Annotated in this window: 104 protein-coding genes and 1 pseudogene (2 of these 105 cut by a window edge); 74 read left to right on the top strand and 31 right to left on the bottom strand. The window is 66.6% G+C overall.

Annotated elements, in window-relative coordinates; translation table 11 throughout:
* The 4 genes from WS96_RS02265 to WS96_RS02280 all read right to left on the bottom strand — a co-directional run.
* Window positions 1-1,235 carry the 5' portion of a TonB-dependent receptor gene (locus tag WS96_RS02265; RefSeq protein WP_059830333.1) on the bottom strand. The gene continues 883 nt to the left of window position 1, outside the view, so 1,235 of the gene's 2,118 nt are visible here — the first part of the coding sequence; it begins with the start codon at window positions 1,233-1,235; its stop codon lies off the left edge, out of view.
* Window positions 1,236-1,275: 40 nt separating this feature from the next.
* Window positions 1,276-2,751 carry a PepSY-associated TM helix domain-containing protein gene (locus WS96_RS02270; RefSeq protein WP_059830335.1) on the bottom strand — a complete coding sequence of 492 codons (1,476 nt, stop codon included), beginning with the start codon at window positions 2,749-2,751 and terminating at the stop codon, window positions 1,276-1,278.
* 243 nt (window positions 2,752-2,994) lie between these two features.
* Window positions 2,995-3,480 (bottom strand): DUF2946 family protein, encoded by a 486-nt coding sequence (locus WS96_RS02275; RefSeq protein WP_059503928.1) that lies wholly within the window; start codon window positions 3,478-3,480, stop codon window positions 2,995-2,997.
* Between the two features lie 110 nt (window positions 3,481-3,590).
* A complete protein-coding gene (locus WS96_RS02280) occupies window positions 3,591-3,914 on the bottom strand; it encodes a hypothetical protein (RefSeq protein WP_059830336.1) in 324 nt (107 codons plus the stop codon).
* Window positions 3,915-4,507: 593 nt separating this feature from the next.
* On the opposite strand from WS96_RS02280, the gene WS96_RS02285 reads away from it, so the two are divergent.
* Window positions 4,508-5,140 (top strand): LysE family translocator, encoded by a 633-nt coding sequence (locus WS96_RS02285; protein WP_059830338.1) that lies wholly within the window; start codon window positions 4,508-4,510, stop codon window positions 5,138-5,140.
* Window positions 5,141-5,213: 73 nt separating this feature from the next.
* On the opposite strand, the gene WS96_RS02290 is transcribed toward WS96_RS02285, so the two are convergent.
* Window positions 5,214-6,842: an NADP-dependent glyceraldehyde-3-phosphate dehydrogenase gene (locus WS96_RS02290; RefSeq protein ID WP_059830340.1), complete on the bottom strand. Its 1,629-nt coding sequence runs from the start codon at window positions 6,840-6,842 to the stop codon at window positions 5,214-5,216.
* Window positions 6,843-7,780: 938 nt separating this feature from the next.
* Here WS96_RS02290 and WS96_RS02300 point away from each other — a divergent pair.
* Window positions 7,781-9,910: a TonB-dependent receptor gene (locus WS96_RS02300; RefSeq protein WP_059830342.1), complete on the top strand. Its 2,130-nt coding sequence runs from the start codon at window positions 7,781-7,783 to the stop codon at window positions 9,908-9,910.
* A 57-nt stretch (window positions 9,911-9,967) separates the two neighbouring features.
* Window positions 9,968-10,459 (top strand): hypothetical protein, encoded by a 492-nt coding sequence (locus tag WS96_RS02305; protein WP_257127918.1) that lies wholly within the window; start codon window positions 9,968-9,970, stop codon window positions 10,457-10,459.
* 19 nt (window positions 10,460-10,478) lie between these two features.
* Here WS96_RS02305 and WS96_RS02310 read toward each other — a convergent pair whose 3' ends face one another.
* Window positions 10,479-11,426 (bottom strand): LysR family transcriptional regulator, encoded by a 948-nt coding sequence (locus tag WS96_RS02310; RefSeq protein WP_059830344.1) that lies wholly within the window; start codon window positions 11,424-11,426, stop codon window positions 10,479-10,481.
* A gap of 431 nt (window positions 11,427-11,857) precedes the next feature.
* On the opposite strand from WS96_RS02310, the gene WS96_RS02315 reads away from it, so the two are divergent.
* Window positions 11,858-12,886 carry a DUF1338 domain-containing protein gene (locus WS96_RS02315; protein ID WP_059830346.1) on the top strand — a complete coding sequence of 343 codons (1,029 nt, stop codon included), beginning with the start codon at window positions 11,858-11,860 and terminating at the stop codon, window positions 12,884-12,886.
* A gap of 244 nt (window positions 12,887-13,130) precedes the next feature.
* On the opposite strand, the gene WS96_RS02320 is transcribed toward WS96_RS02315, so the two are convergent.
* The 3 genes from WS96_RS02320 to WS96_RS33970 form a co-directional block, all read right to left on the bottom strand.
* Entirely contained in the window at window positions 13,131-13,328 is a 198-nt protein-coding gene (locus WS96_RS02320) for a CsbD family protein (RefSeq protein ID WP_034205539.1), read from the bottom strand.
* 53 nt (window positions 13,329-13,381) lie between these two features.
* On the bottom strand, window positions 13,382-13,732 hold the full coding sequence (locus WS96_RS02325; RefSeq protein ID WP_059794883.1) for a BON domain-containing protein: 351 nt from the start codon (window positions 13,730-13,732) through the stop codon (window positions 13,382-13,384).
* Between the two features lie 69 nt (window positions 13,733-13,801).
* Window positions 13,802-13,966 (bottom strand): hypothetical protein, encoded by a 165-nt coding sequence (locus WS96_RS33970; RefSeq protein ID WP_179949047.1) that lies wholly within the window; start codon window positions 13,964-13,966, stop codon window positions 13,802-13,804.
* A 382-nt stretch (window positions 13,967-14,348) separates the two neighbouring features.
* Here WS96_RS33970 and WS96_RS02330 point away from each other — a divergent pair, with 382 nt between their 5' ends.
* The 5 genes from WS96_RS02330 (at window position 14,349) to WS96_RS02350 (ending at window position 19,564) form a co-directional block, all read left to right on the top strand.
* Entirely contained in the window at window positions 14,349-15,881 is a 1,533-nt protein-coding gene (locus WS96_RS02330) for a helix-turn-helix transcriptional regulator (RefSeq protein ID WP_059830348.1), read from the top strand.
* Between the two features lie 141 nt (window positions 15,882-16,022).
* On the top strand, window positions 16,023-16,214 hold the full coding sequence (locus WS96_RS02335) for a CsbD family protein (RefSeq protein WP_027782241.1): 192 nt from the start codon (window positions 16,023-16,025) through the stop codon (window positions 16,212-16,214).
* A 420-nt stretch (window positions 16,215-16,634) separates the two neighbouring features.
* The gene (locus WS96_RS02340; protein ID WP_059830350.1) at window positions 16,635-17,786 is read left to right on the top strand and encodes a branched-chain amino acid ABC transporter substrate-binding protein; all 1,152 of its coding nucleotides are present in this window, start codon (window positions 16,635-16,637) and stop codon (window positions 17,784-17,786) included.
* A gap of 203 nt (window positions 17,787-17,989) precedes the next feature.
* A complete protein-coding gene (locus tag WS96_RS02345; protein ID WP_059830352.1) occupies window positions 17,990-19,162 on the top strand; it encodes an NAD(P)/FAD-dependent oxidoreductase in 1,173 nt (390 codons plus the stop codon).
* A gap of 186 nt (window positions 19,163-19,348) precedes the next feature.
* The gene (locus WS96_RS02350) at window positions 19,349-19,564 is read left to right on the top strand and encodes a hypothetical protein (RefSeq protein WP_034205533.1); all 216 of its coding nucleotides are present in this window, start codon (window positions 19,349-19,351) and stop codon (window positions 19,562-19,564) included.
* Window positions 19,565-19,704: 140 nt separating this feature from the next.
* On the opposite strand, the gene WS96_RS02355 is transcribed toward WS96_RS02350, so the two are convergent.
* On the bottom strand, window positions 19,705-20,886 hold the full coding sequence (locus WS96_RS02355) for a serine hydrolase domain-containing protein (protein WP_059830619.1): 1,182 nt from the start codon (window positions 20,884-20,886) through the stop codon (window positions 19,705-19,707).
* 277 nt (window positions 20,887-21,163) lie between these two features.
* Here WS96_RS02355 and WS96_RS02360 point away from each other — a divergent pair, with 277 nt between their 5' ends.
* The 7 genes from WS96_RS02360 (at window position 21,164) to WS96_RS02390 (ending at window position 28,447) form a co-directional block, all read left to right on the top strand.
* Window positions 21,164-22,291, top strand: coding sequence for an aminotransferase class V-fold PLP-dependent enzyme (locus tag WS96_RS02360; RefSeq protein ID WP_034205532.1), 1,128 nt, complete (start codon window positions 21,164-21,166; stop codon window positions 22,289-22,291).
* A 96-nt stretch (window positions 22,292-22,387) separates the two neighbouring features.
* Window positions 22,388-22,957 carry a YdeI/OmpD-associated family protein gene (locus WS96_RS02365; protein ID WP_059830354.1) on the top strand — a complete coding sequence of 190 codons (570 nt, stop codon included), beginning with the start codon at window positions 22,388-22,390 and terminating at the stop codon, window positions 22,955-22,957.
* Between the two features lie 305 nt (window positions 22,958-23,262).
* Window positions 23,263-24,360 (top strand): NucA/NucB deoxyribonuclease domain-containing protein, encoded by a 1,098-nt coding sequence (locus WS96_RS02370; RefSeq protein WP_257127919.1) that lies wholly within the window; start codon window positions 23,263-23,265, stop codon window positions 24,358-24,360.
* A 79-nt stretch (window positions 24,361-24,439) separates the two neighbouring features.
* Window positions 24,440-26,464 carry an SMI1/KNR4 family protein gene (locus WS96_RS02375; RefSeq protein WP_059830358.1) on the top strand — a complete coding sequence of 675 codons (2,025 nt, stop codon included), beginning with the start codon at window positions 24,440-24,442 and terminating at the stop codon, window positions 26,462-26,464.
* A 429-nt stretch (window positions 26,465-26,893) separates the two neighbouring features.
* Window positions 26,894-27,235, top strand: coding sequence for a DHCW motif cupin fold protein (locus WS96_RS02380; protein WP_059830360.1), 342 nt, complete (start codon window positions 26,894-26,896; stop codon window positions 27,233-27,235).
* A 160-nt stretch (window positions 27,236-27,395) separates the two neighbouring features.
* Window positions 27,396-27,770 carry a VOC family protein gene (locus WS96_RS02385; protein WP_059830361.1) on the top strand — a complete coding sequence of 125 codons (375 nt, stop codon included), beginning with the start codon at window positions 27,396-27,398 and terminating at the stop codon, window positions 27,768-27,770.
* Window positions 27,770-28,447 (top strand): hypothetical protein, encoded by a 678-nt coding sequence (locus WS96_RS02390; RefSeq protein WP_059830363.1) that lies wholly within the window; start codon window positions 27,770-27,772, stop codon window positions 28,445-28,447. The genes WS96_RS02385 and WS96_RS02390 overlap by 1 nt, the downstream gene beginning before the upstream one ends.
* 5 nt (window positions 28,448-28,452) lie before the next feature.
* Here the strand turns inward: WS96_RS02390 and WS96_RS02395 are convergent, their stop codons facing one another.
* The gene (locus WS96_RS02395) at window positions 28,453-29,424 is read right to left on the bottom strand and encodes a LysR substrate-binding domain-containing protein (RefSeq protein ID WP_034205524.1); all 972 of its coding nucleotides are present in this window, start codon (window positions 29,422-29,424) and stop codon (window positions 28,453-28,455) included.
* Window positions 29,425-29,558: 134 nt separating this feature from the next.
* Here WS96_RS02395 and WS96_RS02400 point away from each other — a divergent pair, with 134 nt between their 5' ends.
* From WS96_RS02400 to WS96_RS02440, 9 genes are all read left to right on the top strand, one after another.
* Window positions 29,559-31,850, top strand: a complete 2,292-nt coding sequence (locus tag WS96_RS02400; protein ID WP_059830365.1) for an NADP-dependent malic enzyme — start codon at window positions 29,559-29,561, stop codon at window positions 31,848-31,850.
* Window positions 31,851-32,392: 542 nt separating this feature from the next.
* Window positions 32,393-33,655, top strand: a complete 1,263-nt coding sequence (locus WS96_RS02405) for a DUF6402 family protein (RefSeq protein WP_059830366.1) — start codon at window positions 32,393-32,395, stop codon at window positions 33,653-33,655.
* Window positions 33,656-33,663: 8 nt separating this feature from the next.
* The gene (locus tag WS96_RS02410) at window positions 33,664-34,308 is read left to right on the top strand and encodes a hypothetical protein (protein ID WP_257127920.1); all 645 of its coding nucleotides are present in this window, start codon (window positions 33,664-33,666) and stop codon (window positions 34,306-34,308) included.
* A 335-nt stretch (window positions 34,309-34,643) separates the two neighbouring features.
* A complete protein-coding gene (locus tag WS96_RS02415; protein ID WP_059830370.1) occupies window positions 34,644-35,096 on the top strand; it encodes a hypothetical protein in 453 nt (150 codons plus the stop codon).
* A 37-nt stretch (window positions 35,097-35,133) separates the two neighbouring features.
* Window positions 35,134-35,661, top strand: coding sequence for a pyridoxamine 5'-phosphate oxidase family protein (locus tag WS96_RS02420; RefSeq protein WP_059830372.1), 528 nt, complete (start codon window positions 35,134-35,136; stop codon window positions 35,659-35,661).
* Window positions 35,648-37,123, top strand: a complete 1,476-nt coding sequence (locus WS96_RS02425; protein ID WP_059830374.1) for a phytoene desaturase family protein — start codon at window positions 35,648-35,650, stop codon at window positions 37,121-37,123. Before WS96_RS02420 ends, WS96_RS02425 begins: the two co-directional genes overlap by 14 nt.
* Window positions 37,124-37,348: 225 nt before the next feature.
* The gene (locus WS96_RS02430) at window positions 37,349-38,548 is read left to right on the top strand and encodes an aminotransferase-like domain-containing protein (protein WP_059830376.1); all 1,200 of its coding nucleotides are present in this window, start codon (window positions 37,349-37,351) and stop codon (window positions 38,546-38,548) included.
* 12 nt (window positions 38,549-38,560) lie between these two features.
* Window positions 38,561-38,752 (top strand): hypothetical protein, encoded by a 192-nt coding sequence (locus WS96_RS02435; RefSeq protein WP_059830377.1) that lies wholly within the window; start codon window positions 38,561-38,563, stop codon window positions 38,750-38,752.
* A 94-nt stretch (window positions 38,753-38,846) separates the two neighbouring features.
* Window positions 38,847-39,434, top strand: a complete 588-nt coding sequence (locus tag WS96_RS02440; RefSeq protein ID WP_059830379.1) for a pyridoxamine 5'-phosphate oxidase family protein — start codon at window positions 38,847-38,849, stop codon at window positions 39,432-39,434.
* Between the two features lie 25 nt (window positions 39,435-39,459).
* Here the strand turns inward: WS96_RS02440 and gcvA are convergent, their stop codons facing one another.
* On the bottom strand, window positions 39,460-40,350 hold the full coding sequence (gene gcvA, locus WS96_RS02445; protein ID WP_059830621.1) for a transcriptional regulator GcvA: 891 nt from the start codon (window positions 40,348-40,350) through the stop codon (window positions 39,460-39,462).
* A 134-nt stretch (window positions 40,351-40,484) separates the two neighbouring features.
* Here gcvA and WS96_RS02450 point away from each other — a divergent pair, with 134 nt between their 5' ends.
* The 11 genes from WS96_RS02450 (at window position 40,485) to WS96_RS02500 (ending at window position 54,052) form a co-directional block, all read left to right on the top strand.
* Entirely contained in the window at window positions 40,485-41,189 is a 705-nt protein-coding gene (locus WS96_RS02450) for an SDR family oxidoreductase (protein WP_034206252.1), read from the top strand.
* Between the two features lie 207 nt (window positions 41,190-41,396).
* On the top strand, window positions 41,397-42,674 hold the full coding sequence (locus WS96_RS02455) for an epoxide hydrolase family protein (RefSeq protein ID WP_059830381.1): 1,278 nt from the start codon (window positions 41,397-41,399) through the stop codon (window positions 42,672-42,674).
* A 358-nt stretch (window positions 42,675-43,032) separates the two neighbouring features.
* The gene (locus WS96_RS02460) at window positions 43,033-43,335 is read left to right on the top strand and encodes a DUF4148 domain-containing protein (protein ID WP_059830383.1); all 303 of its coding nucleotides are present in this window, start codon (window positions 43,033-43,035) and stop codon (window positions 43,333-43,335) included.
* Between the two features lie 455 nt (window positions 43,336-43,790).
* Complete coding sequence (locus tag WS96_RS02465; RefSeq protein ID WP_257127921.1) at window positions 43,791-45,026, top strand: TolC family protein; 1,236 nt, start codon at window positions 43,791-43,793, stop codon at window positions 45,024-45,026.
* A 67-nt stretch (window positions 45,027-45,093) separates the two neighbouring features.
* Window positions 45,094-46,125 (top strand): efflux RND transporter periplasmic adaptor subunit, encoded by a 1,032-nt coding sequence (locus WS96_RS02470; protein ID WP_082720163.1) that lies wholly within the window; start codon window positions 45,094-45,096, stop codon window positions 46,123-46,125.
* Window positions 46,122-49,166, top strand: coding sequence for an efflux RND transporter permease subunit (locus tag WS96_RS02475; RefSeq protein WP_059830386.1), 3,045 nt, complete (start codon window positions 46,122-46,124; stop codon window positions 49,164-49,166). Before WS96_RS02470 ends, WS96_RS02475 begins: the two co-directional genes overlap by 4 nt.
* A 322-nt stretch (window positions 49,167-49,488) precedes the next feature.
* Window positions 49,489-50,532 (top strand): alpha/beta fold hydrolase, encoded by a 1,044-nt coding sequence (locus tag WS96_RS02480; protein ID WP_059830387.1) that lies wholly within the window; start codon window positions 49,489-49,491, stop codon window positions 50,530-50,532.
* Window positions 50,532-51,074, top strand: a complete 543-nt coding sequence (locus tag WS96_RS02485; protein ID WP_059828045.1) for a cytochrome P460 family protein — start codon at window positions 50,532-50,534, stop codon at window positions 51,072-51,074. Before WS96_RS02480 ends, WS96_RS02485 begins: the two co-directional genes overlap by 1 nt.
* A 277-nt stretch (window positions 51,075-51,351) precedes the next feature.
* Entirely contained in the window at window positions 51,352-51,699 is a 348-nt protein-coding gene (locus WS96_RS02490) for a DUF4148 domain-containing protein (RefSeq protein WP_034205513.1), read from the top strand.
* Between the two features lie 84 nt (window positions 51,700-51,783).
* Window positions 51,784-52,575, top strand: a complete 792-nt coding sequence (locus WS96_RS02495; RefSeq protein ID WP_059830624.1) for an alpha/beta fold hydrolase — start codon at window positions 51,784-51,786, stop codon at window positions 52,573-52,575.
* A 76-nt stretch (window positions 52,576-52,651) separates the two neighbouring features.
* On the top strand, window positions 52,652-54,052 hold the full coding sequence (locus tag WS96_RS02500) for an amidase family protein (RefSeq protein ID WP_059830389.1): 1,401 nt from the start codon (window positions 52,652-52,654) through the stop codon (window positions 54,050-54,052).
* Window positions 54,053-54,144: 92 nt separating this feature from the next.
* On the opposite strand, the gene WS96_RS02505 is transcribed toward WS96_RS02500, so the two are convergent.
* Complete coding sequence (locus WS96_RS02505; RefSeq protein WP_156443554.1) at window positions 54,145-54,480, bottom strand: hypothetical protein; 336 nt, start codon at window positions 54,478-54,480, stop codon at window positions 54,145-54,147.
* Window positions 54,481-55,182: 702 nt separating this feature from the next.
* Here WS96_RS02505 and WS96_RS33485 point away from each other — a divergent pair.
* From WS96_RS33485 to WS96_RS02540, 11 genes and pseudogenes are all read left to right on the top strand, one after another.
* Window positions 55,183-55,911 (top strand): hypothetical protein, encoded by a 729-nt coding sequence (locus WS96_RS33485; RefSeq protein ID WP_156443555.1) that lies wholly within the window; start codon window positions 55,183-55,185, stop codon window positions 55,909-55,911.
* Between the two features lie 5 nt (window positions 55,912-55,916).
* Complete coding sequence (locus tag WS96_RS33490; protein WP_156443556.1) at window positions 55,917-56,576, top strand: immunity protein Imm33 domain-containing protein; 660 nt, start codon at window positions 55,917-55,919, stop codon at window positions 56,574-56,576.
* 116 nt (window positions 56,577-56,692) lie between these two features.
* Window positions 56,693-57,166: pseudogene (locus WS96_RS31710) on the top strand (hypothetical protein); the annotation flags it as partial.
* Window positions 57,167-57,472: a toxin-immunity protein system imunity protein CdiI2 gene (gene cdiI2, locus WS96_RS33495; protein WP_156443557.1), complete on the top strand. Its 306-nt coding sequence runs from the start codon at window positions 57,167-57,169 to the stop codon at window positions 57,470-57,472.
* A 188-nt stretch (window positions 57,473-57,660) separates the two neighbouring features.
* Entirely contained in the window at window positions 57,661-59,421 is a 1,761-nt protein-coding gene (locus WS96_RS02510; protein WP_059830391.1) for a ShlB/FhaC/HecB family hemolysin secretion/activation protein, read from the top strand.
* Between the two features lie 140 nt (window positions 59,422-59,561).
* Window positions 59,562-59,864, top strand: coding sequence for a hypothetical protein (locus WS96_RS02515; protein ID WP_082720172.1), 303 nt, complete (start codon window positions 59,562-59,564; stop codon window positions 59,862-59,864).
* A 467-nt stretch (window positions 59,865-60,331) separates the two neighbouring features.
* On the top strand, window positions 60,332-60,802 hold the full coding sequence (locus tag WS96_RS02520; protein WP_059830394.1) for a rhodanese-like domain-containing protein: 471 nt from the start codon (window positions 60,332-60,334) through the stop codon (window positions 60,800-60,802).
* 28 nt (window positions 60,803-60,830) lie between these two features.
* Window positions 60,831-61,772 (top strand): serine O-acetyltransferase EpsC, encoded by a 942-nt coding sequence (epsC, locus tag WS96_RS02525; RefSeq protein WP_059830396.1) that lies wholly within the window; start codon window positions 60,831-60,833, stop codon window positions 61,770-61,772.
* Between the two features lie 8 nt (window positions 61,773-61,780).
* The gene (locus WS96_RS02530; RefSeq protein WP_034205508.1) at window positions 61,781-62,002 is read left to right on the top strand and encodes a helix-turn-helix domain-containing protein; all 222 of its coding nucleotides are present in this window, start codon (window positions 61,781-61,783) and stop codon (window positions 62,000-62,002) included.
* Window positions 62,003-62,139: 137 nt separating this feature from the next.
* Complete coding sequence (locus WS96_RS02535; protein ID WP_034205507.1) at window positions 62,140-63,072, top strand: family 2A encapsulin nanocompartment shell protein; 933 nt, start codon at window positions 62,140-62,142, stop codon at window positions 63,070-63,072.
* Window positions 63,047-65,047 (top strand): family 2A encapsulin nanocompartment cargo protein cysteine desulfurase, encoded by a 2,001-nt coding sequence (locus WS96_RS02540; RefSeq protein ID WP_059830398.1) that lies wholly within the window; start codon window positions 63,047-63,049, stop codon window positions 65,045-65,047. The genes WS96_RS02535 and WS96_RS02540 overlap by 26 nt, the downstream gene beginning before the upstream one ends.
* A gap of 117 nt (window positions 65,048-65,164) precedes the next feature.
* Here the strand turns inward: WS96_RS02540 and WS96_RS33500 are convergent, their stop codons facing one another.
* The 4 genes from WS96_RS33500 to WS96_RS02555 form a co-directional block, all read right to left on the bottom strand.
* A complete protein-coding gene (locus tag WS96_RS33500; RefSeq protein WP_156443558.1) occupies window positions 65,165-65,419 on the bottom strand; it encodes a hypothetical protein in 255 nt (84 codons plus the stop codon).
* A 98-nt stretch (window positions 65,420-65,517) separates the two neighbouring features.
* Complete coding sequence (gene groL, locus WS96_RS02545) at window positions 65,518-67,158, bottom strand: chaperonin GroEL (protein ID WP_059830400.1); 1,641 nt, start codon at window positions 67,156-67,158, stop codon at window positions 65,518-65,520.
* A 12-nt stretch (window positions 67,159-67,170) separates the two neighbouring features.
* Window positions 67,171-67,461, bottom strand: coding sequence for a co-chaperone GroES (locus tag WS96_RS02550; RefSeq protein ID WP_011356207.1), 291 nt, complete (start codon window positions 67,459-67,461; stop codon window positions 67,171-67,173).
* Window positions 67,462-67,659: 198 nt separating this feature from the next.
* A complete protein-coding gene (locus WS96_RS02555; protein WP_059784646.1) occupies window positions 67,660-68,610 on the bottom strand; it encodes a LysR substrate-binding domain-containing protein in 951 nt (316 codons plus the stop codon).
* 163 nt (window positions 68,611-68,773) lie between these two features.
* Between WS96_RS02555 and WS96_RS02560 the strand changes: the two genes are divergently transcribed.
* The 3 genes from WS96_RS02560 (at window position 68,774) to WS96_RS02570 (ending at window position 72,123) form a co-directional block, all read left to right on the top strand.
* Entirely contained in the window at window positions 68,774-69,928 is a 1,155-nt protein-coding gene (locus tag WS96_RS02560; RefSeq protein WP_373557838.1) for a M20 aminoacylase family protein, read from the top strand.
* An 82-nt stretch (window positions 69,929-70,010) separates the two neighbouring features.
* Window positions 70,011-70,793 (top strand): ABC transporter substrate-binding protein, encoded by a 783-nt coding sequence (locus tag WS96_RS02565; RefSeq protein ID WP_059830402.1) that lies wholly within the window; start codon window positions 70,011-70,013, stop codon window positions 70,791-70,793.
* Between the two features lie 145 nt (window positions 70,794-70,938).
* On the top strand, window positions 70,939-72,123 hold the full coding sequence (locus tag WS96_RS02570) for a porin (protein WP_059830404.1): 1,185 nt from the start codon (window positions 70,939-70,941) through the stop codon (window positions 72,121-72,123).
* Window positions 72,124-72,221: 98 nt separating this feature from the next.
* Here WS96_RS02570 and WS96_RS02575 read toward each other — a convergent pair whose 3' ends face one another.
* A complete protein-coding gene (locus WS96_RS02575) occupies window positions 72,222-73,241 on the bottom strand; it encodes a zinc-dependent alcohol dehydrogenase family protein (RefSeq protein ID WP_059830405.1) in 1,020 nt (339 codons plus the stop codon).
* Window positions 73,242-73,369: 128 nt separating this feature from the next.
* On the opposite strand from WS96_RS02575, the gene WS96_RS02580 reads away from it, so the two are divergent.
* The 3 genes from WS96_RS02580 (at window position 73,370) to WS96_RS02585 (ending at window position 76,021) form a co-directional block, all read left to right on the top strand.
* A complete protein-coding gene (locus WS96_RS02580; RefSeq protein ID WP_059830407.1) occupies window positions 73,370-74,323 on the top strand; it encodes a LysR substrate-binding domain-containing protein in 954 nt (317 codons plus the stop codon).
* Window positions 74,320-74,481, top strand: coding sequence for a hypothetical protein (locus WS96_RS31715; RefSeq protein ID WP_373557839.1), 162 nt, complete (start codon window positions 74,320-74,322; stop codon window positions 74,479-74,481). The genes WS96_RS02580 and WS96_RS31715 overlap by 4 nt, the downstream gene beginning before the upstream one ends.
* A gap of 232 nt (window positions 74,482-74,713) precedes the next feature.
* Complete coding sequence (locus WS96_RS02585) at window positions 74,714-76,021, top strand: MFS transporter (protein WP_059830408.1); 1,308 nt, start codon at window positions 74,714-74,716, stop codon at window positions 76,019-76,021.
* A 48-nt stretch (window positions 76,022-76,069) separates the two neighbouring features.
* Here the strand turns inward: WS96_RS02585 and WS96_RS02590 are convergent, their stop codons facing one another.
* Window positions 76,070-76,792: a hypothetical protein gene (locus WS96_RS02590; protein ID WP_059830410.1), complete on the bottom strand. Its 723-nt coding sequence runs from the start codon at window positions 76,790-76,792 to the stop codon at window positions 76,070-76,072.
* Between the two features lie 254 nt (window positions 76,793-77,046).
* Here WS96_RS02590 and WS96_RS02595 point away from each other — a divergent pair, with 254 nt between their 5' ends.
* The 5 genes from WS96_RS02595 (at window position 77,047) to WS96_RS02615 (ending at window position 82,240) form a co-directional block, all read left to right on the top strand.
* Window positions 77,047-78,996 carry an arylsulfatase gene (locus WS96_RS02595; protein ID WP_059830411.1) on the top strand — a complete coding sequence of 650 codons (1,950 nt, stop codon included), beginning with the start codon at window positions 77,047-77,049 and terminating at the stop codon, window positions 78,994-78,996.
* Between the two features lie 16 nt (window positions 78,997-79,012).
* Complete coding sequence (locus WS96_RS02600) at window positions 79,013-80,062, top strand: formylglycine-generating enzyme family protein (protein WP_059830413.1); 1,050 nt, start codon at window positions 79,013-79,015, stop codon at window positions 80,060-80,062.
* A complete protein-coding gene (locus tag WS96_RS02605; RefSeq protein WP_059830415.1) occupies window positions 80,059-80,871 on the top strand; it encodes a MetQ/NlpA family lipoprotein in 813 nt (270 codons plus the stop codon). The genes WS96_RS02600 and WS96_RS02605 overlap by 4 nt, the downstream gene beginning before the upstream one ends.
* Window positions 80,865-81,848, top strand: coding sequence for a YkgJ family cysteine cluster protein (locus WS96_RS02610; RefSeq protein WP_059830416.1), 984 nt, complete (start codon window positions 80,865-80,867; stop codon window positions 81,846-81,848). The genes WS96_RS02605 and WS96_RS02610 overlap by 7 nt, the downstream gene beginning before the upstream one ends.
* A 65-nt stretch (window positions 81,849-81,913) precedes the next feature.
* The gene (locus tag WS96_RS02615; RefSeq protein WP_059830418.1) at window positions 81,914-82,240 is read left to right on the top strand and encodes an antibiotic biosynthesis monooxygenase family protein; all 327 of its coding nucleotides are present in this window, start codon (window positions 81,914-81,916) and stop codon (window positions 82,238-82,240) included.
* 10 nt (window positions 82,241-82,250) lie between these two features.
* Here the strand turns inward: WS96_RS02615 and WS96_RS02620 are convergent, their stop codons facing one another.
* On the bottom strand, window positions 82,251-83,159 hold the full coding sequence (locus WS96_RS02620) for a hypothetical protein (protein ID WP_059830420.1): 909 nt from the start codon (window positions 83,157-83,159) through the stop codon (window positions 82,251-82,253).
* Window positions 83,160-83,314: 155 nt separating this feature from the next.
* Window positions 83,315-84,247, bottom strand: a complete 933-nt coding sequence (locus WS96_RS02625) for a LysR family transcriptional regulator (RefSeq protein WP_034205491.1) — start codon at window positions 84,245-84,247, stop codon at window positions 83,315-83,317.
* A gap of 207 nt (window positions 84,248-84,454) precedes the next feature.
* On the opposite strand from WS96_RS02625, the gene WS96_RS02630 reads away from it, so the two are divergent.
* The 4 genes from WS96_RS02630 to pdeR all read left to right on the top strand — a co-directional run bounded on the left by WS96_RS02630 (window position 84,455) and on the right by pdeR (window position 92,952).
* Complete coding sequence (locus tag WS96_RS02630; protein WP_059828016.1) at window positions 84,455-85,228, top strand: putative hydro-lyase; 774 nt, start codon at window positions 84,455-84,457, stop codon at window positions 85,226-85,228.
* Window positions 85,229-85,307: 79 nt separating this feature from the next.
* Window positions 85,308-86,612: an MFS transporter gene (locus WS96_RS02635; RefSeq protein WP_059830421.1), complete on the top strand. Its 1,305-nt coding sequence runs from the start codon at window positions 85,308-85,310 to the stop codon at window positions 86,610-86,612.
* Between the two features lie 123 nt (window positions 86,613-86,735).
* On the top strand, window positions 86,736-90,374 hold the full coding sequence (locus WS96_RS02640) for a hydantoinase B/oxoprolinase family protein (protein ID WP_059830423.1): 3,639 nt from the start codon (window positions 86,736-86,738) through the stop codon (window positions 90,372-90,374).
* Window positions 90,375-90,948: 574 nt separating this feature from the next.
* Window positions 90,949-92,952 (top strand): cyclic di-GMP phosphodiesterase, encoded by a 2,004-nt coding sequence (pdeR, locus tag WS96_RS02645; protein ID WP_059830425.1) that lies wholly within the window; start codon window positions 90,949-90,951, stop codon window positions 92,950-92,952.
* A gap of 49 nt (window positions 92,953-93,001) precedes the next feature.
* Here pdeR and WS96_RS02650 read toward each other — a convergent pair whose 3' ends face one another.
* Window positions 93,002-93,865: a crotonase/enoyl-CoA hydratase family protein gene (locus WS96_RS02650; RefSeq protein WP_059830426.1), complete on the bottom strand. Its 864-nt coding sequence runs from the start codon at window positions 93,863-93,865 to the stop codon at window positions 93,002-93,004.
* Window positions 93,866-94,285: 420 nt separating this feature from the next.
* Between WS96_RS02650 and WS96_RS02655 the strand changes: the two genes are divergently transcribed.
* From WS96_RS02655 to WS96_RS33975, 4 genes are all read left to right on the top strand, one after another.
* Window positions 94,286-95,287, top strand: a complete 1,002-nt coding sequence (locus WS96_RS02655) for an OmpA family protein (RefSeq protein WP_059830427.1) — start codon at window positions 94,286-94,288, stop codon at window positions 95,285-95,287.
* Window positions 95,288-95,350: 63 nt separating this feature from the next.
* A complete protein-coding gene (locus WS96_RS02660; protein ID WP_059830428.1) occupies window positions 95,351-95,782 on the top strand; it encodes a DUF3617 domain-containing protein in 432 nt (143 codons plus the stop codon).
* 333 nt (window positions 95,783-96,115) lie between these two features.
* A complete protein-coding gene (locus WS96_RS02665; RefSeq protein ID WP_059830628.1) occupies window positions 96,116-98,023 on the top strand; it encodes a DUF3857 and transglutaminase domain-containing protein in 1,908 nt (635 codons plus the stop codon).
* Window positions 98,024-98,091: 68 nt separating this feature from the next.
* Window positions 98,092-98,256, top strand: coding sequence for a hypothetical protein (locus tag WS96_RS33975; RefSeq protein ID WP_179949908.1), 165 nt, complete (start codon window positions 98,092-98,094; stop codon window positions 98,254-98,256).
* Window positions 98,257-98,305: 49 nt separating this feature from the next.
* Here the strand turns inward: WS96_RS33975 and WS96_RS02670 are convergent, their stop codons facing one another.
* Entirely contained in the window at window positions 98,306-99,355 is a 1,050-nt protein-coding gene (locus tag WS96_RS02670; protein WP_059830429.1) for an AraC family transcriptional regulator, read from the bottom strand.
* Between the two features lie 70 nt (window positions 99,356-99,425).
* Here WS96_RS02670 and WS96_RS02675 point away from each other — a divergent pair, with 70 nt between their 5' ends.
* Complete coding sequence (locus WS96_RS02675; RefSeq protein WP_034205484.1) at window positions 99,426-100,628, top strand: MFS transporter; 1,203 nt, start codon at window positions 99,426-99,428, stop codon at window positions 100,626-100,628.
* Window positions 100,629-100,752: 124 nt separating this feature from the next.
* Here WS96_RS02675 and WS96_RS02680 read toward each other — a convergent pair whose 3' ends face one another.
* Window positions 100,753-101,631, bottom strand: a complete 879-nt coding sequence (locus WS96_RS02680; RefSeq protein ID WP_059830430.1) for an aldo/keto reductase family oxidoreductase — start codon at window positions 101,629-101,631, stop codon at window positions 100,753-100,755.
* A gap of 101 nt (window positions 101,632-101,732) precedes the next feature.
* Between WS96_RS02680 and WS96_RS02685 the strand changes: the two genes are divergently transcribed.
* Window positions 101,733-102,632 carry a LysR family transcriptional regulator gene (locus WS96_RS02685; RefSeq protein ID WP_059830432.1) on the top strand — a complete coding sequence of 300 codons (900 nt, stop codon included), beginning with the start codon at window positions 101,733-101,735 and terminating at the stop codon, window positions 102,630-102,632.
* A gap of 391 nt (window positions 102,633-103,023) precedes the next feature.
* On the opposite strand, the gene WS96_RS02695 is transcribed toward WS96_RS02685, so the two are convergent.
* Together WS96_RS02695 and WS96_RS02700 are read right to left on the bottom strand one after the other, a co-directional pair.
* Window positions 103,024-103,785: an isocitrate lyase/PEP mutase family protein gene (locus WS96_RS02695; protein ID WP_059830435.1), complete on the bottom strand. Its 762-nt coding sequence runs from the start codon at window positions 103,783-103,785 to the stop codon at window positions 103,024-103,026.
* 146 nt (window positions 103,786-103,931) lie between these two features.
* The gene (locus WS96_RS02700) at window positions 103,932-104,399 is read right to left on the bottom strand and encodes a MarR family winged helix-turn-helix transcriptional regulator (RefSeq protein WP_059830437.1); all 468 of its coding nucleotides are present in this window, start codon (window positions 104,397-104,399) and stop codon (window positions 103,932-103,934) included.
* A gap of 81 nt (window positions 104,400-104,480) precedes the next feature.
* On the opposite strand from WS96_RS02700, the gene WS96_RS02705 reads away from it, so the two are divergent.
* Together WS96_RS02705 and WS96_RS02710 are read left to right on the top strand one after the other, a co-directional pair.
* Complete coding sequence (locus WS96_RS02705) at window positions 104,481-104,849, top strand: hypothetical protein (RefSeq protein ID WP_034205479.1); 369 nt, start codon at window positions 104,481-104,483, stop codon at window positions 104,847-104,849.
* Window positions 104,850-104,942: 93 nt separating this feature from the next.
* On the top strand, window positions 104,943-105,560 hold the full coding sequence (locus WS96_RS02710) for a glutathione S-transferase family protein (RefSeq protein WP_059827990.1): 618 nt from the start codon (window positions 104,943-104,945) through the stop codon (window positions 105,558-105,560).
* Window positions 105,561-105,618: 58 nt separating this feature from the next.
* Here the strand turns inward: WS96_RS02710 and WS96_RS02715 are convergent, their stop codons facing one another.
* From WS96_RS02715 to WS96_RS02735, 5 genes are all read right to left on the bottom strand, one after another.
* The gene (locus WS96_RS02715) at window positions 105,619-106,347 is read right to left on the bottom strand and encodes an HAD family hydrolase (RefSeq protein WP_059830439.1); all 729 of its coding nucleotides are present in this window, start codon (window positions 106,345-106,347) and stop codon (window positions 105,619-105,621) included.
* A gap of 24 nt (window positions 106,348-106,371) precedes the next feature.
* Window positions 106,372-107,343: an ornithine cyclodeaminase family protein gene (locus tag WS96_RS02720; protein ID WP_059830441.1), complete on the bottom strand. Its 972-nt coding sequence runs from the start codon at window positions 107,341-107,343 to the stop codon at window positions 106,372-106,374.
* Window positions 107,344-107,448: 105 nt separating this feature from the next.
* Complete coding sequence (locus WS96_RS02725; protein ID WP_059830442.1) at window positions 107,449-108,579, bottom strand: DSD1 family PLP-dependent enzyme; 1,131 nt, start codon at window positions 108,577-108,579, stop codon at window positions 107,449-107,451.
* Window positions 108,580-108,707: 128 nt separating this feature from the next.
* Entirely contained in the window at window positions 108,708-109,667 is a 960-nt protein-coding gene (locus tag WS96_RS02730) for a LysR substrate-binding domain-containing protein (protein ID WP_059830444.1), read from the bottom strand.
* Between the two features lie 202 nt (window positions 109,668-109,869).
* On the bottom strand, window positions 109,870-110,784 hold the full coding sequence (locus WS96_RS02735; RefSeq protein WP_059830446.1) for an NAD(P)/FAD-dependent oxidoreductase: 915 nt from the start codon (window positions 110,782-110,784) through the stop codon (window positions 109,870-109,872).
* 136 nt (window positions 110,785-110,920) lie between these two features.
* Here WS96_RS02735 and WS96_RS02740 point away from each other — a divergent pair, with 136 nt between their 5' ends.
* The 4 genes from WS96_RS02740 to WS96_RS02755 all read left to right on the top strand — a co-directional run.
* Window positions 110,921-111,361, top strand: a complete 441-nt coding sequence (locus WS96_RS02740) for an RrF2 family transcriptional regulator (protein WP_059830448.1) — start codon at window positions 110,921-110,923, stop codon at window positions 111,359-111,361.
* 251 nt (window positions 111,362-111,612) lie between these two features.
* Window positions 111,613-112,215: a DUF2760 domain-containing protein gene (locus tag WS96_RS02745; RefSeq protein ID WP_059830449.1), complete on the top strand. Its 603-nt coding sequence runs from the start codon at window positions 111,613-111,615 to the stop codon at window positions 112,213-112,215.
* Window positions 112,212-114,053, top strand: a complete 1,842-nt coding sequence (locus tag WS96_RS02750; protein WP_059830451.1) for an Hsp70 family protein — start codon at window positions 112,212-112,214, stop codon at window positions 114,051-114,053. Before WS96_RS02745 ends, WS96_RS02750 begins: the two co-directional genes overlap by 4 nt.
* Window positions 114,054-114,058: 5 nt before the next feature.
* A protein-coding gene (locus WS96_RS02755; RefSeq protein ID WP_059830453.1) for an Hsp70 family protein crosses the window boundary here: on the top strand, window positions 114,059-114,678 show its 5' portion. The gene runs 2,182 nt beyond the window's last position; the window shows 620 of its 2,802 coding nt (coding positions 1-620); its start codon is at window positions 114,059-114,061; its stop codon lies off the right edge, out of view.

Consider the following 114,678-nt stretch of genomic DNA (forward strand, 5'->3'; position numbering starts at 1 on the left):
CGGTACTTCGGAAACGTGCCGGCCGTATTGATGAAACCGCCCGGATCGAAGTCGAACGGATCGACCGTCGACGTGCCCGAATACGGCGAGTTGTTGTCGTGCTGGAACGTCGTATGGTTGAACTCGACGCCCGCCGAAAACGTGTTGCGCATCCCGAACAACGCGCTGTCGACGGTGGCCGTCGTCACGTTGCCGTACTGCTCCTGATCATGAAAGATCTCGGTGTAGCTGCTGCGCCGGACTTGCGCGCTCGACGGCACGTACGTGTAGTACTCCGCATCCTTCCAGTGACGATTGCTCTTCATCCGGTACAGCGTGCTCGTCACGTTCAGGCCGTCGCTCGGCTGCCAGTTCGCCGATACGGTGGCCCAGCTGTCGCGGAACGCGATGTCGGCGTCGCCGACGTTGTAGTTCTTCTCGTCGAGCGCGCGATCGCGCGCGCCGCCGACGAGCGGCGCGCCGAAATACCGCATCGGATGCTGGAAGCCCTGCGCGTACGACGCCGTCACGTACAGGTCGGGCGTCACGTCGTAGCGCAGCGCGCCCGAGACCGACAGGTTGCGCGAGTCGCCGCGATCGACCCAGTTCGACGAGCGGTTGCCGCTGAGGTCGAAGCGGTACGACAGCTTGTCGTCGATCGCGCCGCCGCTGCCGAACGCCGCGCGCGCCGTGCCTTCGGTGCCGCCGCCGACCTGCAGCTCGTTGCGGATCGGCGCGCGCGTCGGTTTCTTCGGCACGATGTTGACCACGCCGCCGATCGCGCCTTCGCCGTAGATCACCGAAGCGGGGCCGCGCAGCACGTCGATATGGTCGACCGACCACGTGTCGAACGGGAACGTGACGCCGATCGCGCCGTACGGGCGCACGCCGTCGTAGAGCTGCGTGACCGACGACGCGCCGACGAAGCCGCGCGCGGCGAGTTCCGAATCGCCGTTGCCGGGATGCGGCGACGCGCTGATGCCGGCGGCGCGGCTTACTGCGTCGACGATCGAACTGTCGCCGCGCGTGTCGAGGGTCGCGCGGCCGATCTGCTCGACGCTCGCGGGCGTTTCGAGCGGCGACAGCCCGAGATGGCTGCCGGTGTCGAGCGGATGCGTCAGTGCGGGCGCCTTCTGCGCGTCGACGCGAATCGGTGCGAGCGTGGCGCCGGCGTCGTCGACGCCGCTTTCCTGTGCGTGCCCGCCCGGCGAGAGCGCCGCGAGAACGGCAGCGGGTAGCATCGATCTGAACTTCATCGTTTCGGTTTCCTTCGAATGGGGGAGGCGCTTGCGTCGATCACGCTGCGGCCGGGGCCGCGCGGCCGAACAGCAGCCGGTCGAGCAGCCAGACCGCGACGAGCGTCAACCCCATCAGCGGGAACACGATGCCGAGCAGCACGAGCCCGGCGACCCAGCCGCGCATCGGCGGCGTGCCGCGTTCGCGCGACGGTGCGCCCAGCTTCCCGGCCGGGCGGCGTTTCCACCACATCACGGTGCCCGTGACGGCCATCGCGGCCAGCCCGAGCGACAACACCGCGCAAAGGATCTGGTTCGCGAGCCCGAAATAACGGCCCATGTGCAGCGACGTGCCGTACGACACGGCTTTCGATACCGCGCCGTAGTCGCCGTAGCGGATGTCCTTCAGGACGGCGCCGCTGTACTGGTCGACGTAGATCGTGCGTTCGGCCTTCGGGTCGGCCGGAAAGTACGACGCGGTGAACACGCCATCCGCGCCGGACGGCAACGCGAGCGTGTAGCCGCTCGTCACGCCGAGCCCGGCGACGATCGCGACCGCGCGGGCCAGCGGCAGCGGCGCGGGTGCCGACGCCGACGCCGACGGCGAATGCGGCACGGGCACGTTGCCGACCGCCCACGGCGTTTGCGGCAACGGCAGGTCGTCCATCACCATGCCCGGCATCGATTCGCCGGAATCGTGGTGATGGCCGGACGGCATGGCCGGCTGCGCAGGCGCGTGCCCGGCCGTCACAGCGGCACCCGGTCGCGTCGAGCGGATCGACCCGCCGCCCCACGCGCCTTCCGGCGCGCCGAGGTTCACGGTCGCGGCGAGCGCCTTGAAATTCTTGCCCCACGAGCCCGACCACGGCAGCCCCGTCAGGATGAACGCGACCGTGCCGGCCGCGAGCCAGATGCCGGCCGACGCGTGAATGCTCTTCCACAGCGGCCGGCCGCGCAGCGACAGGTCGGGCCGCAGCGCGCGCCCGACGCGGGCCGTCCCGCGCGGCCACCACAGCGCGACGCCGGTGCCGATCATCACGAAGGTCCAGCAGGCGGCGAGCTCCATCAGCAACTCGCCGGTCTTGCCGAGCAGCAGCTTGCGATGCAGCATCCGGTCGATCTGCATGAAGCGGTTCTCGACGCTCAGCGTGCCGAGCACGCTGCCGTCGTACGGGTTCACGTACACGCTCTCGCGGCTGCCGTCGCGCAGCCGGAATACGTACTCGGCGCTGCGGTCCGGCGCGGTGGCGACCTGCACGGACACCGGCGTGGCGCCGGCCGGCATCGCGGTGCGTGCGCGGGCGAGCAGCGTGTCGGCATCGAGCCGCGGCGTCGCGCGCGGTTCGACGACCAGCCGGTGCGGATACAGCAGCGGTTCGATCTGCGGCTGGAAGCAGTAGAGCGTGCCCGTGATCGCGAGGATCACGAGGAACGGCATCACGAACAGGCCGGCGTAGAAATGCCAGCGCCAGAGCGTCCGGTAACCGGCGCTGGCGGAACGGGCGGGCGAGATGGCCCGATCGACGGTGGTCGACATGGTGTGAACTCCTCGGGTGCGTCGAGCGGCGCGACCGGCGCGGGCCGGCTGCGGTCGACGTGCGTCGCACCCGCATGCGTGCATCGCCGCGACAGGCGGCGCGGTGCACCGCGCAAACGGTGCGCAGGGCGACGTCGCCCGCGCGATGCGGGCATTCGGGTGAACGCGTGAATCAGGTCAGGGCGAAACGAACGGCGTGAACGCGCATGCACGTCGACGTGCGCGCGTCACGGGGCAAAACGTTCAGCAGAACAGAGGAGGGGCGCGGGAGGGCGGGCGATCGTCGAATATCGATCGCACGAATGGAAGACCGTCGAAGCGAATGAAGAAGCGCCGCGGCGGCGCCGCGGGAAACAGCAGCACCAGCAGCACGAACGACGCGAGCGCGGTGAACAGTGCGGCGCCGAACGCGCACAGGCTGTCGCCGTTGTCGGAGGACGCCGCCTGGTCGGCATGCGCGTCATGCTTCAGTGCATCGGCGAGCGCGCGCGCATCGTTGGCCGGCGTGATCGGCGCGCCCGCATCGAAGCGGGCGGCCAGCGCGGCGCCGGTGACGATCAGCGGGCCGCGGCCCGAACACAGCACCACCGAGCCCGCATCCGGACCGTCCGGATCGAGCATCACGGCGCCCGACATCAGCGCGCGGGACAGCAGCGTCACGAGGAGGAACCCCCACAGCCACCGTCGCGCGACGCCTGGCCGGAGCAGGAAGCGGCGAAGTGCGTTCATGGCGCGCGATTGTACCTCCGTTTACGTAGAGGGGCAGTCGGGGCGCGCGTGTGCGGGGTGGGCTGGATTGCCGCAACGGCCGTGCGCGACGCGCGGTCCGTTGCGCCGGCTCACACCGGATAGGCGTCGTCGACCTTCAGGTTCGCGAGCCGGAACAGCGTGCGCAGCGTCTGCGGATGAATGTCGCGGTGCGCGGCGAACGACGTCAGCATGAAGTCGAGCACCTTCGCGTAGCGGAGCAGCACGAGGCAGCGCGCGAGATCGGGCGCGCGGCCGCGCATGTCTTCGGCGAGCGTGACCATTTGCGTCGACAGCGTGCGCGCCATCTCGAGTTCCATCTGCTGTTTTTCGGTCCAGTCGGGCAGCGGCTGTTCGAGCACCTTCGCGAGGAAGAGCTGGAACGACGAGTCGGACGAGTTGGGCTGCGCATCCATGAAGAGCCTCGTTGCATGTGCATGTCGTACGGGCGTATCCGCGGACGCGCCCGAGGGTGAATTCATGTCCGCGCGGTCCCCGCGCGCGGCTTCTGCCCGAACGGAATGCAGATTCCGTACCAGCGCCGCCGGACGATTGTTGAGCAATGTTGAGCCGCGCTCCGCCGCCGGTCGGCGAGTCCCGTCGGGACTGGATCGCGCAGGCGTTCGAGGCGGGTGTCTACGGGCGCGAGGTGGGCGGCGTCGGGCGCCCGAAGCGGAGTGACGACGCGAAATGCTTCACGGATGTAACGTAACGCGGGCCTCGGGCGCGTCGCGCGTTTGCGCCGGCGAACGGCCGGAACGACGCGTGCCGCGTGGTCCGGCCGCGCCCGCCGTGCATCCGCCGACGGCAAACGGGGGCGCGGAACGTGCGCTGTCGCATCGCGCGAACCGGCGGCGAACACGCCGGTTGTTTCAAAACAGAGACGGTCCGGCGGCGGGCGATCGGTTGCGTGGCCATCCAACTGGCCCACCGATCGGCCGCACAATTGTCCATGGGCAGACGGCGCGAGTTTGCCAACAATCTCCGAATCGTCCCCGCGAGATACGACATGAGCGCCCATACCTTCTTCTCGGCCAACCTGCTGCTTGCCTACACGGCCTATTTCATCGGCACGGCCAGCCCCGGGCCGAGCAATCTCGCGATCATGTCGGTCGCCGCGAACCAGGGCCGCAAGGCGGCGCTCGCGTTCGCGCTCGGCGTGATTTCGGGGTCGATGTTCTGGGCGACGATCGCGGCGCTCGGCATATCGGCCGCGTTGCTCGCGTGGTCGAAGCTGCTGGTCGCGATCAAGGTCTTCGGCGGGCTGTACCTGCTGTGGCTCGCGTTCAAGTCGGCGCGCACGGCGCTGTCGGGGCCGCCGGCGGCCTCGGCGAGCGCGGCGCGCGAGCAGCGGCTGTCGCGCTTCTACGTGCGCGGCGCGATGCTGCACCTGACCAATCCGAAGGCGATTCTCGTGTGGGTATCGATCGTCGCGCTGTCGTCGAACGGCGCGGGCGGCGCGCACGGCGCCGTCGTCCCGGGCTGCCTCGCGATCGGCTGCATGGTGTTCGGCGGCTATGCGCTGGTGTTCTCGATGGACGGTGCGCGGCGGCTGTACGTGCGCGGCCGTCGCGCGATGGAAGCGTGCCTGGCCGTGGTGTTCGGCGTCGCGGGCATTCGGCTGCTGGCGACGAACGTCTAGCCGGGCGATGCATGCCGGAGGCACTCCGCCGCACCGGCGTGCGGCGAAGGCTCCGGCATCGACCGGGACGGCTTCAGAAAATGAAGCCGGTATTGATGAACTTCGAGTGGTGATCCGACACGATCGAGTCGAGCAGTTGCTTGCTGTCGTCGGTCTGCTTCGCCGCGACCATCGAGCGGATCGAGAACGCGCGCAGCGCATCGCTCACCGACAGCGTGCCTTCGGCCGAATCCTTGCGCCCCGCGAACGGGAACACGTCGGGCCCGCGCTGGCACTGGCAATTGATGTTCACGCGGCACACCTGGTTCACGAGCGGATCGACGAGCGCGCCGATCTGCGCCGGATCGGAACCGAAGATGCTGACCTGCTGGCCGTGATCCGACGTCGTCACGTAGTCGAGCGCGGTTTCCACGTCGTCGAACGGTGCGACCGGAATGATCGGCCCGAACTGCTCCTCGCGGTACAGCTTCATCCCTTCGGACACCGGATACACGACGGCCGGATAGAACAGCGTCTTGCTGAATTCCCCGCCCGAACGATTGACGACCTGCGCGCCCTTCGCCTTCGCGTCGTCGATCGCGTCGGTCATGTACGCGGTGCGATGCATGCCGGGCAGCGGCGTGATGCTGACGCCTTTTTCCCACGGCATGCCGATCTTCAGCTGTTCGAGTGCGGCGGTGAAGCGCTTCAGGAATTCGTCGACGATCGAGCGATGCACGAGCAGCATCTTCAGCGCGGTGCAGCGCTGGCCGTTGAACGACAGCGCGCCGAGCAGGCACTCCTTCACGGTGAGGTCGAGATCGGCGTCGGGCAGCACGATCGCCGCGTTCTTCGCGTCGAGGCCGAGGATCGCGCGCAGCCGGTGCGACTTCGGGTGCTGCTTCTTCAGGTGATCGGCCACCTTGCTCGACCCGATCAGCGCGAGCACGTTGATCTTGCCCGACGCGAGCATGTGCGGCACGACCACCGCGCCCGGCGCGTAGATCGTGTTGATCACGCCCTTCGGGAACGCGTCGCGGAACGCCTCGAGCAGCGGCTCGAACAGCAGCGTGCCGTACTGCGGCGGCTTGAACACCACGGTGTTGCCCATCAGCAGCGCCGGAATCAGCGTCGCGAACGTCTCGTTCAACGGATAGTTGTACGGGCCCATGCACAGCACGACGCCCAGCGGCGTGCGGCGGATCTGGCCGATCGTGCCTTCCGCGATCACGAAGCGCGAGTTCGCGTTGTCGAGCTCTTTCAGCGCATCGATCGTCTGCGTCATGTAGGTGACGGTGCGGTCGAATTCCTTCTGCGAATCGGCGAGGCTCTTGCCGATCTCCCACATGATCAGGTTCACGACCAGCTCGCGCTGCGCGACCATCCGCTTGATGAAGTCCTGCATGCACGCGATGCGCTGTTCGACCTTCATCGTCGGCCATTCGCCGCGGCCGGCGTCGTACGCGCGCACCGCGGCGTCGAGCGCCGCGTCGCTTTCCGTTTCGCCCATCACCGGGTAGCTGCCGATCTCGACCTGCTCGACGCTGCCGTCTGCCTGGCGCACGCACACCGGCGACAGCACGGTCTTGGTTGCGCCGTCCCACGGTCGCAATTCGCCGTCGACGAGCGACACGCGCTGGTGAATCGGCGAAGCCAGCCGGAATTCGGCGGGGATGTCCTGTAAGGCGGGAAACAGGTGCTGCAGGGAGGCGGAATCGGGCATGACGGTCTCGTTTGACGGGGTGTCCGGAAGGACGGGCGATGCGAATCCTGAACTGAACGGTCCTCGATCCTGAATCGGCATCATGACGCGCCCGCGACGGCGCGTCACGCGCGAATAGTGTCGATTCGGCGAATGGAACCAGTTCCATTTAAAAGGAACGCCGCGGCGAATGCAACATGGGGCAAGCGCGCCGCAATGACCGTAAGCATTCGGAAAGAATGTGTCCAAATCCCCGGTATAACGGCCGCGGTGCAAGCGCAAACGTTTTACTTGGGCCGAATTGAGCGGATAATGGCGCAGCGCGGCGAGGAAAAAAATGCAGTGAGCCTGAGAGCAGACGTAGTGAAGAACGGACGAAGATCCGCTGCGCTGCCGATACGAGGTCGGCTGCCCGGAGCGCCGGGTCGGGGTTGCCCGGTCCGGCGCGCACCGGACCGTTGAATCCGCCTCGTCTGCTCGACCCGATCCTTCGTGATCCTCTCCAGTTTCCCCCCGTCGTCGTATCCCGATTCCCGCCTGTTATCGATCGTTGCCGCATGAGGCGGCCGATTCGAATCTTTCGTTTTCATTACGAATTGAGCCGCTCGATGGCCCAAAACAGAAAGGCATTCGTCAGGAATGCAGAGCGCCATGCGCGCTTGCGTTGCGGACAGGCGACACGGTGAAAATTAACTAAAAACACGAATCATTCTCGTTTATTATTTCGCCGCATTACGAGCCGTGACGGGATGTCACGGCTTTTTTCGTGCCGGCGGCGCCGGCCGGCAGCGATCCGCGCCGGCCGTTCGCCACCCGGCCTGCGCGACGGGGCGATCCTCCACGCGCATCGTCGTTTTCGCGAAAAGGGCTTGGCCGCTTCGCCGCGCGATGTGCGCGCGGGCCGGCGCATTCTCGTTCGCCGTTTTCTTCACCACCTTCCACGTTCACGAACGTTCACGATGAAACTCAACACGAGCGCGTGCCATGCGCTTCTGATCGTCACGTCGCTGGCCGGCGCCCGCACTTCGTTTGCGCAGGCGGCTGACGCCGCGGCGACCCTGCCCGCGATTTCCGTCAACGCGGCCGCCGAGCATGCGTCGTACGACGGCGGCCATTCGCGCGCGGCGACCAAGACCGACATGTCGCTGATGGACGTGCCGCAGACGGTGAACGTCGTGCCGCACGCGGTGATCGAGGATCAGAACGCGACGTCGCTGCAGGACGCACTGCGCAACGTGCCGGGCGTCGGCTTCTCGGTCGGCGACGGCCAGCGCGACCAGATCACGATCCGCGGCTTCAACAGCATCACGGACCAGTACGTCGACGGCATTCGCGACGATGCGCTGTACTACCGCGACCTGTCGAACGTCGAGCGTGTCGAAGTGCTGAAGGGGCCGGCGGCCGTGCTGTACGGGCGCGGCTCGGCGGGCGGCATCGTGAATCGCGTGCTGAAGCGGCCGCAGGCGACGCCGGTGAACGACGTGGGCGTGACGCTCGGCACGCGCGGCGAGCGGCGCGGCGAATTCGACCTCGGCTGGAACCCGAACGACGCGGCGCGCTTTCGGATGACCGGCGCGGCCGAGAATTCGAACAGCTTCCGCGACCAGTTCCAGCTCAACCGGCAGGCGATCGCGCCGTCCGCGCAGTTCAAGCTCGACCGCGACACGGTGCTGAACGTCGAATTCGACTACCTGCACGACCGCCGCACGTCCGATCAGGGCCTGCCCGCGTATCGCGGCCGGCCGGTCGACGTGCCGATCAACACGTACTACGGGTCGGCCGACGGGGGGAACAGTTCTTACAACGACGTCTCCGCGAAGAGCGCGACGGTGTCGCTCGATCACCGCTTCGACGATTCGCTGTCGTTCCACGGCGCGATCCGCGCGTACGACTTCTCGCTCGAGCGGAAGAACTACGTGACGTACGAGCCGATCAAGACGGCCGCGCGCCCGGTCGTCACGCTCGACCAGTCGACGCGCCAGCGCACCGATCACGGCATCGACGGGCTGTTCGAGCTCACGCAGAAGACGTCGCTGTTCGGCATGCGTCACGAGCTGCTGTACGGGCTCGAGCTGTCGCAGCAGCAGAAGTTCGACACGATCTACGGCGTGACGAAGGTCGCGACCTACGATCTCTTCAATCCGCAGCCGGTCGTGCTGCCCGGCGTGCCGACCGGCGTGCGCGCGAAGACGAACGCGTCGACCGTTGTCGGGCTCGCGGGCGTCTATGCGCAGGATCTGATCTCGCTGACCGAACACTGGAAGGTGCTCGCGGGCCTGCGCTTCGACTACCTGAACCAGACCCGCCACGACTACACGTCGTCGAACGTCAATCTCGAGCGCACCGATCATGCGTGGAGCCCGCGCGTCGGCCTGATCTACGAACCGCTCGACTGGCTCACGCTGTACGGATCGTTCAGCCAGTCGTTCTCGCCGCTGGCCGACACGCTGATCAGCTCCGGCGCGTTCTCGAACGGCGCCGCGCTCGCGCCGCAGAAGACCACCGCGTATGAGCTCGGCTCGCGTTTCGACCTCGGCGGCAAGGCCACGGCCAGCGTCGCGCTGTTCGACATGCGCCAGACCAACCAGCAGATCGGCGACCCGGCGAATCCCGGCTATGCGTTGCCTATCGGCACGCAGCACGTGCGCGGGATGGAGCTCGGCTTCACCGGCGAGATCGCGCCGAAGTGGTCGGTGTATGCGGGTTACGCGTACCTGAACGGCACGGTGGACGGATCCGCGCAATCGACCGCGGCCGGCCTCGCGGTATCGAGCAACACGCCGGGGCTGATGCCGCGGCACAGCGCGAACCTGTGGCTCAAGCGCGAGCTGCCGTACGGCTTCTATGCGGCGGCCGGCATGCAGTTCCAGTCGGCGCGCTACACGTCGGCGAGCGATCTCGTCACGCTGCCGTCGTTTACGGTGTTCAACCTGGGCGCCGGCTATCGCAGCAAGAAGGTCGACGTGACGCTCACGCTCGACAACCTGTTCAATCGCCACTACTTCATCGCCGCGCACGGCAACGCGGACCTGTACAACATGCCGGGCGATCCGCGCACGCTGACCGCCACGGTGAAGTGGCACATGTAACGCACGCGGTGCGCGACAATGCGGGTCTTCGTCACGACGACCCGCACCCGACTGCCCATGATCCGCCCCGTGCTCGATGTGTCCAGCATGACCGGCCGCGCCCGCGCGCTGCTTTTATCGTTGCTGGCGTGCGGGCCGCTCGCGGCCGGTGCGCAGACGATCCCCGCGGATGCCGAGCCGGGTTGCCGGGCGGCGCATCTCGACCGGACGATCACGCTGTCGGGGCACTACGCGCTCGATTACGGCGACGAATCGCTCGGGTCGGACGTATGGTTCGCAGAGGACGACGCGTCGGCGCGGCGCTTGCCCGATCGCTCGCAACGCGCGGGCGTGATCGTTTTCACGAATCAACACGAAGCGAGACGCGGGCTGCGGCTGCCTGCCGCGCAGCCGCGCGGCGTGTGCCGGTTCGACGGGCGCGCGACGCTCGTGATCCGCGATCTGGAGACGGCGTGCCCGGGGCTGGAAACGCCCGATCGTGCGCGGCTGGTGAAGGTCGTGGCGGCCGACGCGCCGGCGCGGCATGCTTGCGGCGCCATCGCGCGATGACGCCGGCGCGACGGCGCCGTTACTCGATGTCCTCGTCCTCTTCGTCATCGGCGGCGGGCGCGTCGCGCTCGGGCGCCGCATACGCGCTCGCCTGTTCGAGCAGCCAGCTGCGGAACGATTCCAGCGGCTTGCTGTGGCTGAACTCGGTCGGATACACGAGGTAGTACGCCGAATCGCCGACGGTTGCCGCATCGCACGGCACGACGAGGCCGAGCTGCTGCAACTGTTCCTCGACGAAGAACTTCGGCACGAGCGCGACGCCGAGCCCGGCCGCGGCCGCGCTGATCAGCATCGTATGCAGTTCGTAGCGCACGCCCTGCATCGTGCGGATGTCCTCGACGCCGTGCGCCTCGAACCACTGCGCCCATGCGCCGGGGCGCGTCGTCGAGTGCAGCAGCGGATACGCGAGCAGATCCTCGACGCGCTCGACCGGCCCGTCCAGCAGCGCCGGCGAGCAGATCGGCACGACTTCCTCGCCGAACAGGTAGTCGGACGACGTGCCGGGCCAGGTCGGCTTGCCGTAGTGGATCGCGGCTTCGAAGTGCGTATCCTCGAACGAGAACAGGTCGGTTCGGCTGCCCATGTTCACGCGCACGTCGGGCGTGCGGTCGTAGAAGCTCTTGATGCGCGGGATCAGCCAGTGCGACGCGAAGGTCGGCAGCACCGCGAGCTCCAGGTAACCGCCGCCGCTGCCGTGCGCGATGATCGACAGCGTGTCGCGGTCGAGCGTTTCCAGCGCGCGTCGCACTTGCGTGCCGTACAGCTTGCCGGCCCGCGTCAGCACGACGCGCTGCTTCACGCGCGCGAACAGCCGCACGCCGAGGCTCGCCTCCAGCGTCGCGATCTGTCGCGACACCGCGCTTTCGGTCAGGAACAGTTCCTTGGCCGCGTGCGTGAAGCTCTCGTGGCGGGCGGCGGCTTCGAAAGCCACGAGCGCGCCCATGTTGGGGATCTTGAATTTGCGCATGATGTCTGGGTCTGTCTGGATAGGGAGCACGCACCCGAAATTAAAAAATCATTCCACGGGAATGCCCGACATCGCCCGCAGGGCGGCGTCGCTCGTCGCTTGTCTGGCGCGACCAAACGGCGCTCGTCGCTCCTTGCCCTGCGCCTTAAGGACGCCCCTTGGGATGAGCGATGTCGGGCACGCGCACGTGTGTTCCCTCTCCAAACGGACCCTGAATTCCTCTGATAAAAAGGGCCGGCGCACGTGGGCGAAAGGCGGGCGAAGAACGGCTGATCATTCCAAAAACTCATTACGTATCAATTTAATCTCGCTTTACGCCCCGCTGCAACCCTTTGAATAATGCTTCCCGTGCAAGGCTTGGCGCCCGCTGGGTGGCCGGCCGACGAGTGGCCGGCACGTTTGCCGGCGGGTCCCCCGAGACGAGAATCCTGATGCGCAATCCGAATATCGACAGCTTGCTGACGAAGCTGCTGGGACAGGCGAAGACCGACGCCCTGTTCTCGACCCTGAACATGCCGGCCATCCTCGAAGAATGGGAAGACGGCGTCGTGACGCGCGCGGAAATCGCGCAGGCGATGAACATGGCGCTGTTCGAAGGGCTGCTCGAGCGTTCGGCGAACGGCCGCGCGTACACGGCCGACACGATCGAGCGCGGCGGTTCGGTCTATTTCGACCACGGCGCGCTGCGCACGGTGCGCTGGCCGCACACGGGCGCGCTGCCGCCGGGCGAGGCCGCGTTCACGCGCATCCTGCGTCCGCTCGGCTTCCGCCTGAACGGCCGTTACCCGCTCGACAAGCTCGGCATGACCGGCCGGGCGTACGCGCATGAAGATGCGCCGGACGAAATCGCGCAGTTCTTCGTCAGCGAACTGCATCCGGAGCGCTTCTCGAAGGAATTCCAGCAGGCCGTGACGAATGTCGTCAGCTCGTCGCGCGACCCGCTGTCGCCGGCGGCCGTCGCGCGGCTGTGGGAAGTCGAGCGCGAAGGCTGGCTGTCGCTGGAAGACGCGCATGTGTTGCTGCCGGAAATCGTCGGCGCGTTCGCGCGCCAGCACGACCTGCCGAACGAGCTCGACTATGAAACGCTGCTGATGGAATCGGCGGAAATGGCGTGGATCGCGACCGAGGGCAATGCGTTCAACCACGCGACCGACCGCGTCGCCGACGTGTTCAAGCTGGCCGACGACGAGAAGGCGAAGGGTCGGCCGATGAAGCCGGAAGTCGAACGCTCGCGCTCGGGCCGCGTGTTCCAGACCGCCTATCGCGCGGATACCGTCGAGCGCGAATTCCGCACCCGCGACGGCGGCACGGTGAAACGCAACGTGCCGGGTTCGTTCTACGAGTTCATCACGCGCAAGCGCACGTTCGACCAGACGGCGCGCCGCTGGGTGACCGACCTGCGCTTCGACGCGGGCAACGCACAGGGCATCTTCAAGATGACGGCGAACGCGGCGAAGTAAGCGCGACGCGTCGCGCGCCGCATGCAAAAGCAGACGGGCCGGCGGCTGGTTTCAGCCGTCGGCCCGTTTTTCGTTCGTCGACGGGGCGTCGCGTGCGTCAGAAGAGGTGCGTGACCAGATAAAACAGCACCAGCAGCCCGATCGGCACGCCGAGCAGCCATGCGATCAGATATTTGCCCATGTCGTTGTCCTCCTCGTGGCCGCGACGCGGCGTGCGTCGCGGCGGGGTGAGACGACTGGCGCGTTACAGCTCGCGGTCGAATTCCTTCAACTGCTTCTCGGCTTCGTCGCGGGCAATGCCGTAACGCTCCTGGATCTTGCCGGCCAGATAATCGCGATTGCCTTCCGCGACCGCGAGATCGTCGTCGGTCAGCTTGCCCCACTTGGCCTTCAGCTTGCCGGTGAGCTGCTTCCACTGGCCCTTGATCTTGTCTTCGTTCATGGTGTGCTCCTTTCGTAAGGGGAGAAAAGTGCGGCACGCGGCCGCGTGATAGTTCAGGCTTTCGCCTTCAGGCCGGACGCGTCGACGTGCTTCACGCCCTTGATGGCGCGCGTCACGGCGACGGCCTTCTTCACGGCAGTCTTCGTCGGCAGCACGCCCGTGAGCGTGACGACGCCGTCCACCGTCTTCACGCTGATGTCGGTGCTCTTCACGCCGTCGGTGGTCGCGAGCTCACTCTTCACCTTGGTCGTGATCCATGTGTCGGTCACCGGCTGGCTCGATTCGGTCGCCATGCCGCTGTCGGTCGACGAGGCCTGAGCGTGCGCGTTCGTGAGCGGGGCAGCGGAAAGCAGGAACGCCGCGCTGACGGCGAGCAGTGTCGAAAGGTGCGAGGTCTTGTTCATTGATGTTCTCCTTCGATTGGCGAGTGAAGCAACGGGTGAGCACGGATCGTTCCCGCGCGTTCCCGGGCCTTAGCGGGCAATCGGCGTGTCGTAGCCGGGCTCGCGCGGCGGCATGTCGGGCCGCGGCACGTCGGGCGGCAGCGGTACCGGCGGGTCGGTGCCGGGCGCCGGTTCGGGCGGATTGTCCGGGGGCGGTTCGGGCCGCGTCGGATCGGGTGTCTGATGCAGTTTCATCCGGGTGTCCTCCTCTGCGGTAGAAAGGGCAGCGCATGAGCGCCGATGCAGTACCAGCGTACCGACGCGAACGCGAGCGGACATCGCGCAAATTCACCTGATCGGCTAGTGCGTTTGCACCGGGGACGGAACGCAGCGGTGGCGCACGCGCGTGCACCATGTCCCGGGCAACGCCGCCGGACGGGCGCGCGGGCCGCGCCGCGACGTTCGGCGGGGCACCGCACGATCGCGAGCGGCGTGCGAATGTACTATTCGAGATAGTGCATCCGCGCCTGTCGGGCCGTTGCGCGGCAGGCGATCATCGCCGCGCGCGCCGGCCGGGGCGTGCCACCGCAACGGGCGCTCGGCCGACGCCCGTATCGACGACAGGGACAACGATTCGATGAACGAACAAGTAGACGAACAGGCGCTCAAGTCGCATACCGACCGGCGTCAACTGCACCAGATCATCGCAGGGCTCACCGAGGGCGTGATCCTGATCGAGCCCGACCAGCGGATCGTCTGGGCGAACGAGGCCGCGCTCGCGATGCACGGCGTGACCGAGCTGAAGGCGCTCGGCGCGGACGTCACCGAATACCGCGAGCGATTCCGGCTGCGCTACCGGAACAACCATCCGGTGCGCGACGGCCACTATCCGATGGATCGCGTGATCGCCGGCGAGGAGTTCAGCGACGTGACGGTCGAGGTCGAATCGGCGGCCGACGAGTCGGTGAGCTGGGTTCACCGCATCCGCAGCCTGGTGCTGACGAACGCGGCCGGCGCACCCGATTGCCTCGCGCTCGTGCTGCACGACGCGACCGAATGGGCGAGCGCCGAGGAGCGCTTCGAGCGCACCTTCAACGCGAATCCGGCGCCGGCCGTGATCTGCCGGCTCGACGACTTGCGCTACGTGAAGGTCAACCAGGGCTTTCTCGACATGACGGGGTACGCGCGCGACGACGTGCTCGGCCGTTCGGTGTACGAGATCGACGTGCTCGAACAGGCCGAGCGGCGCGAGCTCGCGATCGAGCGGCTCGGCGAAGGCGCGACGATCCCGCAGATGGAAGCCGTGCTGAAGCTTGCCGACGGCAACACCAAGGCGGTGGTCGTCGCCGGGCAGCCGATCGACATGAACGGCGAGGCATGCATGCTGTTCACGTTCATGGATCTCGAGCCGCGCAAGCAGGCCGAGCGCGCGCTGATGCAAAGCGAGGAGCGCTTCGCGACGGCATTCCGGATGGCGCCGGTCGCGACCGCGATCGTCACGGCCGACCGTTTCGAGCTGCTCGACGTGAACGACGCGTTTGCAGTGCTGACGGGCCACGCGCAAGGCGACCTGCTCGGCAAGTCCGCCGACGAGATCGGGCTGTGGGCCGAGCGCGGCGTGTGGTCGCGCGTCGAAGGTCGGCTCGCGCGCGACGGCAACGTGCGCAACGCCGACGTGCAGATCCGCACGCGCGACGGCGACGTGCGCGATTGCGTCGTGTCGGCCGACCCCGTCGCGATCCACGGGCGCGACTGCCTGCTCGTCGCGCTGCTCGACATCAGCGACCGCAAGCGGACCGAGATGGAGCTCGTCTATGCGATCGAGACCGCGATGCAGGATGCGTCGTGGTTCAGCCGCACGCTGATCGAGAAGCTCGCGAACGTGCGGCGCGCGAATGCGCCGGATGCGGGCGCGCAGCTGTCCGACCTGACCGCGCGCGAGCGCGACGTGTTCGACCTGCTGTGCCACGGCCTGGCCGACAAGGAGATCGCCGGCCGCCTCGGGCTTGCGCCGAACACCGTGCGCAATCACGTCGCGACGATCTACGCGAAGCTCGACGTGCACAGCCGCGGCGAGGCGATCGTCTGGGCGCGCGAGCGCGGGATCGTCGGCGCGGCCGAGGCGAACGGCGCGCGCGGCGACAAGGGCGGTGCGAAGGGCAAGGACTGACCGCGGCGGTACGAATGCACCAGACGCACTGGTGCATCCGCATCTGCCGCCCGCGGCGCCTGCTTGCGATCCTGTCCACTCGGCGGCGCCGCGCAGGGGCGCGGCATCGCCGGCTTTCCTCAACCATCGCAGGAGACGACCATGGACAGGAATCGCATCGAGGGCAAGCTCAAGCAGGTCAAGGGTTCGGTCAAGGAAGCACTCGGCAAGGTGACGGGCGACCGCGAGACCGAAGCGGAAGGCGTGGCCGAACAGCAGGCCGGCAAGCTTCAGGAGAAGGCCGGCGAGGCCGCCGACGCGGTGCGCAACCACAAGGGCACCGACCGGCACTGATCGATGACGCGGCGCCTTGTCGGCGTCGCGAAGGCCGGCCGGGACGGCGTCGCAACGATGATGCGTTGCCGGCATGACCATGGCCGGCCTTGATCCAGCGGCGCGGCCGCCCTTCGCCATGGAAGGCTTCCCTGCACGGTCCACCGACGAGCGGGCCGAGGATCGGCCGCGACTACGGAACTTGATGACAAATCCTCACAACGTAGTTCCGATATTTCGTTTGCTGCACGGGTATTGGCTACCCACAATCCCTTCACCTCTTACGCGATGAAAGGCTCTTCGGAGACGGAGCCGCGGTCATCGTTCGCCCGGATCGGCGCGTGGCACGCGCCCCGGCACGCGAACGCATCACCGGCGCGCAGGAGGTTGCCGGCGCGCGACCCCCGCGCGTTGCATCCCGACCCCAGAAGAAGGACTGCCATGACGTTCCGCATTCGTTCGCTTTCCGGCGTTGCGCTGACCGCCGCGCTTCTCGCATTTCAGACGGGCGCGGCCCACGCACAGGAGACGATCGTCAAGGTCGGCGTGGCCGGCCCGCTGACGGGCGGCGGCGCCGCATACGGCAAGGACATCGAGAACGGCGTGCGCATGGCGGTCGACGAAGCGAATGCCGCGCGCACGACCGTCGGCGGCAAGCCGGTGAAATTCGTCGTCGCGTCGCAGGACGACCAGAGCGATCCGCGCACCGGCGTGCAGGCCGCGCAGCAGCTCGCCGACGCGCAGGTCGCCGTCGTGATCGGCCACTTCAATTCGGGCACGACGCTGCCCGCGTCGAAGATCTACGCGAAGGCCGGCATTCCGATGATCACGCCGTCGGCGACCAATCCCGACATCACGCGCGCCGGGCTCGATACCGTGTACCGCGTGATCGCGACCGACACGCAGAACGCCGGCAACGCCGGTGCGTATGCGGCGAGCGTGACGAAGGCGAAGCGCATCGCGATCATCGACGATCGCACCGCGTTCGGCCAGGGCGAAGCCGACGAGTTCGAGAAGGCCGTGAAGGCGAACGGCGGCACGATCGTCGCGCGCGAATTCACGAACGACAAGGCCGTCGACTTCAGCGCGCAGCTCACGAAGATCAAGAGCACGAATGCCGACCTCGTGTTCTTCGGCGGCCTCGACGCGCAGGCCGCGATGCTCGTGAAGCGCATGCGCCAGCTCGGCATTCGCGCGCAGTTCCTCGCGGGCGGCGGCGTGATGAACGCGAACTTCATCCGGCTGGCCGGCAACGCGGCCGAAGGCGCGGCGGTGTGGGAGTACGGGCAGCCGCTGTCGCGTCTCGCGAAGGGCAAGCTGTTCGAAACGAAATTCAAGCAGAAGTACGGCGTCGACATGCTCGCGTATGCGCCGTTCGCGTACGACGCGACGTGGATCGCGATCAACGCGATGCAGAAGGCGAACTCGACGAAGCCGGCCGATTTCAACGGTGCGCTGAAGGGCACGCGCTACGACGGCATCACGGGCACGATCGCATTCACGAACACGGGCGACCTGAAGAACCCGAGCTCGACGCTGTATGAAGTGAAGAACGCCGCGTGGCAGCCCGTCACGACGAAATCGGCGGACTGAACGCAACACGGGCGAGCGGGCTTTCGCGGCGATGCCGGACGTGCTGAAATAGCCGGAGCGATCGTCGACGAAGCCTGCCCGCGCGACGCCGCGCGAGGCGCGGCACGAACCAACCACGGGCGCGGCCGGCCGGCGAAGGCCGGCGCCAAGCCCGTCATCGGCGTGAGCGGCCCCAAGCCTTTTACGTGCAACCGGAGTCAGTCGTGAGTTCTCAAGTCGTCATCGTCGGCGGTGGTGTGATCGGCAGCTCGATCGCGTATTTCCTGCGCGCCACCGATCCCACGGTCGCCGTGACCGTCATCGAACGCGATCCCACCTATGCGAGATCGTCGTCGGCGCTGTCGGCCGCGTCGATTCGCCAGCAGTTCTCCACGCCGCTGTCGATCGAGATGTCGCTGTTCGGCATCGACTTCCTGCGCACGATCGGCGAACGGCTCGAAGTGGACGGCAACCGGCCGTCGATCGATCTGCACGAAGGCGGTTACCTGTTCCTCGCGACGCCGGCCGGCGACGCGACGCTGCGCGAGAACCATGCGCTGCAGACGCGTCTCGGCGCCGATATCCGGCTGATGGACGGCGCCGCGCTGCGCGCGAAGTTTCCGTGGCTCAACGTCGACGATCTCGTGTCGGGCGCGTACGGCGCGAGCGGCGAAGGCTGGTTCGACGGCTACGGGCTCGTGCAGGCGCTGCGCAAGAAGGCGCAGGCGCTCGGCGCGCGCTACGTGGCCGCCGACGTGAAGGACGTCGTGCGCGACGGCCGCCGGATCACGCACGTCGTGACGGGCGACGGCGAGCGCTACGCATGCGACACGCTGGTCAACGCGGCCGGCGCGTGGACGCGCACGCTGTCGTCGATGATGGGCATCGACATTCCCGTGTATGCGCGGCGGCGCAGCATCTTCAACGTATCGTCGCCGGCGAAGCTCGCCGATTGCCCGCTGCTGATCGACCCGACCGGCGTGTATTTCCGGCCGGAAGGGCGGACGTATATCTGCGGCACGTCGCCGAGCCCGGATCGCGACCCGGACGACCTGCCGCTCGACGAAGTCGATCACGCGCTGTTCGACGACGTGATCTGGCCGACGCTCGCGCACCGCGTGCCGGAATTCGAGGCGCTGCGCGTCGAGAATTGCTGGTCCGGTTACTACGAGTACAACGTGTTCGATCACAACGCGATCATCGGCTACCACCCCGAACTCGACAACGTCGTGTTCGCGAACGGCTACAGCGGCCACGGGCTGCAGCAAGGGCCGGCGACCGGGCGCGGCGTCAGCGAACTCATTCTGGGCGGGCGTTACGACACGCTCGACCTGTCGTCGCTCGGCTGGGCGCGCGTGCTCGAAAACCGGCCGATCGTCGAGAAGAACGTCGTGTAGCACGGCGTGACCGCCCGGTATGGGGTGGGCGGTATTCTCCTTGTGTCTCAAACCCGTTGGCCCGACTGCGTCGGGCCTTTTTTCATGGTCGGCGTGCCGCGCCGTGCTCTATGTCGCCGATGCCGGGATGTGGCAACATCGCGGAGGTTTCGACACACGATCTTTACTCGAGCAACGGGGGCCGGGATGAGCGACATCGCCATCGATATACCGTGGCCGGTCATGATGCTGATTCTGGGTGTCAGCTATTGGCCATTGTGGCTGCTTGTCGGAGCAGGGTTGATGTATTTCGGTGTAACGCGTCTGCGCGGGGGCGGGCGTGTTGCCTGTACGGTCGTTGCGGTCTTGTTCATTCTTTATACCGGCTTGGGCTTGTACGTGATGCTTGCCAGGTCACGATAGCGATGCGGTCGGCCGGAAGCGGCGTGACGTCGATTCATGGATGTCGTGACACGTCATGCGCCGCGCTGGACGCGAGGAAGCGATCGATCTGCGCGGAACGACACGGGCCCGGCTTTGCCGGGCCTTTTCCATTCCGATCGCTACTGGACGCCGTAAATCGCGTCCCGCAGATCGAGCGTGTACTGCCCGTTCATGCCTTCGTAAAGCGTGTTCGACAGCGACACGACGGTGAGCCCGCGTGCGCGGTCGACGAACCACGAATGGCCGTAGACGCCGCCCCAGCGCCAGGTGCCGACGGATTCCGGCGACGCGGCCGCCTGCGGGTCGTGCAGCACCGAGAAGCCGATTCCGAAGCCCGCGCCCGGCAGGTCCGGCAATTCGAAATCGCCGGTTTGCACGCGGCCCATCTCGTCGACGAGCTCGGCGGGCAGGATCGCGCCGCCGCCCGCGCGCAGCGTGTCCAGCACCGTCAGCACGTCGCCGGCGCTGCCGACCATTCCGGCGCCGCCCGACGGGAACGCTTGTGCATTCAGCGCGCGCGACGGCGAGTACGTGACGCCGACGAACCCTTCGACGATGGGCACCGTCTCATTCTCGGCGAGCCGGTGCGGCTGCGGCGTGTCGTTGACGTACGGCGTGGCGAGCCGCGCGGGATCGCGTGCGACGAAGGCCGTGTCGCGTGCGCCGAGCGGGCGCAGCACGAGCGCATCGACCGCGTCGGCGAGCGGCACGCCGCAGACGGCCTCGATCAGCGCGCCCACGACGTCGATCGACAGCGAATAGTTCCAGCGGGTGCCGGGTGCGAACAGCAGCGGCACGCTGGCGATCCGGCGCAGGTTTTCGGCGAGCGTGATCGATGCGCCATCGAGCCCGTCGGAGACGCCGGCGCGCGCGTAGGGGCCGTTTGCGTCGGTTTCGTTGAAGCGATAGTCGAGACCGGCGGTATGCACGAGCAACTGGCGCACGGTGATCGTCGGCACGCGGCCGTCGGGGAGTGCCGGACGGAACGCGGGCAGCCAGCGCGTGACGTCCTCGTCGAGCGACAGCTTGCGTTGCGCGACGAGCGCCATCGCGGCCGCCGAGACGATCGGCTTCGTCACCGACGCGAGCCGGAACAGCGTGTCCTCGCGCATCGGCGTACGCGATTCGCGGTCCGCGAACCCGGCCGCGCGGCGATAGACGAGTTCGCCGTCGCGGGCGACGAGGACGACCGCGCCGACCAGGCGCTGCGTGTCGAGCTGGCGGGACAGGACGGCGTCGATGCGCTCGGCGAGCGCGGGATCGGTTGACGACTGCAGTGACGATGCGGGAGAGGAGGTCATCGAAATTTCCGTCGTGAAGGGGCCGTTCGACATGTTATGGGATGCCTGGCGCACGCGTCGTTAACCCGTACGCGGAGCGGGGCGATGTGGGCGGCGCGGGCTCGCGGCGACGAACACCCGGCCCGGCAGCCGACAAAATATGCGCCAATCGGCCGGCGGCGTTCGTTAGAATCTGCTTTCGTCGAGGAAATGACGCATTTGCATTGGTGCAGAGCAGTATCGAATCGAAGACGCGGCTTGTCCCGATTCCATCGTTCATCTTTCACCGGAGGCGAGCATGCCAGGTTTACTTCCCGATGTTGACCGCGAGGGGCTCCTCGAATATTCGGTGGTGTACACCGATCGCTCGGTCAATCATATGTCGCAGCGCTTCCAGGGCGTCATGCGCGACATCTCCGCCACGCTGAAAAAAGTCTACAACGCGAAGTCGGTCGCGATCGTCCCGGGCAGCGGGACGTTCGGCATGGAAGCCGTGGCGCGACAGTTCGCGACGAACAAGAAGTGCCTCGTCATCCGCAACGGCTGGTTCAGCTTCCGCTGGTCGCAGATTTTCGACATGGGCAGTATCCCGTCCGAAACGACGGTGCTGAAGGCGCGTCCGGTCGAAGCCGGCAGGCAGGCCGCCTATGCGCCGGCGCCGATCGACGAAGTGGTCGCCGCGATCAAGGAAAACAAACCCGATCTCGTGTTCGCGCCGCACGTCGAAACCGCGTCCGGCATGATGCTGCCCGATGCGTACCTGCGCGCGGTGGCCGATGCCGTGCATGCGGTCGGCGGCATGTTCGTGCTGGATTGCATCGCGTCGGGCACCGTGTGGGTCGACATGCAGGCGAGCGGCGTCGACATCCTGATCAGCGCGCCGCAAAAGGGTTGGAGTGCATCGCCGTGTTGCGCGATGGTCATGTTGAGCCCGCTCGCGCGCGAGCGCATCGATGCGACGACCAGCACCAGCTTCGCGTGCGATCTGCGCAAGTGGCTGCAGATCATGGAAGCGTACGAGGGCGGCGGGTTCGCGTATCACGCGACGATGCCCACGGACAGCCTCACGACGCTGCGCGACGTGATGAAGGAAACCGATGCATACGGTTTCGACAAGGTGAAGGCGGAACAGCTCGAGCTCGGCGAGCGCATTCGCGCGCTGCTGACGGAGAAGGGGTTCAGGAGCGTGGCCGCGGCAGGATTCGAGGCGCCGGGCGTCGTGGTGAGCTACACGGACGATGACGGTATCCGCACCGGAAAGAAATTCGCCGACGTCGGTTTGCAGATCGCGGCGGGCGTGCCGTTGCAATGCGACGAGCCGGAGGACTTCAAGACGTTCCGGCTCGGGTTGTTCGGTCTCGACAAGCTGCACGATGTCGACGGCGCGGTGAAGCGGTTTGCCGATGCGTTGAACCGGATTCTTTGAGGCGGTCGTGCGCAACGGGCTGCGCCGGCGGCTGCCGCGCGTTCGTCGCGCGGCGGCTTCCGGATCGTTGAAAACCCGACCATTCAGGGGCGTGACATGACCGAAGGCGCGCTGACGTTTGCCAGTCAAGCCGAATGGGAAAGCTGGCTGGAAAAAAACGGCGGCGCGTCGACCGGCGTATGGCTGCGGCTCGCGAAAAAAGGCGCGGGGCAGCGAACCGTCACCTACGAAGAGGCGGTGGAAAGCGCCCTCTGTCACGGCTGGATCGATGGCCAAAAGAAGGCCGACAGCGAGCAATACTGGTTGCAGCGTTTCACCCCGCGATCGGCGAAAAGCATCTGGTCCAAGCTCAACAAGGACAAGGCCGAAGCGCTGATCGCCGCCGGCAGGATGCGCGCGGCCGGCATGGAAGAAATCGAAAAGGCGAGGAAGGACGGCCGCTGGGAGGCGGCCTATACGTCGGCCGGCAACTCGACCGTGCCGGACGACTTGCAGGCGGCTTTGGATGCCAATCCGAAAGCCGGGAAGTTTTTTGCGACGCTGAACAGCCGTAATCGCTATGCGATCCTGTTTCGGATACAGAACGCGAAGAAGCCGGAAACACGGGCGCGAAAGATCGCGGAATTCATCGACATGCTGAAGCGGGGCGAGACTTTTCATCCGTAGGGCTGTGGCGCCGGCGGCAGCATTCAATTTTTCGGCATGCCGAGGTCGGTTGCATCGTATACGGATTCGATTATGCGATATGGGCTTCGCGCGCAGGATTGATTTAGTCGACGTGACATGGAAAATTCGGTTTGTAGGGTTTTATGGGTAATTTTATTTATAAAAATAAAACAATGATTGTTTGGTTGCATCGATAATTTACATCCTCCTGACGAAATTGACAGTTGCATTTCATTTAAATGTTAATTTAAATTGACTTGCGGTGGAATTGGTCATTTCGATTAATGAAATAATCAGGAGGGGATGTGATTCATCGAATGCTTTTTGCCGGTGCGATTGTGCTTGCGACGGCGATGCCGGCTCATGCGGAAAGTGCGACGGATGTTTCTCCCATTTGCACGACAGTCCGGACCGAACCGACCAGGGACTCGCTATTGAGTCGAAGCAGTTATTGCCAAAAAACGGTCCCGCTCGAATATGTCGCGAAGGACAATCAAAACAATGAAATCGGGCGAGTGGCTATCGAGGCCTACGCGTATTCCGACAATCCGTCGAATCAGCTTGCGTGGCCATTGAAGTTCCGATTTCGCACCCGCGTCATTTCCGGCAATCCGGGCGGCCTGATGATCAAGCCCGTCGTCGAATGCGGATCGGATTGCACGGTTGCGCCCAATGCCGGCGTGCCGCTTGCCCTCGGCGGATTGTCCAACGAGATATCGGTGATGGTTACGCCGAACATGGGAGCCAATAACCCGCTCAGGTTCAGTCCGACGCTCGAGTATCGGGTCGCGAAGTCGGGGGACTCGTTCGAGAACGGAGCAAGCGTGAGTCCGTACGCGGGTGTGGGTTATATTCCCGACATTCGATGCGACGTCGCGCTCGTCAAGAGCAACTCGCAAGGATGTGTCTACGCGGACGCACCGGCGGTTCTCCGTACCATCGTCGCCACGAATCCCGACGTCGATGAATCGGCGATCCATATTCGCGAAGCGCAAGCGGCCGGGCGGCCCGGCAAGTTCGTGCCGAAGGGAGACGGCACGATTTTTCCCGATACTTGGGAGTCCCGGCCGCTGACACGCACGCGCGACGCAACGCTTCGGCGCGACAATCGGGATGCATCCAAGAAGCAATGCGTTGCGAAATACGGCTCGGTGAACGGTCAGTGCACGTTCACCGGCGATCCGGACGAAACGCCAACCGATTGCGATTGCGACGAGTATCCGTTTGCGTCGACCGAGCAGGGTGCATCGAGTGACCCGGAAGTATCGGTCAAGGGTATCGATGCCAGCGATAATCGACGCGCGGGCGCTTTTCTCGGCAATTTCTATTTGAACCAGCGCGTGCTCGACCAAGAGAATTTCTACGTCGACGTCGGATCTCAGCAGCCTGCCGCAAAACGTTGAGCCGCTGGGGAAAAGGAAAACCGTACCGTTGCCGCGGTTCGCGGGTGACCCCAAACCGCGGCATGAAAACATTCACCACATGAGCGATCACGAGAATTTCCCTTTCTGGCTCAACCAGCCCTATGAACGCTGTCGACGCGTCGTGCCGGGCGCGATGCAATCCGAGACAGTGCCGGTCGAGGATGCGCTGACGCGTGTGACGGCGGCCGACGTTTTCGCGCTGGAGAATGTCCCGCCCGTTCCGCTCGCTGCGATCGAAGGCTATGCGTTGCGCGCATCCGATACCGTACACGCGACGCATAGTGCGCCCGCCGAACTCGATTTCGAGTTCAGCCGACGCGCACTGGCTTCGCCAGCGGGCAGTCCGGCGGCTCGCGCAATCGGCGCGCGGTGTGCGGTCGATGTTCCTCCGTATTTTGCACTGCCGGAAAACGCCGACACCGTCGTCCCGAAAGGCAACGTTGAAATTACGCATCGCGGCGCCCGGTCTTTCCTGCTGTTGCATGCGCCGCTATCCGCCGGACAACACGTCATCGCTCCCGGAAGCGAATATCGACAAGGCAGTCTGCTCCTGCCCAAGGGCAGCCGGATAACGGCCGAACGGCGGATCGCGCTGATAGCGGCAGGCGTTCGCGATATCGAGGTCACCAAACGGCCGCGCATCGGCGTGGTGATCGTCGGATATGAACAGCGCGCGCCCGGAATTGCTCGCGAACGCTGGCAGCGGCCCGACACGAGCGGACCGTATATCCGTGCGGTACTGCAGCGCTGGGGATACGAAGTCCACTCGGTCGAATACATCGAGCCTCCAGACATGGCGCTGTCGCCGCTCGAGGTGCAACAGAACGAGTACGCATTCAGGAAGAAGCTCGCCGAGCTCGCGCAACGTTATGACCTGATCGTCGGAGCCGGATTGCCTGCCAAGCCGCCCTTCCGGGATGTCGGACTGAATGCGCAACCGGTGTATTCGCGCGACGACGCGACCGTCGAGATCCGGCAAACACCGGCGGATCGTTTCAACTTCGGACGCAGCGACGATCGCTCGCCGCCGAAGAAAACCACGCTCACGTTCACGCGGCCGGACGGTACGCAGAGCGGGATGACGGTCATGACCAGCTACGATCAGGCCACGCTGATCAACCTGCCGGGCCACACGAACGCGGTCGCTATGCTGATGCACGCGATCATGCCGCGCGTGCTCGATTTGCTCGAGCACGCCGCAACACCGGGGCCCCATTGGGAAGCCGGCATCATTGACCACAGCGTCGAGCGCGATGCTCGACTGAACGCGATGCGATGGGGCAATCTGCACCGCGGCGTCGATGGTAACCCGGTCGTTCGCCTGCTGCCGGCCGAAGATGACGGGTCGATCGGTGGTGTCGTCCATGCCGATGTGCTCGTCGCGATCCCCGCGGCGAACGATCCGATGGCGGCAGGTTCGTCCGTGCTGTTCCTGCGTCTCGATCGCGGCCTTGCCAGCGAGCCACCGCGCCATGTCACGGCGACATCCGCCGAGGGAGCCGAACAAGCGTTGCCGGCGGTCGACACCCGCGTGGCCGCCCACGCGATCGACGACGCACGCACTATCGACCTTCGCGAAACATGGCAGCGGATCGACGCAGCGTTCGCCGCCGATGCGTCACGCGTGCCGGGCGGACTCAACGGACCCGCGTCCGACGATGACATCGATGCATTGCAGGTCGCGCTGGGTACGACGCTGCCCGACGTTTTCATCGACAGTCTGCGCATTCACAATGGCCAGACGGCATTGGGCGATGCGTTTTGCGGAAGCGATGCGCTGCTGAGCGTTCACGAGATCCTCGCGCAATGGCGCATCTGGAAAGGTCTCGTGGACGGCGGCGATTTTGACGGCATGACATCAGAGCCGGATCCCGGCATCGCCGACGACTGGTACAACCTGAAGTGGATTCCGTTCACCCACGACGGCAGTGGCAATCACTTGTGTATCGACCTCGATCCCGCTGAAGGCGGCGTCGCCGGTCAAGTGATTCGGGTCTGGCATGATGATGCGCGGCGCGAGCGTGTCGCGGGGAGTTTTCCCGAGTGGCTTGCCGGCATCGCGTCGGCGCGACAATCAAGCTGAGTACTCATGGAGCGTGCAGTCGTGCCGCCTCGTCGATAACCGACGCGTGGCGCGATGTGGCGGGATGGCGGCCCAGACTCAACGGGGAAACGAACGATGGCGTCGAAAACGGACGCATCGTAGGGGTTGTTGAAGGCGTCGAGCAATTGTTACTTTCGCTAGCGCGTGTCGGTATCGATTTATCCAATCCGCAGTTCGCACGGGCAATCAGCGATTGCGTAGCCAACCTTCAATCAGGCTGACCGGCGAATTTCCATATGCGGTCAAGAAACGACGCGCAATTCGATGACGTAGATCGTCAACATTCTGATCGGCAATTGTGGAATAGTCTTTGATGTCCCAAGGCGATCAGATGCGAACGGATTGCATGGATCGCGACGGCGGATCGACCCCGGCACGAAAGCCCGACCTGATACAGGAAGCGACAGTATGAAAATGGATGCGTTTGCCTTTGGCACGACCGACTGGGCCGAAATCGAACGAACGGAACATCGAGGAGAAACCGGAGTCGCTTATTGGCGCACGCGGTTCTTTGGTGAAGGGCCGAATCGGATCCGTGTGCGGATGGTGGAATACACGCCCGGCTACCTCGCCGATCACTGGTGCCAAAAAGGGCATGTTCTTTTCTGTATGGAAGGCGAACTGGAAACGACGCTCGAGGACGGGCGGAAGTTCGTTTTGACGGCGGGCATGAGCTACCAGGTTGGCGACAACGCGGAGCCACATCGGTCCTACACCCGGACGGGGGCGAAACTTTTCATTGTCGACTGATCCGGGTGTCGGAGTGATTTTGTCAGTCCGCTTTCAAATGCCCCGGACGTCTCAAACGGGTCGTTTGAGCTGGTAACGGACCACCACCGCATGTGACACCGTTGCGGTCATCGCGACATCGCATCAACATGCTGACTGATCCATCCATCGGGGAGGACTCATGTTTGACCACGTCAAATTCGGCGTCAGCGACTACGCCGCCAGCAAGGCGTTTTTCCTCAAGGCGCTCGAACCGCTGGGAGCCGAAATCGTCGGGGAACGCGAGCCGTCGTGCGGGATCGAGATCGGACTGCCCAGCAAGTCTTCGCTGTGTTTGTTCCCGACCGACGAGAAACCGGCGCATCTCCACATCGCGTTCGTGGCCGACACGCGGCAGCAAGTCGATGCGTTCCATCGCGCGGCGCTGGAGGCCGGTGGGAAAGACAATGGCGCGCCCGGGCTGCGGCCGCATTATCACGCGAACTACTACGCGGCGTTCGTCATCGGTCCGGATGGACACAATATCGAGGCGGTGTGTCATCGGGCGGAGGGGTGATGCGCTGGATCGGTAAAACGCTCGCGGCGATCGCAAGCATCGCGTTCGTCGGCATTGCCTGCGTTCAGGCAGCGCCCCGCGAAACTGCATTCCCGCGCTTCACGCAGGCGGAAGGCAAGCTCGACGGCGACGGGCTTCCGCTCTCCGGCGTGAAGCTCTGCGTGCTGCCCGACCGTGCGCCGTGCTTCGAGATGCCGCCGGCGCCGCTTCCCCATTCTTCGAAGGCGCTGTACCAGTTCGGCCTGAATCCACGGTCCGAGCGGTTGCCGATTGCGTCCGGCGGTTCGTGGGTGTTCTTCTCCGGAATGTTCTCGGGTGGCGGCAGCGGGATGCTGGAGCGCGTGGCGGTGCTGCGCGTCGGTGCGAACGGCAAGATCGAGAACCTGATGCCGAAGGTCACGCAGACGGAGATGGCCGATCGCGCGATGTGGGACTTGCCGGAGGTGTCGCCGTATCCGCTGTTTGTCCGCGCGGACGCCGAGTGGCAAGAGGGCGAAGTGCATTTCGACAAGCACTTCTTCGAAGTCGACGCATGGGTGTTCGACCCTGCCGCCCATCAATACGCGAAGCGCTTTTCTTATCGCACGAGCAAACGCTACGACAGAGGCGAGGGCTCGGACCACGTGCTGGCCGCCGAGCGCGCGGAAATCCTGCGTCGCCTTTCGGCGGGCAAGTAACGCGGTTATCGCTGCGCGTCCCCGTACGTCTCCTTGCATACCGCACGCAGCGCATCGACGAGCAGATCGCGCGCGGGCGACTGCGAATCGGCGGAGCGCGTGAACAGCGCGATGGGCGGCAGCGTCCATACCAGCGAATACGGCACGATCGCCACGCCGGCGATCCGCACGAGTTCTTCCGCGATATCGGCCGGCACGATCGACACGGCCTCGTCGCTCGACGCGATCATTTCGCCGATCAGCTTCGACGAGTAGCTTTCGACGATCGGCACGGGCGGCGCGATGCCGGCCGACAGGAACAGGTCGGTCACCTGTTCGCGCATCGGCGTATGCGGCGCGCCGAGAATCCAGTCGAGCGCGTGCAGCTTGTGCCAGTCCAGCGGCGTGCGGGCGAGCTTCGCCGCCAGCCGCCGGCTCGCGATCATGCGCGGCTGCTGCTGATACAGCACTTCGAACGAAACCTGCCCGAGATCGATCGCCGACGACGCACGCCCGATCACGATGTCGACGCTGTGATCGCGGAGTTGCAGCAGCAACTGATCGCTGGTGCCTTCGTGAATCGTGACGGTCAGGCGTCGCTCCATGCGCGCTTGCAGCCGCTTCAGCGCGGCCGACAGCATCTGGCCGGAGATGAACGGAATCACGCCGATGTGCAGATGGGCCGCATGCCCGGCGGCGACGGCCTCCATCTCGCGAGCGAGGTGGTCGAGATCCTTGATCATCGCCTTCGCCCGTTCGAGCACGACCGCGCCGAGCGCGGTGGGCCGCATGCCGCGCGACGAGCGCTCGAACAGCGGCGTGCCGAACATGCTCTCCAGCTCGGACAGCGCGTTCGTCACGGCCGGCTGGCTGCTCGCCATGTGCTCGGCGACGCGCGTCAGCGATCCGTGCTGCTGGATCTGCAACAACAGCACCAGATGCCGGATCTTCAGACGAGCGCCGAGCCGCCTGACCACGTCGTTCGCGTCAAAATTCATTGACTGGTCATGCATTCATCATGAAAAAGTGATGGACCGATATTAAAACAGAATCATCACGTTATGGCAGATCCCTAGAATCCCCTTCATGGATCGCGCCGGGACTGGCCTGGCGCCCACGCCGGGACCCCAACATGAAACAGACAGAGACACAGCAGCAGGCCGCGTTCGACTATCACGAGTTTCCGACCCCCGGGAAAATCTCGGTCGTGGCGAGCAAGCCGCTGGTGACCCAGCGCGATCTGGCGCTGGCCTATACGCCCGGCGTGGCGAGCGTGTGCGAGTCGATCGCCGCCGATCCGCTGCAGGCGCACCGCTTCACGAGCCGCGGCAATCTCGTCGGCGTGATCACGAACGGCACCGCCGTGCTCGGTCTCGGCAACATCGGGCCGCTCGCGTCGAAGCCGGTGATGGAGGGCAAGGCCGTCCTGTTCAAGAAGTTCGCCGGGATCGACGTGTTCGACATCGAGATCAACGAGACCGATCCGGACAAGCTGGTCGACATCATTGCCGGCCTCGAGCCCACGTTCGGCGGCATCAACCTCGAGGACATCAAGGCGCCGGAATGCTTCACCGTCGAGCAGAAGCTGCGCGAACGCATGAAGATTCCGGTCTTCCACGACGATCAGCACGGCACGGCCATTACCGTTTCCGCCGCGTTCATCAACGGGCTGAAGGTCGTCGGGAAGTCGATCAAGGAAGTGAAGGTCGTGACGTCGGGCGCCGGCGCGGCCGCGCTCGCGTGCCTGGACCTGCTGGTCGACCTCGGGCTGCCCGTGGAAAACGTCTGGGTGACCGACATCGAAGGCGTCGTCTATCGCGGCCGTACCGCGTTGATGGACCCGGCCAAGTCGCGCTTCGCGCAGGAAACCGATGCGCGCAAGCTCGCCGACGTGATCGGCGGCGCGGATGTGTTCCTGGGGCTGTCGGTGGGCGGCATTCTCACGGCGGAGATGCTGAAGCAAATGGCGGCGCGCCCGCTGATTCTCGCGCTGGCCAACCCGACACCGGAAATCTTCCCGGAACTCGCGCACGAGACGCGCGACGACGTCGTCATCGCGACGGGCCGCTCGGACTACCCGAACCAGGTCAACAACGTCCTGTGCTTCCCGTACATTTTCCGCGGCGCGCTGGACGTGGGTGCGACGACGATCACGCGCGAGATGGAGATCGCCGCGGTGCACGCGATCGCGGGGCTGGCCGAGGAAGAGCAGAACGAAGTCGTCGCGGCGGCCTACGGTGCATACGACGTGTCGTTCGGCCCGCAATACCTGATTCCGAAGCCGTTCGACCCGCGCCTGATCGTGCGGATCGCGCCGGCCGTGGCGAAGGCGGCGATGGAAGGCGGCGTGGCGACGCGTCCGCTCGCGAATCTCGATGCGTACGTCGAGCAGTTGCAGCAATTCGTCTATCACTCGGGCGCGTTCATGAAGCCGCTGTTCGCGACCGCGCGCCAGCTCGTGCGCGACGGCGGCAAGGCGCGGATCGTATTCACCGAAGGCGAGGACGAGCGCGTGCTGCGTGCGGTGCAGGTCATCGTCGACGAGAAGCTTGCGCGGCCGATTCTGGTCGGGCGTCCGGAGGTGCTGCTCGCGCGCATCGAGCGGTTCGGCCTGCGCTTGCGGCTCGGTCAGGACGTCGAAGTAACCAATCCGGAATACGACGAGCGCTTCCCGCAGTACTGGACGAAGTATTGGGAACTGCGTTGCCGCGACGGTATTTCGAAGGAAATGGCGCGCGTGGAGATGCGCCGCCGCCTGACGCTGATCGGCGCGATGATGGTGCAGCTCGGCGACGCGGACGGGATGATCTGCGGGACGGTGGGCGAGTATCACAATCACCTGCGGTTCGTGGACGAAGTGATCGGCAAGAAGCCCGGTGCGTCGACGTACGCGGCGATGAACATCCTGTTGCTCGATCAGCGGACGGTCGCGCTGGTGGATACGCACGTGAACGACAACCCGGATGCGGAGCAGATCGCGGAATTCACGATCGCGGCGGCGCGGCAGATGGAATGGCTGAATCTGACGCCGAAGGTGGCGCTGCTGTCGCGGTCGAATTTCGGGTCGGGGAGTGCGGCTTCCGGCGTGAAGATGCGCCGGGCGCTGGAGATCGTGCGGGAGCAGGCGCCGGATATCGAGGCGGATGGCGAGATGCATGGCGACTGCGCGCTCGATGAAGGGCTGCGGGCGAAGCTGCTGCCGATGTCGCCGTTGAAGGGGGCGGCGAATTTGCTGGTCTGTCCGAACGTGGATGCCGGCAACATCGCGTACAACCTGCTCAAGACGGAAGCGGGGAGCAATGTGGCGGTGGGGCCGTTCTTGCTCGGCGTCAATGCGCCGGTGAACATTCTTACGTCCAGCGCAACCGTGCGGCGGATCGTGAATATGGCTGCGTTGACCGTGATCGAGGCTAATCGAGGGTGACGGGCTGATTGATCGCTGGGGGAGGGGCGGCTACGGACGCGCCTCCGTTTGTCGGCATTTGGCCATGAACCACCGTTGAAAGATCAAATCCGAGCGGCTGCTGGAGGCTGTAATCGATCATGGATATCCGTGTGCCGACCGATGGCGATTTTCACTCGATGTACCGGTCGCCGGATCCGACCGCACCAAGATCTGGTCAGGATGTCGAATGGTGCGCCCATGCCGAATACTGATCCTACTGCCCGCTCCTTCGGCTCAAGCGTGGCGTACCTGACGTCCCGACGAGTTCAAGCGGGCAGTATCGTTCGCCTGAAGCAACCGTTCACCGAGGCAGTTCTCCAAGACTGAAATGGCCCGAAGAAATCAAGCCGGTCAGAACACCTGAGACAAAACCTCCTGTATCAATTTCCCTATAGTTATTGTCCAAGGTTTCACGGTTTTATTCCGCAACAATCGATTTAACAGTTGTTTTCATTGCTATTGCGGGACTGCATGGGGTTCGATTACGTTAGCGCGTTTTCATTCAGAGTCGCTATCCGCCCATGCCCGTTGTCAAGAAAATCCCGTATTACCAGATGGAGCCTCGACTTCTATATTCCGGAAAGCATTGGAAATGCTACTCGGGCGTCGTCGGGTGCGTTCCCATCGACACGCAGCAAAAGATTTCGTTTGCCAGGCTTGCGCCAAACGAGCAGCCACCCCCATCTCCGTCCAAGGTAGCCGCTCCGGTCGCACCGCAGAAACCGCCCACCCCTGTTCCAGCACGGGCCAAGCCGGCCGCCAAGCCACAGCCGAGCGATCAGGCTCAAGATGCCGAGCAAGTCGACAAGCTGCCCAAGTTTGATCTGCAGGACATTCCCAAAGCGATGGAGAAAATGGGTTGGCCCATTTCGGCCAAGTTGGCGCGAGAATGGTTCGCCAGCCCCAAGCATGTCTACAACAACGATCCCAACTCTGTACAGCCGTTCGACGACACGACGGTTACCCTGGACTGGGTATTGAAATTTCGCGGTGCCTCGGGGCAATTAAAGCAACTCGTCCGGCAAGCGATTTACACGCAGAAAGCTGTACGAGTAGCCACGAGAATCCTGGTGCCCTTGATCGAAAAGAGTTTCTCGATAGGACAGTTGAACGGGGCAGGTATCGTTGTCGACACCGCACCCTTTCTCAAGGATCCGCTCCAGTTTCACATCGCGTGGGGGTTCCAATTTCAACCGGTATCCTCCATCGATACGCTCGACGGTATCGCGATGACCGATCTGACTGGCGCCCTGGCGAACTTCAACATCTACGCTGCCATTGGGAAGGCAACCGTTGCTGGCGAGCGCTATTACAGGTACGAAGGCAAAAGCAAGATATTCTGTCTCGAACCGGTGGCGCAGATTACCCACGTCTATGTCTACATCAAGGATAGCTACTCATTCAACGACGATTCGCCTTCCAAGAGCCAGTATCTCGGTCACTGGAACAAGAACGGTATGGTTTTGTCTTACGCGGCGGCAGTCAACGATTTTTTCAAGAGCAGCAAATTGAACGTTGGAAACTCGAACATTGAGGAGTGGCGTTATCTCCCCAAGGGAGAAGAGATCAATAAGCCGATCGACAAGCGAACCGGACTCTTTCGGAAATTTTTGGCGAAGGATGTCTACTGGCCGGTGCATAACAGGACGTACCGGGACTGGAGGTCGGTGCATAATCGTGGCGGCGACTTCATGGTCTACAGTAAGCTCAAACTCATCAAACTGGACAAGCCGATCATGTTGAAAATCGACACCCTATGCAGAACCATTCCAGCCGAGCAGTGAAGGCAGCCATGACCGCCCTCAAGGTGGCCTCCTCCATGGTCGCTATCTGCCTGATTGTCGCAATCGGCTGGCTGTTCGTGCCGCTCGACGTGAGGAACGCGATCACGCTTTTTTCGCTCTTGAATACGAAGGGAGCGATCTTCGCCATCACGTCGTTCATCTTCGTGCTCTATCTGTACCGGTTTGTCAGAAATTTCAACCGTTTCAGCCGGGTGAGGCGCGTAGGCCTGGCGATCGTCACGCTCGGCTTTTTGACGTTAGCCTACGTGTTCGGCTTTCGCGGGATCATGACCGACGATACCGATTGCCGGCGCTTCAATTACAACGCCAAGCTGAATGGCGGTATCAAACAAGTCGACGGCACGACCTACATCGTGAACATCTGCGGAAGCGGTGGCCGCGGCGATGGCCTTTTCGCGGATCAAAATGAGCAGGTCAAAATCGTCGTAGCCGATGCTCACGGATCGACGTTGGCCACCAGGTTGTCATTCGTTTTCTGGGGCGGCCGACCGGGCTACGAGCCGATCGAGATTCGCGATGGCAAGTTGATCTACTTCGATGCGTCGGATCGATATGACGGCATGCGATCGATCTCGATGCCTCCCACCACGCTCGATCGGGTTGCGGCGAGAATTCCGATTTGGCTTCGCTGAGCACGTTTCCGTTTCCGGGGCGGTCATCGCGTTGAGGCGGGGCGGACCACATCCTGGCTTCGCGTGGCCGTTGCCCGCGCGTCGCAACTCATACCCATAGGCATCTTCAACCACTATCACGGCCGCAATGACCGTGAGGCCGCGCCACGTCCGGCGAAACGGCTTGCATCGAAAAGCGGGAGAACGTTGCCGACACGTATTGCCAAAATAATGCACGACGTATACAGTTGCCCGTAGTGCATCGGGAGGTTTCCTGTATAGCCGGTCGACAGCCATGACAGGCCGACGCCAAGCGGGACCTTCGATGTTCAACACCCACCATTGGATCGACGTCGATGCATCACACGCTATCGCCCTTGCTCAGCGCGATGTATGACCTTGGCTTCGCGTTGTTCCATGTGACCTTCTGGCGCTGGTTCAACTGGCCAATATCTCTCGAGAAAAGCGGGAGACTCAATCGGGGCATCACCCAGACCCTCAACGTGATGTTGAGTTACGTGTTCATTGTCTATGCGGTGTCGCTCTTCCTGACCGAAACGCGAACCCGAGGCCCGCTCGCGCTGGCGGGAACCGGATTCTGGTTGCTGAGGGCGATTGCGCAGCCGGTGCTGTTTGCCGGAACGCGCTTGAGCTGGGTTTTCGTGGCCGTGTTCGCGCTTGGCGCGGGACTGCATGCGGTCACATCCGTTGATTCGACGAAAGTGAGCGTCGAGACATGGTCATCCGCCAGCCGCTTTCGTGAAAGCGGCGTCGGCGCACGCCCGATTGCCGGATTTCCATGGTTTTAGAGAAGTTTCCCGAAACGAAACGCTGTCCAACATCACCATGAATGCCGACCAGCTCTTTCAACACGCCCATGAAATCGTCAGTCATTGCGCGCTCTGTTTCGTGTCTTCGAGCGACGCCGCCGGTCAGATCAACGCTAGGGTCGTCGAGATCCTGGAAATCGGAAGCGACCTCACGATTCGTTTCATGACCGACTCGAGAACGCGCAAGGCGCTGGAGATCAGCCGGGGAAGTGCGATCAGTCTGTCCTTCCTCAGCATGGCCGACCGTGGATACGTGACGCTCGGAACCGCTCCGGCGGTTTCCGCCGACTCCGCGTTGAAACGACGCATCTGGAAAGAGTCGCTGCTGACGTGGTTTCCCGGCGGGCCGGACGATCCATACGTGATCGCCGTGACGTGCACGCCGGTCTGGGTCGAGATGTGGTCGCGCATGCGGGGGATTGCGCCCGATCCGCTGGGCCTCAATTCGGTCCGGCTGATCCGGAAGGACGGCAACTGGCGCGTGAATCATACGTTTCCGGGCGCTCGCGAATCGTTGCGTGAGGGATCGTATGGCGAGCAATGACGAGCGGCCCGCCGTCGTCATCGGCGCCGGCCTCGCCGGCCTGGCTGCTGCGCTGATGCTGGCGCGCACTGACAGGCCTGTCGTCATCGTGGAGGCATCGGACGAAGCAGGCGGCTGCTGTTCGACCACGACGGCTGACGGCTTCACGTTCAACAACGGCGCGATGTATGTCGCGGTGCCGTCGCTGATTCGCGCGTCTTTCCGGCGTCTCGGCCTCGACTTCGATCGCGAGGTGCCGATGGTGGCCATCGAGCGCCCGCACGTCACGCATCTGGACAATGGAACGGCCGTTCATCTGTCCAGTGCCGACACGTCGTATGTGGAAGGCGATCGCGCGGATTCGAGGACACGGCAACTGCGCGACGGCCTCGGCAGGCTCCGGCAGCAATGGGGGCCCGCCTACCGCACGCTGGTCGATGAAGTGTTGCCGTACGAGCCTTCGCTACTACGGACGTTGAGCAAGCTATGGCGTTACCTGCCCCGCATGAGCGGGCATGCCAGCCGTCTGATCGAGGCGCACTTTGCCGATGCTGACCTGCAGTCGGCGGTTGCGTCGACCCTGCTCTACACCGGGCAAGGCCCCGACCGCCTTCCGGCGACGCAGATCATCGGCCTCATTGCCATGCTGGAGGAGGGATTCCATCTGCCGCGTGCAGGCATGGGCGCGATCAGTTCGGCGATGACGCGCGAGCTGTCCAGGCGCTCGGTGCCGATCCGGTTCGGCGCCCATGTACGCGAAATCGTCGTGGAGAACGGGGCGGTCCGCGGTATCGTGCTGACTGACGGCGAGCGCATTTCGACCGATTGCGTCGTGGCGACCTGTTCGGGTTTCGAAGTGGTTCAGCACCTGTTGCCCGACCGCGCGGTGCCACGGCGGCTCGCGCACAGGGCGCGCACGGCGCCACTGTCGCATCGGGCGATTTCGATTCAGGTCGGTTGCTCGGGCGCCAGACTGCCACGCGGGTTCATGACCAATCATGTGCCCGCGATGCGGCAGCAGGCGGCGCTGCATGTATCGACTCCAGGCATACCGCACTGGCTCGCCTATACCTGTCCGTCGCTGGTGTTGCCGGAGCTTGCGCCGAACGGCAAGGCGGTGCTGGAACTGTATGCGCCGGCGACGGGTATCCGCTCCGTATCGGAGTGGACGCGCGCGATGACACAGGCTGCGGTCGACGACTATCTCACCGCGATACAGGCGCATTTTCCCGGCCTGTGCGTCGAAACCGTCCGCGTGGCGGATCCGCGGGATTTCGCGAGCGAACGGCATGTGTACGAAGGCGCGCTGTACGGCGTTGCCCCGGGTACGGCGCCCGACAAATTCTTTCCGCATCGGGCAGGGCTGCGCGGCCTCTATCTCGGAGGACAAACGACGTTCCCGGGGTATGGCGTGCCCACGGCGATGTTTTCGGGAATCCAGGCGGCGGAAGCCGCGATGCAGGACGTGCGCGGGAATGCGTGATCGGCGCGTCGCGTGAGCGTCGGCAATGCCCGCCGCCGGATCGAACGCCCGCCGCCCCCCATTTGATGACCAAACCGCAAGACCTAGTGCATAGATATCGTTTGCCGAGCCCTTAATGACTATCGACAATCGTGGCTCGAATTCACCGCCGCGGCGCCAGAAGCGCCTTGGCGGCCGGCACGCGGCGGCTATCCCGGCCGGCCGTGCCCACCCGCTCACGACGACATGTACGCGTTCACGCCCTCATTCCAAAACCCTGCCGGCTCGCCGATCCGCGAGTTGTTCAAGTACCTGTCCGAACCGGGCATGATTTCCTTCGCGGGCGGTTACCCGGCCAGCGACCTGTTCGATGTCGACGGTCTGAATGCGGCCGCCGAACGCGCATACGCGCAGCCCGTTCGCTGCCTGCAATACGGCCCGACCGACGGCCTCGCCGAACTGAAGCAGCAACTGATCGCGCTGATGGCGCGGCGCGGCGTCGCCTGTACGCCGGCCGAGCTGCTCGTCACGACCGGGTCGCAGCAAGGGCTCGACCTGCTGCTGCGCGTGATGGTGTCGCCCGGCGACGTCGTGCTGACCGAACAGCCGGCCTACCCGGCCACGCTGCAGGCGATGCGCTTGCAACAGGCGCGCATCGTGACGATCCCCGTCGACGGCGAAGGGCTCGACGTCGATCGTCTCGGCGAAGGACTCGCGTCCGGCGCGATCGCGCAGCCGAAGCTGCTCTACACGGTCCCGACCTTCGCGAACCCGACAGGTGCGACGCTCACGCGCGAACGCCGGCTGAAGCTGCTGCGTCTCGCGGTGCAATACCGTTTCCTGATCGTCGAGGACGATCCGTACGGCGACCTGCGTTTCGCGGGCGAAGCCGTGCCGTCGATGCTCGCGCTGGCCGCCGAAGTGGACGGCGCACGCGACTGGATCGTGCATTTCGCGAGCCTGTCGAAGATCGTCGCGCCGGGGCTGCGCGTGGGCTGGACGATCGCGCCGGCCGAAATCGCGCGGCGCTGCGTGATCGCGAAGCAGACGGTCGATCTGTGCAGCGCGCCGTGGACGCAGGCCACCGCCGCCGAATACCTGGCCGACGGCGCGCTCGAACGCCATCTGCCGCGCATCGCGGCCGCGTACCGGCGCAAATGCGACGCGATGTGCGACGCGCTGCGCGACGGTTTCGGCGATGCGATCGCATTCCATCGTCCCGAAGGCGGGATGTTCGTGTGGGCGCGGATCGGCGCGGTGCCGTCGGACGTGCTGCTGCAGCAGGCGATCGCCAACAGGATCGTGTTCGTGCCCGGCAAGGCGTTCTTCGCGGACAACGTCGACGCAGCGTCGCTGCGCCTGTCGTTCGCCGCGCCGGACGTCGATGCGATCGGGGAAGGCGTCGCGCGCCTCGTGCGCGCGTATGGTGCGGCGTTGGCCGCGTGAGGAGACATCGACATGACGATCACCGTCAACGAAACGACATCGACGGGCGCAGCATCGGCCGCCGGAGAAGAACGGCCGGCCACGCATCGCTCGACGCAGATCGGCGCGGGGCCGCAATATGTGGCCGACGTGCTCGGCCGCTTCGGCGCGGAACCGGCGACCGATGCCGGCGATGCGGCGCCGGTCGTGCTCGGCTACAACTGAGCGGCGCACGCGCGGCGGCGCATCGCATGCGAGCGGTCGCCGACACGAACGGTTAAGCTTGCGCGATCGACACACCGACGATCGCCGCTGCCTCATGTCCGACTCGACTTCCGAATCGCTCGCGCAAACCTATGACCGGCTGTGGTCCTGCCTCGAATCCGGCGTGCGCGTGTCGCGCTCGCCGTTCACGATGTTGCAGGCGGCGACGCTCGGCCTCGATGGCGCGCCGAAGGTCCGGACGATCGTATTGCGTCAGGTGAATCGCACCGAGCGCGTGCTGTCGTTTCATACCGATGCGCGTTCGGCGAAGGTGGCGGAGTTGCGTCGCGATCCGCGTATCTCGATCGTCGCCGGCGATCTCGATGCGCTCGTGCAGATTCGCGCGGAAGGCGTTGCGTCGATCTGTGACGACGAAGCGCAACGGCGTGCGATCTGGCGAGCGAGCCGCCCGCATACGTTGCTGCTGTATCGCGCGCCGTTGCCGCCCGGTACGCCGGTCGCGTCGCCCGAAGTCGCGCATGTCGACGGCGCCGCACTCACCGGCGAAGGCTACGAAAACTTCTGCCTGATCCACATGACGGTCACGCGCATCGACTGGCTCGAACTCGCGCGCGCCGGCCATCGTCGAGCGGTATTCGACCTGAGCGAAAGCGGCTACGAGGCCCGCTGGATCGCGCCCTGACGCGAAGCCGGCGCGCTCGCGCCGTTCAAGGCCGCCCGTCCGACGCGGCCCGGATCATCCATTCGCGCATTACCGCGATCGCGTCGTCGTCGCGGCGCTCGGCCGGATACACGAGATAGAACCCCATCGACAGCGGAAACGCGAAGTCGAACGGCTTGCACAGCCGTCCGGCGGCGATGTCGCGCTCGACGAGCGGCTCGGTCGCGAGCGCGATGCCCTGGCCGGCGACGGCCGCATCGATCGCGAGCGACGTCTGGTTGAAGCGCAGCCCCTTGTGCGGATCGACGTCGACCGGTTCGGGCATCGCCGCGAGGAACGCGGGCCACAGATCGTGCGCGTCGTGCAGCAGCACCTGGCCGGCGAGCGCACGCGGCGAAGCCGGCGCGCTCAGCACGGACGGGCTGCATACCGCATACACGTCGAGCGGAAACAGCGCATGAGCGGCGAGATGCTTGCCGAACGGCGGCTTGCCATAGCGGATCGCGAGATCGACGCCGTCGTGGCGAAACGTCGCGATCTGCGGGTCGGCGATCACGCGCACGTCGTAGTCGGGGTGCGCGTCGGTGAACTGCGCGAGCCGCGGGATCAGCCACTTCGACGCGAACGACGGCGTCGTGCTGATCGTCAGCGCGGCGCGCCGTTTCACGAGCTTGTCGGTCGCGTCGGCGATCGCGTGCAGCGCGCGCTGCACGTCGGAGAAATACGCGGCGCCGTCGTGCGTGAGCGCGAGGCCGCGCGGCAGGCGCTCGAACAGCTTCAGGCCGAGCACGTCCTCGAGATGACGCACCTGCTGCGCGACGGCGCCCTGCGTGACGCCGATCTCGTCGGCGGCGGCGCGGAAAGTGAGGTGCCGCGCGGACACTTCGAACGCACGAAGCGCATTCAGCGGCGGCAGGCGGGAAGGGCGTGGCGGCATCGTCATGCTGTAGAAAAACTATCGGCTGGCGGCAGAAATACTGGTTCGACAGTCGGAAGCGATGCGCCTACATTACCACCATGGCGCGCCGAATGGCGGCTGCGCGACGGCGGAACGAGAGCAAGGAGCGGATCGTGACTGTAGAAAAAGTGGCGTTGATCACGGCGGCGGGCAAGGGCATGGGCGCGGCGATCGCGCGGGAACTGGCGGCGACCGGCTATCGCGTCGCGCTGATGTCGCCGTCGGGCAGCGCGGTGGCGCTCGGCGAGGAACTGGGCGGCTTCGGCATCGAGGGCTCGGTGACGGAAGAAGCCGATATCGACCGGCTCGTGCAGGAAGCGGTCGCGCGTTATGGCCGAATCGACGCGGTCGTGAACAACACCGGCCATCCGCCGAAGGGCGAACTGCTGGCGATCACCGACGACGACTGGCATGCGGGGCTCGACCTGATCCTGCTGAACGTGGTGCGCGTGATGCGCCGCGTGACGCCGATCTTCCAGAAGCAGGGCGGCGGCGCGGTGGTCAACATCTCGAGCTTCGCGGCGGACGCGCCCGAGCAGCCGATGCCCGTGTCGTCGGCGTTGCGCGCGGCGCTGAGCGCATGGACGCGCCTGTACGCGGAACGCTATGCGGCCGAGAACATCCGGATGAACGCGGTGCTGCCGGGCTTCATCGACAGCTGGCCGGAAACGCCGGAGATCGTCGCGCGCATTCCGGCCGGCCGCTTCGGCAAGACCGGCGAGATCGCGAAGACGGTCGCGTTCCTGCTGTCGGACGGCGCGGGCTACATCACCGGGCAGAACATTCGCGTCGACGGCGCGATCGTCAAGGCGCTCTGAGCGGCACACGGGCGCGCGGGCCGCGAAAGCGGGTTCGCCCGCCGTGCAGCAGCCGCTACAAACGCGTACAAATCAGACAAATCCGGGATACATCGGACCTTTCAAATGGGCGACGCCGCGTGGCCAGGGCGCGCCGGATTGAAAGCCGAGGCGCGATCCCGCGCGCGGCATGTTCACTTTCCACTTCACGAAAGGAGATGCCGAACGATGTCTTCCACACCGTTTTCCCCGATGCGTCGCCACCTGCTGGCCACTTCCGTGGCCGCCGGGGTCTCGGCGATGCTGCCCACCGCGCTGCATGCCGCGACCGGCGCGAGCGGCATACGCCCGTTCACCGCGCACATTCCCGACGAAGCCGTGGCCGACCTGCGCCGTCGTATCGCCGCGACGCGCTGGCCGGGTCGCGAGACCGTCGCCGACGAATCGCAGGGCGTGCGGCTCGCGCGCATGCAGGCGCTGCTGCGCTACTGGGGCACCGACTACGACTGGCGCAAGGGCGAGGCGCGTCTGAACGGTTTCCCGATGTTCATCACGGAAATCGACGGGCTCGACATTCATTTCATTCACGTGCGGTCGCGGCACGAGAACGCGATGCCGATGATCATGACGCACGGCTGGCCCGGTTCGATCTTCGAGCTGCTGAAGGCGATCGGCCCGCTGACCGACCCGACCGCGCACGGCGCGAGCGCGGACGACGCGTTCCACGTCGTCGTGCCGTCGCTGCCGGGCTTCGGTTTTTCGGGGCGGCCGACGAAGACCGGCTGGGGTTCCGACCATATCGCGCGTGCGTGGGGCGAGCTGATGGCGCGGCTCGGCTATACGCGCTTCGTGTCGCAGGGCGGCGACTGCGGCTCCGTGATCTCGCATCGAATGGCGATGCAGCGCGTGCAGGGCCTGGCCGGCATTCACGTCAACATGCCGGCGACGGTGCCGCCGGACATCGCGACGCTGCTCGCGACCGATGCGCCCGCGCCGGCTTCGCTGTCGCCGAAGGAGAGGGCCGCGTACGAGAAGCTGGCGACGTTCTATCGCGACAACTGCGGCTACTCGGCGATGATGGTCACGCGGCCGCAGACGGTCGGCTATGCGCTTGCGGATTCGCCGTCCGGGCAGGCTGCGTGGATGTACGACAAGATCTCGCAGTGGACCTACAGCGGCGGCGTGCCCGAACGCTCGATTCCGCGCGACGAGATCCTCGACGACATTTCGTTGTACTGGCTGACGAACACCGCGACGTCGGCCGCGCAGATCTACTGGGAGGATCACTCGAACAACTTCAACGCGGTGGACATCTCGTTGCCGGCGGCGATCACGGTGTTTCCGGGCGAGATCTACCAGGCGCCGCGCAGTTGGGCCGAGCGCAGTTATCACAACCTGATCTACTTCAACGAAGTCGACAAGGGCGGCCACTTCGCGGCATGGGAGGAGCCGGAGTTGTTCGCGCGTGAAGTGCGTGCCGGGTTCCGGCCGTTGCGGCGCGCGTAAGCGGGGTGGCAGGACGAATGCGGGCCGGCCCGTTGCGCGGCTCGCGTTCGTTGTCGGGTAACCGTCAGCAATGCCTGCGCAAACCGCGTGTCCGCCAGATTCATATGCCTGGAAAGTGATCGTCGCTGACGCTCGCGTCGAGCGTACGTTCGCAGTCTGCGAGCTGCCGACGCGCATCGGCATCTTCTTGTCCGGGAGATCGCTCGCAAGTGCCGCATTTGCCGTGTTTTCCGACTGTTACAAAGTTCTTCGATGTCCGTGCGCGTTAACCTGTGGTTAAAGTTCGAACGAGCATGATGACTCCTGTCGCGTCGCCGGAATGGTTCCGGGGCGGTCGACTTCGAAGGAGTGTCACGTCATGAAAAAGCTCGTCACCATGGCTAGTGCCATTGCGCTGATCGTTCCCGCTTTTGCATTCGCACAATCGGGCCAATCGCACGTCACCCGAGCGGAGGCGCGCGCGCAAATCGTTCAGCTCGAACACGCCGGCTACTATCCGTCCCGCAAATCCAACCAATATCCGGAGGATATTCAGGCGGCGGAAAGGAAGATCGACGAGTCCGCATCGGCGGGCTACGGCGCCGATGCAACAGGAGCAGTCGAGGGCAGTGCCGCAGTGCGTCCCCCCGTTTCGACGAGTTCGACCGCTCGACACCATTGACGGCGTGGTTCGCTTTTTGCGCCGATACAAGCATGCTTGCGCGATTGCGTCGCCCGTTCGGCGTTCGGCGTAATCGCGCTGCCGATGTCACCGTCAGTGGAGCGCACACATTCATGCGCTGCGTCGCCGACAAAGCGAGCACCCCGCCGGTAACCCGATCGAATTCCGTTCATCCGACACTTAACCATTCCTTAAGCCGTTCGCGGACACAATCGGCGGATCAGCGTTCCGGCACGCCGGGATGACGTTTTGACGACGACCAAACAGGGAGCCGCAAGGTGCTTCGCTCATCACCGATCAGGCCGGCACGCATCGTACGTACGATTGCCGCGTGTGCAATCGCGTCTGTCGTCGCGCTCGTTGGCTGCACGACCTATCACCCGCAACCGCTGATTTCGCATGCGACGCTGACGGGTAGCGACGCACTCGCCAGGCTGAATATCGATTCCGGGAAGATGCCGCTTCCGGAGCTGGCCGCACATCGATTCGATCCGTCCGATGGCTTCGACATCGAGGACGTCGCGATGATCGCGGTCGCGAACAATCCCGACCTGAAGCTCGCACGCGATGACCTCGGGATCGCGCGCGCCCAGGCATTTTCGGCGGGACTGCTGCCCGATCCGCAACTGTCGGTGTCGAGTGACTTCCCGGGCGCGGCCGGGCTCGAACGCGCGTTCAACTACGGGCTGAGCATGGACGTCATGGCGATCGTCACGCGCAACGCGAACAAGCGATCCGCGGACGCGACCGTCCGCAAGACGGACCTCGGGCTGCTGTGGCAGGAATGGCAGGTCGTCGCGCAAGCGAAGCAGCTCTACACGAAGGCACGGTATGAAGACGCGGTGTTGCCGCTGCTCGCGCAGGCGCGCGATCTCGACGCGACGCGCTACCAGCGGCTCGCGCATGCCCGGCAGGCGGGCAACGTGACGGACGACGTGGTGAGCGTAGCGTCGACAACTTACAGTGACGCTAGCAAGCAGTATGACGACATGCTCCGCGCGCGCGAACTGACGCATCACGACCTGAATGCGCTGCTGGGCCTCGCGCCGGATGTCACCTTGCGGCTCGCCGGCACCGACCGGTTGATGCCGCTCACCGACGCGACACTGGACGCGGCGGTGGCCGCGCTGCCGCAGCGGCGTCCCGACCTGATCGCACTGCAGGCGGGCTACGACGCACAAGAGCAGAAGTATCGCGCGGCGATCCTGAACCAGTTTCCGAGCCTGAACGTCGGCTTCAATCGTGCGCGCGACACATCCGGCATCTATACGACCGGTTTCCAGATCGCGCTGAGCTTGCCGATCTTCAACCGCAATCGCGGCAACGTCGCGATCGAGCAGGCGACCCGGCGGCGGCTCGGCGACGAATACCAGGTCCGTATGAACACCGCCTATGCGGACATCGCGCACCTGCGCGCCGATGCCCGGCTCGCCACGGAACAACTGGCGCAAGACGAGGCCGCGCTGCCCGCACTAGAGCAGGCCGCCGCGCATGCGCAGCACGCGTACGACGCGCACGACATTGCGCTTGGGCAATACACCGACGCTCAGCTTGCCGTACTGACGAAACAGATCGATGCCGCGACGCAGCGCGATGCGCTGGCCGAGCAACGCATCGGCCTGCAGGCCTTGCTCGGTAGCGCCGTGCCCGATGCCTTTTCCTCCGTTTCCATCGATTCCACCCAGCGTTGATCCCATGCCAGCAGTCCTGAGTCTCCTTACACGTCCCCAAGTGGCAGCATTGGCCGCCGCGCTTGCAATGCTCGCACCCCGCGCCGGCCTCGCACGGGCCGACGAGCCCGTGACTGCCGCGGTCGAGACCGTGCGCGTGCAGCGTGCGCCGATCTCGCAGCAGGTGCGTGCGTATGGCATCGTCGCCACGTCGTCGGCGAGCGTCACGTCGGTGAACCTGCCCTACACCGCACGCATTCGCAAGGTGCTCGTGCTGCCCGGTCAGACGGTCGCCCGCGGAGCACCGATCGTCGTCGTGCAGGCCGACCCCGCTGCCGTGTTGGCCGCAGCGCAGGCGGCGAGCGCGCTGACGCTGGCGCGCGGCGAACTCGCACGCATCCGGTCGCTCTATGACGACGGCCTCGCGACGCAGTCGCAGCTCGCCGCCGCGCAGAAGGCGCTCGACGATGCGCAGCAGGTGCAGGCCGCGCAGCGGCAGATGGGGATACATGGCGGCGACGTGACGATCACGGCACCGTTCGCGGGCGTCGTATCGCAACTCGCGGCGCTTCCCGGCGACCAGATACAGTCTGGCGCGACGATCGTGCAGCTTGCGACGAGCACCGGTGCGTCGAGCCCTCAGGCCAACGTCATGCTCGGAGTCGATCCGTCGGCCGCCGCGTCGATCCGCGCGGGCGACGCCGTCGTGTTGCACGGCCTGTCGACCGCGCTCGCGCACGCGCATCCGACCGGACAGGTCGTCGTCGCCGGGGCGTCGATCGATCCGCAGAGCCAGCTGGTGAACGTGGGGGCGAACGTGCCGCTCGGCGGTACCGCGTTCATCCCCGGCACCCGCGTGAGTGCCGATATCGCGACGCAGACCGGCACCTGGTGGGTGGTGCCGCGTTCCGCGGTGCTGCGCGATGCGAAGGGCGCTTACGTATTCCAGGTCACGCCGAAGCACGCGGCGCAGCGCGTCGACGTCGCGGTGCGTGTCGAGAGCGGCGACCGCTACGGCGTGGACGGGCCGCTGAACGCGGCGGAACCACTCGTCGTAACCGGCAACTACGAATTGCAGGACGGGATGACGGTGCGGCTTGCCGGGGGCGCGCACCCATGAATTTCGGGCAATGGATGCAGCGCCACCGGCGCTCGCTGCTGTTCGTCATCGCGCTGCTCGCGATCGCCGGCGCGCTGACGGCTTTTCGGCTGCCGATCTCCCTGTTCCCGAACGTGTCGTTCCCGCGCGCGGTGGTATTGCTCGACGCGGGCGACCGGCCGGCCGAGCAGATGGCGACGCTGGTGACGATGCCCGTCGAGGAGGCGCTTCGACGCGTGCCGGGCGTGCGCGATGTGGAATCGAAAACCAGCCGTGGGTCCGCCGAGATTTCGCTGAACTTCGATTGGGGCACCGACATGGCGAAAGCGACGCTGCAGGCGCAATCGGCTATCGCCGAAATCCTGTCGTCGCTGCCGGCCGGCACGTCGATGCAGGTGAAACGGATGGATCCGACCGTGTTCCCCGTGCTTGCCTATAGCCTTACTTCGTCGCGGCAGTCACTGTCGCAATTGCGCGATCTGGCGCAATTCCAGCTGCGGCCACTGCTGTCGTCGGTTGACGGCGTGGCGCGTGTCGAGGTGACGGGCGGCGCGCAAGACGAGCTGCAGGTCGCGATCGACCCGGCGCGGCTTGCCGCGTACAAGCTGTCGGTCGAGGACGTGTCGAAGGCGATCGGCGCGGGCAATGTGCTGATGGCGACCGGACGAATCGAGGATCACTACAAGCTGTATCTCGTCATCGCCGATACGACGATCACGTCGCTCGATACGTTACGCGACGCGGTCGTGTCGTCGGTGGGCGGGAGTCAGGTGCGCGTGGGTGACGTCGCGACCGTGTCGCGCGGCACCGTCCCGCAGTGGATCCGCGTGACGGCCGACGGGCAGGACGCGGTACTCGTCAACGTGTTCCAGCAGCCTGGCGCGAACAGCGTCGCGATGGCGGCGGCGATTCGCGCGAAACTTGCCGGCTTCCAGACGCAGATGCCGGCCGGCGCACGCCTCGCCAACTGGTACGACCAGAGCCAGCTCGTGATCGCATCTGCGTCGAGCGTGCGCGACGCGATCCTGATCGGTGTCGTGCTCGCCGCGCTCACGCTCTTCGTTTTCCTGCGCAACTGGAAGATGACCGCGATCGCGGTCGCGATCGTGCCGGTCGTGATGAGCGCGACGATCCTGCTGCTCGACGTGTTCGGCATGGGCTTCAACATCATGACGCTCGGCGGGATGGCAGCGGCGGTCGGGCTCGTGATCGACGATGCGATCGTCATGATCGAGCACATCGCGCGACGTATGCGGGAGGCCCGTGCGCACGCGTTCCACGGCCGTGTGATGAGCGCGGCGCTCGAATTCACCCGGCCGCTTGCCGGATCGTCGGCCGCAACGCTGATCATTTTCGTGCCGCTTGCGTTCCTGTCGGGGGTGACGGGTGCGTTCTTCAAGGCGCTGTCGATCACGATGGCGAGTGCGCTGTTCATTTCGTTCCTCGTGAGCTGGCTCGCGATTCCGATTCTGTGCGATCACTGGCTTAAGCCGGCCGATGCCGAAGAGCCCCGTGAGTCGCGTCTTGCACGCTGGCTGAATGCGCGTTATGCCGTGCTCGTCGAGCGGGTCAGCCGAAAGCCGGTGCTTGCGCTTGCGAGCGTGGCGCCGCTGCTGATCGTGGCTGCGCTTGCGTTCACGCGCGTCGGCAGCGGGTTCATGCCATCGATGGACGAGGGCGGGTTCGTGCTCGATTACCACACGGCGCCTGGCACGTCGATCACCGAAACGGACAGGCTGATGCGAGAGGTCGAAACGATCATTCGGGACAATCCGAACGTCGCGACCTATTCCCGCCGCACTGGCGCAGGTCTTGGCGGCGACCTCAACGAGCCGAACAAGGGCGACTTCTTCGTACGGCTGAAGTCGGGCTCGCGCGAGCCGATCGACACCGTGATGGGGGAGGTCCGTTCGAAGATCGAGGCGAATGTGCCCGGCGTGAACGTCGAACTTGCTCAACTGATGGAAGACCTGATCGGCGACCTGACCGCGGTGCCGCAGCCCGTGCAGATCAAGATCTATTCGGACGATCCGGCTGTGCTCGAGGCGACCGCGCACCGGGTGGCCGCGCGTATCGGGAAGATCCAGGGCATCGTCGACGTCGCCGACGGCATCAATCCGGCGGGCGACGCGCTCGACCTGCATATCCGTCCGGACGCGGCGGCCGCCGAAGGCATGGATCCGCAGTCGATCGCACAACAGGTGTCGAACCTGCTCGAAGGGAGCGTCGCGACGCAATACCAGCAAGGACCCAAGACGGTCGGCGTGCGCGTGCGGGTGGCGGATGCGGCTGGAATGAACGGCACCGGGCTCGGCGCAATGCAGATTCGCGCGCCCGATGGCCATCTGTTCCCGCTCGATCGCGTGACCGATCGCATCACGATAAGCGGCCAGCCGGAGATCAGCCGGGACAACCTGAAGCGGATGGTGGCCGTGACCGCGCGGATCGATGGGCGCGACCTCGGTTCGACGATTGGCGACGTGCAGCGCGCCCTTGGCGACGCGAACCTGCTGCCGCCCGGCGTCTATTACGAACTCGGCGGCCTGTATCAGCAGCAGCAAATCGCGTTTCGAGGCCTCATCGCCGTGTTCGGCGCGGCCGTCGCGCTGGTTTTCGGGTTGCTGTTGTTCCTCTACGAGCGGTTCCGCGTCGCGTTGGCGGTGATGGCGATGCCGCTATGCGCGACCGGCGCGGTATTCATCGGCTTGTGGGTGACTGGCATCGAGCTGAACATTTCCGCAATGATGGGGATGACGATGATCGTCGGCATCGTGACCGAGGTCGCGATCTTCTATGTGTCGGAGTTTCAGGCGCTCGTGAGGGATGAAGGAATGGCGCCGGCGGCCGCACTGCTGACAGCCGGCCGCAATCGACTGCGGCCGATCGCGATGACGACGATTGCGGCGATTCTCGCGTTGCTGCCGCTTGCGTTCGCACTCGGCCAAGGGGCTGCGATGCAGCAGCCCCTTGCCGTTGCAATCATCTCCGGACTCATCGCTCAGTTGCCGCTGGTGTTGCTGGTGCTGCCTGCGCTGCTTCGTGCCCTCTTGATCCGAGATTGAGCAGGGCGACCGCACGATCGGTCGTTGACTCGACGACCGCCTGAACCGGCCATTCGGCGAGGCGACGGTGGATGATTGGGGCGCTCGGGCCAACGTGCGTCACTTCGAACGCTACGACGTGTCGCTGTTTTTTGAATCGCCATGTGTCGTATTCGCACACGGATACGTTGGGATACAAAGCCTCCGGACGGTTCGGATATAAAACCGGTGAAGCGATTCACACGGCGGCGCGGTGCCATGCGCTGCCGCTGCGAACGGCGCCCCCGATTGCCCGCACGTGCCGCGGGCCCTTTCCCTAGCGATCGACACTGGAGAACGAGTCATGCCTGATACCTTGAACACCCGCCGCCGCCTGATCCTGGGCTCGACGCTGGCCAGCCTGAGCCTGGCCGACCTCGGCTTTAGCGCGCTGGCGCGAGCGCAGTCGGCGCCCGATTCGCCCGCGGCAAAGCGCCCGGCCGGCGTTGCGTCGCTGGGCACGATCCACCAGATCGATGCGGGCGTGCTGAATGTCGGGTATGCGGATCTCGGCCCGAAGGACGGCCCCGTCGTGTTCCTGCTGCATGGCTGGCCGTACGACATCTACAGCTACGCGGAAGTCGCGCCGCTGCTCGTCGCGGCCGGCTATCGCGTGATCGTGCCGTACCTGCGCGGCTACGGCTCGACGACGTTCCGCTCGGCCGACACGGTGCGCAACGGCCAGCAGGCCGTGACGGCCGTCGACATCGTCGCGCTGATGGATGCGCTGAAGATCGACCGCGCGGTGTTCGGCGGCTACGACTGGGGCGCGCGCACGGCCGACATCATCGCGGCGCTGTGGCCGCAGCGCGTGAAGGCGCTGGTATCGGTGAGCGGCTACCTGATCGGCAGCCAGGCGGCGAACGCCAAGCCGCTGCCGCCGCAGGCCGAATTCCAGTGGTGGTATCAGTTCTACTTCACGACCGAGCGCGGCGAACTCGGCTACGCGCAGAATCGCGATGCATTCAACAAGCTGATCTGGCAGCTCGCGTCGCCGAAGTGGCAGTTCTCCGACGAGACTTATGCGCGCTCGGCCGCATCGTTCCGGAATCCCGATCACGTGGCCGTGGTGATCCACAACTATCGCTGGCGGCTCGGCCTGGCCAAGGGCGAAGCACAATACGACGACATCGAGCGTCGTCTCGCGGCCGGGCCCGCGATCACCGTGCCGACGATCACGATGGAAGGCGATGCGAACGGTGCGCCGCATCCGGAGCCGGCCGCGTACGCGAAGAAGTTCACCGGCAAGTACCAGCACCGGACCATCGCCGGCGGCATCGGCCACAACCTGCCGCAGGAAGCGCCGCAGGCGTTCGCCGACGCGATCCTGCAAGTGGAGCATCTGTGATGCGGGCCGGCGTGGAGGTGTGGCGGCGCGGCGCGCGTCGCGCGCTCGTCGCGGGCGCGCTGCTGGCCGGCGCGTGGTCGGCCAGCGGCCCGGCCGCATTCGCGGAACAGCCGAAGCCGGCTGCGGCCGCATCGCCGATCTACGGCGTGACGATTCCGCCCGGCTACCGGAAATGGGAGATGGTCGCGCCGGCCGAAGAGGCCGCACCGCTCGACGAATTGCGCGTGGTGCTCGGCAACCCGGTCGCGATCCGCGCACTCGAACAGGCGACGCTGCCGTTCCCGGACGGCACGATCCTCGTGAAGCTTGCGTACAAGCGCAAGCAGTCCGACGAGTTCGCGCCCGCGACGGTGCCCGGCCAGGCGACGACCGTGCAGGTGATGGTGAAGGACTCGCGCCGCTACGCCGCGACGGGCGGCTGGGGGTTCGGGCGCTTCATCAACGGCGTGCCGGCCGACATCGGCCAGCATCAGACGTGCTTTGCGTGCCATCAGGCGCGGGTGAAGAATCACGATTACGTGTTCACGCGGCTCGCGCCGTGACGTGACACGGCGGTGCGAAGGTGACGGAAAGGCGTGCCCTGCGAGGCACGCCTTTTTTCGTGGTGCGCGGGAGCGGTGGAGCGCATCGGCAAGCGGGTTTGTATCGCACTGTATCTGCGGCCTTCTTTGAAAAACTGGCATGCAGAAAGCCCTGTTCCGGAAACATGCCGGATACGTGCGCGGGTTCTACTGTCGACATGCAGCAAACGTTCGGTGCCAGACGTTCGCGCCGGACACCCAGTGATCGACACCCCAACTTCCATCAAGGAGAAATCGCATGAAAGCCGCTCGAATCCTCGCCGTTGCCGTCCTCGCCGTCGCACCCGCGTTGTCGTTCGCCGATACCGGCCACGGCCTCACGCGTGCCGAAGTGCGCGCGGACCTCATCCGTCTCGAGAAGGCCGGCTACAACCCGGCCGGCAGCGAAGCACATTACCCGGACGATATCGCCGCCGCACAGAACGCCGTCGCGGCTGCCGAGCAAGTCGCGCGTTCGGACCAGAACGGCCCGTCGAAGTCGCAAGGCGACAACGTGGCCGACGCGTCGACGCCGGCCGGCCATCGCGACGCAGCGCAGTCGCGTACCGCACGCAACGCCGCCGACGACCTGTACGCGCATTCGTGATGCCGCGCCGCGCCAGCGACAGGCAGGCGCGGCCGCTCACGCAGTACTTCACTTCAACGACACGACAAGGAAAGGAGCATGACGATGGCCGGTTTGATGAAACGCGTTCTGGTATCCGCCGCGATGATCGGCGGACTGTTCGGTGCGGTCGCGGCGCAGGCCGCGCCGAAGGAAGACCTGAAGGGCACCAACGTCGTGCTCGTGCACGGCGCGTTCGCCGACGGGTCGAGCTGGAACCGCGTGATTCCGCTGCTCGAGGCGCGCGGGCTGCACGTGGTGTCGGTGCAGAATCCGCTGAGCTCGCTCGCCGACGATGCGGCCGCGGCGAAGCGCACGATCGACGAGCAGAAGGGGCCGGTCGTGCTGGTCGGTCATTCGTGGGCCGGCGTCGTGATCAGCGACGCGGGCAACGACGACAAGGTGAAGTCGCTCGTATACGTCGCGGCGTTCGCGCCCGACAACGGCCAGTCGATTGCGGACGTCACGCAGGGCCTGCCGGCGCCGTCATGGGCCGGCGAGTTGCGCAAGGACGCAGGCGGCTTCGCGCGGCTGTCGGACAAGGCGATCGCGCAGGATTTCGCGCCGGATCTGCCGCCCGCGCAGCAGCGCATCGTTGCGGCGACCCAGGGGCCGTGGTATAGCGGGTGCATCTCCGAGAAGGTCGCGCAGGCCGCATGGCATGCGAAGCCGTCGACGTTCGTCGTCGCGACGCAGGATCGGATGATCGACCCGACGCTTCAGGAAGCGATGGCGAAGCGGATCGGCGCGACGGTCGCGCGCGTGAACGCCAGCCACGTCGTGATGCTGAGCCAGCCGAAGGCCGTGGCCGACGCGATCATCGCCGCCGCCGAGCGCGCGAAGCAGGCTACGCAGTGAGCGAATGCGGCGCCGCGCTTTCGTGAGGAGGCGCGGCGCGCGAGTGATGGCGATGTCTTTCCACCGAGGAGAAGTCATGACGCAACTCTGGCAACTGTCGGCAACCGAACTCGCGAAACGCGTGCGTCAGCGCGACGTATCCGCGCGCGAAGTGGCGGACGCCGTGCTCGATCGTCTCGATGCCGTGAATCCGGCGATCAACGCGGTCGTCGAACACCGTCCCGACGACGTGCGGCGGCAGGCCGACGAAGTCGATCGCGCAATCGCGCGCGGCGACGATCCGGGGCCGCTCGCGGGCGTACCCGTCACCGTGAAGATCAACGTCGATCAGGCCGGCTTTGCGACGACCAACGGCACACGCCTGCAGGAAAACCTGATCGCGCCCGCCGACAGCCCGGTGGTCGCCAACATTCGGAAAGCCGGCGGGGTGCTGCTCGGCCGCACCAATTCGCCGACGTTCGCATTGCGCTGGTTCACGTCGAATCTCGTGCACGGCCGCACGCGCAACCCGCGCAATCCGTCGCTGACGCCGGGCGGATCGAGCGGCGGCGCGGCGGCGGCCGTGGCCGCCGGGATCGGCCCGCTCGCGCTCGGCACCGACATCGGCGGCTCGGTGCGCTACCCGGCCTATGCGTGCGGCGTCCACGGAATCCGGCCGTCGCTCGGCCGCGTGCCGGCGTTCAACGCGTCGTCGCCGGAGCGTGCGATCGGCGCGCAACTGATGTCGACGGCCGGGCCGATCGCGCGCACGATCGACGATCTCTCGCTGGCGCTGCGTGCTTTCTCCGCGCCGGACCCGCGCGATCCGTGGCACGTCGCGGTGCCGTTCGACGGGCGCGCGGTGCCGAAGCGCGCGGCGCTGTGCGTGCGTCCGCGCGGGCTGGAGGTCGTGCCCGAAGTCGAGTCTGCGCTGCGCGATGCCGCGCGCCGGCTCGTCGATGCGGGCTGGACCGTCGACGAGATCGACGATACGCCGCCGATGCGCGAGGCTGCGTTGTTGCAGGAACAGCTGTGGCTCGGCGACGGGTTCGGCGCGCTGGCGAACGCGGTCGAGCAGGACGGCGATCCGGGGGCGGCGGCGGTGATCGCCGCCGTGCGCGGCAAGGTGCGCGACCTGCCGGCCGACGTGATCAGCCGCGCGCTGGTCCGGCGCACGACGCTGACGCGGCAGTGGCGGCTGTTTCTCGACGAATATGCGGTGTTGCTGCTGCCTGTTTCGTCGGAACTGCCGTTCCCCGACGATCTCGACCGGCAAGGGGCGGACGGCTTCGACCGCGTGTGGGAAGCGCAGCTCACGTTGCGCGCGCTGCCCGCGATGGGGCTGCCGGGGCTGGCCGTCACGACGTCGCTCGCGAACGGCGTGCCGGTGGGCGTGCAGGTAGTGGCCGCGCATCATCGCGAGGATCTGTGTCTGCTCGCGGGGCGCGATATCGAGGCGCGTGGGGTGCCGGTTACGGTGGTCGATCCGGTGGTGTGACGTGCAGGCAGCGTGTGCATCGGCGATACCGCAGGGGCATCGCCGATGCATCGTTCCCTGTCCAATATCGCGCGACGGCGCGACGTCGGTCGTCAACAGCTCAGCTGAATCGTGGCAACCGTCGGGATGTTGGTATTCCCGTCCGAAATACTCGGCATGACGGAAATATGGCCCGGGTGAAAGTTGGCGACGCACGAGAAGCTGACGCTCGTGTTGTTGAGAATCGTCATCGAGACATCGGTTGCTTGCCAATGGAGCGGCGTGTTCGTCCACGGTGCACCGACCGACGCCGTGCACGTCCCGTTACCGGTGGTCGACGTGCATGAAATGCTCAGGGACGTCTGCGCATGCGCTGGCGATGTGGTCAGCAGCAGCGGAATCGACAGAAGCATGGGCAAGTAAATATTTCGCGAATGTTTGGTCATCATTTTTACGAAAATTCTTGTTTGTCCGTCAAATGGAAAGGATCGCGCGATTCGATACGGCGAAAAACGCGATGCGAACATCGTACCGAAACCGCGCCGGAAGTGGTCGCGTTACGCGTGAATGAATGCAGACGGCTCTCATGCGGTTGAAAACCCGGCAACGGCTTTCATAAGCGCGAAGAGCCAGAGTGTGTGGCCGACGCGTTTCGTCACGCTAGATCGCATTCGTGAAAGCAAGGTGACAGCCCGATCCGGTGGCGGGCACGGCGTGTGAGTCGGTGCGGGTGGAGGTTTCCTGGTCGAGCCGTTTCACGATGAGCCGGTCGTGCAATGGACGTCGGTTCATTTTTCGGCTCTGTTCCATCGGGTCGGTTGGCACGCTAAGTATTCCGAATAAGGGGCGGTATATCGGATCCTCGTAATTCCGACAGGTGGTTTTTGGAGGTTTAGTGAGCAGCAGTAATCGGATTGTCGTAACCCATACCAATCGTCTTTGCGGATGATCGAATAGGCCGCCTGGGCTGCGGATCGGGATTGCCGGGCGGCGTACTGATCGCTGGGACGGATACGAAAGAGATTCCTGGAAAACTCATACTCGTCATATATCGACGACGCTTAACAATTGTTGACGCTGATCGATCTGGTTTCGTGCGATGTTCGATGTCCGTGAGAGCGGATCGGGTGAATCGCGAGTAGACCAGGATCATGAATAAAAGAAATCCGGTCAGTGATGCGATCGGCACCGCAGTCGATTCAGCCGTCAACCAGTTCGGCACGCTGATGAAGCGTGACGCTCAGGACAAGATTTCGCAATCTCCCGACAAGCTGATCGCACAGGGCGTAGCGAACGGGGTTAACACAGTCCTGGGTTCGAAGGGCGGCGAGCCTCCGCTGGCCGGTCCCGGGATGGCAATGGTCAATTCGATCACAAGTCAAGCCGCAAACGCCGCGCTCGGTGCAACTGATCGCACTCCGCCCTCGAATGCTATTCTGTCGAACAATGGTGGAGGGGCTTCATCAGCTGAAAGTAGCGGTGGGAAGCAGCAAAGCTCAGTCACCTCTCCGAATGCCGCAATGCGTGAAAACGCAAATGCGACGGGGACATACACCAATCCGCTTACGGGCGAAACAGTACCTGCTGAAGGTACTCTGGCAGTCGATCATGTTGTTCCGAAAAAATGGATCAAGCAGCGACCGGGGTTCGATCAGCTTACCTTGGAGCAACAAAGTTCTGTTCTCAACGACCCGGTGAATACAGAAGGTCTCCCCGCGACCTTCAATTCGTCAAAGGGAGCTAAGATGCCGGGGGAGTGGACGACGTACAAAGGTCAACCGCTGGACCCTGCATACATACTGAGCAGTTCCGAGCGAGCCGAGGTGATTCGGAACTATATCGACAATAAGACTAAGTCATTTCTAAATCCTCCAAAGTGATTGCCATGATTTTTAGATCGAATTTTGACAAAAGGTATGGTCATCCAAATTTTGTGGCGTCGCTGGATGGCGATTTTGAGTTCATGATAAATGATCTGTTTGAGTATTTTGAGGGCGAGATCCAGAAGGGGGCGACGTTCAATGCTGGTCAGACTATCCAGTTTGGCTGGATGATCTTGATGTTGAAAGAAGACGATCGTGGTGATTTGGAGCTATGGGAGCCGGATTTCCGTCGCATGCCAATAAATTGGGTGTTTTCGATAGATAAGACTTTCAAGGATTTGTATTTGCAAAGAGAGGTGTGCGCTCAGTTGAATGTTGAGCCGGATTTCCCGTCCTTATTGGAGAGGGGGATTGTTTCTCCAGGGTTCGGATCGTGTCGAGAATTTGTTATAAACCGGGATTCGCCGCAGAAAGGCGATTCAGGTTGGCTTTTTGTTGAGTGCGCTAATAACAGCGGCGAGGGAAAATTCTCCTCCTTGTTTGAGGTGGCGGTGAATTCTCCAAGGGTTGTCCCATTTTTGGCCTTGCCGTCTGGCGTAGTTGTTGAATATATTTCGGGCAAGATCGAGGTAAGATTTCGTGATCGAGTAATTTCTTCCTCTGAGAATCAATTCCTGCAAAGAATTTTGGATGGCTGGACGTCAGGTGGAACCTATCATTGAGATTTTTTAGGTGAGATGGTTGTAAGTTTAAAATGGCGGAGTGGAAAGATAGCTGGATAAGTGAGAACGTTACCGTGGGATTAACGGTGCACGCTTACAATTATTCAGTCACCAGTGATTCGACGCAAGGATCGCAAAGCGGAACTGTTACAAAGACCCCAAACCCTGGCGCGACAGGCTCTTTATCAGACAAGCTGACACAAATTTCGCCGTTATCTGACGAGGCGACTACCCGTTCGCTCATACGCGAAAATCAAAGTGCTGTCACTTTGGAAAATAAGGGATATGATGTCGTCCAGAATCCTGAGGTCCCTGGCCCCAAATATCATGACTACACCATCAATGGCCAAGTCCAAGTCTTCGATAACTATGCTCCTGCCACTGGGAATGTAAGAAATATTGCCGCGACAATTTCAAACAAAGTAAGTAGTGGACAAGCAAGCAATATTGTTGTCAATTTGGCAGATAGCTCCGCATCTCCCGCCGCGATTGAGGCGCAAATTAACAGCTATCCTATCCCGGGTCTCGGGAAAGTGATCGTTATTGACAAACTTGGTAATGTCGCCATCATAAAGTCAAAGGGGAATTAAGTGTCAATTGACTTGTTTTGCTATCTCTCAATCGATCGTGGTGCTGCAGAGTCTGATCTCAATAAAATTCGCTCGAATCACTCTGAGTTATTTGAGGGGAAGTTTTTGATTTCTCCTGTTCGGGATGCCGATTTTTCGCTCAAAGAAATCGCGGCCGAGCATGGGTTGGTGGCGGAGTCGTTCTTTTTGGTTTCATTGAATGATAAAAATTCGGCTGATTTAATACCGATGGTTTCCAAGATTCTTGCCGATGAATTTAATGGTGGGGCGATACTAATTTTGCAAGATAACGAATACCGAAGGTGAGAACTACCGCTTTCACACGCATGACACCACTCGTTGCGGCGTCCATGATATGGGCGCCGAACGGTGGAAAGGAGGGTTGCATGTCCATTCTCGAAACGAATGTTATTGACTTGATTGGGGTTGTGCGCGCGAAATCACCTGCGCCCATCGTTGTGTGATCGGTAAATATTTTTTGATTTATATATTAAATGACTGCGGCTACGCGGTTTGCGGTTTTGCCAATTACCGCCTTGATTACGCTTGCTGCGCAGGCACAACAGGCGCCGTCTCCAACCGATCAAGCCGCTGCTGCCCGTGCGAACGCGGAACAGAATCAGCAGGTGCAGCAGCGCCGTGACGCGCAGCAGCGAGACGCCACTGTACAAGCGCCGGGAGTGCGCTCGGACGTGCCGCGCCCGGAAGCCTATCCGGTGCTGCCGACCGAGACGCCGTGCTTTCGAATCGATAGCTTCGCGCTCGACGTGCCCGACTCGTTACCGGCCGCGTCAAAGGCGCAAGGCGCATCAGCCTTGCCGCTGGATCGCTTCGCCTTCGCACGCGACTGGCTCGCGCACTACGCCGGCCAATGCGTCGGTAAGCAAGGCGTCGACCTGATCGTAAAAGGACTATCACAAGCCATCCTCGCACGCGGCTACATCACCACTCGCGTGCTCGTTCCAGAGCAGGATTTGTCCACCGGCACATTGAAGCTTGCCCTGATTCCGGGCGTGATCCGCCACGTGCGTTTCGAGGACGAGAAGTTACGCGGAACGTGGAAGACCGCATTCCCGACTCGCGACGGCGACGTGTTGAACCTGCGCGACATCGAACAAGGGCTCGAGCAGATGAAGCGCGTCTCAAGTCAGGATGTGTCGATGCGGATCGCACCGGGCGACATGCCTGGCGAAAGCGACGTCGTCCTCGACGTGAAGCGCGGCAAACCATGGACCGTCGTGGCGTCCATCGACAACTCCGGCACGCGCGCGACCGGCAAACTGCAAGGCAACGTATCGCTTGGCATCGATAACCCGCTGGGCCTGAACGACATCTTCAACGTCGGTTTCAACCAGGACCTGGAGTTTGGCGACAAGCGCTTCGGCTCGCACGGCTGGAACGCGTTCTACTCGGTTCCTTGGGGCTACTGGACCGGTACGCTATCGGCCTATACCAGCACGTACTTTCAACCGCTCGCGGCCGTGAACCAGACGTTCGTCGCCAGCGGCAACATGAAGACGGTCGACTTCAGGCTCAATCGCGTGTTGACGCGCAGCCGGAACGACGTGTTCGGTGCACAGGTTCGGCTGATTCGCCGTTTCGGCGACAGCTACATCGAAGGCACGACGATACCGTCGTCGCACCAGAACGCGACCTTTGTCGAATTCGGGCTCAACGACCGGCACTATTTCGGCTCGTCGCAGTTCGACGGTTCGCTTGCCTATCGCCAAGGGCTCGGATGGCTTGGCTCGACCGACAGCATGTTCGCGGCGGAGGGTGGACAGACTTACAGATTCAAGATGGTCGTGCTCGATGCGAATCTGTCGACACCGTTCGTCATCGGTACGCAGCCGTTCAAATATGTGACGACCTTTCATGGTCAGTACACAGGCAACACGGTGTCGTACCTCGACAGTGTCACGATCGGCAGCCGCTACACCGTACGCGGCTTCGACGGCGAAACGCTGCTGGCAGCATCACGCGGTTTCTACTGGCGCAACGAGTTGCAGATCCCGATCGCGCAGACCGGGCTCGCGGCCTATGCCGGGCTGGACTACGGCCGCGTATGGGGACCGGAACCGGTCGCCTTGGTCGGCACGCAGCTCGCCGGAGCAGTGATCGGCGTGAAGGGCAGCGTCGCGACGCGCTACGGCGCATATGCCTACGATTTCTTTGCAGGCACCCCGGTGTACAAGCCTTCCGGATTCGAGACCGCGCGCGTCACACTTGGGTTTCAGCTTACGGCGCAATTCTGAGCGAGACATGTAAAAGCAAAGAGCCATTTGCGGAAGCCCCCTGTCGGGCATCTGGCGCAGGGGGGGCGCAATTCGTTGGCCGGTGCGATGCAAGAGGCAGCCCCGGGGTGGGCCATCCGTTACCGATCGTGGAGATATCAATGCTGAAAAATGCATGGGCCGGAAATGAGCCTCTCTGGAAAGTCTGGTGGGGACTCGGTATTCCCACCAGAGTGGCCGTGTTTCTGATCAACGTCTGTGTCCGGCACATGGTCGATCTGTCGACGCCGAAGATCTACTTGGTACCGCCGCTCTGTGCGCAACTCGTATTGATCGCCGCGTGGGTACGCACTGCCTGGATTTGTGCTCCGAATGTGAGGCATCGTCTGTGGATGTATCTCGCGCGAATCTGGCTTGTACTCTGGCTGCTTTCGCTGGTTCAGCAAACGTTGCAGCGCGGGTGAGCACCCGCGGGTCTGCGTGGCGCTACAGAGCCGGTCAGCCCGGCTTGATTTATCCGGAATCGATATTGCCGTCGGGCATCTTGACGGCGTCGGCCCGTGAACGTTCGCCTTCGCGATCGAACCCGTCCTTACCCCTGCCACCGCCGCAACTCACGGAGCGTGAGCTGTCCATTCCATTGCCTCGAACACGAGATGACGGTTTGGTCCATCCGGCCTTTTAAAACGCTTCGATGCACGACATCGAACGGTCATCGCCTTCCATTTCCAGCCCACCAGCGACCGCACATCGATAGCGCGCGTCCGCCATTGCATTCCCCGCGGCGCTGATTAGGAAATGAATTTTTATTGGTTCTGCTTCCCCGACCGCACTCGCATAGTGGTGCTGACGGCTATAGACAGCATGCAAGCTGCAACAGCCGCATTCCCGGTGTTTTGTTCATACGAATTTGCGAGAACAAGGAAGTGTCATGACGGTTGAACTGCAAGAACGAACCGCTGCGCAGCAGGCGCTCGAAGACGCGCGCGCGGCAGCCGTGGCGGCCGGCACGCCCTATGCGGGCGGCGTCGCGCCGGAAGCCGCGTGGGCGCTGTTCTCGGCGGGCGACGCATTGCTGGTGGACGTGCGCACGGCCGAGGAGCGGAAATTCGTCGGCCACGTGCCGGAGTCGCTGCACGTGCCGTGGGCGACCGGCACGAGCCTGACGCGCAACCCGCGCTTCGTGCGCGAACTGGAAGCGAAGACCGGCAAGGACGCGGTCGTGCTGTTGCTGTGCCGCAGCGGCAACCGTTCGGCGCAGGCGGCCGAGGCCGCGGCGAAGGGCGGGTTCACGCAGGTTTTCAATGTGCTCGAAGGCTTCGAGGGCGATCTCGACGAACGGCAGCATCGCGGCGGCCGCAACGGCTGGCGCTTTCGCGGCCTGCCGTGGGCGCAGGATTGATTCACGGCCGTGACGGGGAGAAAGCAGGATGGCCGCATTCGACATCGACGACATCGTTCAATCGCTGCAGACGGTGCGCCGCGCATGGCGCGAAAAGCAGCGGCGCTCGCTCGAACCGGGCGGGCGCGATTTGCCGGCGCGAGAAGCGCTCGCGCAGATCGTCGGCGCGCTGAAGGGCGTGCTGTTCCCGATGCGGCTCGGGCCGCCCGATCTGCGGCAGGAAAGCGAGAACTTCCACGTGGCCCATGCGCTCGATTCGGCGCTGAATGCGCTGCTCGCGCAGGTGACGCTCGAATTGCGCTACGCCGCGCGTCAGCGCAATGCCGACGGGCCACCGCCCGATCGCATCGATGAAGTCGCGTCGACGGCCGTGCAGGCATTCGCCGCGCGCTTGCCGGAGATTCGCCGGCTGCTCGACAGCGACGTGCTGGCGGCCTTCCACGGCGATCCGGCGGCCGGCAGCGTCGACGAGGTGCTGCTGTGCTATCCGGGCATCCTCGCGATGATCCACCACCGGCTCGCGCACGAACTGTACGGGCTCGGCCTGCCGCTGCTCGCGCGGATCATCGCCGAGCAGGCGCATGCGGAGACGGGCATCGACATTCATCCGGGCGCGCGCATCGGCGCGGGCTTCTTCATCGACCACGGCACGGGCGTCGTGATCGGCGAGACGGCGATCATCGGCGAGCGCGTGCGCGTGTACCAGGCCGTCACGCTCGGCGCGAAGCGCTTCCCGCGCGATGCGGCCGGCCATCTGGAGAAAGGGCTCGCGCGCCACCCGATCGTCGAGGACGACGTCGTGATCTATGCGGGCGCAACGATCCTCGGCCGCGTGACGATCGGGCGGGGAGCGGTGATCGGCGGCAACGTGTGGCTCACGCAAGACGTGCCGGCCGGCGAAAACGTCACGCAGGCCGTGCTGCGCAGCGAAGCGAACGCCGCGCCGCGCACGGCGGCGCGCGTCGCCTAGGAGGCGCGATGAGCGACCTCATCCATCACTTCGGCGCCAACGTGCGCAAGCTGCGCGAAGCGCGCACGTGGTCGCAGGAGCAACTGGCCGAGCATGCGGGGCTGAACCGCTCGTACGTCGGCGAGATCGAGCGCGGCGAGGCGATCGCGTCGATCGTCACGGCCGACAAGATCGCCCGCGCGTTCGACGTGTCGATCTCGACGCTGCTGCCGGCCGCATACGTCACCTGAGGTTGCCCCGCATCGTTTCCCCCTTCGGTTGCACGACCTGACGGCTATAGCATGTTGAGCCGGCAGGGGCGGGTTTCCGATAATCACCGAGCGTCATAAGCAATCCTGTTTTTCATCTTAAGAACCCGGAGCCACACATGTCGACCGTTGCAAGCGGCACGGCCGCGCTGAGCGATCACGCCGCCCGCCAACTAGCGAACGCTACCAAGACCGTCCCTCAGCTTTCCACGATCACGCCGCGCTGGCTGACCCATCTGCTGCAATGGGTGCCGGTCGAGGCCGGCATCTACCGCCTGAACCAGGTGAAGAACCCGGAAGCCGTGCGCGCCGCGTGCACGCAGCTCGAGGACGAAAGCGTGTTGCCGCAGACCTTCGTGCCGTACGAGGAACAGCCGCGTGAATACTTCCTGAACGCGGTGAGCACGGTGCTCGACGTGCATACGCGGATTTCCGATCTTTACAGTAGTCCTCACGACCAGATCAAGGAGCAGCTGCGCCTGACGATCGAGACGATCAAGGAGCTGCAGGAAAGCCAGCTGATCAACAATCCCGACTACGGGCTGCTCGCGAACGTGACCGACGAACAGCGGATCTTCCCGCTGACGGGCGCGCCGACGCCGGACGATCTCGACGAGCTGCTGACGAAGGTGTGGAAGGAGCCGGCCTTCTTCCTCACGCACCCGCTCGCGATCGCCGCGTTCGGCCGCGAATGCACGCGGCGCGGGGTGCCGCCGCCGACGGTCAGCCTGTTCGGCTCGCAGTTCCTCACGTGGCGCGGCATTCCGCTGATTCCGTCGGACAAGGTGCCGGTCGCGGACGGCAAGACCAAGATCCTGCTGCTGCGCGTCGGCGACAAGCGCCAGGGCGTCGTCGGCCTGTATCAGCCGGGCGTCGCGGGCGAGCAGGGGCCGGGGCTGTCGGTGCGCTTCATGGGGATCAACAATCAGGCGATCGCGTCGTACCTGATCTCGCTGTATTGCTCGCTCGCGGTCCATTCGCCGGATGCGCTGGCTGTCCTCGATGACGTCGAAATCGCCAAGTACCATGACTATCCCGACACCTACCGTTAATCCCGGCCTGGCCGGCGGGGACGCGCACGGGTTGCCGCATGCGTCGCTGCCGGCCGGGCTGCCCGACCCGGCGACGCTCGCGCGGCTCGCGTCCGAGTTCTTCGCGACGCCGCCCGGGCAGGCCACCGCGCCCGGGCTGTCGGCGGGCAGCGGCGCGGTCGGCGGCGTGCCGTCGGCGTTGCCGGCGGCGGCGCCGATCCTCGCGTCCGTCAGCAACCCGGTGCCGGGCGGCTCGCCGCTCGCAGGCCCGGGCGGGGCGGGCACCGGTGTGCCGGGGCTCGCGCTGCCGCAGGGCAAGGCGCCCGGCACGAATCTCGCGCCATCTGCGCCGACGCACGTGTTGTCGCTCGGCAACCGCGCACCGGCGCTCGCGCCGCATGCGGCCGCGCAGAACGGGTTGCCCGACAACGTCGTGTCGATCGCGCCCGCGCTCGAACCGCGGGCCGGCGGGGCGGCGCTCGGCGTACCGCAAGTGAGCGCCGCCGCACCGGAAGGCGCGGCGAAGGCGTCGCCGTACTACTTCACCGACGGTTCGCTGCAGGGCTGGCAGGCGACGCCGCAGGACATCGTCGTGCCGTCGAACGGGCTCGCGTCGCCGGAAGCATTCGGGTTGCCGGGCGACGACGCGCTGCGCGCGCTGCTCGCCGTGCAGCGCGACGTGCCGGTGTCGCATGCATCCGGCACCGACGCGCCGCGCTACTTCATCGACGATGCGCAGGCAGCCGCACCGCAAGGCCAGCTGCATCGCGGTGCCCATCCGCCGTTCGACGTGAACGCGATCCGCCGCGATTTCCCGATCCTGCAGGAGCGCGTGAACGGCAAGCAACTCGTCTGGTTCGACAACGCGGCGACGACGCACAAGCCGCAGGCCGTGATCGACCGCCTCGCGTACTTCTATGCACACGAGAACTCGAACATCCATCGCGCGGCGCATGCACTGGCCGGCCGTGCGACGGATGCGTACGAGCATGCACGGGAAACGGTGCAGCGCTTCATCGGCGCATCGTCGCCCGACGAGATCGTGTTCGTGCGGGGCACGACCGAGGCGATCAATCTGATCGCGAAGACGTGGGGCGTGCAGAACGTCGGCGAAGGCGACGAGATCGTCGTGTCGCATCTCGAGCATCACGCGAACATCGTGCCGTGGCAGCAGCTCGCCGCGCAGAAGGGCGCGACGCTGCGCGTGATTCCGGTCGACGATTCGGGGCAGGTATTGCTCGACGAATATCGGAAGCTGCTCAACGATCGCACGAAGATCGTGTCCGTCACGCAGGTGTCGAACGCGCTCGGCACGGTCGTGCCGGTGAAGGAGATCGTCGAGCTCGCGCATCGCGCCGGTGCGAAGGCGCTGGTCGACGGCGCGCAGTCGATCTCGCACATGCGTGTGGACGTGCAGGCGCTCGACGCGGATTTCTTCGTGTTCTCCGGGCACAAGATCTACGGGCCGACCGGGATCGGCGTCGTGTACGGCAAGCGTGCGATTCTCGACGACATGCCGCCGTGGCAGGGAGGCGGCAACATGATCGCGGACGTGACGTTCGAGCGCACGGTGTTCCAGCCGCCGCCGAATCGCTTCGAAGCCGGCACCGGCAACATCGCGGACGCGGTGGGGCTCGGCGCGGCGCTCGACTACGTGAGCCGCGTCGGCATCGAGAACATCGCGCGCTACGAGCACGATTTGCTTGCGTACGCAACGAGCGTGCTGGCGCCGGTGCCGGGCGTGCGGCTCGTCGGCACCGCGCGCGACAAGGCGAGCGTGCTGTCGTTCGTGCTGAAGGGCTACGAAACCGAGGAAGTCGGGCAGGCGCTGAACGAGGAGGGAATCGCCGTGCGCTCGGGGCATCACTGTGCGCAACCGATTCTGCGGCGCTTCGGGCTCGAGGCCACGGTGCGGCCGTCGCTCGCGTTCTACAACACGTGCGATGAAGTCGATGCGCTGGTGAGCGTCGTCAGGAGACTGGCGGCGCGACGCTGACGTTGGCGTCGATGTGGATGTCGATGTTGACTGACCCGCTTGCGGCGGCCTTCGCGGGCCGCCGCAAGCGTTTTCATGCCAACCGGTCGGAAACGTGGCGACGGATTTCGGACGGCATCACCGGCGTGACGGTGCCCGTGCGTTGCGCGAAGAGGCCGTGGCGGCGTGCACGACGTGGAACGATTGCGTGGCGGACGCGGCCGGAATGTTTCGGATAACGACAGGATGAATTTCGGTGCGCCCGAGCAGCGCGACCTCCTGCGCGAAGGCGCGGCGCGCACGGGCGTCGCTTGCGGCACATCCGTCGACGGTGGCGACGGTCTGCCCGTGCAGCACCTGCATGAAAGGCAGCGAGCCGGTCAGGCCGGCCACGCGTCTGCGAACGAAGCGTAACGACCTCTGTCGCCACGCGTCGCAGGATCCAGCCAGGCCGCGCACGCCGGCGAACCGGCGCGCACGCTGCCGCGGCGTCAGAAATCGAATCCCGGCCCGCCCGCGCCCGGGCCGCCCGGTGCGGCAGCCGGCGCCGCATCCTTCGGCGCTTCGAACACGGTCGCATCGGTCGTCAGCAGCAGTCCGGCCACCGACGCCGCGTTCTGCAGCGCGGTGCGCGTGACCTTGGTCGGATCGAGCACGCCCGATTCGACGAGGTCGCCGTACTCGCCCGTCTGCGCGTTGTACCCGAAGTTGCCCGTGCCTTCGGCGACCTTCGCGACGACGACGCTCGCTTCCTCGCCCGCATTCGCGACGATCTGGCGCAGCGGTTCTTCCAGCGCGCGCAGCACGATCTTGATGCCCGCGTCCTGATCGGCATTCGCGCCCTTCAGCTCGCGGATCGCCTGCCGCACGCGGATCAGTGCGACGCCGCCGCCCGGCACGATGCCTTCTTCCACGGCCGCGCGCGTCGCGTGCAGCGCGTCGTCGACGCGATCCTTCTTCTCCTTCACCTCGATTTCGGTCGCGCCGCCGACCTTAATCACCGCCACGCCGCCCGCGAGCTTCGCGACGCGTTCCTGCAGCTTCTCGCGGTCGTAGTCGGACGTCGCCTCGTCGATCTGCACGCGGATCTGCTTCACGCGCGCTTCGATGTTCTTCGCATCGCCCGCGCCGTCGATCACGGTGGTGTTTTCCTTGCCGACCTCGATGCGCTTCGCCTGGCCCAGGTCGGCGAGCGTGGCCTTCTCGAGCGTCAGGCCGGTCTCCTCGGCGATCACCTGGCCGCCGGTGAGAATCGCGATGTCCTCGAGCAGCGCCTTGCGGCGATCGCCGAAGCCCGGCGCCTTGACCGCGACCGTCTTCAGGATGCCGCGGATGTTGTTCACGACGAGCGTCGCGAGCGCTTCGCCTTCGACGTCTTCCGCGATGATCAGCAGCGGTCGACCCGACTTGGCGACCTGTTCGAGCACCGGCAGCAGGTCGCGGATGTTCGAGATCTTCTTGTCGTGCAGGAGGATGTACGGGCTTTCGATCTCGGCGATCTGCTTGTCCGGATTGTTGATGAAATACGGCGACAGGTAACCGCGGTCGAATTGCAGCCCCTCGACGACGTCGAGCTCGTCGGCGAGCGACTTGCCGTCCTCGACGGTGATCACGCCTTCCTTGCCGACGCGGTCGATCGCTTCGGCAATGCGCTGGCCGATCGACTCCTCGCCGTTCGCGGAAATCGTCGCCACCTGCGCGATTTCCTTGCTGGTGGTGGTCGGCTTGCTGATCTTCTTCAATTCGTCGACGGCCGAGGCGACGGCCTTGTCGATGCCGCGCTTCAGGTCGAGCGGATTGAGCCCGGCCGCGACGTATTTCTGGCCTTCGCGGACGATCGCCTGCGCGAGCACGGTGGCCGTCGTCGTGCCGTCGCCGGCCGCGTCGCTGGTGCGCGACGCGACTTCCTTCACGAGTTGCGCGCCGATGTTCTGCAGCTTGTCCGCGAGTTCGATTTCCTTCGCGACCGACACGCCGTCCTTCGTGACGACGGGCGCGCCGAAGCTGCGTTCGAGCACGACGTTGCGGCCTTTCGGCCCGAGCGTGACCTTCACCGCGTTCGCGAGAATGTTCACGCCTTCGGTCAGCTTCGCACGTGCGACGTCGCTGAAAATGATTTCCTTCGCTGCCATGATTGTGCTCCGTTATTGATTGACGACCGCGACGATGTCTTCCTCGCGCAGCACGAGAAACTCGTTGCCGTCTACCTTGACGGCTTGCCCCGCGTACTTGCCGAACAGCACGCGCTCGCCGACCTGCAGGTCCGGCACGATGCGCTGGCCGTCCGCATCCTTGCGGCCGGGGCCGACGGCGATCACTTCGCCCTGGTCGGGTTTTTCGGCCGCGCTGTCGGGAATCACGATGCCCGATGCGGTGGTGGTTTCCTGATCGAGTCGCTTCACGATCACGCGATCGTGCAAGGGGCGTAGGCTCATATTTTCGTCCTGTGCTGTTCTGTCGAAATGGGCTGGCACTCTTTAACAGAGAGTGCTGACGAGTATAGAAATGCGCGCCGGCGCGATCCAATAACGGATTCGGAAAAGCATTTGCGCGAATGCGCTTTGGGAGCGGCGCCGGCTCCGCCGCATGGAGACCGTCGCCGGACGCAACGCGCAACGCGCGACGCGGGCGCGTCAGATCAGCAGCGACACGGTCTTGAACAGCGCGAGATCGTCCTTGCGCGCGGAGCGCGCGTGCCGCCGGACGACCTGCAGCAGGCAGTCGATGAAGCAGCGCGCGGCCTCGCTCAGCGTGCTGCTGCGGCGCGTGACGATGCCGAGCTCGCGCGGCTCGAAGGTCTCCTTCAGCGACAGCGCGCGCATTCGCTCGCCGAACGGCGGCACGGCGGCGAGAATCGTCGGGCACCACGTGCACATGTCGGCCTGCTCGAGCATCGTCTGCAGCATCGCCACCGATTGCGCGCGCACGATGCGCCGCTCGTCGATCTGCGCGCCGTGGCGCGTGAACAGGTAGTCGACGAGCGCCGCCTGGCCGTCCGCCGCGAAATTCAGCACCCAATCGTTGTCGAGCAGATCGTGGATCGATCGCGCGCGTTCGCGCGGGTGGCCGGCGCGCACCATCACCGAGGTCTCGTAACGCAGCATCGGCTCGAACGCGAACTCCTGCGCGCTGCCCGGCTGCACGTGCCCGAGCGCGAAATCCATGGTGCCGTCGCGCAGCAGCGGTTGCGCGACGGCGATCAACGCTTCGTAGAGTTCGAGACGCACGTCGGGCATCCGTTCTCGAAAACGCAGCACCGTTTCCGCGAGGAACGTCATGGTGAGCCATGGCGTGACGCCGACGCTCAGCCGCCCCTCGACGCGCCCGCGCAGCCGTTCGAGATCGCTCTGCGCGTGCTCCAGTTGCTTCAGCACCAGCTTCGCGTGCGTGAGCAAGGTTTTCCCGTATTCGGTAAAACCGATGCCCTCCGGCGCGCGCACGAGCAGCGGCAGGCGCTCGCTGGCCTCCAGCTCGCGCAACGCGCGCGTGACGGCCGCCTGCGACAGCCCGAGCATGCGCGCCGCGCCCCGGATGCTGCCGGCCTCCGCGCTCGCGACGAGCGCCTGCAACTGATGCAGTTTCATGGTGCGATACCCGACAACGAAAGGTTGTCATCATAACGAAACCGCGGCTGTTCGCCCGGATTTTCGCTGCATACGATCCCGTCACGATCCGCCCTCCGGCGATCGGCAACCGGAACGTAGCGAAGGAGTATCGGGATTGGGCCAAACACGAATTTTTCCCGAAATGGCAGCGATCGAAGCCGAGATGATCGCGCTGCGCCGCCGGCTGCACGCGCATCCCGAGCTCGGCTTCGAGGAGCGCGCGACCGGCGATCTCGTCGCCGAGCACCTGACAACATGGGGTTATCGGGTGGAGCGCGGCCTCGGCGGCACCGGCGTGGTCGGCACGCTGGCGCGCGGCGCCGGCAAGCGGCTCGGGTTGCGCGCGGACATGGACGCGTTGCCGATCCGGGAGACGACCGGGCTGCCGCATGCGAGCCGGCACGACGGCGTGATGCACGCGTGCGGCCACGACGGCCATACGGCGATGCTGCTCGCCGCCGCGTGCTGCATCGCGGCGCGTGCGCGTTTCACGGGCACGCTGAACCTGATCTTCCAGCCGGCGGAGGAAGGGCTCGGCGGCGCGAAGCGCATGCTCGACGACGGGCTGTTCACGCGGTTTCCGTGCGACGCGGTGTTCGCGATGCACAACGTGCCGGGGTTGCCGGCCGGCGTGCTCGGCTTCTGCGACGGCCCGGCGATGGCGTCGGCCGACGAGGTGCGCGTGCGCGTGACGGGCCGCGGCGGGCACGGCGCCGCGCCGCACACGACGGTCGATCCGGTGGTGGTCTGCGCATCGATCGTGATGGCGCTGCAGACGATCGTGTCGCGCAACGTGAATCCGCAGGAGCTGGCGATCGTCACGGTGGGCGCGATCCATGCGGGCGCCGCGTCGAACGTGATTCCGCCGCACGCCGAGCTCGAACTGAGCGTGCGCGCGCTGTCGCCGGACGTGCGCGCGCTGCTCGAGCGGCGCATTTGCGAGATCGTGCACGGGCAGGCCGCGAGTTATGGCGCGACGGCCGAGATCGACTACCGGCACACCTATCCGGTGCTCGTCAATCACGCGGCGGAAACGGCATTCGCTCGCGACGTCGCGCGCGAATGGGGCGGCGACGGCGCGCTGATTCCGCAGCTGCGGCCGATCGCGGCGAGCGAGGACTTCGCGTTCATGCTGAACGCGTGCCCGGGCAGCTACCTGTCGATCGGCAACGGCGACGGCAACGGCGATGGCGCGACCGGATGCGGGCTGCACCACCCCGGCTACGACTTCAACGATGCATGTCTCGCGACGGGCGCGAGCTATTGGGTTGCGCTGGCGGAGCGATATCTCGCGTGACGCGGCGCATGCTGCGCACGCGGCGAACCGGCACCCGACGCGCGGGACGAATTCGATTCACGATCTACATAAGGAGACGGCAATGAAGCAGTGGATGGCGGCGCTCTCGATGGCGCTGGCGGCAGGGGCCGCACATGCGGGCGATTGGGCGGGCAAGGAGATCCGGCTCGCGGTCGATCCGACCTACCCGCCGCTCGAGTACAAGCTGCCGGACGGCACGCTGACCGGGTTCGGGATCGACATCACGAATGCACTGTGCGCGGAACTGAAGGCGCGCTGCGTGTGGGTCGAGTCGAGTTTCGACGGGATGATCCCCGGGCTGCTCGCGCGCAAGTTCGACGTGATCGCGTCGTCGATGACGATCACGCCGAAGCGAATGCAGCAGATCGCGTTCACGAACCGGATCTCGAACGCGCCTGCGCGGCTGATCGCGCGCAAGGGTTCGCCGCTGCTGCCGACGGCCGAATCGCTGAAGGGCAAGCGGATCGGCGTCGAGCAGGGCTCCGCGCAGGCCGACTATGCGATCGCGAACTGGCAGCGCACCGGCGTGCAGATCGTGTCCTACCCGAACCAGGACCAGGTCTACGCGGATCTCGTGACGGGGCGGCTCGACGCGGCGTTCCAGGCATCGATTGCGGCCAGCGACGGGTTCCTGAAGAAGCCGCAGGGCAAGGACTTTGCATTCGCCGGTGAAGCGATCGACGACACGAAGTACTTCGGGCAGGGCGACGGGCTCGGTCTGCGCAAGCAGGACACCGACTTGCGCGACGCGTTCAATCGCGCGCTCGCGACGATTCTCGCGAACGGCACGTATCGGCGGATCAACCGGAAGTATTTCGATTTCGACATCTACGGCGCGAAGTGAGCCGCGCGGCGTGCTGTCGGCGCGCCGCACGTGAGGAGACGGCGCGCGATCGACCGCGCGCCGGATGCGGGGAATGACCGCCTGCACGGCCTGCGAATCGCGCGGACATTCACGTGCAGGCCCGGAAAACGAATAAGGATAACGAATGAACTGGAGAATTTTTTTCGTCGCGATTCCGGCGCTGTGCGCAGCGCCTGCATTCGCGCAGGGCAGCGTCACGCTCTACGGTCTGGTCGACGCGGGTATCGACTATACGAATAATGTCGGCGGCCACCGTGCGTGGCAGATGGCGAGCGGCTTCGCGCAGGGCAGCCGCTGGGGGCTGAAGGGCGCCGAGGATCTCGGCGGTGGCTACAGCGCGCTGTTCCAGATCGAGAGCGGCTTCAACGTGAACGCCGGCACGCTCGCGCAGGGCGGCCGCATGTTCGGGCGGCAGGCTTACGTCGGACTCGGCAGCACGCGCTACGGCACGCTGACGCTCGGCCGGCAATACGATTCGGTGGTCGACTATCTCGCGCCGACGACCGCGAACGGGAGCTGGGGCGTCTATCCGTTCTCGCATCCGCTCGATAACGACAACACGGGCAACACGTTCCGCGTCGACAACACGATCAAGTACGCGAGCCCGGATTTCTCGGGCTTCTCGTTCGGCGGCACCTACAGCTTCGGCAACGACACGGGCTTCGCGAACAACCGGGCGTGGAGCGTCGGCGCGCAGTACGAGCACGGCGGGCTGCTGGTCGGCGCGGCGTTCCTGAACGCGAACGACCCCGGCGCGACGTCCGGCGGCGCGGTCGCGGGTGCGGGTTCGGTCGGCGCCGATGCGAACTTCGCGTCGGCGCGGCTGCGAATCTTCGGGGCGGGGATCAACTACACGGCCGGGCCCGCGACGGTCGGCTTCGCGTACACGAACAGCAACGTCACGCGTCCGACCGCGAACGTCGGCTACCTGTTCGGCGACGAGACGATCGCGCCCGTGACGGGGCCGCTCGCCGGCGGCACGGTGACGGCGATCAAGTACCAGAACTTCGAGCTGAACGGCAAATACCAGTTCACGCCGGCGTGCTTCGTCGGCGCGCAGTACGTGTACACGACGGTGCGCTACGACGCGACGACGGGCAGCGCGAAGCCGAAGATTCATTCGATCGGGCTGATGGCCGACTACAACCTGTCGAAGCGGACGGACGTGTACCTGATGGGCGCGTATCAGCGGGTTGCGGGCGACGCGACGGGTTCGTCGCTCGATCAGGCGCTCATCCCCGGCGCAGCGGACCTGTCGTCGACGTCGAAGCAACTGATGGTGCATACGGGGATTCGTCACCGGTTCTGACGGCGTGCGGTCAAGCGGGCGGCGACGGACGGCGGACGACTCGTCGTCCGTCGCCGCCGACGTGCGTGCGCGACCGCGCATCGCGCCGCTTTCCCCCGTCACGCCGCGACGCGAATCACGACCTTGCCGAAATGCTGGCCCGACTGCAGGTACGCATAAGCTTCCGGCGCTTCGTCGAAGCCGAACACGCGATCGACGACGGGCCGGATCCGCTTCGCGTCGACGAGACGGACGACGTCGTCGAGCATCGCGCGGCTGCCGACCATGATCCCGTGAAGCCGCCGGATGCCGCCGATCAGCGACAGCAGCCCGAGTTCGGGGCCGCCGAAGCTGCTGAGGCCGCCGATCACCGACACGATGCCGCCCAGCTTCGTCGCGGCGACCGAGCGCGGCAGCGTGTCGCGTCCGCCGACCTCGACGACGAGATCCGCACCCGCGCCGTCGGTGAGCCGCAGCACTTCATGCTGCCATTCGGGCGTCGCGCGATAGTTGATCGTTGCATCCGCACCGAGTGCACGCGCGCGTTCGAGCTTCGCGTCGCTCGACGACGTGACGATCGTCCGCAGCCCCGCCGCATGCGCGAGCTGCAGCGCGACGATCGATACGCCGCCGGTGCCGAGCAGCACGACGGTCGAGCCGGGGCCTGCGCCGCCGTCGGCGAACAGCGCATTCCATGCGGTCACGCCCGCGCACGACAGCGTCGCCGCCTTGTCGTAGTCGAGATGCGCGGGAATCGCGACCAGCGCGGTTTCGTCGGACACGAAGTGTTCGGCCAGCACGCCGTCGAATTGCGCGCCGGGCGAGCCGGAGACTTTCGCCGGCGTGGGCGGCCCGTCGATCCAGCGCGGGAAATACGTGTTGATCACGCGATCGCCGGGCTTGAAGCGCGTGACGTCGCGGCCGGTTTCGACGACTTCGCCCGCGCCGTCGGCCACGGGAATCAACGGCGCGTCGCCGATGCCGAGATAATCGCCGCGCGCGAACATCAGGTCGCGATAGTTCAGCCCGGCCGAGTGGATCTTCACGACGACGTCGGTCGGCCCGACCGGCCGGCGGGCCGCGTCGATGCGGCGGAGCCCGGCGACGCCGTCGCCCGGTTTCAGTTGCCATGCATGCATGTTCGACTCCTGGTTCGAGGGGGACGGGACTATCATAGTGTTGCGTATGGGGACGCATTGGCGAGAGTTTGGCCACGTACTGTTTCCATGCGGGACACAAACCTGCGAACGAACCGGAGCGGAATCACATGGACGAGCGGCTGAGAGGCGTCGCGGAATTCGTCGAGGTCGTGGAGTCGGGCAGCTTCGCGGCGGCGGCGCTGCGCGTCGGCGTCACGCGTTCGGCGGTCGCGAAGGTCGTCGCACGGCTCGAGCACCGTCTCGGCGTGCGGCTGCTGCAGCGCACGACCCGCCAGCTCAACCTGACCGACGAAGGGAGCGTCTATTACGAACAATGCCGGCGGTTGCTGGCCGAACTCGGCGAAACGGAGGCCGCGCTCGACGCGGGCCGGCGCGAGCCGTCCGGACGGCTGCGCATCAGCGTGCCCGTGCTGTTCGGGCGCCAATGCGTGGCTCCGGTCATGCGGCGTCTCGTCGAGCGTCATCCGCGGCTCGAAATCGACGTGTCGTTCAGCGACCGCGTGGCCGACCTGATCGACGACGGCTTCGACATCGCGGTGCGCATCGGCGAGCTGGCCGATACGAGTGCGCTCGTCGGCCGGCGGCTGGGCGTGCAGCGCATGGGCATCTGCGCATCGCCCGCGTATCTCGACCGGCATGGCCGACCGTCGGGGCTCGACGAACTCGCGTCGCACGTCGGCATCGCGTACTCGCGCGGCGGGCAGCCGGTGCCGTGGCGGATCATCGGCGCGGACGGCCAGGTGCACGACCACCGCGCGGCCGGGCGCCTGCGGTTCGACGACCTGCAGGCGATCGCGGAGGCCGCCGCCGCCGGCGCGGGCCTCGCATGGCTGCCGTGCTGGCTGATGGCGCCGTACCTGCGCGACGGCCGGCTCGCGCTGGTGATGGACAGCAACAGCGTGTCGGGCGCGGAGGTGTTCGCGGTGCGGCCGAAGTCGCGGCACGTGCCGTCGAAGGTGCGCGTCGTCGTCGATGCGCTGGTCGACGAGATCCCGCGGCTGCTGGCGTCGGATGGCGGAGACGGGCAGCGCGCGCCGCGTCGCCGCTCGCATACCTCGTGATCTGCCATTCGCCGATCGCGATCTCGCTGTTGCTCGTGATGGTGCGATACGGCGCAGCGTCTCGCGTGTCGGCGTCGTTCTTCCCGCTTTCGCCCACGACCGTGCCCGTGCCGATTGCGCTGGTGGCGCTCGGCGAGACGAATCGCGTGCTCGCATGACCCTGCATGGCGCAGGCGGCATGGCTGTTTCTCGTGATGCGTGACTGAACGCACCGGCTGACGGGCTTTCGCTGGCCTCTCACATACCGAGACGACGTCCCGATAATTGACGCGAATTTCGCGCGGCGCCTAGACTGGCTTGCATGACGCCGCGCTTCACTCGGCACGACGATGCCGCCGCCGTGCGCGCGGCGGCCATACCGTCCCGCGAGACGATCCAGGAGACAAGCCGATGACCGCCGCCGCCCCGCAGTTGCACGCCGTCACGATGCGGCGCCTGAACCTGCGCCTGATTCCGTTCCTGATGCTGCTGTACCTCGTCGCGTATATCGACCGCTCGAACATCTCGGTCGCGGCGCTGCAAATGAACGCCGACCTCGGCCTCAGCGCCGAAATGTACGGGCTCGGCGCGGGATTGTTCTACGTGACCTACATCCTGTTCGAGGTGCCGAGCAACCTGTTCCTCGCGCGTGTCGGCGCGCGCCGCTGGATCGCTCGGATCATGATCACGTGGGGCCTCGTCGCGGCCGCGATGAGCGCTGTCCATACGCCGGGGCAACTCTACGCGATGCGCCTGCTGCTCGGCGCGGCCGAGGCGGGCTTCACGCCGGGCATCATCTACTACTTGTCGGCGTGGTATCCGCAGAGCGATCGTGCGCGCGCGATGTCGTTCTTCTATATCGGCGCGACGCTCGCTTCGGTGATCGGGTTGCCGTTGTCCGGCGCGCTGCTGAACCTGAACGGCATGCTCGGCGTCGAAGGCTGGCGCTGGCTGTTCCTGCTCGAAGGTGTGCCCGCGCTGCTGCTCGGCTTCGTCGTGCTGCGCCGCCTGCCCGACACGCCCGCGCACGCGCGTTGGCTGCCGGCCGACGAGCGCGCGTGGCTCGAAGCGACGCTGCGCGACAGCGCGCCGCGCGAGCACCTGTCGCACGGCGTCGCGCTGCGGCGCGCGTTCGGCGATGGCAAGGTATGGGCACTCGCCGCGTTCTGGCTGCTGCAGGCGTTCGGCACGATCGGCCTCACGCTGTTCCTGCCACTGCTCGTGAAGAGCCTGTCGGGGCAATCGAGCTTCGCGGTCGGCAGTCTGTCCGCGCTGCCGTTCCTGTTCGCGTGTGTCGCGATGTATCTGAACGGCCGGCATTCGGATCTCGGCGGCGAACGCGCGTTGCATCTCGGCGTGCCGATGCTGATGGCCGGCGCGTTGCTGGTCGCGGCGATCTATACACCGGTGCTGCCTGTCGCGTATGCGCTGCTGGTGCTCGCGGTCGGCTTCAACTGGGCCGCGACGCCCGTGTTCTGGGCCGTGACGACCGAGTATGTGTCGGGCCTCACGGCCGCCGCTTCGATCGCGCTGATCAACGCGGTCGCGAATATTGCCGGCCTCGCGCTGCCGCCCGTGATGGGGCGGATCAAGGACGTCACGCATTCGTACGACCTCGCGCTGCTGCTCGTCGCAGTCGCCTTGCTGGCGGGCGGCGTGCTCGCGCTGCGGATTGCGTCGCGACGTGCGATGCCGGTCGCGGCGGGGCGGGCGGGGTGAGCGTATGTGAACGCGTTACCCCGCTTCCGGATGAGGCGCTTCGCGGCGTTACCGATGTTCGTCGTTTTTGTTCGATGTCTCAAACGATTTACGCAACAAAGCCGACTCGATCAGCTCGAGTTGATATGTGTAACGCGACTGTACGACCTTCAGCACCATTGAGCCGACGGACATGCCGAAGACCAGCGCAATACCGAAGGCGATGGTGGTGTTCATGAAGTTGCCGGGAACGAGCCCGGTGACCATCGTGTTCTGCAACCAGGGTAATCCGCCCGCATCCTTTATATTTGCGATCGTCACGGCGAGTAAAGCATATACCGCCGTTCCCCCTCCGAAGACCGAGGCGACGCGAGTGTCGAGGCGTTTTACCTTGAGCTGAAGGCAGTGCCGAGCATACTCGAGAGCGCGGTCGTCATAGCTGATCAGTCGCTGCGCGTTCTTCTCGTCGATCTCCACCTCATGTGTGATGGTGTTCAAGGTCTCTTGTTTCCATCGAAACATCTGTACGATACCTGCGATGGGTTCGACGATGAGGGAAAGCAGGCTTAGAAGCATCGTCAGCACATAGAGTGCGAAGGCAGGGTAGCGCAACCACGCAACCGGCGCCAACTTGTACCAGAGCGCTAGCGACGCAAGCAACAGGAAGCAAACACCGCCTGACGCCAGCAGGAGCCATGCCAGTTTCTTGGTTCGCTCCATCGACAGGCCCTTCGCAGGTCGGTAGGGTTCGCAGGTCGAGAGAATTTTCAGTATTTCCGCGGTTTTGAACATCGTTTTCGGGTTGGCGTGGTGAGATCGGGATTGGCGAAGCCATCGGCTCTCTTGTCGCTTGTTGCTTTCGTCGCGATTACGTATCCGCGATTTCAGCATTCGTCGATAGATGCATGCATGTGCTGGCGCCGATATTCATTATCCGATCGAGGACTCATATTCCTCCACTCCGTTAGCATGTGACGAATCCGACTTTGGGCGCCGCGCGCGCGACGCTAAGATCGCCGATCCCGTAGATCGAGCGTTCCGCAACAATGAAAAAGTCCGCGTCGCCGTTGCATGCCTTTCGTTTCCGTGTCGTCTGCGCCGCGATTGCCGGCGCGGTGTCGCTCGCATCGTGCGGCGGCGTCGACGGCGATCCGCCGCCGCAGGCCAGCGCGACGCCGTCGGCCAAGCGCCCGAACATCCTGTACATCATGGCCGACGATCTCGGCTATTCCGACATCCATGCGTTCGGCGGCGAAATCGACACGCCGAACCTCGACGCGCTCGTCGCGTCCGGCCGCATCCTGTCGAACCACCACACGGGTACCGTCTGCGCGATCACGCGCGCGATGCTGGTGTCCGGCACGGATCACCATCTCGTCGGCGAAGGCACGATGGGCGTGCCGACCGACGAACGGCGCGGGCTGCCCGGCTACGAGGGCTATCTGAACGACCGCGCGCTGTCGTTCGCGCAACTGCTGAAGGACGCCGGCTATCACACGTATATCGCGGGCAAGTGGCACATCGGCTCGGGGATCGTCGGGAGTACGACGGGTAGTGGGCAGACACCCGACCAGTGGGGCTTCGAGCGCAGCTACGTGTTGCTCGGCGGCGCGGCGACGAACCACTTCGCGCACGAACCGGCCGGCTCGTCGAACTACGCGGAAGACGGCCGCTACGTGCAGCCCGGCCAGCCCGGGCAGCCGGGCGGCGCGGGCGGCAACCCGGCCGTGTTCTATTCGACCGATTTCTATACGCAGAAGCTGATCTCGTACATCGATGCGAACAAGCAGGACGGCAAGCCGTTCTTCGCCTACGCGGCCTACACGTCGCCGCACTGGCCGCTGCAGGTGCCCGATCCGTGGCTGCACAAGTACGCGGGCGTGTACGACGCCGGCTACGATGCGATCCGCAACGCGCGGATTGCCCGACAGAAGGCGCTCGGCCTGATTCCCGCCGATTTCAAACCGTTCGACGGGCTGCCGGAGACGACGGCCGCATCGCCCGCGACCGCGAACGACGGCAAGGCCGGCGCGAAGTACGTCAGCGCCGTGCATTCGGCCGCGGACGGCTACGTCGACTACGGCCCCGGCAAGGTCGACAAGCTGTGGTCGAGCCTGTCGCCGGCCGAGCGCCGGGCGCAGGCGCGCTACATGGAAATCTACGCGGGGATGGTCGAGAACCTCGACTACAACATCGGACGCCTGATCCAGCATCTGAAGGACATCGGCGAATACGACAACACGTTCGTCATGTTCCAGTCCGACAACGGCGCGGAAGGCTGGCCGATCGATTCCGGCGCCGACCCGACCGCGACCGATACCGCGAACGCGCAGGAGCCGACCTATTCGGCGCTCGGCACCGACAACGGCAAGCAGAATGCGCAGCGCCTGCAGTACGGGCTGCGCTGGGCCGAAGTGAGCGCGGCGCCGTTCCGGCTCACGAAGGGCTATTCGGGCGAAGGCGGCGTATCGACGCCGACGATCGTGCACCTGCCGGGCCAGTCGCAGCCGTTGCCGACGCTGCGCGCGTTCACGCACGTGACCGACAACACGGCGACGTTCCTCGCGGTTGCGGGCGTCACGCCGCCGTCGCAGCCGGCGCCGCCGCTCGTCAACACGCTGACGGGCGTCGACCAGAACAAGGGCAAGGTCGTCTACAACAACCGCTACGTGTATCCGGTCACGGGCCAGTCGCTGCTGCCGGTGCTCACGGGCTCGGCGACGGGCGAAGTGCACACGACGCCGTTCGGCGACGAAGCGTATGGCCGCGCGTACCTGCGCAGCGCCGACGGCCGCTGGAAGGCGCTGTGGACCGAGCCGCCGCTCGGGCCGCTCGACGGTCACTGGCAGCTGTACGACCTCGCGTCGGATCGCGGCGAGACGACCGACGTGTCCGCGCAGAACCCGTCGGTGATCGGCGCGCTCGTCGACCAGTGGAAGGCCTACATGAGCAACGTCGGCGGCGTCGAGCCGCTGCGGCCGCGCGGCTACTACTGAGCGCGGGGGCGACACGATGCGGTTCCGCTTCTGGACGATCGGCGCGACGCTGGCTGCCACGCTGTTCGCCGCCGCGTTCGCGGCAGGCTATGCGGACCCGGCGGCGTCGGCCGGCGGCGCATTCGACGACCTGAATCGCGGCCGCGCGCTCGCGCCGCTCGGTTCGGAGCGCGAGTGCGAACGCTATTCGGGCTTGCCGTCGAAGTGGCGCGACGATCCGAAGGCCGGGATGGTGCATCTGCGCGGCGGCGCGTTCGTGTTCGGCAGCACGCGCGGCTATGCGGACGAGCGTCCGGTCGGCGACGGCCGCACGCGCGTCGGCGGCTTCTGGATCGACCAGACCGACGTGACGATCGCGCAGTTCGCGGCATTCGTGCAGGCGACCGGCTACGTGACCGAGGCCGAGCAGCAGGGCGGCGCGGCGGTGTTCCATGTGCCGACGCGCGACGAGATGAACGCGCGCGATCTCGCGTGGTGGTCGTGGGTGAAGGGCGCGTCGTGGCGGCATCCGCGCGGGCCCGGCAGCGACGTGGCGGGGCTCGGCAACCTGCCGGTGACGCTCGTCACGCAGCGCGATGCGCTCGCGTATGCGCACTGGCTCGGCCGCGACTTGCCGACCGAAGCCGAATGGGAATTCGCGGGCAAGGCCGGCCGCGACGACGCATCGCTCGATGCGGCGCCGCGCGACGCGCAGGGCAAGCCGACCGCGAACTACTGGCAGGGCGCGTTTCCGGTGCTCGATTCGGCGGAGGACGGCCACGCGGGGTTGGCCCCCGTCGGCTGCTATGCGGCGAACGGCTTTCGTCTTTACGACATGATCGGCAACGCATGGGAATGGACGAAGGATGCGTACACGGGCTCGCATCAATCCCACACGAACGGCGACACGGCGGCCGTCGCCCCGCCGACGCGCCGGCACGATACGCCGATGGTCATCAAGGGCGGCTCGTTCCTGTGCTCGCGCGATTACTGCGTGCGCTATCGCGCATCGTCGCGCGAACGGCAGGAAGCCGATCTCGGCGCGTCGCATATCGGCTTTCGCACGATCCTGAGGGACGCGTCATGACGGCGGGCATCGGGCGTTTCGTTTCCGCATGGATGTTGATCGCGTGCGCGGCGATGCAGCAGGGCGCGGCGCTGGCTGCCGAAGCCGCGTGGCCGGCCGTGCGCGTCGGCGTGACGCGCGGCGTGCATGCGCAGATTCTCGACGAAGTGAAGCGGGTGGCCGCCGCGCGGGGGCTGCGCGTCGACGTCGTCGAATTCGACGATGCATCGCGCATCGATACGGCGCTGGCCGACGGGCGAATCGACGCGGCCAGCTTCGAGGATGCGCAACAGCTTGGCGAGACCCGCGCACGCAAGCGTATCGCGCTGACCGAAGTCGCGCCGACCGTCACGTTGCCGATGGCGTTCTATTCACGCAAGCTGACGAGCCTGAACGCATTGCAACCCGGCTCGACGGTCGCGCTTCCCGCAGATCCGCGCGGGATGGCGCGCGCGCTCGTGCTGCTCCAGAACGACACGCTGGTGACGCTGCGCGAGAAGGCCGGCCTGCATGCGACGCTGCGCGACGTGACGAGCAACCGGCTCGGGCTGAAATTCGTCGCGCTGCGCCGCGACCGGCTTTACGCGGCGCTCGACACGGCCGCGTTCGTCGCGATCGACAGCGACGACGCGGCCCGCGCCGGGCTGCAGCCCGCGCGCGACAGCATCAGCCTCGAGGACGCCCGCTCGCCGTATGCGAACGTGCTCACGGTGCGTGACGCCGATCGCGCGAAGCCGTGGGTCGCGCAGCTCGTCGCCGCGTACCACTCGGACGACGTCGCGCACTTCATCCTCACGCGCTACCAGGACTCGGTGCGGCGGCCGTGGTAGCCGGTTACCTGCTCGCGTGCAACGCGTGCGGACGCTGCTGCAACAGCGCGCCGACGCTGTCGTTGCGCGAACTGTTCCGGCATCGGCACCGCTTCGTCGGCGCCTTGACGATCCGCCGCGTGCCGAAACGGCGGATCGGCGAACGCTGGCAAGCGGGCGGCCGCGAGCATGCGCTCGATGCGGACGACGTCGCGGCGGCCGATGCGCTGGCGGACCGGCTGTTCCATCGAGGCCGCGTGCAGGGCGAATGGCTCGCGCTGACGCTGCAAGGCTACGACTATCCGTCGCTGGGCCGTTGCGCGGCGCTGGCTGACGACGGCCGCTGCGGCGTGCACGCGAACAAGCCATCGATCTGCCGCGCGGTACCGCTCGATCCGATGCTGCCCGACCGGTTGCAGGCCCGCGTGCTCGCGGCGCGACGCGGCGAAGCGGCGTGGCTGGGCGCGAACTGCATCGTCGACGCCGCGAGCGTGCGGTCTGCCGACGAATCGGCGTTCCCGATTCCGCTGGTGACGGCCGGGCAGGTCGCGGACCGTGCGGCGCTCGACGCGCATCGCGATGCGCTCGTGTTCGAGCGCGCGGTGTGGCGCGACGCCGTGTTCGCGTCGCTGGCCGACGGCGGACCGGGCGTGAGCGATGCGCTGTCGCGGCTGGCGCCCGGCGGCTACCTGACCGTGTCGATCGTGCCGGCCCTGCTGGCCGTCGCTCCGGTATCCGCGCATTGCCGCGCGCTGTGCATCGACTTCATCGACGCCCAACTGACCTTGATCGGCGCGAACATCGAAGCGGCGCTCGCGCGTCGACATGCGGCCGACCGGCCCGCGACGCACGAATTGCGCGGCTTCGCGCAGGCGCTGGAACGGGCGCGACGGGCGCTCGCGGCGACGCCGGCATCCGCCGCCGCCGCGCGCTTCGATGCGTCACGCATCGAAGCGTGGCTCGACGATCGCGTCGACGCCGCTGCGCTCGCCACCTGACGATCGCGGCACGCCGCGCGTGCCTTACACTTGGCGCTCTTTCAATCGTTACAGAGCGAGCGGGCATGTACGCGTCGACTTTCATTTTTCGCGCCGGCCAGTACGACGACGAATTCCACCGGCTCGACCGGCAGATCGCCGACATGGCGCGCGCGACGCCCGGCTATCTCGGCGAGGAGACGTGGGAGAACGCGCAAGCCGGCTTGATCCAGAACGTCTACTACTGGGAATCCGAGGCGGCGCTGCGGCAGTTGATGCAGCATCCTGCCCATCTCGAGGCCAAGGCGAAGCAGGCGCGCTGGCTGGACGGGTATCGTGTCGTGATTTCGCAGGTGCTTCGCGAGTATGGCGACGGCAAGCTGACGCCGCCGCATGCGGCGCCATCCGCGTAAGGGCTGCCGGTCAGGCGGCCGCCCCGGCTTTTCCCGGCGCGCCAGGCTTGCCCGCCGCGCGCTCCCAGATCGGGAAGGTCGCGTTCTGGATCGACGTCTGCGCATCGATGACCTTGCGGTGATCGATGCCGGGCAGGTCGAGCAGCCGGTCGACGGCCGCCTTCGCGCCCTCGGCATCCTGCGGAAAGCCGCACGCGAATTGCTTGTTCGTATCGAACAGGATCCACCAGACGTCCGACACGAACGGCCCATGATCGCTGGTTTCGATCAGGATCGCGCCGAGGTCGGACAGCGCGATGCCGCGCGTCGTGCCGGTCTGGTCGGTCGACGCGATGCGCGTCTCGGTTGCGGTCACGGTCCAGCCGCTTTGCCGGGCAGCCGGTCGGGGCGACGACGGCGCAGCCGTCGGTCCGGCCGGGCTGCCGGCGGCGGCGTTTGTCCCGGCGTCCGGGCCTGCGCCGGTCGGCACGCCTCCACCCGCGGTGCCGGCCGCAAGGCTCGGCGCACCGCCATCCTGCGGCGCGCGCCCGTCGATCCACGGCAACGCGGCGGCGCTCGCCATCGCCGCCATCCATAAGTAGTACCCGGCCCCGAACGTGCGGATCGTTTCGTAGTTCGCGTCGGTCGGGATCGTATGCCATCCGGCCGCAAAGACCACGACCACGGCCAGCAGCGCCGACGCGGTACGGCTCGGCCTGAGCAGCGCGACGACGAGCAGCGGGTTGCCGAGCCACGCGAATTGCAGGTCGAGGATCGCGAGCCCGCCGAGCGCGAGCACCGTGTAGCCGTGCCACCAGCTCACCGCGCCGGCCGCATTCGGCGGTTCGGCCGCGACGGGCAGCAGCAGCGACGCGGCATACAGCGCGACGATCACGACGCGCGCGAGGTTCAGGCGGGGCGAAGCGGAGCGAATCTGCATGTTGCCTTCCTGTCGTGCACGGTCATGCGAGGCGGCGAATGCCGGGTGGCCCGGCCTTCATTCACGATGCGCGGCGCCGACGTGGCGGCGCGTCGAACGCGATTGTGGGCGATTCGCGCGGCGATGTCGAACGCGCGTCGTCCACCGCTGCACGGTCAAAGCGCTTCGACCAGCAACCGCGTGCTCTTCTCGCAATACTCGTGACACGCCGCGCGCGCGGCGATCGACGCACCGTGCACGAACCGCGGCGCGTCCGCCCGCCGCGACATCGACACGACGATCGACGGCGGCGACGGCTGCAGCGGCAGCTCGACGACTTCGCCGCTCGCGATCAGCGCATCGACGAACAGCACCGGGATCGCGGCGACGCCGAAGCCGTCGCGCACCAGTTGCACGATCACCGAGATCGACGGCGAGCCGGTGATGCGCGTCTCCGACAGCGGCACACCGTGCGCATGCGCGAGCGTGCGGACGATGTCTTCCAGCGCACGATGGGGCGCGGTGCCGCGCCCGTAGGTGAGGATCGGCTGGCGCAGCACCTGCCGCGCGAGGCCCGTGCGCAGGTTCGGCAGCAGCCCCGCGCGCGCGATCCAGCGCACCGGGTAGTTCGCGAGCGCGTCGCACACGACCGACGCCTCGTCGCTGCCTTCCACGCGGATGATCAGGTCGAGCTCGCCGGCCATCAGCCGGCGTTGCAGCACGACGCTGACGTCGACGGTCAGATCGATCTCGAGCTGCGGATAGTCGGCCGCGAGCCGCCGCATGTAGTGCGGCAGCCAGCTGTGCACGACCGTCTCGATCACGCCGAGCCGCAGCTTGCCGCGCAGCGCGCGCTCGCCGGACGCGGCGGCCTGCAGTTCCTGCGTCGCCTCCACCACGGCTTTCGCATAGCCGAGCAGGTATTCGCCGTTCGGCGTGAGCCGGAACGCACGGCTGTCGCGATCGACGAGTACCGTGTGCAGTTCGTCCTCGAGCGCTTTCAGGCGCTGCGAGATCGCGGCCGGCGTCGCATGCAGCGCGGCCGCGGTCGTGCGGAAGTTGCGCAGCTTCGCGAGCGTGACGAAGGTTTCGAGAAAACGGGTGTTCATGGCGGTCGGGCGAGCAGTGGATGCGCAGCTTGCCGGCGACGAAAAATGAACGGGACCGGGGAAAACCCGCGGATCCGTTAAGAAATTCTATACAACGGACGCAAAAAAAACTCGTTGGCGACAAATTTTTTTCTTTTCTATTCTTCGCCGTATCCGATGACACGCCACCGTCATCGCCCCGTCATCCCGATTCTGCGACCGACCATCATGACGCCTTCCGAATTCCGCCAGTCCGTGCGCCGCGGCGCGTTCCGCGGCCCGACCGCCGGCCATTGCGGCCCGTTTGCCCAGGCGAACCTGGCGATCCTGCCCGACGCGTACGCGCACGATTTCCTGCGCTTCTGCCAGGCCAACCCGAAGGCCTGCCCGCTGCTGGGCGTCGGCGAACCGGGCGCGTTCCGGCTCGACGCGCTCGGCGAGGATCTCGACATCCGCACCGACGTGCCGAGCTACAACGTCTACCGCGACGGCCGCCTGACCGAGCAGGTCGAATCGCTGGAAGCGCTGTGGCGCGACGATTTCGTCGTATTTGCGATCGGCTGCTCGTTTTCGTTCGAGGACATGCTCGCCCGCGAAGGGATCGGGCTGCGCCACGTCGAGGAAGGGCGCAACGTGCCGATGTACCGCACGTCGATCGCGAACCGCCGCGCGGGCATCTTCGGCGGCCAGCTGGTCGTGTCGATGCGGCCGCTGCGCGGCGCCGACGCGATCCGCGCGGTGCAGATCACGAGCCGGTTCCCGGGCGTGCATGGCGCGCCGATCCATATCGGCCATCCGCGGGAACTGGGCATCGAGGATTTGAACGCGCCCGAATTCGGCGACGCGGTGACGATCCGCGACGGCGAACTGCCGGTGTTCTGGGCGTGCGGCGTGACGCCGCAAACCGCGCTGATGGACGCGAAGCTGCCGATCGCGATCGCGCATACGCCCGGCCACATGCTGATGACCGACATCACGAACGCGTCGCTGGCCGTGTTCTGACCGGCCGCACACCCGTTACGCCACGTACCCGCGACACACCACACGCCATTCGACGGCGCATCACGACAGGAGCATCACCATGGAAAGCAAGACCCTCGCGGCGCCCGCCGCCGAGCCCGCGAGCCGCGAGCGCAGCGGCCTGTTCTCGTGGTACGCGGATGCGCAGCCGCGCGAACGCCGCGCGTTCTGGAGCTGCAAGGTCGGCTACATGCTCGACGGAATGGACACGCAGATGCTGTCGTTCGTGATCCCGACGCTCGTCGCGACCTGGGGCATCTCGCTCGCCGACGCGGGCTTCATCGGCACGATCACGCTGCTCGCGTCGGCGCTCGGCGGCTGGATCGCCGGCATCCTGTCCGACCGGATCGGCCGCGTGCGCACGCTGCAGCTCACGGTGCTGTGGTTCGCGGTGTTCACCGCGCTGTGCGGGCTCGCGCAGAACTACCCGCAACTGGTCGCGGCACGCGCGCTGATGGGCTTCGGCTTCGGCGGCGAATGGACGGCCGGTGCGGTGCTGATCGGCGAAGTGATCCGCGCGCGCGATCGCGGCAAGGCGGTCGGCCTCGTGCAGTCGGGCTGGGCGATCGGCTGGGGGCTGTCGGCGCTGCTGTATGCGCTGCTGTTCTCGGTGCTGCCGGCCGAGCAGGCATGGCGCGCGCTGTTCCTCGTCGGCCTGGCGCCGGCGCTGCTGGTGGTCGTGATCCGTCGCTACGTGAAGGAGCCGGACGTCTACGAGAAGGAGAAGGCCACGCAGGCGAAGGGCGCCGACGCGCCGCGCCTCACGGAAATCTTCGCGCCGAAGCTGTTGTCGACGACGCTGCGCGCGGCACTGCTGACGACCGGCGCGCAGGGCGGCTACTACGCGATCACGACGTGGCTGCCGACGTTCCTGAAGACGGAGCGGCACCTGACCGTGATGGGCACCGGCGGCTATCTCGCGACGATCATCATCGGCTCGTGGGTCGGCTACCTGACGAGCGCCTATCTGACCGACCGCCTCGGCCGCAAGCCGAACTTCATCCTGTTCGCGCTCGGCTCGATGGTGATCGCGTTCGCCTATACGTCGCCGGTGCTGCAGCTCACGAACGCGTCGATGCTGTGGCTCGGCTTCCCGCTCGGCTTCTTCGCATCGGGCATCTTCTCCGGCATGGGCGCGTTCCTGACCGAGCTGTTCCCGACCCGCGTGCGCGGCTCGGGGCAGGGCTTCTGCTACAACGTGGGCCGTGCAGTCGGCGCGTTGTTCCCGTTCCTGATCGGCGCGCTGTCGAAGCACTACGGGCTCGGCGCGAGCATCGGCATCTTCGCGGTCGCCGCCTACGGCGTGTTGATCGTCGCCGCGCTGACGCTGCCTGAAACGCGCGGCCGCGAGCTCGACGCCGCATAAGCTGGGCGGCAGCCCACCTGCCGCGCGACTTCCCCCTGTTCATCGAAGCCTTCACGCGGCGCGCGACGCGCGCCGTGCGGCGGCGCTCGTCCTTCGAATCAACGACGCATCGAGTTCATCGCCATGACTGACCGACACACTTTCCCCGTTTCCTCCGACGCCGCGCGCTGGCAATTCTGGATCGACCGCGGCGGCACGTTCACCGACATCGTCGCGCGCCGGCCCGACGGCACGCTCGTCACGCACAAGCTGCTGTCGGAGAACCCCGAGCAATACCGCGACGCGGCCGTCGCCGGCATTCGTCATCTGCTCGGCCTCGCCGACGGCGAGCCGATCACGCCCGAACGCGTCGACATGGTGAAGATGGGCACGACGGTCGCGACCAACGCGCTGCTCGAACGCAAGGGCGAACGCACCGCGCTCGCGACGACCCGCGGCTTTCGCGACGTGCTGCGCATCGCCTATCAGAACCGGCCGCGCCTGTTCGATCTCGACATCGTGCTGCCCGACGCGCTGTACGAGACCGTCGTCGAAATCGACGAGCGGATCGGCGCGCACGGCGACGTCGTCGTGCCGCTCGACCTGCACGGCGCCGAAACCGCGCTGCGCCGCGTGTTCGACTCCGGCGTGCAGGCGCTGGCGATCGTGCTGATCCACGGCTATCGCTACACCGCGCACGAACGCGCGCTGGCCGAACTCGCGCGCCTGATCGGCTTCACGCAGGTGTCGGTGTCGCACGAGGTGTCGCCGCTGATGAAGATGGTGTCGCGCGGCGACACGACCGTCGTCGACGCGTACCTGTCGCCGATCCTGCGCCGTTACGTCGAGCAGGTCGCGCACGAGATGCCCGGCGTGAACCTGCAGTTCATGCAGAGCAGCGGCGGCCTGACGCGCGCCGACGCGTTCCAGGGCAAGGACGCGATCCTGTCCGGCCCGGCCGGGGGCATCGTCGGGATGGTGCGCGCCGCGCGCGCGGCCGGCTTCGAGCGCGTGATCGGCTTCGACATGGGCGGCACGTCGACCGACGTGTCGCACTACAACGGCGAATTCGAGCGCGTGTTCGAGACGCAGGTGGCCGGCGTGCGGATGCGCGCGCCGATGATGAGCATCCATACGGTCGCCGCGGGCGGCGGTTCGGTGCTCGGCTTCGACGGCGCGCGACTGCGTGTCGGGCCCGAATCGGCCGGTGCGAACCCGGGGCCGGCCGCGTACCGGCGCGGCGGCCCGCTGACGGTGACCGACTGCAACGTGATGCTCGGCAAGATCCAGCCCGCTCATTTCCCGCGCGTGTTCGGCCCGCACGCGGACGAGCCGCTCGATCGCGACGGCGTGGTCGCGAAATTCAAAGCGCTCGCCGACGAGATCCACGCGGCGACCGGACGGCGCGACACGCCCGAGGCGCTCGCCGAAGGGTTTCTGGAAATCGCGATCGGCAGCATGGCGAACGCGATCAAGAAGATCTCGGTGCAGCGCGGCCACGACGTGTCGCGCTACGTGCTGACGACCTTCGGCGGCGCGGGCGGCCAGCACGCGTGCGGCGTGGCCGACGCGCTCGGGATGACGCAGGTGTTCGCGCATCCGCTCGCGGGCGTGCTGTCCGCCTACGGGATGGGCCTGGCCGACCAGACCGCGATGCGCGAGCGCGCGGTGGAAGCCGTGCTGTCCGACGCGTCGCTGCCCGCGCTGAACGCGACGCTCGACCGGCTGGCCGACGACGCGATCGGCGCGCTGCTCGAGCAGGGCGTGCCGCCGGAGCGCATCGCGACCGAGCGGCGCGTGCACCTGCGCTACCAGGGCACCGATTCCGCGCTCGACGTGCCGGCCGGCAGCGTCGCCGCAATGCAACAGGCATTCGAAGCCGCGTACCGGCAGCGCTATGCGTTCCTGATGCCCGGCACGCCGCTGGTCGCCGAACTCGCGTCGGTCGAGGCGATCGGCCGCTCCGACGCGCCGGTCGAGGTCGCGCCGCTCGCGCCGCGCGACGCGGAGGCGGGGCCGCACGCGCACAGCGCGGTGCGCTTCTACTCGGGCGGCCAGTGGCACGACGCGGCACTGTACGTGCGCGACACGCTGCTCGCCGGCGACACGATCGACGGCCCGGCAATCGTCGCGGAGAAGAACGGCACGACCGTCGTCGAGCCAGGCTGGCGTGCCGGAATGACCGCGCAGGGCAACCTGATCTTGACGCGCACGACGCCGCTGCCGACGCGCCGCTCGCTCGGCACCGACGCCGATCCGGTGCGGCTCGAGATCTTCAACAACCTGTTCATGTCGATCGCCGAGCAGATGGGGCTGCGGCTGCAGAACACCGCGTACTCGGTCAACATCAAGGAGCGGCTCGACTTCTCGTGCGCGATCTTCGACGGCGACGGCAACCTGATCGCGAACGCGCCGCACATGCCCGTGCACCTCGGCTCGATGGGCGAAAGCATCCGCACGGTGATCGAGCGCAACCGCGGCCGCATGCGCGACGGCGACGTGTTCATGCTGAACGATCCGTACCACGGCGGCACGCACCTGCCGGACGTGACGGTCATCACGCCGGTGTTCGCGGACGGCTCGGACGCGCCGCTGTTCTACGTCGGCTCGCGCGGCCACCACGCGGACATCGGCGGCACGACGCCGGGCTCGATGCCGCCCGACTCGACGCACATCGACGAAGAGGGCGTGCTGATCGACAACTGGCAGCTCGTGTCGGCCGGCGTGCTGCGCGACGCCGAGACGCGCGCGCTGCTGGCGTCGGGCCGCTACCCGGCGCGCAACGTCGAGCAGAACATGGCCGACCTGCGGGCACAGGTGGCCGCGAACCAGAAGGGCGTCGACGAATTGCGCCGGATGGTCGCGCAGTTCGGCCGCGACGTCGTGCTCGCATTCATGGGGCACGTGCAGGACAACGCGGAAGAAGCCGTGCGGCGCGTGATCGGCGCGCTGCAGGACGGCGCATACCGCTACCCGCTCGACAACGGCGCGGAGATTCGCGTCGCGATTCGCGTCGACCGCGCGGCGCGGTGCGCGGAGATCGACTTCACCGGCACGTCCGCGCAGCTCGACAACAACTTCAACGCGCCGAAGGCCGTCTGCATGGCGGCGGTGCTGTACGTGTTCCGCACGCTGGTCGGCGACGACATCCCGCTGAACGCCGGCTGCCTGAAGCCGCTGACCGTGATCGTGCCGGCCCGCTCGATGCTGAATCCCGAATACCCGGCGGCCGTCGTGTCGGGCAACGTCGAGACGTCGTCGGCGATCACCAACGCGTTGTACGGCGCGCTCGGCTGCGTCGCGTCGAGCCAGGGAACGATGAATAACTTCACATTCGGCAACGATCGGTACCAGTACTACGAGACGATCGCGGGCGGCAGCGGCGCGGGCGACGGCTTCGCGGGCGTCGCCGCGGTGCAGACGCACATGACGAACTCGCGGCTCACCGATCCGGAGGTGCTCGAATGGCGCTATCCGGTGCGGCTCGATTCGCACCGGATCCGCGCCGGCTCGGGCGGCGCCGGGCGCTGGCGCGGCGGCGACGGCGCGGTGCGGCGGATCCGCTTCCTCGAGCCGATGACCGCGTCGATCCTGTCGAACAACCGGATTCACGCGCCGTTCGGCGCGGCGGGCGGCGAAGCCGGCGCGCTCGGCCGCAACACGATCGAGCGGGCGGACGGCACGGTCGAGGCGCTCGACCATATCGGCCGCGCGCAAATGGCGCCGGGCGACGTGTTCGTCGTCGAAACGCCGGGCGGCGGCGGCTACGGCGCGCCGGACTGAGCGACGCACCCGGCGCGGGCACCCCCGCGCCGGGTGCGCGGGCGGGGGAAGCCTATTGCAAAGAACTGTGGAATAAAGCGGCGCATTCACGCGCGAGCGGAATCAAAAAATGGCGGAAACGCGGATCGCGGCATGCGATTCGACCCCTGCCGCCACGGTCTCGCCAAAGATCTGGCCCCGTCACCACGGATCGGCCTCAAACGCCCGTCCGGCGCGGGTTCCGGCCCGGCAACCCGCTCTCGATGCGCGGCGCGTCGTCTGCCCGTTCTCGAGTGGCCGAGCATGAAAAATCCGGCTTGCCAATCGAGTGCCGGTTCCTTGACACTTTTCTCTAAATGTGAGTGCCAATCTTCATCGTCATTTGATAAGATGGCTCTCATCATTCGTAAGGCAGAACCTGCGCGCATCACGCGCGAACGCCGGCCGCATCAGCTGCAAACAAGTACGGGACGAGGCCCGCTGTCACGGCGATCACGGCTGCCTTGCCGGGCACGCGCACTGCGCGGCTCGGGAAGGCGGTCGGCCCACTCGCCTCCGTCTACACTGTGCGTTTTTTTTGGATCGGGGCGTGTCCATGGATGACGAAAACGATAGCGCGGTGCTCGAGGCGCATGTCGGTACGCGCAGCCCCTGCTGGCGTCTCGGCAGCGACAGCAACGCGCTCGAACTGGCCGCGGTCCGCGGCCTGACCAACGTCGCGATCGCGCTGACGGTCGAACAGGCCGCGCGCATCCGCGCGCTGACCGGCGTCACGTCGCACCTGGTGCTGGACATCGTGCTGTTCGGCAATCCGGTCAGCCTCCATCTCGTCGGCAGGAAGGTCAATACGGTCGACTGGGCCGGCACGGCGTCCGCCTATTCCGATACCGAGTCCGTCGCCGGCGATCTGTCGCACGGGCTCGCGTTCGCCGAGCAGGTCGTGTCCGAAGTGAATTCGCTCGTCGTGATCCTCGACCGCAACGGGATGGTGCAGCGCTTCAACCGCCTGTGCGAGGAAGTGACGGGCAAGCGCGAGGTCGACGTGATCGGCCGCAGCGCGTTCGAGCTGTTCATGAGCCCCGAGCAGGGCGCGCAGTCGCGCAGCAACATCACGGGCTTCTTCGCGAGCAACCAGTCGTTCGCGGTCGAGCGCTACATCAACACGGTCAACGGGCCGCGCCTGTTCCAGTTCCGCAACAAGTTCGTGCAGAGCGGCAGCGGCGTCGACGAACAGTTCCTGATCTGCTCGGGCATCGACATCACCGAGGAGCGCAACGCGCAGCAGCGGCTCTCCGAGCTCGCGAACACCGACGTGCTCACCGGGCTGCCGAACCGCCATGCGATCAGCGAGCGCATCCGGACGGCGATCGCCGAGGAGAGCGAGCTGACGCGCGGCCAGGTCGGCATCCTGTTTCTCGATCTCGACAACTTCAAGCGCGTCAACGATCACTACGGGCACATCACCGGCGACCGCCTGTTGCAGGACGTGTCGGCGATCATCAGCGGCTGCCTGCCGTCCGGCGCGACGCTCGCGCGGCTCGGCGGCGACGAATTCCTCGTGCTGTTCGAACACGGCACGCGCCCGCTGCTCGAAGCGACCGCGCAGATCATTCTCGAGCGGCTGCGCACGCCGATCCATCTCGGGCTGATGGAGGTCTACACGAGCTGCTCGATCGGCATCGCGATGTACCCGCAGCACGGCGATTCGCTCGAGACGCTGATCCGCAGCGCCGACACCGCGATGTACGTCGCGAAGGAAGCGGGCAAGCATACGTACCGCGTGTTCTCGCTGGAGATGAACCAGAAGGTCGCGAAGTACATGTGGCTCGACACGAACCTGCGCAAGGCGCTCGAGGAAGAGCAGTTCGTGCTCCACTACCAGCCGGTCGTCGATATCGCGACGGGCGACGTGCACGGCGTCGAGGCGCTGATCCGCTGGCAGTCGCCCGATCGCGGGCTCGTCGCGCCGGTCGAGTTCATCCGTTTCGCGGAAGAGTCGGGGCTGATCGCGCCGCTCGGGCGCTGGGTGATGCGCACCGCGGCCGCGCAGGCCGCCGCATGGAAGGCGAAGGGGCTTGGCGTGCGGATCGCGGTGAACGTGTCCGCGCGGCAGTTGCAGGACATGAACATCGTCCACCAGTTCGCGTCGATTCTCGACGCCGCGGGGCTGAAGCCGGGCCTGCTCGACATCGAGCTGACCGAAAGCTGCTTCATCGAGGACGAGGAGGCGGCCATCGGGCTGATGCGGCAGTTCCGCCAACTGGGCGCGGAGATCCATCTCGACGATTTCGGCACCGGCTATTCGTCGCTGTCGCAGTTGTCGCGCCTGCCGCTCGACGTGATCAAGCTCGACCGCACCTTCATCACGGCCATCGACCGCAATCCGCGCTCGCAGGCGCTGGTGCGCTCGGTCGTGTCGCTCGCGAAGGCGCTGAATTTCGCGGTGGTCGCCGAAGGCGTCGAAACCCATGCGGAAGCCGAATTCCTCAAGCAGCTCGACGTCGATCACGCGCAGGGCTACTACTACGCGCGGCCGATGCCGGCGCAGGCGTTCGAAGCGTGGCTCGCGGAGACGAGAAAGCTCAGGCTGATCGCCTGAGCGTCGTTCCGGAAACGGGCGCCGCCGGCCGTCGGCGGCGCCCGTCGCATTACACCGTGCGCAGTTTCGACACGCGCCGGTTCTGCAGCATCACCAGGCGTTCCATGTACGCGAGGTCCTTCGGCTCGATCGTGAACGCCGCATGCACCCATGCTTCCGTGATGTCCATCAGCTCCGAGCGCGACAACTGGAACACGCGTTCGCGGGCGCGCAGCATCGCACGGATGCCGTTCAGCTTGGGCTTCGTCACGTCGATGAAGGTGCGCGTCGCGAGGTACGCGTCACCGGCGTCGAACGTCTCGTCGATCAGGCCGCGATCCTCGTACCACTCGGCCGCGTGCGCTTCGCCGGTCGCGATCAACGATTCCGCGAGGCCGCGGTCCGCCTTGCGCGCGACCAGCGAATAGCCGCCCATGCCCGGGAACAGGTTGAACGCGATCTCCGGGAAGCCGAGTTTCACGCCCTTCTGCGCGAGCACGTAGTGATGCGCGAGCGCGGCCTCGAAGCCGCCGCCGAGCGCGCTGCCCTCGACCATCGCGATCGAGATCGCGCCGGTACCGAAGCCCGTGTAGATCTCGTACACGCCGTCGATGCACGAGCGCGCGTAGGCCATCAGCTGGTCGCGCCGGCCGCTGCGGATCGCGTCGACGAAGAAGCTCAGGTCGCCGCCGACGTTGAACAGCTCGGGGACGAGCGAGCCCGTCACCCAGAAGTCGAACTTGAGGCCCGAGTCGCGGGCGACGCGCGCGAGATGAATGATGTCGGTGACGAGTTGTTGGTTGAAGCACGGCCGCGGCTCCGATCGGAGCATCATCCACATGACGTTACGGCCTTCTTCGTAGAAGGCGGTCAGTTGCGAGAGTTCACCGGCTTCGTAAAACGGGCGGCATGCCGGATGGGATTGGAGTTGCATGGTATGTCCTCGTGAGATGTGGTTTTAAAGACCGCCGCGCCAGGCGCGAGGCATCGCCATTGTTGCGCGCGCACAAATGTCGAATTGCGGGGAAAAACGCACGACCGGGACGCCGATGCGAATCGCGTTCGGGCGGGGTGACGGACGGGGTGAGGTCGATCGGAACGCGGCGGCCGGCGGGCCGGGCGGGGGCGAGGGGCTGCCGGCGCGGGCCGGCAGCCGGTCCGGCGCGCGGTTGACGGCGCCGTTCGCTTGCATGCCGAAAGCGCCGCCCCGGCCGCCGGGGGGCGGCAGCCCGGACAGTTGGGCGGCCGGCTACCGGGTCGTATCCGGCCGTCCGGACGACCGGAAAAGTTTTGCTAAGATGCGCGGCGCATTGCCGCAATCAATCGAACTAAAAATCTTTTCCGAGAGACTCCCATGACCAACGCAGTCCCGCTGTTCACCCGGTTCACGCGCGCCGGCCGCTACGCATTGCCGGCCGCCGCGCTGCTGTCGCTTTCCACGCTCGCCGGCGCCGCCGGCGACGTGCCCGGCTCGAAGGACCATCCGCTGATTTCGCGTTTTGCCGGCGCGACGATCAACGCGTATTCGCAGACCGCGTTCGACGAGGCATTCCTGCCGAACCAGCCGATCGACGACGAGAGAACCGCGAAGGGGTTGAACCTGGAAGGCAAGGTCACGCGTATCGGCTATACGATCGGCGCGGACAAGTCGACGCTCGAAATCGAGCGCAACTACCTCGATGCGCTGCAAAAGGGCGGCTTCCAGATCCTGTTTCGCTGCACGGCGGAGCAGTGCGGCAAGAGCGGCGGCGGCGAATTCCAGAGCGTCGTGATCAATTCCGGGCGGATGCGCAAGGCGGGCGGCGGCGAAGCGAACTTCGGCGGCAAGCACCGGACGATCCTCGCGAAGCTGCCGCGCGCAGCCGGCGATGCCTACGTGTTCGTGCACGTGATGGACGATTCGGCGTCGAACAAGCGCACGGTGGTCTACGAGGAAGTGGTCGAGGTGAAGCCGATGCAGGCGGGGCAAGTGAAGGTGATCGATTCCGGCGCGCTGCAAAAGGGGCTGGCCGCGACCGGCAAGGTCGCGCTGTACGGCATCTACTTCGATACCGACAAGGCGCAGGTCAAGCCCGAGTCGAAGGCGCAGCTCGACGAGATGGCGAAGCTGTTGTCGGCGAATCCGGCGCTGAAGGTCTACATCGTCGGGCATACCGACAACCAGGGGCAGCTCGCGCACAACGTCGACTTGTCGCAGAAGCGCGCGGAGGCCGTCACGCAGGCGCTCGCGACGACGTACCGGATCGCGCCGGCACGGCTGGCCGCCAAGGGTGTCGCATCGCTGTCGCCGGTCGCCTCCAATGCCGACGACGCGGGCCGCGCGCAGAACCGTCGTGTCGAACTCGTGCAGCAGTAATTCCCGACGCCAGCCGGATGCCCGTGCGGCCGCGCGGGCATCGCCCAATCGAACATCGACATCATGAAACTGCTGACTGCCGCCATGCTCGCCGGCTTCGCCGCCTCGTCGTTCGCGCAGACCGTATCGCCCGGCGTCTGGCATGACGACACGGCCTACACGCTGAACGGCAAGCCGCTGCCGCAGGGCAAGGACCCGATGCCGGACCAGTGCCTGACCGACGCGGATGCGAAGGACCTGCGCAAGACGATGACGGCGCGCCTGCAGCGCGACGACATCCGCTGCACGATCACGCACTGGGATTACGCGGGCACGACACTGAAGGTTGCGCTTTCCTGCGCGAACGAACAGGGGCGTGGCAACGGCACCGTGACGGGCGCCGTCACGCCGACGAGCTATGACCTGAAGGGGCAATTGCGCGGGCAGCACGTGCAGGCCGGTGCGTACACGCTCGCGTGGACGTGGCGCGGCAAGCGCGTCGGCGACTGCAAGTAACGAATCGACGCGGGCGGGCGCCGCGCGGCACGTGCGCGTCGTCGCGGAAGTGCCCCACGGCTACGGTCGTGCGGCGGCCGCACGCTTGAGGCCTCGCACCGCAACATGCGGGTGCCGCAGCGCAGCGCCGCGACGCCGGCCGTCGCGGCTTGCCGCGTCGCGCGCCGGCCTTGCGCGCCGCGGCTTGACGCTCGCCGGTACGTCACCCACACTGGGCCGCACGACGGCGCCGCGGCGGGTACGCGGGTGGCTTGTCATCCGCGCGTCATGCGGTACGACTTCCGCCCTCGCGCGACGCCGACACCCGGCAACGAACGCGCGGAGAGCTTCGACGTGGTGCGGTTTCCTTCCCGATGGTCCGGCTGCCTGTTCGCGTGCGCGGTGGCGCTCGGCGCGGGTACGGCCGCGGCCGAGGCGCGCGACACCGGCGACTCGCACGACGCGGGCGATACGGCGCCCGTCACGCTCGTCAGCGACGTCCACGAATTCGTGATCCAGCACGACGGTTCGCTCGACGAGCACGACGATTCGACGCTGCGCGCGAACGACGCGAACGGCATCGACGCGGTCGCGCAGCGCTACGTCTGGTTCGACAAGAATCTCGAGAAGGTCGAGCTGCTCGCGGCCGAGACGATCGACCGCGACGGCGTCGCGCATCCGGTCGGCGCGGACGGCATCCGCGACGTGCAGGAGCCGCGCTCGGCCGGCGCGCCGACGTTCCAGGACGGGCTGCTGCGCACCGTCGTGTTTCCCGGCGTCGAAGCCGGGTCGAGCACGCGCGTCGCGTTCCGCAAGACCCGCACGAAGCCGGTCAATCGCGGCTACTTCGGCTACTACGTCGAGCCGTCGCGCGAGCCGGTCGACCGCCAGCGGCTGATCTTCGACGTGCCGGCCGACATGCCGCTGTATGCGGATGCGCGCGGCTACGTCGCGCTGCCGCCGGTCACGGCGAACGGCCGCACGCGTTACGAATTCGACTACCGGCACGGCACGTACGATCGCATCGAGCGCGGCGCGGTCGGGTACCCGACCTACGGCGACCGGCTCGTCGTGTCGACGCTGCCCGACTACGCGGCGTTCGCCGCGCGCTACCGTGACGCAGCGGTCGACCCGAGCGCGAACGATCCGGCCGTCGTGCAACTGGCGCGAGCGCTCACGGCCGATGCCGCCGATCCGCGCGACAAGGCGCGCCTGCTGTACGACTGGGTGCAGGCGAACGTGCGCTACGTCGGGTTGTTTCTCGGCGAAACGGCCGCCGCGCCGCATCGCGTGACCGACATCCTGCGCAACCGCTACGGCGACTGCAAGGATCATGTCGCGCTGTTCGGCGCGTTGCTGGCGGCGGTCGGCATTCGCAGCGAACCGGTGTTGATCAATCTCGGCGCCGTGTACACGCTGCCGTCGGTGCCCGGCTACGGCGGCGGCGCGATCAATCACGCGATCACGTGGCTGCCCGATCTCGGGCGCTACGCGGATACGACGACGGCCGGCATCGCGTTCGGCTACCTGCCGCCGATCGTGATGGATCGCCCCGCGCTGCTGGTCGATACGGGCGTGCTGTCGCACACGCCGGCCACGCAGCCGCGCGCGCGCACCGCGCGCATCGCGATCGATGCCGCGCAGCCCGGCGCCGCGCGTTTTCAAGCGTATGTCGAGGACGACGGTTGGACGGCCGAACTCGAACGCAACCTGTTTCGCCGCGCGTCGCGCGACCGCATCGCGCAACTCGCGAACGAGCGCCTGGCGCAAAGCGGCCTGCGCGGCCGCGTGCAACTGTCGACCGGCGACCGGCGCGCGACCGACGGGCCGTTCGACGTGACCGTGACCGGCACGCTCGATCATTTCGTATGGCCGGACGGCACGACCGCGTTGCCCGCGCTGTCGAGCCTGACGGGCGGCATCGCAACGCAGGTCGAGACCTGGCTCGCCGAGCCCGTGCGCACGCAGCCGTGGGGCTGCCTCGGCGGCACGTTCGACGAGACGGGCCAGATCGCGTTGCCGGCGGGCGTCGCCGTGACCGACCTGCCGGCCGATGCGGCCGTGCACGACCGTTTCGTCGACTTCACGTCGCATTACGTGTTCGATGCGGCCGCGCGGGTCGTGCAGGTCACGCGGCGGATGAAGGCGGATTTCGGCCGGCAGGTGTGCACGCCGGACGAGTTCGCCGCGCTGCGCGCGTCGCTCGAGCGCATCGAGCGCGACACGCAGGCGCAGATCGTCGTGCGGGCGAAGCAGCGTTGAGCGGCGCGGGCACGGCGTTCGCTCCGGACGGGCGAACGACGCAATCGCCGACGCGCAGGAGGGACATCATGACGGAGCGGGACCGCGAGATCGCCGAGCTCGCGAAGGAATTGCTGGGGCGGATCGTGCAGGGTACGGTCGCGGCCGGCGCGGCAGTCGATGCGCAGCAGTGCGCGGCGCTCGCCGTGCAGTGCGCGACGGCGCTGATCGACCGGCTCGACGCGCTGAAGTGACGCCCGGCGGGCCGCCGCCCACGCCCGCGCCGGCGCTGCGCGTCGGGCGTCACGCTTCGGCGTGCACGTCGCCGTCCGCACGCACGGCGCCCGGCGGCTTGCCGACCACGCGCTTGAACGCACGGCTGAACGCGGCGAGCGAACCGTAGCCGAGCCGGTACGCGACGGCTTCGATCGCCTCGCGGTCGCGCGCGATCCACTGCGCGGCGAGCCGCATCCGCAGCTCGGTCAGGTAACGCACGGGCGTCATCCCGGTTGCCGCGAGGAAGCGCTCGGCGAACACCGAGCGCGACACGCCGGCTTCGGTCGCGAGTTCCGCGACGCTCCAGTTGCGGCCCGGGTCGCGATGCAGCGCGACGATCGCGCGGCCGAGCTTCGGCTCGCGCAGCGCCTGCACCCAGCCCGTCGCGTCGCCGCATCCGCACTCGACCCAGCCGCGCACGATGAACGCCGCGACCACGTCCGCGAGCCGCGCGAGGATGCCCGCGAAGCCCGCGCGCGCGGTGCACGCTTCGCGCTCCATCGCATCGAGCATCGGGCGGATCTCCGGGTAGCGCGCGAGCAGCGTGCCCACGTGCATGAACTTCGGCATCGTGCCGACGAGCGGCTGCATGCCGCCGAGGTCGAGCTCCATGCACGCGCTGAAGATCAGCGCGTCGCCGGCGCCGGGCTCCGTCGTCGCGCAGGTCGCGGGCGAGACGCCGGCCGACGCCACCGACGCGACCGTATCGCAGATCTTCGCGATCTCGAAGCCGTTGATCTCGCGGCACGGCACATCCGGATCGGACACCAGCGCGTGCATGCCGCCGTGCGGCAACAGGATCGCGTCGCCGGCCTCGAGCCGCATCGTGTCGCCCGACGCGTCGCGCAGCAGCACGGGCCCACGCACGACGAAATGGAACTGCGCGCGGCCCGGCGCATGCCCGAAGTTCAGCCCGAACGGCCGCGCGACCTGGATGCGGCGGTACTGGACGCCGCTCAGGCGCATCCCGAGCAGCAGCTCGCTGACGAGGTCGTGCACGTCGGGAATCGGGGGCAGAAGGGGCTCGGACATATCGAGATACGGACGTTCGATCAACAAGAACGGATTGTATGTCATAGACCGTCCTGCTGCCGTTCCTTACGATACGCCCTCATCAGTACTTTCCCTAACCGACACGGAACCCCGCATGAATCCCGGAATTTCCTCGGCCGCCTCGACGGCGGCCCCCCGCGAACCGGCCTGGCGCGCGGTATTCGCGATGGCGCTCGGCGTGTTCGGGCTCGTCACGGCCGAATTCCTGCCGGCGAGCCTGCTGACGCCGATGGCCGAGAGCCTTGGCGTGACCGAAGGCGTGGCCGGACAGGCCGTCACGGCCACTGCCACGGTCGCGCTCGTCACGAGCCTGCTGATCTCGGCGCTCACGCGCACGATCGACCGGCGTCGCGTGCTGCTCGTGTTCTCGGTGCTGCTCGTCGCATCGAACCTCGCCGTGGCGTTCGCGCCGAACTTGGGCATGCTGCTGTTCGGCCGCGTCGTGCTCGGCGTCGCGCTCGGCGGCTTCTGGACGATGGCGACGGCCACCGCGATGCGGCTCGTGCCGACGGCGATGGTGCCGCGCGCGCTGTCGATCATCTTCAGCGGCGTGGCGGTCGCGACCATCGCGTCGGCGCCGATGGGCAGCTACTTCGGTCACCTGATCGGCTGGCGCAACGTGTTCCTGATCGCGGCCGTGCTGGGCGGCATCGCGTTCGTGTCGCAGATGATCACGCTGCCGTCGATGCCGCCGAGCGGCACCACGCGGCTGCGCACGCTGATCGACGTGCTGCGCCGGCCGACCGTCGGCCTCGGGATGTTCGCGACGATCCTCGTGTTCACCGGGCACTTCGCGTTCTTCACGTATCTGCGGCCGTTCCTCGAACAGGTGGCGGGCGTCGGCGTGAACGGGCTGTCGGCGATCCTGCTCGGCTACGGCATCGCGAACTTCGTCGGCACGTCGCTCGCGGGCCGCGTGCTCGAACACCGGCTGCGGCCGATGCTGATCGGCATGCCCGCGCTGATGGTCGTGCTCGGCGTCGCGCTCGTCGTGCTCGGCCGCGCGCCGATGATCGACGCGGTGCTCGTCGCGTTGTGGGGGATGGCGTTCGGCGGCGTGCCGGTCGCGTGGTCGACGTGGGTCACGCGCACCGTGCCCGACGAGGCCGAGAGCGCGGGCGGGCTGATCGTCGCGGCGGTCCAGCTCGCGATCGCGACGGGCGCGGCCGCCGGCGGCGTCGTGTTCGACGCGAATGGCGCGGCGGGCGTGTTCGTCGGTGCGGCCATCGTGCTGGCGGTGGCGGTCGCGACGATCGTGACCGGCGTGCCGAAGCGGGTTGGCGTGGCCGCGTCCTGACCGGCCGGCGATCCGGCGGCCGGCGGCCGGCGATCCGGCGATCCGGCGGCCCGGCGGCCCGGCGGCCCGGCGGCCCGGGGCGCGGGGCCCGCGTTGCACGGGGTGCCGGGCGATCGCCCGCGCGTCAGGCGGCGTCGACGCCCGCGATGCGGTCGAGTTCCGCGAGCGCGTCTGCCGACAGATCGACGTCGGCTGCCGCGAGATTCTCGTGCAGATGCGCGACCGACGACGTGCCGGGAATCAGCAGGACATTCGGCGCGCGGCGCAGCAGCCACGCAAGGGCGACCTGCATCGGCGTCGCGCCGGTACGGGCGGCGACGCCGGACAGCGTCGACGACTGCAGCGGCGAGAAGCCGCCGAGGGGAAAGTACGGCACGTAGGCGATGCCGTCGCGGGCAAGCGCGTCGATCAGCGCATCGTCGCCGCGATGCGCGATGTTGTAGTGGTTCTGCACGCAGACGATGTCGCAGATCCGCCGGCCTTCCGTGACCTGCGCGGGCGTGACGTTGCTCAGGCCGATGTGCCGGACGAGCCCGCGCCGCTGCAGCTCGGCGAGCGTGGCCAGCGGCGCTTCGATCGATCCTTCTGCCGGCCCGTGCGTGTCGAACATGATGCGCAGGTTGACGACGTCGAGCACGTCGAGTCCGAGGTTGCGCAGGTTGTCGTGCACGGCCCGTTCGAGTTCGTCGGGCGCGAACGCGGGCAGCCACGACGCATCGTCGCCGCGTCGCGCGCCGATCTTGGTGACGATCACGAGATCGTCGCGATACGGATGCAACGCGTCGCGAATCAGTTGGTTCGTGACGTGCGGGCCGTAGAAGTCGCTGGTGTCGAGATGGTCGACGCCGGACTCGACGGCTTCGCGCAAGACGCGCAATGCAGCATCGCGATCTTTCGGCGGGCCGAATACGCCGGGGCCTGCAAGCTGCATCGCGCCGTAGCCGATTCGTTTGACGTGGCGATCGCCGAGCTTGAAGGTGGCGGTGGGACGAATGTCGGGCATGACGGCGCTCCTGTCGATGGAATGAATGCGTTCAGCATAGGGACGAGTCGTCTGCGCGATAAGCCGGCATAATTCGCACGGGTTGTACGAAAAGGCGAACGATGCAAACCGATCTGGGCGATCTGAACGCGTTCATGGCCGTGGCACGCGCCGGCGGATTCCGCGACGCCGCACGCCTGACGGGCCTCAGCGCGTCGGGGCTGAGCGAGGCCGTGCGCCGGCTGGAAGCGCGGCTCGGCGTGCGGCTGCTGCACCGCACGACGCGCAGCGTCGTGCCCACCGAAGCCGGCGAGCGCCTGCTTGCGCGCCTCGGGCCCGCGCTGACCGAAGTGGCGGCGGCGCTCGACGATATCGACGAATTCCGGAACCGGCCCGCCGGCACGCTGAAGCTCAACGTGCCGGTCAGCGCATCGCGGCTCGTGTTGCCTGCGATCGTGCCGCGCTTTCTCGATGCGTATCCGGATATCCGGCTGGAAGTGATCGCCGACGAAAATTTCGTCGACGTGCTGGCGGCCGGATGCGACGCGGGCATCCGCTACGACGAACGGCTCGAACAGGACATGATCGCGGTGCCGATCGGCCCGCGCATCCAGCGCTTCGCGACCGCGGCGGCGCCCGGCTATCTCGCCCGGCACGGCCGGCCGCGGCATCCGCGCGATCTGCTCGACCATCGGTGCCTGCGCGGGCGCTTCGCCAGCGGCGCGATGCCGCCGTGGGAGTACGAGCGCGACGGCGAGGTCGTGCGGGTCGAGCCGGCCGTCGGCCCGCTGCTGGTGCAGATCGGCGGCGCGACGGAGCTGCTGGTCGATGCGGCGATCGCCGGTACCGGCATCCTGTATCTGTTCGAAGACTGGGTGCGCCCGCATTTCGACAGCGGCGCGCTCGAACCCGTGCTCGAACCGTGGTGGCGGCCGTTCTCAGGCCCCTTTTTGTATTATCCGGGGCGGCGTCTCGTGCCGCCGGCGCTGCGCGCGTTCATCGATTTCATCAAGGCCTCCTGAGCGTCGCCGGCGCGCCGGCGCGTGCGCGTCGAGCCACTGCCGGTGACGCGCGTCGGTCGCATCGTCGGCGGGAAACATGCATTCCATGCGAAATTCCTGCACGGCCGCGCGTTGCGGCGTGCCGACCGTCGTGACCAGCGAGAAGCCACGCAGCACGACGCGTTCGCGGATGAAGCCGATCGGGATGGCCGGCAGCGACGGCGCAGCGGCCGGCGCCGGCGGCGTGTTTCAGTCGCGCGGAAGCGGATACGCGCACATGATGTCTCCGGGCGACGGGCGCTGCCGGAATGGCGGCGTGCCCCCCGAAGCGTAGAAGCGGGCGTGTCGCGCGCCAATGACATGCGATGTCATTGTTCGACGCGCGGCGAACGCCCGCCGCTCCGTGAATCCGTCAGCCGCCCTGCCTGACCAGCGCCGCCAGCGCCTTCATCGCCTGCAGGTACGGATACGGCCCATGGCTGATGCGCGCGACGCCGTATTCGGCGAGCTCGGCGAGCGTCGGCGTTTCCGCGACGCGCATCACGTTTACCGGCAGCGGCGACGCGGCCGTCAGCGCGCGAATGAGCGCCGGCGAGCGCAAGCCCGGCACGAACAGGCCGTCGGCGCCGGCCGCCGCATACGCGCGGGCGCGCGCCAGCGTCGTGTCGAGCAATCGTTCGTCGTGCGTATCGGCGGCCGCGTTGAAGAACACGTCGGTACGCGCGTTGATGAAGTAGTCGGCGCCCGCGCGATCGGCTGCCTGCCGGGCTGCCGCGACACGGGCCGCCGCGGCGTCGACGTCGCGCAGCTCGCCCGTCGACGGCACGCTGTCTTCGAGATTGCAGCCGATCGCACCGGCCCGGATGCTCAGCGCGATCGTCTCGCCGACCTCCTCCGGCCGCTCGCCGTAGCCGCTCTCGAGATCGACGGTGACGGGCAGGTCCGTCGCGCGCACGATTCGCTCCAGCACTTCCATCATCAGTGCGCGCGGCATCTGCTCGCCGTCGACGAAACCGTTGGCGGCCGCGACGGACCAGCTGCCGGTGGCCAGCGCGACGGCGCCGGCATCGGCCACCGCGCGCGCACTGCCGGCGTCCCACACGTTGAACAGCGTCAGCGGTTGGCCCGCACGGTGAAGCGACCGGAAAGTCGCGCCTTTCTCGTTGTTGCCCATGCTCGTCTCCTCGTGGATACCGGATCGGTTGTCGTGCCGAGCGATATTGCCACCGAATCGGGCGGTGCGACGGCGGCCGGCAATGTCTGCTGACAGCGCGTGGCAGGAAGTGCGCGCGACCGCCGCGGCGCGCTTCGTGCGCCGGCTCAGTCGCGCGAACCCGGATCGATCGACAGCGTGCGCAACTGGCCGCGCAACTGGTCGACTTCGCCGGGCGCGAACGGCCGCTCGATCTCGGCATGCGTGCGCTGCCACAGCGGAAACGCTTCGGCCAGCAGGTCGTGCCCGGCCGGGGTCAGTTCGAGCAGGCGGCTGCGCCGGTCGTCCGGATCCTGCGCGATCGCGACGAGGCCGCGCCGCTCGAGCGGCTTGAGCGCCGCGGTGAGCGTGGTGCGGTCCATCGCGAGCAGCGACGCGACCGATTTCATCGGGGCCGGTTGCGGCCGGTTCAACGACATCAGCAGCGAAAACTGGCCGTTGGTGAGATCGAGCGGGCGCAGCACATCGTCGAAGATGCGCGCCAGATTGCGGGCCGCGCGCTGCATGTGCAGGCACAGGCAGCAATCGCGCACCATCAGCGTCGTTTCGAAGGGAAGCTTTTCTTTTCGTGCCATGTTGCAATTGTGTTGATATCAACCTATCTTGTCAAGGTCGAGGCGCGGCAATCCGCTGCGTCCGTCATCGGAGGAGAAGGCATGAGTGCGCAACAACAGGTGTATCTCGCCGTATTTCTCGGGAGCCAGGATAGCCCGGCGATGAAGGCATGGCTCGCGCTGCCCGAGGAAGAGCGGCGCACGCGCGAGCGCGACGGCATCGCCGCATGGCATGCGTGGGTCGAGCGCCATCGCGACGCGATCGTCGAGCTGGGCGGGCCGCTCGGCAAGACCAAGACCATCGACGCGGGCGGCATCCGCGACACGGTCAATGCGCTGACCGGCTTTACCGTCGTGAGGGCGGCGTCGCACGACGCAGCCGCCGCGCTGTTCGAAGGTCATCCGCATTTCACGCTGTTCCCGGGCGTGTCGGTCGACGTGATGCCGGTGCTGGCGATTCCCGGCGCGTGAGCGACGCGCGATGCCGGGCGCTGCGTGTCGCCCGGTTCGATGCGCGTGGCCCGGATACGGGCTTTTTTCCGACGTTCTGGATGGAGATTGGCGATGAAGCTTTACGGATTTGCCGGCACCCGCTCGCAACGGGCGCTGTGGGGGCTGAAGGAACTGGATGCGGATTTCGAATTCGTGTCGGTCAACCTGCTCGAGGGCGAGCACAAGCGGCCCGAATTCCTGCGCCTCAATCCGGCCGGCAAGGTGCCGGTGCTGGTGGACGGCGACCTCGTGATTCCCGAATCGGCCGCGATCGTGCTGTATCTCGCGGACAAATACCCGGAGAAGGCGCTGCTGCCCGTCGATCCGGTGCTGCGGGCGCAGGCCTATCGGTGGATCATGTTCGCGGTGACGGAGCTCGAGCAGCCGCTGTGGCGGATCACGCGGCATACGTTCCTCTATCCGCCGGAGAAGCGCTCGCCGGCCGATATCGAACTGGCGCGCGAGGATTTCGCCACGATGGCCGTCATTCTCGACAAGCATCTCGAGGGGCGCGAGTTCATCGTCGGCGATGCGCTGACGGTGGCCGATTGCGTGACGGCCTACCTGATCGACTGGGCGAACGAATGCCACCTGATCGAACCGTTCCCGCAATTGCGCGCGTATCTCGAACGGCTGTATGCGCGGCCGAAGGCGCCGCAGCGGATCGCGGAGGCGAGGCAGGCGGCGTGAAACGGGTGGCGGGTCATGCGCCGCGTCGGCATGACTCGCCGCGTTCGCTTACGTTCGCTTACGATCGCGACACCGTGTCAGGCCCGCCAAGCGCACGGCACAGCATCGCCAGATCGCGCAACGTGAGATGCGGCGTCGCCGGATGCCGCGGCGCCCGTTCTCCTTCGTCCCGAGGCTCGCGCACGACCCATGCGGCCTGAAGCCCCGCATTCAACGCGCCGACGATATCGAGGTGGAAATCGTCGCCGACATGCAGCAATTCGGCCGGACGGACGTCGAGCGCGGCCGCCGCCGCATGGAAGATCTCGGGTGCCGGCTTGGCGAAGCCGAAGGCACGCGCGCTGAGCGTCGTGCGGAAGAATTCGCCGCCGCCGGTCAGCCGCAGATCCGCGTTGCCGTTGGTGACCGCGATCAACGGAAAGCGGGCGCTCAACCACGCCAGCGCCGGCAGCGCGTCTTCGTAGAATTCGACGCGATTGCGCGCCGCGTAGAAGACGTCGTAAGCACGGTCGGTCAGCGAGACGTCTTCGTTCGCGCGTTCCAGCGCGAGCCGGATCGATCCGATTCTCATCGCGCGATAGTCGCCGGCGAGATCCGGGTATAAACGTTCGTATTCCTCACGTAGCGCACTGAGCGCCTGTTGCGTCGGCAGCACGCTCGCGGTATTGGGCGCATGCTCGATCAGCCATGCGCGAAGCGTCGCCTCGGCCCGGACGACGGACGGCCCGAACGGCCACAGGGTGTCGTCGAGGTCGAACGAGAGGGCGGAAACTTTGGCGAGACGCATGGCGGCGGAAAGCGGGAAGTCGTTTTACCAGGGCCACGGAACGGAGGTTCCGGTGCCGTGGTCGAGGGCGTGCCGATACAGCAAGCGCGCGACGGTCAGGTCCTGAAGCGCGAGCCCGGTCATGTCGAAGACGGTGATCTCGTGCGCGGCACGGTCGACCGATGTCGCACCCGAGAGGATGTCACCGATCTCCGTGCGCGGCAAATTGGGCGCCCACTGGCACTCGCCGATGCTGCGCGCCTGGTCGTGATCGTCCACGACGATGCGCGCGCGTTCGAGCACGCCTGGCGGAAGCTCGCGCTTGCCCACGGTATCGGCGCCCACGCAGGTCAGGTGGGTGCCCGGCTGAACCGCATCCGCGTCGAACAACGCGCCGCCGCCGGGCGTGGCCGTGATCACCACGTCGCTATGGGCGACCGCCTCGTTCCGGTCGCGGGCGACGCCGATCTCGCACCGTTCGACGAAGTGCGATTCGAACGCCGGATCCGGCTCGCCGCCGACGTTCACGTACTGCACCGTGCACCGCTGCGGCAGCAGCTTGAGCGCGTAGTCGAGCTGCACGCGCGCCTGCACGCCGGTGCCGAACACGCACAACCGCGTGCTGTCGCGGCGTGCGAGCAGTTGCAGCCCGAGGCCGCCCGCGGCACCGGTCCGCGCGGTGGTGATCGCGTTGCCGTCCATGATGCACAGCGGCCTGCCCGTCGCGGGATCGAACAGCGCGACGGTGGCCTGATGCGGCTCGCCGCCGCGTGCCCGGTTGCCCGGCCAGAATCCGGCGGCCTTGAAGCCGAGCAGATCCTGACCGGCGACGTCGCCCGACTTGATGCCGAACACGCCGCCGGTATGCAGCTTCTCGCGCACCACCGGGAATACGCGTCCGGCCCGTTGACTGTGCAGCACGAAGGCTTCGCGGACGGCCGCCATCACTTGCCCGGCCTGCAGGGCGGGCTCGACGGCATCGCGGTCGAGGAGAAGGAGGCGGGCGTCGGTCGGCATGATGGGGGCCTGTTCGGCACGAGACGAATCGAGAATTTTTAAATTTTGTCCAGAACTGGACGAACAGTCAATGCCGGATGACACGGCACGGACGCCGGACTTCGCTCACCAGCCGTAGAAGCGCGGCCACGTCTGCGCGTCGCCGTCGTCGCCGATGGCCTGGTATTCGGGATGTTGCGCGCCGGTGGCGCACGCGTGATTGGGCAGGATGCGCAGGCGCGTGCCGATCGGAAACCGCTGCGCGATACCCGTATCCGGCGCGCCCGCGCGCGACACGATCCCGTGTTCCTGGTTGGCGGCGCTCATCAGGTAGTCGCCGAGCACGTCGCCGGCTTCGGCGCAGATCTGCCCGTAGCCGAAATCGCGCGCCTGGCGCTGCGTGCCGCGGTCGCGGCTCATCGCCATCCAGCCCGCGTCGACGATCGCCCAGCCTTTCTCTTCCTGATGGCCGATGACGGTCGTCAGCACCGACAGCGCGATGTCGGACAGTGCGCACACGCCGATGTTGTGCATCACGAGGTCGAACATCACGTACACGCCGGCGCGCACTTCGGTCACGCCGTCGAGCCGTTGCGCCGCCAGCGCGGTGGGCGTCGATCCGATACTCACGACCGGGCACGGCAAGCCGGCGGCCCTCAGGCGCTCCGCGGCCCGCACGGTGCGGCTGCGCTCCTGTTCGGCGAGCGCGACCAGCGCCTCGTGCGTGTCGTATTCGTAGCTGGAGCCCGCGTGGGCCAGCACGCCGCCGAGCAGCATGCCGCCGTCGGTCAGCGCGCGGCCGACGTCGATCAGCCGGTCGGATTCGGGCGGGATGCCCGAGCGGTGGCCGTCGACGTCGACCTCGATCCACACGTCGAAACGTTCGCCGTGCTCGCGCCCGAAGGCGGCGATCGCATGCGCGGCCGGCAGGCTGTCGGCGACGATCTTCAGGTCGCAGCCCTGCCGGCGCAGCGCGAGCGCCTGGCCGAGCCTGGCGGGCACCATGCCGACCGCATAGACGATGTCGCGGATGCCGTCGGCGAAGAACTGTTCGGCCTCCTTGAGCGTCGACACAGTGATGCCCTGCGCGCCCGCCGCGATCTGTGCGTCGACGACGTGCCGGCATTTGGTGGTCTTGACGTGCGGCCGGAACCGGACGCCGAGTGCGTCGAGATGCGCCTGCATGCGCGCGATGTTGCGACGCATGCGGCCGACATCGATCAATGCGGCCGGGGTGTTAAGCATGTGAAGGTCCACGGTGGGTCCGATTGCGAGGTTGCCGAGGCGCTCACTGTAGGGCAGTTGGCCCGCATCGTGCTTAACGCAGGACTAATCTGCCATTAAGCCGGATTTAATGGGCCGAATCTCGCGGACCGCGCCCCGGCTCACGCCTTGCCGCGCCACGGCGGCGGATCGAGAAACCGTCGCGCGGCGTCGAGAAACACGCGCTGCCGCGCGGAGCGGCCGGTACGCGACGGCAACAGCGCCGTCACCGGCGCGGGCGGCAGGCGCCAGCCGGGCAGCAGCCGGACGAGCTTGCCGTTCGCGAGCAGCGGCGCGACGTCCCACTCGGAGCGCTCGACGATGCCGAGCCCGGCGAGCGCCCATTCGGTGATGACGGTGCCGTCGTTGGACGACAGCGCGCCGGTGACGCGGATGACGGCGGACCGTCGCGATTCGCCCTTGACGCCGCTGCCGGGCGAGAAGCGCCAGCGCGGGATGTCTTCGTCGTTCTCGCGCAGGCACAGGCAGTCGTATCGTGCCAGGTCGGACGGATGGTTCAGGTCCTCGATGCGGCGCGCATACGCGGGGCTCGCACACAGGAAGCGCTCGTTGGGCGCGAGCGGATAGCCGATCCACGACGACGACTTGAGGCTGCCTACATGGACGACCACGTCGGCCCCCGCCGCGCTGGTCAACGGGCTTTCCGACAGGTGGAGCGAGATGTCGAGTTTCGGATGCGCACGGTGCAGGTCGCGCACGATCCGGGCGACGTACTTGCGGCCGAAGCCGAGCGGGGCGACGACGCGCAGCGTGCCCTGCACGTCGCCGTGGTCGCCCGCGATGCCGACCGGCAGCGCCTCCACGCGCTCGAGAATGCCGACGGCTTCCTGGTACAGCCGCTGCCCTTCGTCGGTCAGCGCGATGCCTTTCGGCTGCCGCACGGCGAGCCTGGCGGACAGGCGCGCCTCCATCCGCTGCAGGCGGATCGTGACCGCGGGCGGCGTGAGATCAAGCAGCCGGGCGGCGGCGGCCAGCGAGCGCGACGTGCCGATCGCGCGGACGAGTCGAAGGTCGTCGAGGTCGAGCATTTCATGGCTCTTGATGCGGATGATGGCGAGCATTAAACCGCACATCGCACGGCGAAGCCATCGACGTGGCACGGGGCGGCGCCGACGAGGATGGCGGGAACGCGTCACGGCCAGCCCGTGGTGGCTCAACGCGCGCGAAACGCGGCGGATCTCGCTGGAGGAGTGCAGTGCGGGCGGACGCGCAGCCGGCGGTGGACGTCGCGCCGCGCGCGGCGTGACGCCCGCTGCTTCTCGCCTACGCGTCCAGCCCGAAAATCAGCGACCGGTGTGCGCCCACGCCGGCTACCACGCCCGATGCCGATGCGAACGTCGCATTGGTCATCAGGCTCGATGCGTCGCCGGCCGCATACACGCCGGCGACGCTCGTCTGCTTCCACGTATCGACGCGAATCGCGGGGCCGAGCGGCCCTTCGTCGAATGCGCAGCCGAGCTGCTGCGCAAGGTCGCTCGCCATGGTCGTGCGCGCGCCGATGAACAGCGCGTCGATCGGCACGACCTGACCGTCGGCGAGCCGCAGCGCGTCGATACGCGGCGCATCGCCGAGGATCTCGACGACCGGCGAGCGCTCGATGCGCACGCCGCGCGCAGCGAGCAACGCGGCTTCTTCTTCGTTCGCTTCGACCACGCCCTGCGTGAACCATGTCGTCGGGCCCCAGTCCGGGATCAGGATCGCCTGATGGACCGACAGCGGATGCGTGGCGAGCACGCCGAGCCGCTGGCCGCCGACCTCGTACCCGTGGCAGTACGGGCAGTGCAGCACGCTGATGCCCCAGCGTTCGGCGAGCCCGGCCAGCGCCGGCAGTTCGTCGCGGATGCCGGTCGCGAGAATCAGCCGATCGGCGCTCGCGTGGCGGCCGTCGGCCAGCGTCACGTCGAAGCGCCCGTCCGCGCTGCGTTCGGCGGTGCGGACCTCGCCGTCGATGCGCTGCACGGTCGGATACGCGGCGAGCTGTGCGCTTGCTTCGGCGACGATCTGCGCGGGCGGCTTGCCGTCCTGCCCGAAGAAGCCATGCGCGTGTTCGGCAAAGCGGTTGCGCGGGCGGCCGGCGTCGATCACGAGCACGCGGCGGCGTGCCCGCGCCAGTTGCATCGCGGCCGACAACCCGGCAAAGCTGCCGCCGATCACGATCACTTCATGATGGGAATGCATGCATCGACTCCTTTCTGAACCTGCGTGAATGACCACGTGCTCCGCTGGCGGACAACTCATGAAACACGTGAAGTTGCATGATAGGGCGATGGTATCATTCATGCAACTTCAGAAGTTTCGAGAAAGGGGGCCGCCCGTGAGAACCGACAGCCGTTTGTCGCGCATGCTGCATGCGCTGATCCACATGGACCAGGCCGACGGCCCGCTGACGTCGGAGACGATCGCGACGATGCTGTGCACGAACCCGGTCGTCGTGCGGCGCCTGCTCGGCGGGCTGCGCGATTGCGGGTACGTGCAGTCGGAGAAGGGGCACGGCGGCGGCTGGGCGCTGAGCGTCGCGCTCGACGACATCACGCTGCTCGACGTCTATCGCGCGGTGGGCGAGCCGCCGCTGTTTTCCGACCTGGTGTCCGAGGATGCGCCCGAGTGCCTGGTCGAGCAGGCCGTCAACGCGCATCTGACGGCGACGCTGAAGGAGGCCGAAGCCTCGCTGCTCGCGCGCTTCGGCGAAGTCACGCTCGGCATGCTGTCGCGCGATTTCGAAGCGAAGGCGGCCCGGCGGCGCAAGCCGCGCTGACGCGTCGCAGCATCGCGCTCGGGGCGCACCCGACTGGCGATCCGGCGCGGCCGAAACCGCCGCGCCGCGGTGTTCTGTCCCCCGACTTCTGCCCGGTTCGCCCGCCACAGGGCAAAATACGGGTTTTCCGCACCCGCGAGGGCGCGTTCGAATCACGCGCCGGGCGGCGGCCGTGCGCATTCCGCACGTTGCCGCCGGGCGCCCAGGCAAGATCGCTCGCCGTGCTGCGAGCCCACAGGAGTCCAGACCCCATGCCCGAATCCAACCTGTCCTTCTTCGGCCGGCTGTCGCTGGCCGTCGGCACGTTCTTCTCCGTGCTCGGCAACCGCGAGTTCGCGGCCGAAGTGCTGCGCGTGCGCGACGGCGTCCCGGCGGCGGCGCCGGTTGCCCCGGCCCCGGCAGCACCGGCACCCGCTGCTGCGCCGGCACCGGCCGCGGCGCCCGTGAAGGCGCCGGCCCCCGAGCTGCGCGAAGCGAGCCCGCAGGCCGCCCTGCAACTGCTCGGCCTGCTGCAACGCGATGCGCGCTTCATCGATTTCGTCGAGGAAGACATCGCCGGCTACGCGGACGCCGACATCGGCGCCGCCGCGCGCCTCGTGCACGACGGCTGCCGCGCCGCGCTGCGCGAACACTTCACGATCGTGCCGGTGCGCGACGAAGCCGAAGGCAGCCGCGTGACGCTGCCGGCCGGCTTCGACGCGACGGCCGTGCGCGTGACGGGTAACGTGGTCGGCGCCGCGCCGTTCACCGGCACCGTTAGCCATCGCGGCTGGCGCGTGTCCGACGTGCGCCTGCCGAAGCTGACGGGCAGCCACGACGCCTCGGTGATCGCGCCGGCGGAGGTGGAACTGTGAGCGATCCGCGCTATTCGATCGGCATCGACCTCGGGACGACCCATTGCGCGCTGTCGTACGTCGACAGCAGCACGAGCGACGGCGAAAAGATCGTGCAGCAGGTGCTGCCGATCGCGCAGCTCACCGCGCCCGGCGCGCTGGAATCGCGCGACCTGCTGCCGTCGTTCCTCTATCTTCCGCATGAAAGCGAGCTGACGCAGGGCGACCTGACGCTGCCGTGGACGGCTTCGCGTGCGTTCGCGGTCGGCGAAATGGCGCGCACGCGCGGCGCCGGCACGCCGATCCGCCTCGTGTCCAGCGCGAAGAGCTGGCTCTGCCACCCGGGCGTCGACCGTCGCGCGGCGATCCTGCCGAGCGACGCGCCGCCGGAAGTGGCGCGCGTGTCGCCGCTGGAAAGCTCGATTCGCTACCTGACGCACCTGCGCGAGGCGTGGGACCACGCGCATCCCGACGCGCCGTTCGCCGACCAGGACGTGACGGTCACGATCCCCGCATCGTTCGATCCGGCCGCGCGCGAACTGACGGCGGAAGCCGCGCGGGCCGCCGGCTACTCGCGGATGACGCTGCTGGAAGAGCCGCAAGCGGCGCTCTACAGCTGGATCCAGAAGAGCGAGGGCGGCTGGCGCAAGCAGGTGCAGGTCGGCGACCTGATTCTGTGCGTCGACGTCGGCGGCGGCACGACCGACCTGTCGCTGATCGCGGTGGTCGAGCGCGACGGCAACCTCGAACTGCATCGCGTGGCCGTCGGCGAGCACATCCTGCTCGGCGGCGACAACATGGATCTCGCGCTCGCGCACGTAGTCGCGCGCAAGCTCGCGCAGCAGGGCACGCAGGCCGATCCGTGGCAACTGCGCGCGCTGACCTACGCGTGCCGCTCGGCCAAGGAAACGCTGCTGTCCGACCCGACCACCGATGCGGTGCCGCTCGTCGTGCCGAGCCGCGGCTCGAAGCTGATCGGCGGCTCGGTCCGCACCGAGCTGACGCGCGCGGAACTCACGCAGACGATCCTCGAAGGTTTCTTCCCGCAAGTCGATGCCGCCGCGCGCCCGGTGAGCCGCGCGCGCGTCGGCCTGACGCAGCTCGGTCTGCCGTATGCGCAGGACGCCGGCATCACGCGCCATCTCGCGGCGTTCCTCGGCCGCCAGGTCGCGGCGCTCGACACGCTCGAAGGCGTGCAGCGCACGCTGCCGCCCGGCGCGACGTTCCTGCATCCGACTGCCGTGCTGTTCAACGGCGGCGTGTTCAAGTCGACACTGCTCACGCAGCGCGTGCTCGACACGCTCAACGGCTGGCTCGCCGCCGAAGGCGCGCCGCCCGCGCGCCTGCTCGAAGGCGCCGATCTCGATCTCGCGGTCGCGCGCGGCGCGGCGTATTACGGCTACGTGAAGCGCGGCCGTGGCGTGCGCATTCGCGGCGGCACGGCGCGCGCGTACTACGTCGCGATCGAATCGGCGATGCCCGCGGTGCCGGGGCTCGAGCCGCCGGTGCAGGCGCTGTGCGTCGCGCCGTTCGGGATGGAGGAAGGCTCGGACGCGGCGCTGCCGCCGCAGGAGTTCGGCCTCGTCGTCGGCGAACCGGTGCAGTTCCGCTTCTTCGGTTCGTCGGTGCGCCGTCAGGATCAGGTCGGCACGCTGCTCGACTACTGGTCGCCGGAAGAGCTGCAGGAACTCGAAGAAATCCAGGCGACGCTGCCCGCCGAAGGGCGTACGGTCGGCGAAGTCGTGCCGGTGAAGCTGCATGCGCGCGTGACCGAAGCCGGCACGCTCGAACTCGAGGCGATCCCGAGCGGCACGAACGAGCGCTGGAAGGTCGAGTTCGACGTGCGCGGCGCCGCCTGAGCACGATGAAGCGTTATACGGTCGGCATCGACCTCGGTACGAGCAACACCGTCGTCGCATACGTCGAGGTCGGTTCCGACGCGATCCGCGTGTTCGACGTCGAGCAACTGGTCGGGCCGGGCGCCGTGGCCGCGCAGCCGCTGTTGCCGTCGGTGCGCTATCACCCGGCGGCGGGCGAGTTGCCGCCGGACGCGCTGCGCTTGCCGTGGCAGGCGGCCGGCGCGCGCGGCGCGCTCGCGCCTTCGGGCGGCGGCCGTGACGGCGGCTCGGCCGGTCGTCACGGCGGTGCGGACGATGCGCCGCCGGCCGTGATCGGCCGCTACGCGCGCACGCTCGGCGCGCAGGTGCCGGGCCGGCTCGTGTCGAGCGCGAAGAGCTGGCTGTCGCACGCGGCGGTCGACCGGCTCGCGGCGATCCTGCCGTGGGGCGCGGCCGACGGCGTCGACAAGGTGTCGCCGGTCGATGCGAGCGCAAGCTATCTCGCGCACGTGCGCGACGCGTGGGACGCGCACTTTCCCGATGCGCCGCTCGCGAAGCAGGACGTGATCCTGACGGTGCCCGCGTCGTTCGACGACGGCGCGCGCGCGTTGACCGTCGAGGCTGCGCGACGCGCGAAGCTGCCGGC

Source organism: Burkholderia sp. MSMB1835 (assembly GCF_001526365.1).
Lineage (GTDB): Bacteria > Pseudomonadota > Gammaproteobacteria > Burkholderiales > Burkholderiaceae > Burkholderia.

Excerpts from the sequence above, each read along its gene's own strand:
- WS96_RS02270 (WP_059830335.1), bottom strand. The coding sequence starts at position 2,751 with ATGTCGACCACCGTCGATCGGGCCATCTCGCCCGCCCGTTCCGCCAGC.
- WS96_RS02275 (WP_059503928.1), bottom strand. The coding sequence starts at position 3,480 with ATGAACGCACTTCGCCGCTTCCTGCTCCGGCCAGGCGTCGCGCGACGG.
- WS96_RS02280 (WP_059830336.1), bottom strand. The coding sequence starts at position 3,914 with ATGGATGCGCAGCCCAACTCGTCCGACTCGTCGTTCCAGCTCTTCCTC.
- WS96_RS02285 (WP_059830338.1), top strand. The coding sequence starts at position 4,508 with ATGAGCGCCCATACCTTCTTCTCGGCCAACCTGCTGCTTGCCTACACG.
- WS96_RS02290 (WP_059830340.1), bottom strand. The coding sequence starts at position 6,842 with ATGCCCGATTCCGCCTCCCTGCAGCACCTGTTTCCCGCCTTACAGGAC.
- WS96_RS02300 (WP_059830342.1), top strand. The coding sequence starts at position 7,781 with ATGAAACTCAACACGAGCGCGTGCCATGCGCTTCTGATCGTCACGTCG.
- WS96_RS02305 (WP_257127918.1), top strand. The coding sequence starts at position 9,968 with ATGATCCGCCCCGTGCTCGATGTGTCCAGCATGACCGGCCGCGCCCGC.
- WS96_RS02310 (WP_059830344.1), bottom strand. The coding sequence starts at position 11,426 with ATGCGCAAATTCAAGATCCCCAACATGGGCGCGCTCGTGGCTTTCGAA.
- WS96_RS02315 (WP_059830346.1), top strand. The coding sequence starts at position 11,858 with ATGCGCAATCCGAATATCGACAGCTTGCTGACGAAGCTGCTGGGACAG.
- WS96_RS02320 (WP_034205539.1), bottom strand. The coding sequence starts at position 13,328 with ATGAACGAAGACAAGATCAAGGGCCAGTGGAAGCAGCTCACCGGCAAG.
- WS96_RS02325 (WP_059794883.1), bottom strand. The coding sequence starts at position 13,732 with ATGAACAAGACCTCGCACCTTTCGACACTGCTCGCCGTCAGCGCGGCG.
- WS96_RS33970 (WP_179949047.1), bottom strand. The coding sequence starts at position 13,966 with ATGAAACTGCATCAGACACCCGATCCGACGCGGCCCGAACCGCCCCCG.
- WS96_RS02330 (WP_059830348.1), top strand. The coding sequence starts at position 14,349 with ATGAACGAACAAGTAGACGAACAGGCGCTCAAGTCGCATACCGACCGG.
- WS96_RS02335 (WP_027782241.1), top strand. The coding sequence starts at position 16,023 with ATGGACAGGAATCGCATCGAGGGCAAGCTCAAGCAGGTCAAGGGTTCG.
- WS96_RS02340 (WP_059830350.1), top strand. The coding sequence starts at position 16,635 with ATGACGTTCCGCATTCGTTCGCTTTCCGGCGTTGCGCTGACCGCCGCG.
- WS96_RS02350 (WP_034205533.1), top strand. The coding sequence starts at position 19,349 with ATGAGCGACATCGCCATCGATATACCGTGGCCGGTCATGATGCTGATT.
- WS96_RS02355 (WP_059830619.1), bottom strand. The coding sequence starts at position 20,886 with ATGACCTCCTCTCCCGCATCGTCACTGCAGTCGTCAACCGATCCCGCG.
- WS96_RS02360 (WP_034205532.1), top strand. The coding sequence starts at position 21,164 with ATGCCAGGTTTACTTCCCGATGTTGACCGCGAGGGGCTCCTCGAATAT.
- WS96_RS02365 (WP_059830354.1), top strand. The coding sequence starts at position 22,388 with ATGACCGAAGGCGCGCTGACGTTTGCCAGTCAAGCCGAATGGGAAAGC.
- WS96_RS02375 (WP_059830358.1), top strand. The coding sequence starts at position 24,440 with ATGAGCGATCACGAGAATTTCCCTTTCTGGCTCAACCAGCCCTATGAA.
- WS96_RS02380 (WP_059830360.1), top strand. The coding sequence starts at position 26,894 with ATGAAAATGGATGCGTTTGCCTTTGGCACGACCGACTGGGCCGAAATC.
- WS96_RS02385 (WP_059830361.1), top strand. The coding sequence starts at position 27,396 with ATGTTTGACCACGTCAAATTCGGCGTCAGCGACTACGCCGCCAGCAAG.
- WS96_RS02390 (WP_059830363.1), top strand. The coding sequence starts at position 27,770 with ATGCGCTGGATCGGTAAAACGCTCGCGGCGATCGCAAGCATCGCGTTC.
- WS96_RS02395 (WP_034205524.1), bottom strand. The coding sequence starts at position 29,424 with ATGAATTTTGACGCGAACGACGTGGTCAGGCGGCTCGGCGCTCGTCTG.
- WS96_RS02400 (WP_059830365.1), top strand. The coding sequence starts at position 29,559 with ATGAAACAGACAGAGACACAGCAGCAGGCCGCGTTCGACTATCACGAG.
- WS96_RS02405 (WP_059830366.1), top strand. The coding sequence starts at position 32,393 with ATGCCCGTTGTCAAGAAAATCCCGTATTACCAGATGGAGCCTCGACTT.
- WS96_RS02410 (WP_257127920.1), top strand. The coding sequence starts at position 33,664 with ATGACCGCCCTCAAGGTGGCCTCCTCCATGGTCGCTATCTGCCTGATT.
- WS96_RS02415 (WP_059830370.1), top strand. The coding sequence starts at position 34,644 with ATGCATCACACGCTATCGCCCTTGCTCAGCGCGATGTATGACCTTGGC.
- WS96_RS02420 (WP_059830372.1), top strand. The coding sequence starts at position 35,134 with ATGAATGCCGACCAGCTCTTTCAACACGCCCATGAAATCGTCAGTCAT.
- WS96_RS02425 (WP_059830374.1), top strand. The coding sequence starts at position 35,648 with ATGGCGAGCAATGACGAGCGGCCCGCCGTCGTCATCGGCGCCGGCCTC.
- WS96_RS02430 (WP_059830376.1), top strand. The coding sequence starts at position 37,349 with ATGTACGCGTTCACGCCCTCATTCCAAAACCCTGCCGGCTCGCCGATC.
- WS96_RS02435 (WP_059830377.1), top strand. The coding sequence starts at position 38,561 with ATGACGATCACCGTCAACGAAACGACATCGACGGGCGCAGCATCGGCC.
- WS96_RS02440 (WP_059830379.1), top strand. The coding sequence starts at position 38,847 with ATGTCCGACTCGACTTCCGAATCGCTCGCGCAAACCTATGACCGGCTG.
- gcvA (WP_059830621.1), bottom strand. The coding sequence starts at position 40,350 with ATGCCGCCACGCCCTTCCCGCCTGCCGCCGCTGAATGCGCTTCGTGCG.
- WS96_RS02455 (WP_059830381.1), top strand. The coding sequence starts at position 41,397 with ATGTCTTCCACACCGTTTTCCCCGATGCGTCGCCACCTGCTGGCCACT.
- WS96_RS02460 (WP_059830383.1), top strand. The coding sequence starts at position 43,033 with ATGAAAAAGCTCGTCACCATGGCTAGTGCCATTGCGCTGATCGTTCCC.
- WS96_RS02465 (WP_257127921.1), top strand. The coding sequence starts at position 43,791 with ATGCCGCTTCCGGAGCTGGCCGCACATCGATTCGATCCGTCCGATGGC.
- WS96_RS02470 (WP_082720163.1), top strand. The coding sequence starts at position 45,094 with ATGCTCGCACCCCGCGCCGGCCTCGCACGGGCCGACGAGCCCGTGACT.
- WS96_RS02475 (WP_059830386.1), top strand. The coding sequence starts at position 46,122 with ATGAATTTCGGGCAATGGATGCAGCGCCACCGGCGCTCGCTGCTGTTC.
- WS96_RS02480 (WP_059830387.1), top strand. The coding sequence starts at position 49,489 with ATGCCTGATACCTTGAACACCCGCCGCCGCCTGATCCTGGGCTCGACG.
- WS96_RS02485 (WP_059828045.1), top strand. The coding sequence starts at position 50,532 with ATGCGGGCCGGCGTGGAGGTGTGGCGGCGCGGCGCGCGTCGCGCGCTC.
- WS96_RS02490 (WP_034205513.1), top strand. The coding sequence starts at position 51,352 with ATGAAAGCCGCTCGAATCCTCGCCGTTGCCGTCCTCGCCGTCGCACCC.
- WS96_RS02495 (WP_059830624.1), top strand. The coding sequence starts at position 51,784 with ATGGCCGGTTTGATGAAACGCGTTCTGGTATCCGCCGCGATGATCGGC.
- WS96_RS02500 (WP_059830389.1), top strand. The coding sequence starts at position 52,652 with ATGACGCAACTCTGGCAACTGTCGGCAACCGAACTCGCGAAACGCGTG.
- WS96_RS02505 (WP_156443554.1), bottom strand. The coding sequence starts at position 54,480 with ATGATGACCAAACATTCGCGAAATATTTACTTGCCCATGCTTCTGTCG.
- WS96_RS33485 (WP_156443555.1), top strand. The coding sequence starts at position 55,183 with ATGAATAAAAGAAATCCGGTCAGTGATGCGATCGGCACCGCAGTCGAT.
- WS96_RS33490 (WP_156443556.1), top strand. The coding sequence starts at position 55,917 with ATGATTTTTAGATCGAATTTTGACAAAAGGTATGGTCATCCAAATTTT.
- WS96_RS02510 (WP_059830391.1), top strand. The coding sequence starts at position 57,661 with ATGACTGCGGCTACGCGGTTTGCGGTTTTGCCAATTACCGCCTTGATT.
- WS96_RS02515 (WP_082720172.1), top strand. The coding sequence starts at position 59,562 with ATGCTGAAAAATGCATGGGCCGGAAATGAGCCTCTCTGGAAAGTCTGG.
- WS96_RS02520 (WP_059830394.1), top strand. The coding sequence starts at position 60,332 with ATGACGGTTGAACTGCAAGAACGAACCGCTGCGCAGCAGGCGCTCGAA.
- epsC (WP_059830396.1), top strand. The coding sequence starts at position 60,831 with ATGGCCGCATTCGACATCGACGACATCGTTCAATCGCTGCAGACGGTG.
- WS96_RS02530 (WP_034205508.1), top strand. The coding sequence starts at position 61,781 with ATGAGCGACCTCATCCATCACTTCGGCGCCAACGTGCGCAAGCTGCGC.
- WS96_RS02535 (WP_034205507.1), top strand. The coding sequence starts at position 62,140 with ATGTCGACCGTTGCAAGCGGCACGGCCGCGCTGAGCGATCACGCCGCC.
- WS96_RS02540 (WP_059830398.1), top strand. The coding sequence starts at position 63,047 with ATGACTATCCCGACACCTACCGTTAATCCCGGCCTGGCCGGCGGGGAC.
- groL (WP_059830400.1), bottom strand. The coding sequence starts at position 67,158 with ATGGCAGCGAAGGAAATCATTTTCAGCGACGTCGCACGTGCGAAGCTG.
- WS96_RS02550 (WP_011356207.1), bottom strand. The coding sequence starts at position 67,461 with ATGAGCCTACGCCCCTTGCACGATCGCGTGATCGTGAAGCGACTCGAT.
- WS96_RS02555 (WP_059784646.1), bottom strand. The coding sequence starts at position 68,610 with ATGAAACTGCATCAGTTGCAGGCGCTCGTCGCGAGCGCGGAGGCCGGC.
- WS96_RS02560 (WP_373557838.1), top strand. The coding sequence starts at position 68,774 with ATGGCAGCGATCGAAGCCGAGATGATCGCGCTGCGCCGCCGGCTGCAC.
- WS96_RS02565 (WP_059830402.1), top strand. The coding sequence starts at position 70,011 with ATGAAGCAGTGGATGGCGGCGCTCTCGATGGCGCTGGCGGCAGGGGCC.
- WS96_RS02570 (WP_059830404.1), top strand. The coding sequence starts at position 70,939 with ATGAACTGGAGAATTTTTTTCGTCGCGATTCCGGCGCTGTGCGCAGCG.
- WS96_RS02575 (WP_059830405.1), bottom strand. The coding sequence starts at position 73,241 with ATGCATGCATGGCAACTGAAACCGGGCGACGGCGTCGCCGGGCTCCGC.
- WS96_RS02580 (WP_059830407.1), top strand. The coding sequence starts at position 73,370 with ATGGACGAGCGGCTGAGAGGCGTCGCGGAATTCGTCGAGGTCGTGGAG.
- WS96_RS02585 (WP_059830408.1), top strand. The coding sequence starts at position 74,714 with ATGACCGCCGCCGCCCCGCAGTTGCACGCCGTCACGATGCGGCGCCTG.
- WS96_RS02590 (WP_059830410.1), bottom strand. The coding sequence starts at position 76,792 with ATGTTCAAAACCGCGGAAATACTGAAAATTCTCTCGACCTGCGAACCC.
- WS96_RS02595 (WP_059830411.1), top strand. The coding sequence starts at position 77,047 with ATGAAAAAGTCCGCGTCGCCGTTGCATGCCTTTCGTTTCCGTGTCGTC.
- WS96_RS02600 (WP_059830413.1), top strand. The coding sequence starts at position 79,013 with ATGCGGTTCCGCTTCTGGACGATCGGCGCGACGCTGGCTGCCACGCTG.
- WS96_RS02605 (WP_059830415.1), top strand. The coding sequence starts at position 80,059 with ATGACGGCGGGCATCGGGCGTTTCGTTTCCGCATGGATGTTGATCGCG.
- WS96_RS02615 (WP_059830418.1), top strand. The coding sequence starts at position 81,914 with ATGTACGCGTCGACTTTCATTTTTCGCGCCGGCCAGTACGACGACGAA.
- WS96_RS02620 (WP_059830420.1), bottom strand. The coding sequence starts at position 83,159 with ATGCAGATTCGCTCCGCTTCGCCCCGCCTGAACCTCGCGCGCGTCGTG.
- WS96_RS02625 (WP_034205491.1), bottom strand. The coding sequence starts at position 84,247 with ATGAACACCCGTTTTCTCGAAACCTTCGTCACGCTCGCGAAGCTGCGC.
- WS96_RS02630 (WP_059828016.1), top strand. The coding sequence starts at position 84,455 with ATGACGCCTTCCGAATTCCGCCAGTCCGTGCGCCGCGGCGCGTTCCGC.
- WS96_RS02635 (WP_059830421.1), top strand. The coding sequence starts at position 85,308 with ATGGAAAGCAAGACCCTCGCGGCGCCCGCCGCCGAGCCCGCGAGCCGC.
- WS96_RS02640 (WP_059830423.1), top strand. The coding sequence starts at position 86,736 with ATGACTGACCGACACACTTTCCCCGTTTCCTCCGACGCCGCGCGCTGG.
- pdeR (WP_059830425.1), top strand. The coding sequence starts at position 90,949 with ATGGATGACGAAAACGATAGCGCGGTGCTCGAGGCGCATGTCGGTACG.
- WS96_RS02650 (WP_059830426.1), bottom strand. The coding sequence starts at position 93,865 with ATGCAACTCCAATCCCATCCGGCATGCCGCCCGTTTTACGAAGCCGGT.
- WS96_RS02655 (WP_059830427.1), top strand. The coding sequence starts at position 94,286 with ATGACCAACGCAGTCCCGCTGTTCACCCGGTTCACGCGCGCCGGCCGC.
- WS96_RS02660 (WP_059830428.1), top strand. The coding sequence starts at position 95,351 with ATGAAACTGCTGACTGCCGCCATGCTCGCCGGCTTCGCCGCCTCGTCG.
- WS96_RS33975 (WP_179949908.1), top strand. The coding sequence starts at position 98,092 with ATGACGGAGCGGGACCGCGAGATCGCCGAGCTCGCGAAGGAATTGCTG.
- WS96_RS02670 (WP_059830429.1), bottom strand. The coding sequence starts at position 99,355 with ATGACATACAATCCGTTCTTGTTGATCGAACGTCCGTATCTCGATATG.
- WS96_RS02675 (WP_034205484.1), top strand. The coding sequence starts at position 99,426 with ATGAATCCCGGAATTTCCTCGGCCGCCTCGACGGCGGCCCCCCGCGAA.
- WS96_RS02680 (WP_059830430.1), bottom strand. The coding sequence starts at position 101,631 with ATGCCCGACATTCGTCCCACCGCCACCTTCAAGCTCGGCGATCGCCAC.
- WS96_RS02685 (WP_059830432.1), top strand. The coding sequence starts at position 101,733 with ATGCAAACCGATCTGGGCGATCTGAACGCGTTCATGGCCGTGGCACGC.
- WS96_RS02695 (WP_059830435.1), bottom strand. The coding sequence starts at position 103,785 with ATGGGCAACAACGAGAAAGGCGCGACTTTCCGGTCGCTTCACCGTGCG.
- WS96_RS02700 (WP_059830437.1), bottom strand. The coding sequence starts at position 104,399 with ATGGCACGAAAAGAAAAGCTTCCCTTCGAAACGACGCTGATGGTGCGC.
- WS96_RS02705 (WP_034205479.1), top strand. The coding sequence starts at position 104,481 with ATGAGTGCGCAACAACAGGTGTATCTCGCCGTATTTCTCGGGAGCCAG.
- WS96_RS02710 (WP_059827990.1), top strand. The coding sequence starts at position 104,943 with ATGAAGCTTTACGGATTTGCCGGCACCCGCTCGCAACGGGCGCTGTGG.
- WS96_RS02715 (WP_059830439.1), bottom strand. The coding sequence starts at position 106,347 with ATGCGTCTCGCCAAAGTTTCCGCCCTCTCGTTCGACCTCGACGACACC.
- WS96_RS02720 (WP_059830441.1), bottom strand. The coding sequence starts at position 107,343 with ATGCCGACCGACGCCCGCCTCCTTCTCCTCGACCGCGATGCCGTCGAG.
- WS96_RS02730 (WP_059830444.1), bottom strand. The coding sequence starts at position 109,667 with ATGCTCGCCATCATCCGCATCAAGAGCCATGAAATGCTCGACCTCGAC.
- WS96_RS02735 (WP_059830446.1), bottom strand. The coding sequence starts at position 110,784 with ATGCATTCCCATCATGAAGTGATCGTGATCGGCGGCAGCTTTGCCGGG.
- WS96_RS02745 (WP_059830449.1), top strand. The coding sequence starts at position 111,613 with ATGCCCGAATCCAACCTGTCCTTCTTCGGCCGGCTGTCGCTGGCCGTC.